We start from the raw sequence: 115,343 nt of genomic DNA, 5'->3' as shown, positions 1-115,343 counted from the left end.
TTACTACAACATGCTTCAGCAAACAGGTAATAAAGGAATGATAACAGTAAACTATGCCTATGCACGTTATGGCACAAGTGCAGACCCTGTGGCAGCCGCTGCACACCTTGCAGCAGACTGGGTTCGGTATGATAAAGGCAGAACAAAATACTGGGAAATTGGGAATGAAAATTCAGGAAGTTGGGAACCAGGTTACAGAATTGACAAAAACAAAAACAAAGACGGTCAACCAGAGTTCATGAGCGGCGATTTATACGGCAGGCACGTAAAAGTTTTTGTGGATTCTATGAAAAAAGCTGCAATGGAAGTGGGAGCTACTATTTATATCGGTGCACAGCTTGTAGAGCATACGCCCGCCTCGTGGGAACCAACGACTGCAAAAACATGGAATGCAGGTGTACTTCCACAGGTAAATAATGTCGCTGATTTTTTTATTGTACATAACTATTACACAAATTTCAACACCAATGACCCGGCAAATGTAATACTTGCAACGGCTGCTACAGTTACTTCGGACATGACCAATATTCTCTCACAATCGGTAACAGCAGCAGGTGTAACTGCAAAGCCAATCGCACTTACGGAATACAATATTTCTGCTAAGGGTTCTATGCAAGCGGTTTCGCACGTATCGGGTATGCATGCGGTGCTTGTGATAAACGAACTGATGAAGAATAAGTTTGGCTTTGCCTCCCGCTGGGATCTTGCCAATGGCTGGGATAATGGTAATGACATGGGATTATACAACGTGGGTGATGAACCCGGAGCATCCAAATGGAACCCAAGACCTGCATTTTATTACCTGTATTTCTTTCAAAAAATGTTAGGGGACAGGCTGATCAATACTTCTGTAACGGGCGGAAATAACCTTTCTACGTACGCATATTCTTTTAGCTCAGGGCAGGTTGGGTGTACAATTGTTAACCAGTCAACAACCGCGCAAACAGCACAATTGAAATTTAAAAATTTTAACGCGGGTGCAAAGTTCTATTGGTACTCGTTGGTGGGCGGAACAGATGGCGGCGAGTTTTCAAGAAAAGTGTATGTAAACGGCAACGGACCTTCTGGTGTTTCCGGTGGGCCGGCAGATTATACATCATTAAAAGCTTATGCCGGATCAACCTCGGGCGGAATTAAATTAGATATTCCTGCTCGGGCTGTAATATTCATGGTAGTTGAAAAAAAATAAATACCAATTTACGGCTTAAGGAAGGGCTTTACCATATTCACTGGAATTATTCCCGGCGTTAAAAAAGGAAACTCGTCCAAGGATTAAAAGATTCAAATAGAAACAAGAACCCTTCGGACCCAAAAGCTCCTTCAAATCCAATGACCTGAAGGGGATTGTAAATTAAGTCGGGACAAGGACAACTGGATTCAAAGAAATTATCTCCGAATGTTTGTCAATTCCAGTAAATTTGTTACGACAGGTAGAAAGTGCGAATAAGCACGTATAACTGGCACACCTAATTGCTCTTTAAATTTTTGCGACACAAATTTGACACACAAGGCATATAAATAATTGAAGCTCAGGATATTGAGATTCAAGTCCTGGGCACCAAAAAATAAAAGAGCCTCAAGTCATTGAACTTGAGGCTTTTTTAGTTTAAATCAATTTTTACTTTTAGAATGCCAAAGCTCAAATCGTTGTAGAGCAATAGCTTATATGGTTCGATTCACAGTGCGGGTTGAACTTACCGCTAACAGTGTACCGTATTGAGTTTTTTTTCAATTCGCAAAACAGCCAACGTTAAAGCATTAGCGATGTGGAGGTATTGTGTATTCCGTTTGCCCGTGCCGCTGTTAATTGAAGATTCAAAAGCTCATTGTTTATTCTGCTACTTGGCGTTATTCTTCTGCATGAACCGAAGCTGATTAGCGAACAAAAAGTTGAGAATATGTTCGTCGCCCCGCCATATTGCCAATGCAATGTTAGCTGCTGTGCCTCTCATCTGTCAATAGTTTAATTTTATTTTACAATACTTCAAACGTCTTTTCAAGTTTAATCACTTCGTTCTCCAATATCTGAAATGTCCAGGCACCTTTTTTAATTTCCCAATCATATTCAAAACAGAAGTAGTCAAAATTATTTTCGTTTAAATAGCTATTCTTTGTCTCTACGGTTACTGTTGAACTGTCGCCCGTATTCGGGTATGTCAAAAGCGGATGTGAAATTTTACAAGTGAAAGTTACATCAACAAATTTTTCATCAGTATATCCTTCAATAGAATATTCAATGCCAAATTTCAACCCAACAATGCCTTCCAGCTTGTCAGTAGTTTCTATAAATTCTATTGTAGTTGGATAGAGAAGGTATCCAGAAAGACTCTCGTTATTATGCTCTTTCTTCTCTTCGTCTGTTGTCAGCAGACCAAATTTTAGAAGTTTTACCTGTTTAATTTTCTCTTGTTCCACAAGCATTTGTTTTAGTTGACTTATTGTCAAGGTTTGTTTCATGTGCCGTGTCAATGGCATTGCAGTTAACACATAAATATATGCCGTAAACCGGCTTTGGCCTAAATAAATCAATATTGAAAATCTCGCCACCTTTTAGGGAACAAGTCAATTTATTGCGATTGCGGATTTTCAGCGTAAATGGAATAAATATCAGTAATATGAAACCGCTGATAAATATGTAATTATGCTTTAAGAGAAAACCCGTGACTTGTAGCATGTCTTGAACCCGTTCTTTGAGCATGTCCCATTCAGAAGGTTTATCGTCTTCTGAAGAGACTATTGAAGGGGAAATAGCGTCGACTTCGAGTTCCAATGGAGGCAGTGGGGCAATTAGGGGTTCACCAAATATATAAAGCTCATTGTCTACGAGCGCATATCGTTTTACCCGGTGAAGTATCAATTGATTCAATATGCCTACAAAATCTCCATAGCTAATACCATCGCCCAAACAAACTTTTAAAACAGAGGTAGTGTCGTGTGTATATGTTATTTGTTCAATCTCATGCAAAACAAAATTAAGTTTGTTGTTATAATTAAACGTTTCAATAGGCTCACCCATAGGGTCATACCAGAATTCTACCGGGATTATTTTCTTGCCTTTTATGGCGGTCATAACTGTGTATCTTGAAAAGGCTAGAACATTGGGTAAAGGTTTTTTGTCTTGTGGAAGAAATAGTTTAATGCAATTATGTCTAATTATTTCCTGCGGACCCATGATCCATAGTAATATAGGAAGTCCTATCAGGCTGATTAGCCCGGGAACATACAATAATTTTTTTCTGGTCATTTGCTATGAGATGCCAGTAAAGTACATTTCCACATCAAAGGATATTTCTTTTCTGCCATCGCCGCCCCCCTTTTGATTGTTTCACAATATTGCCCGCTACAGTTGGTTTCGCAGGACAGGAAATTTAGAATCGAAGTAATACCGACTTGCCTCGCTAAATCTATTACTTACATGCTAATCTGATTATTAACGGTTTAAGTCTAAAAACAAGCTCCAAATCCTCCATCACCTGGTTCGATAATTCCTATGTAAAGGTTTTGGCTGCACCAAAGCAGAAAAATTATTTTCAGGTTCATATGTGTTTTGAGAATTCGATAGCTTAATGGTTTTTATCACAGATGGGTCAAACTCCTATCAGCAGTCGTCAATATGTTGTTTACCAATATTTACGCTGCAATTCTATTTCAAGTGTATATTATAAGCAACGTACAGGGCTTGCTGCTGTGCTGGTATTTATATTCGTCAGCCAGCAAAGCAGAACCCCATGTTGTACGCCGCTGTCCCTGCCGTAAAGGTTTTTCCATCATAACTTTACTCAGCAGCCGCCTTTGCGAGGGGCACGTTTATAAATTATTTTACCATCTCGTTCTACATAGTCGCCCGATATAATTGGATATGAATCCTTAGGCGCGTACGATACACTAAATACACTATGGCTTCTTATAATTATTTTGTCGTTAACTTTCAGGCTATGCAATTGCTGAAATTCATTAGATTTATCCGGCCCAAAACTAAGAAAATAATCGTACCCATTAATCCTGACCATCACTCCGAAACCTAATCGTGAGCCTGGCGGAAGAGAGGTTACAACAGCTTCCATATACCATTTTTCCCTTTCGGCTTTCATTTCAGCAGCAGAGAGTGGCTTTGGGGCTGATTTTTTAGAAGTTTCATTTTTGATTTCGCTATTAGCAAATACTAGTCCGCTTACCACAACCAGCGGTAAGATCAGCGCATAAATAACTTTTTTCATATTTTTTGTAGGTTTAATTAACAGCTCTATCTCCTGATAAATCAGATCCGTTTAAGGCATTTCTTTTTATTTTTCGTATCCTTTTAAAGTTGGTGCAACAAAAATACTTTGATTTATTTCAGCCTAAGGAATCTGTATTGTAAATAAAAGTGTAAACTTTGTAAATAATATCTTGACATTATGCTTGTTAGAAGAAATCTCCTGCCCGTCAAACGAAAGGAGGCGGCACCTAATTAACAGCCTGGCGCAGTTTAAGCTGTTTATTAAAAAGGATTTTATTTCACCTATCGAAATAACAGAGAACTTCTGTAAACGATTCCGGCAGTTTTTATTAGATAAGTACACAGGCGAAACACCTGATTATTATTATTTGCGGTTTAAATGGGCTGTGAGCGCAGCAAAAAGCGACGGGTATTTTCAAAAGAACCCTTCAGAAAAGGTAAATTCAAAATCGAACCCCAGTAAATTAAATTAAAAAGGGCTGCAAAAGACAGCCCTTTTTAATTTAATTCTTATTTTCAATTCCTAAGTCAGCTTTTCTTTAGTGATCCACTTTCCAACTTCAGGGGCTTTGTAGGTGGCCATTTTTTGTAAAAGTTCTTCAATATTATCACTGACAATCAACATGTCCCTGTTCTCCTTTTTCAAAAAACCATTGTCAACCATATTTTTTGTCAATACGTTCAAACTGTCATAGAAACCATTGATATTTAAAATCGCTACCGGCTTTTCATGCAAACCCAGTTGCGCCCAGGTAAACATTTCAAATAATTCTTCCAATGTCCCAAAAGCACCTGGCAAAGCAATTACGCCATCACACAGATCGTTCATTTTAAGCTTGCGTTCGTGCATACTATTTACTACTACCAACTCAGTCAATTTTTCGTGAGCAAGTTCCTTTTCCTGCAGAAATTTTGGTAATACACCAACAACTTCTCCACCTGCACTTAATGCCCCATCTGCAATCGCGCCCATTAATCCAACCTTTGCGCCGCCATAAACTAACCTAATCCCTTTCTTTGCCAATACCTGCCCAAGCAAATTTGCTTGTTTTTCATAAATTTCATCAACCCCAGAGTTTGCGCCGCAGAAAACAGTAATGCTTTTCATGATTTACAACGGTATTTATACGTTAGATGTGTTAAAGAAAAATGACGAAATTTTCATTGCTTATCTGTTCTGCTTCTTAGCTTCAAATGGCAGATAGACAGATCAATATGAAATTTTCAAAATTAAATAAAAATGGTGATTGCGGAAGCGAAAATAATGAATTTCCGAAAATAAGATACTGGAAGCTTGGGTGAAGTCAGCCGACATTGACAAGTATATTACCTGGTCCTGCGCCCGGTTAAGGATCGCTTATTAGGAATGATAAATTGACAAACGAAAGGAAGAAATAATAAGCAACAAATGTTATCTTCAACAATAAAACAAAATTAAATTCGGTACAGGTGTAATAGAATGCTATTTAAATTTATCGAATGAAAAATATAGATACCTCAGAAATTTTTAAAGGGGTTAATTTATCAGATGCTGAAAGAACACTGGTTGAAAGTAAATTCAATGTATTATCTGTAAAAAAAGGAGACATTATATTAAGCGAGGGACAATATGTACCGTTTCAGTATTTCGTATCAGAAGGGTGCTTAAGGACCTTTTTTATAGGGAAAGACGGTAAAGAATTCACCTTGCAATTTGCCATCAAAGATTGGTGGATCAGCGATTATACGGCCTTCTTCACGGGTGGTCGTTCGATGTTTTATATTGATTGTATTCAGAACGCAGTCATTTGTAAGATCTCCAAAACCAGCATGGAGGAACTATACAGGGAAGTACCTCAAATCGAAACCTTTTTCAGGATCAAAATGGAACGCTTTTTTGGCAGTTTTCAGCGCAGAATACTGTCAGACCTGGCCATGTCTGCCAAAGAAAAATATGTCACCTTCTTAAATACCTATGGTCAAATTGAATCTCAGATCAAGAATTACCATCTGGCCTCCTATTTGGGGATTACCACGGAGAGCCTGAGTAGAATAAGGAAGGAAATAGCCCAGGAAGAGTAATTCTTACCATACATCAATTTTTTTAAATGCCTTCTTATCTAATCTTGTATCAGGATTAGCAATTAAGCCGGTCATTTAAAAAGAAACGATGTTAAACTTTCAATTCAGAAATCCAACAAAGTTATTATTTGGAAAGAACCAGATAGCAAATCTCGCCAGCGAGATCGCTTCGGAAGAGAAGATCTTAGTTCTCTACGGAGGTGGTAGTATTAAGAAAAACGGAATTTACGATCAGGTAACAGATGCACTAAAGAACCATCAGGTACTTGAGTTTGGTGGCATCCCGCCCAATCCGGAATACAGCGTGTTGCTGAAGGCACTTGAGCTTATTAAGAGGGAGAAAATCACCTTTTTACTGGCAGTAGGTGGTGGCTCTGTCATTGATGGCACCAAATTTCTTTCTGCCGCAGCTGCATACCAGGGCACCGATCCCTGGCAAATCATGCAAACAAAGAAAGTTCCGGACAACACGCTGCCTTTTGGCACAGTACTCACGCTACCTGCTACGGGTTCAGAAATGAATTCAAGAGCGGTAATCACCCGGGAGGATACGCAGGAAAAGCTATCCATACGCGTAGATGCTCTTTATCCACGCTTCTCTATTCTCGATCCTCAGGTAATTCAATCCATTCCACAGAACCAGATAGCCAATGGCCTGGCCGATTCTTTCACGCATGTGTTGGAGCAGTACATGACTTACCCGGTAGCGGCATACCTGCAGGACCGCATTGCGGAAAGCATCCTAAAAACCATCATCGAGATTGCCCCAAGAGTGATGTCGGACCCTGCCGATTATGAGGCAGCTGCAAATTATATGTGGTGTTGTACCATGGCTTTGAACGACCTTATTGAAAAGGGAGTACCTACAGATTGGGCCATTCACATGATGGGCCATGAGCTCACAGCATTGTATCATATAGATCATGCCCGAACGCTGGCCATTTTAACGAAGAGTCATTATGAATACAACCTGGAATCCAAAAAGGAAAAACTAGCGCAATATGCTGCCCGTGTTTGGGACATAAAAAAAGGAAGTACGGAAGAAAGGGCTATGCAAGGTATTGAACAAACCGAATGTTTCTTTCACTCACTGGGAATTAAGACAAGACTGTCTGACTATACGCCCGATTATAATGGCACGGCAGAGAAAATAGAGAAGACCTTTTTGGCCAGAGGGTGGGAAAAAATAGGAGAAAACAGAACGCTTACGCCCGGCGATGTAAAGCAAATAGTGGCGATGGCTTACTAAGATCGGTCTGCACTAATCGACCTGAAATAATCACAGAAATGCTCTTTATTACCATACATCAATTTTCCCCCCATCTGGCCATGGTAATTTTGAATTATACAAAATATAGTTAACAACTCTAAAAAACAAATCTCATGCAAAAAGAACTAATCGTTAAATGGAAAATCAAAGAAACAGAAACCGATTCTGTTTTGAAGCTTTTACCCGAACTGGCAGAAAAAACAAAAGCTGAACCTGGCAATATTACTTACAATATTTTTCAGTCGGAAGGCGACAAAAATGAATTCATTTTACATGAGCTCTATCAAAGCGAAGAAGCAGTGGAGGCTCATAAAAACTCGGCACACTATCAGGGCATAGTGGTAAGTCAAATCATTCCACATCTCGAATTACGTGAAGTGCTATTCGTAAAGAAAGTGCTTTAAACTCCTCACAAACATTTATAAAACTTAAAAAATAAAGTATTATGAAAAAGATCTTAATAATTGTTTCCAATGCAAATGTCATTGGGCCAAACAACCGAAGAACAGGTGTCTTTTTACCCGAAGTAGCACACCCTTATGCAGCCTTTGATGCTGCCAGTTACCAGATTGATTTTGCAAGTTTAACTGGTGATACGCCATACCTGGATGCGCTTAACCTGGCAGGCGATCCGCAAAATCTTTCCTTTTTAACCGGAAAAGGGTGGGGGGATATGCAAAAGGCATTGAAACTTTCAGAAGTCAATGTAAGCGCATATGATGCCATCTTTATTCCTGGTGGCCTCGCTCCAATGGTGGATATGCCTGAGGATCCAACACTTAAAGAGGTTATCAAAGATACGTATGAAAGACAAGCAGTAATAGGAGCTGTATGTCACGGACCAGTATCACTTCTTAATGTGAAACTCAGTGATGGCACCTTTTTGCTAAAAGAAAAAAACGTAGTGTCATTTACCAATGAAGAAGAAGAAAAGTATGCAATAGCAGATGTGCCATTCCTGCTTGAAACAGCGCTTACAGATCAGGGTGCAATCTTCCATGCAGCAGAGCCATGGTCTGCAAACAGCATTGTTGATGGCCACCTGGTCACAGGTCAGAATCCTGCTTCTGCCAAAGGTGTCGCAGAAAAGATGATTGCGATTTTGGAAGCATGAAAAGCAAGTTTCAATCGGGCTTACTCATTGTTCAATTAAACAATCGGGTAGCCCGATGTTTTCATTGAATGTCAAAGGCATTTCCACCTTGATCAGGCAAAGCTCAAAGATGAAAGGTATGGAGTACATACAGAAGCCGGATAAGTTTTTTACCTTCTTCTTAATTTTGTTTACTTTTCCACAGAAACGTAAAAAACTTTATGTATGAAAAATAATCCCTATACCGTGTCGCCGCCCGGCGACAGAACACGCTATTATATGAGCGGTCTTTGGACTTTCCTGGCCATGGGCAAAGATACCAATGGTGCATTTGCCCTCATCGATTGCAAAGTGCGAAAAGGTCTTGAACCACCCGGCCATATGCACCTTAATGAAGATGAAGGTTATTATTTATCAGAAGGAGAAGTAGAATTTACAGTAGCAGGGCAGGTGCATTTGCTGAAGGGGGGTGATTATATTCATTTACCTAAAAACATACCACATCAATTTAAGATTAAGAGTGATACTGCCCGGTTTTTGCTGCACTTGTCACCCGCAGGTTTAGACGAATTCTTCTGGCAGCTAAGCCGCCCCGCCGATACAACCGAACTACCGCCATTACCTGCCGGCCCGCCCGCTGCAGAAATTATTGAAAAAATAAAAGCCCTGCAAAAGCAGTATGGCATTGTTGGTATGGACCACAGCCAGATGAAAGCAACCTCGTAATCAGTTGGCATGGCAATTAATCAAAACCTGTGGAATACTCCAAGAGTTGAGATGTAAACCTACCGATCAATAGAACGACGAAGCTTTGTTGTTGTAGGCAGACGGTCTGTTCAGTATTTTGTCAAACCCTGGTGTACTCCCTCTTCCGTTGGCGGGCATTCATAGTAATCATTAATCCTGACCCATGCCCCTTTGTTTTGAGGATCAAAGGTGTAATCCCTGATCAGCTTTGAATTAAATATCATAGTGGGAAAACTGTATCCAGGGAGAGAAATAATCCCTCTTGCCAATTGCATTTCAGAAATGAATTCCATCCAAAATTCATCGATGAGATCAATACGCTTGGCTACTATACTTGAAAACCAGAACTTGTTACCTCTAAAGCCAGTCACTCGTTCATAGCCGATTTCTTCCATTCCAAACCGTTTCTTTCGTATCAGCTTTTCATCATCAATTGTGAATCCCGTGTCAAGGAATGCCACTTTTAACAATTCCAAAAAGAGTTGGTTACCCTTCTCTGCAGTTAATCTCATTCTTCTTCTGTTTAGGCGGTTAAGATATTAAAATATGACTGGCTATGCAAGCTATTTTCCTTGCAAGTTGCAAGCCTTCATATTGGATTTAATTTTTAGTGTTTATTTTTGAAACAACACAATATATTTATTTGTTGACCGTATTTTCTCTTGAATAATAATCTAACCAATGGGATGTTACATTTTTTCATACGGCATTAAAACGGAAGAAATACAAAAGGTATTTGGCTCAAATGACAATGCATTATTGGACCGGGTTCAATCTCATAAAACTTTTAAGTCGTATGCGGAAGGAATCGGGGCCAGGGGGCTTTCAATTGGTTTGAAGGACATTTCTACTTATCTTCCTGGGGACAATTTGGATAGTAGCCTTGATGGTTATGCCTTCCTCTGTATCTGTGCATCGGTGGGAACCCAGCTTCCGTATCGTCAGGAAATTAAATTGGGTGCTGGCACAGACAAAATATCTGAAGTACTGACTGTGGATATACAAAAGTTACTGGTCGAAAATGGCCATTTTTTCCCTCTTTCCAAAGTAACAGAGCCAGGCATTAGCCTCATAACGCTTGAAGAATTGAAAATTATTAAAAACAGGCTGTCTTCTGTTCATATCACCGACGAAAAAATGAAGGAACTGGCAGACATGGGGGATTTAGATGAAGACCTGCGCGGGCTGATTGAAAACATCAACTATTGTGTAGACCATGGTCTCGATATGATCTCGTTTTGTCATTAATCAGGGGCTGAATCCCGAGCTTTTTGGGGAAGCTTACAAGATCTTCTATAACGCCCTGACGTGTTTCAGAAAGTGTGTAAATGAAAAAGGCTGCCAAAAATTACTTTTGACAGCCCCTAACCAACAACAAATTATTTTTACTTGATACAAGGTGTAAACGATTGCACAAATTCAGTGGTCACGTTATTTCCACCACATTTGCCTGGCACCCAGGTGCCTGATTTAAGATAAACGCGTAATACTTCTTTTTCATTAGCGTTGGGCTCTTTCACTTCGGCATCGCCACGTACAGGCACGGCTTTTTTGATCTCTCCTGTAGCATCAATGATCATTTTAATTTTGACATTGCAGTCTACCGAAGCATCAAGATTTGCTTCATTGAGATTTTTATTTACAAACTGCAACCATGCTGGCGAACCTCCCGGATATTCCGGCGATTTTTCTACGCCGGTATATACAGTTAGCTTTAGCGCAGGATCATAATAGGTCGTGCATCCGAAAGCCGGTTGAGGATCGTGCGCTGTTTTGATCGATGGATGGGACCATAATGAAGAAAAAGAAGAAAATAAAAGGGCAAAATAAGTAATCAGGTTCATACGATATATTAGATTTAGGGCCATTCTTTATGGAAAAGCCGCGCTAATATAGAGTTTTTTTATTACCGGTCAAATGTCCCTGTCTTTCTTAGTTTACATGTACGGTTTCATCTCATCTTCTATATTCTGTCTCAGTGCCATTAACTTTTTGGCATAATTCTCCATTTCAATAGCTGCGGGTGCTTCCGGTACCCATTTAGGTACTGGTACTGTTTTGCCATTATCATCCACGGCCGCAAATACCATCACACAGTGGGTGGTTTTTATTCTTTCTTTACGACGCGGGTTGCCGGCCTGCACATTAATAGCGATATGCATGCTGGTGTTGCCGGTATAAATAACAGTAGCAGTAATTTCCACCATATCGCCAATAGAGATGGGCTTGAAAAAACGGATACCGCCAACGTATATTGTTACACAATATTGCCCGCTCCAGTTGGCTGCACAGGCATAACCTGCCTGGTCAATCCATTTCATTACAGCGCCTCCATGTACTTTTCCTCCAAAATTAACATCTGACGGCTCCGCAAGGAACCGGAGCGTTACGGTATTGCTGATTGGCTCAATCATAATTATATGTTGCCGCCAATATAAGGCAGAATATTTATTTTTAGAAATAAGACAAAGATTTGTTCATTAACACTTCTTATCATTAGCGAGGGACGTTGCATAAATAGCGACAGACGTCCTGCCGAAGGCAACATTTAACCCAATCTTTTTGACTTTTGTCTAAAGTTGACAAGAAAGCATAGGGGCTGATCTTTTGGATCAGCCCCGGGTTAATAATATTCCAAATTTTGAAGTTATTTTTTAGATACCGTCTGTTGCTTCAACTGTAGTATTTCTGCATCACTCAGTACACGGTTATAAACGGTCACATCATCAATAGCACACCTGAATACATTGGGGCCAATGGTATTGCCATCTAAACCTATTCTAAAGGAATTGGTGGAAGCATTGGACGTAATTGTTCCGGTAAAGGCCGGGCTGCCCGCACTCGCGCCATCTTTATAAAATTTCATGGTGGTTCCGTCATAGCTCATGGCAATGAAGATCCACTCATTTGTAGTAGTGGGTAACACGCCATTATTAGAGTAAACGTATTTTCCTCCGTCGATCACTGTATAAAGCTGGCCGGCGCTACTCACCCCGAAGATGTACCCGGTAGGATAATACTTGCTTACTATCGACGACGAGATCAGATTGTCATATTTGATCCATGCCGCTATCGTAAGTGGCTGGCTTACCTGGGCAGCTGTATTGCTGCTGGAATAGGCCTGACCATTGCCGCCTACAAAATAATATGCCCTGTTGGCCACACCGAAACGGTCTGAGTAAACGCTATCTGTTCCTGTGTACAGCGTGAGATTGAAACCATTTCCGCTGGCATCATTCACATTATTGCTGAAAGGGTAGTAACATATCAGTCCGCTGCGTGGAATATCTGCCAGCACTTCAAAGCTGGTGGTGCTGTTAGCCTGCAAATTGCCTATAGTAACCGAAATCTTTCCCGTAGTGGCGCCAGCGGGAACCTTTACTTTTATTTGCGTGGCGTTTGCACTGATGACTGATGCCGTTGCATTACCGCCAAACTTTACGATATTGTCTGTAAGCGTAGATGAAAAATTACTTCCCGAAATAATTATAGTATCACCTGCCAATCCGATTACCGGCGAAAATGAACTGATCACTGGTGCTACCGTCACTGTAAAATCTGACGATGAGGAAACTGATTGACCATTTATTGTTACAGATATTTTTCCGGTGGTAGCCAAATCTGGTACAGTTACCACCAGTTGTGAGTCGGATGCCGCCGATACAGTTGCCTTAATATCATTGAACTTTACAACATCCAAAGAAGGGTTCTTATCAAACGAGGAACCAGAAATGGTAACGGTAGTACCTACCGGTCCAGATGCCGGTGTAAATGATTTGATCATGGGGGCTGTGCTACCTGAAGATGGCGTATCATCTTTTTTACAGGCCGCGAAAAGTGCAATCAGGAAAACAGAAAATAAAGTAAATTTTTGATTCATACGATACGGGTTTGAGAAATAATATATATTATTATTCAAAGATTTAGATCCGGGATACTATCGGTTCCCATTAACGGAAGTACCATTAAATTATTATTACTTAACCGGATTATAAACCTCGATAAAATATTACAAGAGTGGCCTTCAGCATTTTACACAAATCACGGAAACTGACTATTCTTATGGGTGCCTACGGAGCGAATAAATAATCTTGTAATTACTCAAACAAAAATCCCCAATGAACAATCATTGGGGATAATCATTTGAGCTATTTCGATCTTAGAGATCTGTTGAGGATGTAGCATTATTCGGTAATAGAAACTGGTTCATATAAGGTCCATCGGCCCAGCGATTGTCTTTCCAGATATTGTTGTTACCGCTTTGTGCATTATAATCGGGAATTGACCAGCTGGGATTATGATACACCGCATTGGTATAATCTTTATCCTCCGCATCTGTTGACCATTTCCAGCGATTGCCGGTAACAGTCGTATTTGTTACAGGCACAGCCAGCGGTGCATGCAACGCAACACCATAACCATGCAGAATAAAATAATTGTTGTTTATCGTAACATGATCATAGCCATCATAACCATTCTGATCGCCGTCTGAATACATACCTATCAAACCCGATAAACCGGCATCGGGACCATAGGGTCCATTAAACTCCATATGATTACGTGAGAAGTTCAGGTAGTACTGTCCACCCCAGGTTTGAATACCATCAATATGATCGCCAGATCCAGCCGCTGCCGGGTCGGGGGTTATCCAGCATTCGGTAACAGTTACATGGTCTGAATAAACATTCTCTAACCCGCTATGCGGAAAATAGCAACGGTTTACGATTGCTGCCGCGGGTTGCATATTCCATTTGCGGCCACCGGTATTAAAAGCGGTGAGTTCACAATACAACGCTGCTACGCCGCCGCCATCGCCAGTGGGGTGGTTGGCCAGCAGGCTTCCTTTAGAACCACGCAATACCAGCCAGCCTGAGCTCACCGTAATTTCTGAAGTTACGTTTGCTCCCTGCAATACTACGGTTCCTGCCGGAAAAGTAAAACCATCAATTGTTTCGCCGCCGGCGCCTACTGTACGGGCCAGGCTACCCCAGCCACTCAATGCTTTGCCGGTAAATGTTCCGCCCGGTACGGTAGTAAGGGAAGTGATAGAGATACCGGCCGGGCCCACCATGGCAGTGGTAAGCTGCGAACCATGTGTAATGCCTCCAGTGTTCTGCGTAGTAATATTAACCACATTACTGGCTGCAGAACGATTGCCATAGCCATCTTTTGCTTTCACATAAAAGCTGTAGGCCGTGCCCTGGTTTAAGCCTGAAACAGAAAAAGAAGTGGTTGTAACGGTGTATAACAATGTTCCATTGCTGTATATTTCATAACCGGTAACCCCAACATCGTCGGTTGAGGCAGACCAGCTAAGCGTTACGTCGCTGCCAGTGATGTTCGATGCGGTGAGGTTACCCGGTGTCGTTGGAGCAATTGAATCGGCTTGTCGGGGAACAAATTCAATGTCGCGGTAGTAATTGCTGTTGTTATACGAGCTGGTAGGAAAACTTCCTGCTTTATAAACATATACCCCGTTGTTGCCGGCAATGCTGCTTAAAGGGCCGTTTGTAATAGCTGCGCCCATTTCACCGCCGGTAGCTGCATATTTGGTAACCGCATTTACCGAAATAACATAAGTGGTATCGGCTCCAATGTGAAAAGGAGTATCTAATACAACGGTTTGCCAGCCGGTATCCTTTTCATTGGTAAAAGTAGCGCTCTTCAATAATACGCCGCTTGCAGACCATAAACGGCCAATATGCGTGCCTGTTTCACCGGCTGGTTTAAAATACTTGAATTTTGTAATTGTACCGGGAGCAGTTGATTTAAATTTCATTCCCAATTCAACCGGGGTATCAGAGTCTGTTGATGCCGGTCGTTGCGTGGTGAAAACGGTATACGGTCCCGCAGCCGCCAACTGGGCTTTTTCATTTGCTGGTGAATCAAGGTCTCTTTTACAGCCAGCTAATAATAATGTGATAGAAAGGACAGGTATAAGTGTGTTGCCTAAAACACTACTGGTTTTTTTCATAAAGTAAGATTATTATGTCTGGCATAACAACAACTGTACCTGTTCGCTGGAATGTGGAGAATATTTAAAAAACTTTTTTTTTCTTAAAATATGTAGACAAAAACATATAAGTAAAAGCGGTAACGTTAATTTGCTTTCGGTTGGTGAATGAGGGTAGGAAAGGAGTGTTATTTATCTGTGATGCAGTTTAAAAAAATCCCAGATCACTTCACAGGCATTCATATCCCGGCTTAGCCTTCCGATCATAATTTTCGGTAAATACTGTTTGCCTCCCGGCCATGTGTGGCCTCCGTTGTTTACAGTATAGCCTATCACTTCTGCGCCACTTTTTCCGGCAGCATATACTTCTTTACTAATGCTGGTGCCATCTATGGCGATGTCGGGTAGGGACGTAACTTCCGGCCGGGGATTGCATTTATTAATAATTATCCATTTTTCAAGCACCTTTTGGTGGGATACGTAGGCGCCTTCGGCGCCTATGGTTTTGGCGCCACCGTTAAAATGAACGAGAGGATCTTCGGTTCCGTGTATGTACATTACCGGCAGCGTGAACGTGGGTGAGCAGGTTGCATATGGAGTATCGCTGCCCATGGTTGCCGCCACTGCTGCAATAGCTGCAAACCGGTTACCCATTTCACAACCTATACGCGACACCATAAATCCACCGTTTGAAATGCCGGTAGCGTATATTCTTGTTGTATCTACTGCATAATTCAACTCCATGTATTGGAGAACCTTTGCTACAAACTTTATATCATCTATATTTTGCTTATTAGCCTTTGTTTGGCGGCCATCATTCCAGCTCTTATCAATACCCTGCAGAGCCACTAATATGATGTTTTCCCGCTCGCTGATAGCTGTAAAGTCGTTTTTGTCACTGATATTTAGCATAGAGCCGGCATTGGCCCCGCCACCATGAAATAAGAAGATGACCGGTGTTTTTTGGGCAGTTGAGTAGCTTTTCGGCAGGTATACGATAAACGATCTGTTTAAATGATCAACCGTTATCTGAATTGTTGACTGGCCACTGGCAGGCTTAACCTGTGCGTTGGCAATATGGGTTGCCGCTAATAAGGCAATCAGCATGATGGTTGTAAGCTGTTTCATAATGGTTGGGACTATCGCAAAATAAATAGGTTTAATAATCCGCCGTTATGGCCATGTATGTTTGCCATCATTTACTATATAGCTTATTACCTGGTTATTTATAATCACTCTTGAACCCGATGAAGTAGGTCCTTTGCTGGTACTGACTTTACTTTTCCATCTATATCTAAGATCACCAGCTCCTCATCCAGTTTAGCGCTGGTTTCTACCAGTTTTTTAAAGGCCCTTTTCAGACCTGCCAGAAGCTTTTCGGAATCTTCATCAAGGTAGATATTCTTATCTTCCATAACGTTTCTTTGCTTTAAAAATATATTCCAAAGTTCGGAATTTAATATAGTATTATTTCCTTTAGCTATAATGGTTGGTTCCACCATATTGTCAATTACTTTCCAGTTATCGGCAATAGGGATATATAAATTCAACAAATTGGATATTCCTCTGTGATACCTGCGTTCTACCACCTCATCAGGGATATTATGCCCGCCTCTGCGTACCCTTTTAGCAACCCGTTGTTTGGCAAATTCAGGGGAATGCAACCAAAAGTAGAGCAGCGTAATTTTATACCCTTTTACTTTGGCTTTCTTTATTAATGGCACATAGCTTCGGGTAGATAAGGTGGTTTCAAAAGCGAAATCTTCTTTTGCTTCCATTAGTTGCTGAATTCTTTGAAGCATGAGCCTGCCTGCTTCAATAGCCACACTTTCCACATTAAAAGGGGAGAGGCCAGCCGCAATACTATCTGCATTTACAAATTCCTTCACCTTTAAGTCTTCAGGTAGGATTGTAAAGCTGGCTGTGGTTTTACCAGCACCATTGCAACCGGCTATAATGTGTATATTGGGCATTAAGTAGTGCGTTGCTTAAATAGTGAAAATACTAACTAATGATGAATTGAAAAAAGCCTGGTTTTTGACGACCATTTACAATGATCCGCCAACAGCCGGTAACCTTTTAAAAGTTAGGCCCTTTTATTCGATTGGGTGTGTACCTTTGAATTGGCATTATATTATATTAATACAGTGTTTAAATAAATCTGATGAAATTCAATTTCTTGTTTGCCTTGTTTTTGTTACTGGTAATGTTTGCCTGCAAGACCAGGAATAATGAAAAAGCTAGTGAACCTGCTCATAAAGATTCAACGACTGCAGCCGCATCCCAGCCCGGTTTTGCCGGGGTTGAATTTGCCAGTAAAATGGACCTGGCCTGTGGCATGCTGCTAACGGCAGGCATTCAGGACACCGCCCATTACAAGGGTAAGGTATATGGCTTTTGTTCTAAAGATTGTAAAAATGATTTTCTGAAAACGCCGGAAGCTTTCTTAGCATCAAAATACAGGCATTAACAAAAATGCTGTTCCGGATGAACGGAACAGCATTTGTTTGACTCAGGTTAAAGCCTTCTTCAATAACACTAAGTCAGATCAAAAACTATATTTAAGACCCACCTGGCCCTGCCAACGGGAATTGATGGGGTCAACAGTGTAATAGTGACCGCCTAAACCGGTTGGTTTGTTAAAGGTAAATGTGGGAATATAACCAGTTGAGGGTTTAGCAACAGGTACCGCAGTTCCTGCAACCGGGTTACCATTTGCATCATTTTGGTAAGCAACAAAGTTCAGCATGTTAACTGTATAGTTGTTTACATTGGTAACGAAGGTAATATGCCCCCAGTCGTTATTTATCAGGTTCAGTACATTGAATACATCGAGGCTCAACTGCAGGGTGTGCTGTTTGTTTGTGCTGCTCAGGTTAAAGGTGTGCATCAGCTTCATGTCAAGCTCATGGTTCCAGGGGGTACGTAAGCCATTACGCTCTGCATACTGACCTCTTCTTGTTTTGAGGTATTTATCATTTTCGATCAGGTTGTTCAGGTCTTGCCATTGCTGGGCAGCAGTGTAAGATCCTTTGTCGACCAAACGAATATCGTTTTGATCTTTGGGTATATACGGCAGGTTGGCATTGGCGGCATTACCAAAAGGATTGCCACCTGAGTTATATACTACAGAATATGGACTGCCCGACTGGCCTGAATAGAAGAAGTTCAATGAAGTAGTATTTACTGCATCCCAGTTCCAGCTTGTACCTACTGTGGCCACAATGCGATGGCGCAGGTCGAAGTTGGAATAAGCCAGTTTCGGGTTATTGGCAACGATAGCCGGGTTTACTTCAAAATTCGACTGGAATGAGTTGCGGATACCATTGCTAAGGTCTTTACTAACACCATAGGTATAAGCGGCGCTCCAGTTCACATTTAAAGAACCTTTGCCCAGGGCAATAGGAAGATAGGTTTTGCTTAACTGTGCAGTGAGGTTATACCGGTAACCTTCTTTTGTATTGGTCAATAAATACACGTTTGAATATTGCGTGTTCAGTTTACCACCAGTATATACAGGCGATTCAGTGGGGCCCTGGTTATAGTATTCAACCTGGTCTTTAATGTTGATCTGTTTAAACTGCACATCGTACAGGGTTTTGGTGTACAGGACATCTACTGTCAGTTTGTAACCCTGCCCGAATTTGTAATCAGCAGCAATGTTGGTACGAATTACGCGGGGCAATTTAAAGTGATTATCAATTACGTCAACCTCACGGGTATTGGCAGCATTGGCGCTGGCCAGTGCGTGTGCATTGATCGTGTCTTTTAAGGTCTGCGGGTCAATAGCTAAAGGAATAGTGATGTTCTTGTTAACCGTATTGCCGGTATTAGGTTTGAAGTCGATATTATTGTATACACTGCCCGACAGTGTTTCAGCATAGCCTAACCAGGCAAAAGGCATTCTGCCTACAAATACACCTGCGCCACCACGAATGATCAGTTTTTGATTACGGGTTACATCCCAGTTAAATCCTATGCGGGGCGACAGGGTAGCTGTTCCCAGCCATTTGTTGGTGAACTCGCCATAAGGAGTAGCACTATAAGTAACATTCAGTGTATTGCTGCTGGCTTTGGCAAAATCGGCATCTACCGGAATATCCTTATTTAATTTAGGATAATCTACACGTAAACCGGGCGTGATCCTGAAGTTGCGGCTTACCGTAACTTCATCCTGTGCATAAGCGCTTAACAAAGCCACTTTGTAAGGATTAGGTGGATTGTTGTACAGTCCATCCCTGGTGTTTTGGGTAGGGTCTATAGTATAGGCGCCACGAATACGGCTGGGCTGATCGGCCAAAAAGGTACCCAGGTTTGCATATTCCCAGCGGCCGTTCCATGAGTTTACAAAACCGTAGGTGAGGTTATAAAATTCGTTGTGCGTGCCAAAGGTGAATTTATTGATGCCTTTGGTATAGGTAACGTTATCGCTGAGTTCAAAAGTTTGTTGCTTCATGTTATAGATAGAAGCTTCGCGCCAGGTCCCCGCCCATACAGCGCCACCGCCAATATCCATTAGAGGAGATATAGTGCCGGGAAAATTCCTGTACTCATGTACATTAATGTAACTAACGTTAAACTGGTTGCTTACGTTCTTACTGAGCTTGCTTTTTAATTCAGCGGTCAGGTTATAGTTTTGGGTGTATTGGGTAAAGTCGGTTGACCCAAACTGAAAGTTGGTGCTGGTACGTTCCAGGTTGTTGCCCCAACCTTTGGTATAAATGCCACGAATAGTAAGGGTATTATTGGCGTCGATGTTATAATCAATGCGGCCAAAAAACTTATCACTCTTTGTAAATATTTTATAGGCGCCGAGGTAAGCACCGGGGTCATAATTATATTTTGTTTTCAGCTGGTTTGCAATGGCAGTTGCATCGGCAATAGTAACCGCTGAACCCGGATCGCCGGCATTATAGAATGTAGGCTCCTGGCGGCGTGTTTGCTCGAAGTTGGCAATGAAGAACAATTTGTTCTTAATAATAGGACCGCCAATGGTGGCGCCATACTGATAGTCGTAGAAATCAGAACCGATTTTTGATTTTTGTCCGTCAACACTTTTACCCATCAGGGCCTGGTTGCGGCCATAGCCATATACGGAACCATGAAAGTTGTTGGTACCGCTTTTGGTAACGGCATTCACGCTACCGCCGGTAAAGTTACCCAGCTTTACATCGTAAGGAGCCAGCTGCACCTGTACTTCCTGAATAACATCAAGGCTGTAAGGGTTGGTGCGGGTGCCTGCACCGGCAGCGCCCGACTGGCCGCCACCGCTAACCCCGCCAAATGAATTACTGAACCCGATGGCATCATTATTAATAGCGCCGTCAACAGTAAGGTTGTTGTAGCGGAAATTGGTTCCGGCAAATGAGTTGTTATTTGATTGCGGAGTAAGCCGGGTAAAATCAGACAAACTTCTGCCTAAGGTTGGCATGGTTGTTAATTGCGCCCTGCCTACCGATAAACCGGAAGGAAGTGCTCTGCGGCCTGAACTGGTAACCACTACTTCGGTGAGCTCTTTTGATTCAAGGGTAATATTACCTGAAGGGTTGTTGCCCAGGGAAAGGTTTACGTTCTCCAATGTAATTTCTTTATAACCCGTATAGGAAATTTTAACCGTATAGGGGCCACCAGGTTTCAGGTTAGGTAATACAAAAAGACCCTTGTTATTAGTTTCGGTTCCGGTAGTATAGCCGGTTGGCTCATGTTTTACAATAACAGAAGCGCCTGCTACAGCAACTCCTTTTCCATCCAGCACTACACCATTGAGGGTAGCTGTTGTTTCCTGTGCGTGCAAGTCAGGGAACAGATTACATAGGCAGATTAGCAAAAGTAGTCGTGAGAGTAACTTTGCGAGATTCATATAATGACGATTTATTTACCAGTGTTGAATGAGGTGAATAAGGTTACTGTTTCGAACAAATTTGTTGGCAGATGCGAAGTCTAATACGGGCGTCGTGCTGTATTTTCTGATATTGACTGATCAGGTGTTTAAGCTGCTTTGTCTTGGAATCATATTCTGCGAATATGTTTTCGAGCAAAAACAACTCTTTTTTAAGTTCTCTGACAATTGTTGCGGACGATAGCTCCTGCAAACCGGGAACTTCCAGTTTTTTAATAGTATCGTCCAGGGTCTGTGAAAAAAACCTGTGTTTGGATTGGGAAATATTAGCCATATCCATAAGTTATTAATGATAGGATAGGCGCACAGGAAAGCACTTTGCTAATGCCTGGCGTCGTTACTTATGAATCAGCCTTTAGGGTTGCTGAAAATCGGAAGGTTTGTCCTGCTCAATTCACGCGGCAAAAGTGCCCACACAGTGTTACCGTAGTATTACTGCCTTGTTAATGACTTGTTAACCGGCAATGATTTCGTTTGCTTTTTATTGAAGCATGCTTGCCTTATTACCCAGTTACCATCATATCTAAAAAAAACAGGTATTAAACGTATCGGTTACATATATTGCTGCGTTAAAGGGCATTATATAAGTACTTAAGAACTGATCAATAATCTATTTGAAAAATTTTTACCCAACCGAATTCTATGTTTGCATTTCGTACCCCGCCGGTATTGTACCTTCTTTTATTCCTGTTACCAGCCAGTTCCTGTTTTGCAGTCATTCGCTACGTTAATGCTAACAATCCTACGCCCGGTGCAGGCACCAGTTGGGCAACAGCTTATAATGATCTCAATGCAGCCATTGCGGCGTCGGCGTTTCCGGGGCATTATGGTGACGAAATATGGGTGGCGCAGGGCACCTACAAACCAACTACTACCACCAACAGGTCTGCAACCTTTCTGTGTACATTCGGGTATAGTCTTTATGGTGGATTTAATGGTACAGAAACTGCACGCACCCAGCGGGATCCCAAAACATATATTACCATCCTTAGCGGCGATATTGGCGTAACGGGTGATGCCAGCGACAATTCGTACCATGTAGTTACTTTACAGGGATTTCAGGGCGGCAGGGATTTCGATGGGTTTACCATTCGCGATGGCAATGCCAATGCAGGCTATCCCGGCAGCACCACACCACAAGCCGATAATTGCGGCGGGGGCGTGCTCGAACTGGCCCTTGCAGGCGATAATAGCCGGGCAGATCTGAAAAATGATATCATCACTAACAACTTCGCCGTATATGGCGGTGGTTTTGGTTCCTATGGAGACGGAACCAGCGCCCAGTCTTTTTTTGGTATAAATACTATCCTGTTCAATAACAATACGGCTGTTTTCGGCGGCGCCGTTGCCGCGCTGGTGCTGAATGGCGACTGGGGAGGGCCCACTATTCAAAACTGTATTTTTATCAATAACATAAGTTTGACCGCGGGTTCGGTACTGGCATGCGTGGTTGATAATCCCTATACCGGCGGTGTGCATAGCGATATAGAAAACTGTACCCTTTATAATAATGGGGAACAGGTGGTTTATAATCTGCCAGTAGGTTCGGCTGTCAGCAATGTTGCTTTAACCAACGATATTGTATGGAAATCAGGAGCGCCTTATACCAGCGTAATTTCGGGGCCTGCTATTAGTTTCGATAATTGTGATGTTGACCTGGTAACGCCGCTCACCGGCGGCGGCAATCTGGATGCAGATCCGCTCTTCGTTAATGCAGCCGGAAATGATTTTCACTTAACACCCTGCAGCCCGTGTATTGACAAGGGATATGACATTTATGGCGTAACCACCGATTATGAGGGCACTGCGCGTCCCCAGGGAGCTGCAAAGGATATCGGCGCTTATGAAGCTACTATTATTGGCCCTGTGTCTGCAGCACCAACCATTGCAGGGGTCAGTTATTGTCAGAATGCTACCGCTATTGCATTAACTGCAACCGGCACCAACCTGCTTTGGTATACAGCGGCCAGCGGTGGAACAGGCAGTGCAACCGCCCCGGTGCCTTCTACCGCCACTGCAGGCGTTACCAATTTTTATGTTACACAAACACTGGCCGGTAATTGTGAAAGTATTCGAACACCGCTACCGGTTACCATAAGAAGTTTACCCGCAGCGCCAACCGCTACTTCACCCACTTATTGCCAGTTTGCTACTGCTACGGCACTAACGGCTACAGGCAGCAGCAAGCTTTGGTATACAGTGGCTGCCGGCGGCTCAGGCACTGGAACAGCTCCGGTACCATCAACCGCTACAGCCGGCACTACCACCTGGTATGTGACCCAAACGGTGAGCTGCGAAAGTGCCCGTACACCCGTCACTGTTACCATCAATACAACGCCTGCTGCGCCTGCAACAGCGCCTGTGAACTATTGCCAGAATGCCACTGCTGTATCCCTCACCGCAACAGGTTCAAACCTCCTTTGGTATACAGCGGCTACCGGTGGCAGCGGTACGGCTATGGCGCCCACACCTTCAACCACTGCATCAGGAATTACCACCTATTATGTTAGTCAAACTATAGGTTGTGAAAGCCCCCGTTCTGCCATTGCGGTAACAGTGGGCGCTCAACCCGCTGCGCCAACAGCTGCATCGCCCAGTTATTGCCAGAACGATGCGGCCGTTGCGTTAACAGCCACAGGCACTAATTTACTTTGGTATACCACCGCAACGGGTGGAACCGGCGCTGCCACTGCGCCAACACCAGCTACTGCAACCGCCGGAAGCTTTACTTATTATGTGAGTCAGACAACAGGTTGCGAAAGCGCCCGTACGCTTGTTACAGTAACCGTTAATAAGAACCCCACGGCCATTTTCGATTGGTCGCCCGCGTGTATTGGAGCCGCATCAACGATCAGTGCTTTGAGCATGACGGCAACCCCCGACAGCTATAACTGGGATTTCGGCACCACAGCTTCAGTAAGCGGTTCCGGCGCCGGCCCATACCTGGTGATCTGGAACACCGATGGCGATCATGCTGTTACGCTAACAGCCATTACCGGTACCTGTCAAAGCAAGGCCACGCATAACGTAACGGTTTACGCGCTTCCGCAGGTTAGTGTAAGCCCTGTAACTGAACAACTTTGTGCAGGCGGCGCTGTTACGCTCAATGCAACCGGCGCTTCTTTATACCAGTGGAGCCCCGCCACCAATTTATCCGATGCGGCCGTGAGCAATCCGGTTGCCGTGTTGAAAAGCGATATAATTTATACCGTTTCCGGCACCGATAACAATGGCTGTGCCAATTCCGCGCAAATTGAACTGAAGCCGGTAAACTGCCAGGTATCTAATACCGGATATAATATACCCGATGCCTTTACGCCAAATGGTGATGGGAAGAACGACTTATTCCGGGTTAATACGGCTGATACACCGCAATCGTTCCGCATGATGATCTTTAACCGGTACGGCGGTAAAGTATTTGAAAGCAGGGATGTGCAAACCGGCTGGAACGGCACCATGGGCAGCGGGCAGGCCATGACAGGCGTTTACGTATATACTATTGTAATTAAAACATCAACAGGCACAACGATCGAAAAGAAAGGGACTGTGGTGCTGATCAGATAAAATATTTCAAAACAGTGGCCCTGCCAATCAAATGATTGGCAGGGCTCTTTTTTTGTTCGCAAATTCCCTATCTCCACTTAAAAGCAAAATAACTACATGGCTTGTCGGCTGTGTTGCTGATGCCGTGCATTTTGCCACTTTCCATAATATACAGGTCGCCGGGGCCGGCGGTATAGTTTTTTCCATCAATGGTCATGGTGGTATTACCTTCAATGACTAAAATGATCTCTGTTTCTATATGCTGGTGCGGGGCATGACTGGGGCCCTGATGTAACAGTTGGGTAACATGCATTTCAAGGTTTTCGCACATGGCAGTGGGGCGATCGAAGTATTTGCGCGTACCACCTTTTTCGGTCTTTTTAAATTCTAACGAGTCAACGTTCAGGATCAATATTCCTCCTGCTTTGTTATTTCTTTCAAGGTCCATTGGTTTTTTTGAACGGAAAACAAAAACGTAATAAGTAAGTGCACTGTTACCAACGTTTTCAAATGTCTGCATTTCGAGCGGCGGTATCAGTAATACACTACCGGGGCCTACTATTTTTGTTTGATTGCCAATAGTGCATTTCATAGTCCCCTCTTTTATGATAACAAGTTCTTCCCTGTCTTTTTGAGCATGTGGGGGCCTTGGTAAGGCGCCTTTTTCCTGGGTTGATGCATGGATCTCGAAATAATCAAATTCATTGGTAGTGCCGGCCGTAATTTTCCGGCTTTCGCGATGATCCCCTTTTGTAAGGGGTAATTCGTTCCAATGATAAACGCCTGATAAAACAGGTTGCATTTGTGTAAATGCATTTATCGCAAGTATATGAAACAGGCAGGCGAGTAAAATTTTCATATCGTAAGATTGGTTTATTTGACGCTGTTACTCTGTTACCAATGTTACGGATATTTTTTATTCAGACCTTAAACTTTTTACCGGGTTGGTAAATACTATTTTTATTGTTTGAAACCCGATTGACATAAAGGTTATGACTGAATATTATAATTATGTTTTAACTTCAACTGTTCGTTTGCGATACAAATAGTGTTCGTTTATAACCTTTAAACCCTATAAAAGCGTGAAAACAACAATTGCAATTCTGACAACAACCTTATTGATCTCATGCTCGAACAGCCTGGAGGAAAAAGAACAGACGCTGGAATTATCCTACATTGCATGGGCCTGTGACTGTGCAAACTGGGCCACAAGTGAAGATATCCAAAAATATAATGACACAGAAGAAGATGCGCTTGCCGAACAAAGTATTTTTATTGAGCCTGCTGATAAATCGTTGATCCTGCCCGATACACTGGGCTATAGTATGGACATTATTAAATTTACAGGTCATTTTTATAAAAAGAAGGGCTTCCCAAAAGAGTATAGTTCACAGGAAAAACCGGATAAAGCAAGGGTATTCAGGTATACGAAATATCAGGTAATTAGAAGTAATTACCGGGAATCGAAAATTGACACCAGTGCCCAACCATAAGCCATTAATTTTTATAGTGGGCAACATTCCCTGGCTGAGCATAGGACTGATTACTACGCCCAGTTGATAAGCTGGTTTAATACTTATTTGCGCGATCAAAAAAATGGCCCGATCTTACGCCTCATGGGGATTGAACTTAGTTACTAACTAAGCTGCTAACTAAGTTCGTCAACGGGGTCTTTACTGTATCACCCGCGATTCAACAGGCGAATACCCGTTTAGTCCATAATAACCGATGGCAATTACGCGGAACCAGTATCGTTTGTCGGAACTCAGTCCCTTGAATGTATAGCCGCCGAGTGAGCTGTATTCTGAAGTCCAGATGGTATGTTGACCGGGTGGCTCGGTGGTATACTGATGTACAAAGGCAATTGCATTTGTTACATTTTTAACGCGGATAGTTGCTTCTCCGGGCTTGCTCGTATCAATTTGCAGTTTTTCAATAACAGGCGGCTGCTTATTGCTATTGCCGTTTTCGCTATTGACATCAAACCCACTGCTCAGCAACATGGTGCGGTCACCTTTACTGGTCACCGTTACATAATCAGCCAGTTCCTGCAACAGGTCTACGGCAATTGCCTTCAATTTGTCTTTATTGGCCACCATTTGTTTATCCCGTCCTCTGGCGTCAGCCAGTGACTGTTCATATTCAGGCAGCAATATTTTTAGTTTTTCCAGGGCTTCCGGTGGGTTAGGGAACAACTCCTTATGCTCCTCCATTTGCATAATAACGCGACGGCTTGTTATTGGAATATCGTGCTGGTATTTCTTGTATTTTGTTATGATCCGGTTCATGGTAATGATAGTAGCAATGAATTAATATGGTTTGTGCGCTACTGTCAGGACCCTTAACTTGTTTTAGATCAGGGTAAATAATGACTGGGAAGGGAATTAAATCGCCTGATGGGAATGCTGAATGATGAAATTGGTCGGGAAGTTTGGGAGGCTCAGCTACGTTATAAATTTACGGGATTTAAGAATTGCTTTGATTATTTTAGGGTTATTGGCGCAAAATTTTGACTAATATCAATAGATGCAACGGTTATAGCTTCTTTTCTGCGGAAAAAGAGATCAATTCTCCGGAAAAGTGGGTCAATTCTCCGGGAATTCAGAATTCATCCCGGAAGATTATATTGCTTCTCCGGAGAAGTGGATCGTTTCTCCGGGAAAACAGGTTATTCTCCGGAGAAATATATCGTTTCTCAGGGAAGTTTGGTTGTTTCCAGGAGAAATGTACTGTTTCTCCGGGAAAGTTTGCTATTCTCCTGAGAATTGAATCATTTCTCCTGGAAAAATTATGTATCGCCGGAGGATTATATTGTTTATCCGGGAATAATTGAAATTCTCCGGAGAAAAATATCGTTTCTCCTGAAAATCAGATTTATTCCCGGAGAAATTGGTTGGTTTCCCGGAGAATCTTGTCGTTTCGCCGGTAGAATTGATTTTATTCCCGATGGAAAGAATCGTTTTGCCGGGAATAAGGAATTAAGTGATAGTACGCCGTTCTCTAAAACTGGATATCTTATCAATTACTGAATGCTCCACTTTCGCGATAAACTTTTAAGTATCAGCAGCATTTTACCTGCCTGTTTAAACTAAAGACCGGCATGCCCCTAATGAATTCAGGAATTTGAATTACCGCATCACCTCTTTTATGATCTTCACCGCCTGCACCTGCTCCTTAAAATTCAGGGAGGCAAAACCAAGCCGAACGGCATTGAACTTTTGTTTACCTATATCATAAGCTGTTCCATCTCTTATGACAAGGCCGCGGGTAAAAGCATGTTGGGAAATTGTTTTCAGATCGTGGTGTAGAAAGTTTGTCCAAACCGACATGCCACCATCGGGCACTTTAAATGAAATGGCAGCACCTAATTCTTTTTGAAGCAACTGGCAGAGATGGTCTCTTCTTTCATTATATATTTTAACTGATTTCTTGATGTGCCGGCCAATGGTTCCATCCTTATATAATTCAGCAATGGCGTTTTCCATCAGGCTGTCGCCCTGGGTATCAACAATTTTGCGATAATAAGTAGCTGTTTGTATAAAGGCAGTTGGCGCCACCATAAACCCGATCCTTACTGCCGGCGCAAAGGTTTTGGTAAGCGTTCCAATATAGATCACGTTGCCCTTGCTGTCGTGGCTGGCCATTGGCATAACCGGTTTGCTGCTGTAATGAAAATCGTAGTCGTAATCATCTTCAATGATCGCAAACTTATATTTTGCCGCCAGGGCCAGTAAGTGCATTCTCCTTTCGGGCGATAATGTAACGGTAGTAGGGTTGTGGTGATGTGGTATCACGTAAACCATTCGTATCTTTTTCTTCTTACAAAGTTTTTCGATGAGGTTGGTGTCAATGCCGGCATCATCAACCGGAACATAATTGAGGTTAGCGCCCAGTTGTTGAAAAGTAATATTTGCGTAACTGTAACCGGGCAAGCCAACGATCATTTCATCATTTGGGTTAATGATCACTGAAGTTGCAATGAAAATCCCCATTTGCGCACCTTTTGTGATCAGGATGTTATCAGCGGTAATGGCCAGGCCCCGGGTATCGCATAAAAAATCGGCCAGCGTTTGCCGCAATAACAGGGAACCTTGCGCACCACCATAGAGTAAATATTTTTTATTGGCAGCAAGCCGGGAAAAACTGCGCATACACCGGGTAAGTTCTTCAATGGGCGCCAGGCGAACATCGGGGAAACCGTCATTAATAACCAGTTTACCCACAAGTGGAATACCGGCAGCCGGGATGGGAATGATCTTTTTTTTGTCATAGAGAAAACCTGTATCCTGGGGTAAACTATAATCAGGGGCATCGCCCGGTAATTTCCGGGGCGAGAACAAGGGAAGATCAGCTTTTACAAAGGTCCCTTTTTTAGGCAGCATTTCAATCCACCCCTGCGCTTCCAGTTCCTGGTATGCTGCAACAGCGGTCATGCGGTTAATGCCCAGCATGGCCGCCAGTTCCCTTGAACCCTGAAGTTTTAGTCCCTTTCGTAATCGTCCCTGCCTGATATGCTGAATAAATGCATTGCTGATCTGTATATACACCGCTACGCCGGTTGCAGGATCTATGGTTATCAGTTCTTTCAGTAGTTCCATCTGGATTAGCTGGTTTATTGAAACTGGATTATTCAGGTAATCCAACGAAGTTATAGCTTTGAATTCTCAAAAAACGCATATTATGAAAGAAAGAATGAATATTGACGCCGCAGAACCGGGCGTTTATAAAGCAATGAATGCTGCGGAAAAACAAATTTCCACCTTCACCATTGATAAGAAGCTGGCTGAGCTCATCAAGTTAAGAACATCGCAGCTCAATGGCTGCGGGTATTGTGTAAACCTGCATTCGCTGGATGCCCGGAAAGCAGGGGAGACCGAACAACGGGTTTTCGCCATCAGCGCCTGGTGGGAAACACCTTTCTTCACCGAAGCAGAACGGGCCGCCTTAAAACTGGCAGAAGAAATAACCAGGATCTACGAAGCCGGTTTACGCGAAGAAACCTTTCAAAATGCCAGAAAATATTTCAGCGAGCAGGAGATTGCCCAACTCATTTTTATAACCACTGTAACCAATAGCTGGAACCGGATCGCCATTTCCATGCACATGGTGGCAGGATCTTAATCTATACAGAAATGAACGATCAAATCATTTGCAGTACCTGCGGAACTTATTACCCTGCAGCCACAGCACCGGAATTGTGTATTATTTGCAGCGATGAACGCCAGTACTTTCCCGAAACCGGACAAAGCTATACGAAACCTGCTGACCTTCATCGAAAGCACAGCATTAAGCTGAATAAGTTGCATGAGCGGTTGTATGAAATGGAGATCAACCCAATGTTTGCTATTGGACAAAGAGCCTTACTGGTTTTGTCAGAAAAAGGAAATGTACTATGGGATTGCATTCCGCAGCTTGATGAATTAACTATCGAATTCATTAAATCAAAGGGCGGGCTCAAAGCGATTGCATTTTCGCATCCGCATTATTACAGTAATATGAACGACTGGGCCGAAATTTTTGATTGTCCTGTTTACATTCATAAAAATGATGCTGAACATATTATGGTGAAAGGGCCGCATATTCATTTATGGCAGGGCGATGAACACGAATTATGGGATGGTATGAAATTGCTGCTGGTCGGTGGCCATTTTGAAGGCAGCAGCATTTTGCATGTACCATTTTTATCGAAGGAAGGAACCATACTTTGCGGCGATACCCTGTTCCTTTCGCCCAGTAAAAAACATTTTTCTGTAATGCGTAGTTATCCCAATCGTATTCCCTTGTCACAGCAGGAAATGCAGCGAGTGAAACAGCGGTTTGATTCAATTCCTTTTGACACCTTTTATGGATATATAAAAACCCAGAACCTTAGTGAAAATGTGAAGCCAATCTTTGCGCGATCGATGCAGCAATATTTTTTATAATAAAGAAAGCCCTCCCGATGCATCGGAAGGGCTGTGTAAAAACTATTTTGAAGCTGTTGCTATCTTAGCAGGATCACGGTTCCTTTTCTTACCAGCGGCCGGCCTTTGTAATCGGTGGCCTGTGCTATGTAAACAAAGGTTTCCTGCACCAACCGCTCTCCTCTGAAGGTTCCATCCCAGCCAATTTTATAATCGGTTGTTTTAAACACCAGTTGTCCCCAACGGTTGTACACGGCAAAGTAATCAAATGATTTAATGCCTATTGGCTTCACCCTAAGCTGGTCGTTATGGCCATCATTATTGGGCGTGAATGCGTTTGGAACGTACAGGTCGGGACCGGCAAACCGGTTGATCTTTACATGTGAGGTCTTTTTACATCCTTTATCAGTAACGGTATACAACTGGTAAAGTTGGTCCCTGTCCCAGGTTGCAATGGGCTTTTCAACATATGGGCTATCAAGGCCAACAGCCGGCGTCCAGGTGTATTGCATGCCGGGTGCGCCGTGTGCGCTCAGGTAAACCGGTTCATTAAATGCCACCAGGGTATCGTTTCCTATCCATGATTTATTATCATAGATCCTGAACGGGCGGTAAATGGTGTCTTTACAACCTTTATCAGTAAGCGTGATAAGGGTGAAAGGAAAGTTCTCTTCATTCTTATAATACCTGGTGAGAATGTAAGCCGTACTTTCTTTTTTGCCATTGAGAAAATACCAGTTATACTTCACCACATTTCCATCGTGGTCGGTAGCAGTGTAGGTAACCGGAACATCAACACAGGAATCGCTGATATCCAGTGTTACATTGGGCTTGGGCCAGATATCAAAGCTATGTTCAACCGGAAGGCTTTTACAGCCAATACTGGTTTCTGCCACCAACTTTGCCTTGTGTACACCGGGCGTAAACCAGGTATTCACATTTTGCGTATTGGTAGTGATGGTATTGTCAAATGTCCAGTACCATTTGTTTATTATTTCCGCACTTCCATTGGGCGGCATCTTTGTTGAATCGGTAAAACTGATCGTTTCATTTGTACACATCAGATCACCCACCCTGAATTCTGCAATGGGTCTGTAGTGAATGTTTAACGTGTTCAACGTGGTGTCTGAGTGGCAACCTTCGGGGGTGGTCACTACCAGTTTCACGGGAAATGGTCCCGGTGGGGCAGTAACCGCCGGTGGCGTTTTCCCGGTTACTATACTTCCATTGATATTCCACCACCAGTTGTTGATGGTACTTATGTTTGCCGGTACAATTGATTGGTCGGTTAATGTAAATGATGTTTGATTTTCACAGATCGGCCCGGGGAAAGTAAATGCGGCAACAGGTCTTGGCACTATCGTTACCTGCTGTGTTTGTTCAGTGGTACAGGTACCTTCATTGGTCGTTTTCAGCTTTACGTTTATATAACCGGATGTTGAATAACTGGTTGTAGTAGTAATGTTAAGTGTTGTATCGGTTTTTCCATTGCCGAAATCCCAAACATAACTGGGATTCTGCAAATTGGTGGATGTACTTGTAAATACAAAATTGTTGCCGTCCTGACACTGCTTTATGTTATTGATGTTAAAGGAGGTAACGGGTGATGGATATATATTCACTAAAACTTCTCTTCTGAATCCTTCACAACCAAACAGGGCTTTTTGGGATACATAATATTTAGAGAGCCCCGCTGTAGTGGTTGATGGATACGGGGCTGTAAAATTTCCGGTTCCACCCGTAGCCGTCGGATACCAAAGCAGGGTATTACCAGGATCTACCGAAGCGGTTAACTGGTTCGGGTTTGAGAACTGGCAAAGATTCACCGGTGCTGTGTCGGGGGTATCGGGCACTGGCAATGGCTGCACATATGCCTGTAACGTATCGCGGCAACCGAAACCGGGATAAGGTTCCACATCAACATAAAAAACACCCACTGTAGTTGGGGGCGGGCTTAATGTAACGGACTGGGCATTGCCCATTATAGAAGTGTAAGTGGAGTTGTACCAGGTATAATTTTTAAAGCCATACGGTGCATTAAGGATCAATGAATTTGTTTCTATACAATACGGTGCTGTAGCCAGGATGTTTGAACAGGCGCTGGCTACATCCATATACGCATAACCAAAGTGGCCGCTACGGGTACAGTCGGCTGTACGGAATTCAAGGCGGACCGTGTGACCGCCCAAACCGGCAAATTGCAATGATGTTGGCGTCCAGGGTTTATAGATAACCCCTGAATTTGACGGGGAAGGGGTGAAGCCGGGAAGGCCGGCAGTTGATACATAATCGTAAGAAGCACAGTTAATGAGATCGCCGGTTATTACATCATAAGCGGTTACATAAAAACGTGGTTGCTCGGGCAGGCTATGCCCGGGGTCTTCGAGTACAACGGCATAAAAATAAGTGAACGTAAAAGTATCAACGGTGTTTGGCACCACCATCGTATAGGAGATGGATTCAGCTTCGGCGCCTATCTGGTCGTTTCCCAGCCGCACAGAATATCTGCCGCCATAAGGACAAACCTTTGGGAATTTACCATATGGATCGTTGCCCGGATTAGTTGTTGCGTCTATGATCGTATGCCGGTTATTTATTGGTAACGATGGATTGAGGAGCATTCTGTTTTTTCCGTTGAAAGTATCTACAGTGCCTATAAAACAATCCCAATGGTCGAAAGTGCCGGCTTCAAAATCGAGGTTTGGTGGACAGGTTGATTGGCCATAGCCTTTACATAGAAAGCATAATAGAATAAGCAAAATTCCGGTAGCGGATCTGGCCATACGTCTTTAGGGGTTATAGAGGTTTTCGGAACCACAAAATAATCAAGTTTGAGGAAAACTCTTAATTTATGCACTACAAGTTTATAAGCGTGCAGTTTTGGGAATAGGCGTGCAGTTTTGCGGGATAAGTGCGTACACTATTTTTTGGCAAAATGTTCCCGGAAGATCCTGATTGACGCACTGGTAACCAGTACACATGGTTGCTTTTTCAAATAGGAAAATTACTATTACCGTTTAATCTATTGAGGATCAACCATAAAAAAACCGCACAGCTGCCCCTGTGCGGTAAACTTTTCCTGAAGGGAAGTTTTAAGAAATATCTATCCTTGATTTATCTACTGATAAACCGGTTCTTAGCCCAATAACAAATACGGCGAGGGCAATGGCGCCTAAAGCGAAGACGGTATCGCCGATCACCCGTAACCAACGGAAAAATTGTAATAAAGGTTGTTGCATAAATTCTGCTGACCGTGCATACCACATTCCATGATCAACGCTTGCCATGGTTTGCAGCACCCCAACAGGCAGCAAACTCAATGTCACCATCAACAGCAAACCAATGTTGATACTCCAGAAGGCAAACCCGATCAACCGGTCTTTCCAAACATAGCGGCTGTACAATCCTTTCAACACAAATAACATCAATCCTATACCCAGCATACCGTATACCCCAAACAAAGCCGCATGTCCATGCACGGGGGTAGTGTTCAATCCCTGCATATAGTACAATGCAATGGGTGGATTGATAACAAATCCGAAGATGCCTGCACCCAGAAAATTCCAGAATGCAACGGAAATAAAACAATAGATGGGCCACTTGTAGGCCTTTACCCATTCTGCAGATTTGCTAAGCTTGTAATTATGATAAGCTTCGAAACCAATAAGCACAAGCGGCACAACTTCCAATGCACTAAAGGTGGCGCCCAATGCCAGCACGGCAGTAGGCGTGCCGGAAAAATATAAGTGATGGAACGTTCCTAAAATACCGCCTGCTAAAAATATGATCGTTGAAAAGATAACGTTTAAGGTGGCTGAACGTACCTGCAATAATCCCATGCGTACAAACAGGAATGCAGAAACGACGGTAGCGAAAACTTCAAAAAATCCTTCTACCCATAAATGCACTACCCACCAGCGCCAGTATTCTGCCAACGCCAGATTGGTTTGCCGGCCCCACATAAGGCCTGCACCATAGAACAGGGCAATGGCTGTAGAGGCGATCAGGAACAGGATCAGCAGGTTTCTGTCAACTGTTCTTTTGCGTAATGCAGGGGCAAGCGCCCGGTACATCAGCAACAGCCAAAGCCATAAGCCTATGAAAAGAAAGATCTGCCAAAATCTTCCAAGGTCTACGTATTCATAGCCCTGGTGCCCGAACCAGAAGTTTCCGATCAATCCTAATTTTTGCATAATGCCCAGCCATTCGCCGGCAATGGAACCGCCTACAATGATCAACAATGCAATAAAAAGGAAATTCACACCCAGCTTTTGATATTTGGGTTCATGGCCCGAAACGGCCGGGGCCATGTACAGGCCGGTGGCAAGCCAGGAAGTAGCGATCCAGAAAATACCCAATTGCACATGCCAGGTGCGCGATACGGTGTAAGGCAACAGGTTGGCAATCGACAATCCATAGAAACCGTTTCCTTCCACACCATAGTGCGCGGTCACTATTCCCATAATTATCTGCACAACAATGAGGATGGTAACGATCCAGAAATATTTAAGGGTTGCCTTCATGGAAGGGGTAGCCGTAATACTTAGTAACGGATCTTTTTGGGGCAATTGCGATGGGTCAGCCGGTTCCTCCCTGCTGGTTGCATGATAAAATACCAGGATGCCAATGCCTGCCAGCAACACAATTACACTAAAGCCTGTCCACAGGATCAAACTATTGGTAGGTTTGTTGCCGATGATCTCATCGGGCGGCCAGTTTTGTGTATACGTTACGTTTGAACCTGGCCGGTTGGTGACGCATGCCCACGCAGCCCAAAAGTAGAATGCATTCAGTTGTTGCATTCTCGCTGCATCTTTGACCGTATTCTCCGGAATGGCATAGGCGTTTCTTAATGAGGCCAATGCAGGGTCGTTTGTAAATAAGCCGGTATAATGCCTGCTCACTGCTTCAATGGCGGTTGCTCTTAAAGGTGAAATCGTGATATCGCCTGAAGTTTCATCATACGTATTTTTTCTGATGGCTGTTTGCAGTTGCTTCTGCAATTGCACTTGCTGATCGGGTAAAATTTTATCGTATGGTGAACCGAATTGTTGTTGTGATAATTTATCAAGCATAAAGGAGGATTCCCTGTGCAGCCAGTCAGCCGTCCAGTCGGGCGCCACATACGAGCCATGTCCCCATACGGTTCCAATTTCCTGTCCACCGATGGATTGCCATACATTTTGCCCATCTTTGATATCCTGGCCGGTAAACAACACCCTGCCATCTGTTGTTTTTACCTGTGCAGGAACGGGTGGCGCCTTATGATAAAGGTCAATGCCATAATATAGCAATACAGCGAAAGAAACTACAATTACAAGAGAGAACGCGATCCATAATTTGCTGGTACTTTTCATGGTTTTATTCTTTATAGTGGTTTTATTTCATCAGTCACTAAGCGTGCAGCCTATTCCCTTTGCGCTGGAAACCCTTACCGGCCGGTCGTTCACATAAGCTTCCAGCGCATCTTTCAGGTAGAAATTTTTTACAGCGCCCATATTCAATGGGCCATCGTCGATGGCGCCCACATACAGCACTTTACCTTTTGCATCAACCAGCACACAGTCTGTGCTTACCCTGGGTTTCAATTGCCTGAGAAGCGTATGATCTTTATCTTTTTTGTAGGGGAGGCGCCACCCGAGGTCGCTGATCAATTGCTGCATGTCTTTATCTGTTTCTTTGCGGCCGGTAAACACTGCGGTAAAGCTCACTTTGCTTTGATAAGTTTTTATAAGCGAACCAAAGGTTTCTTTATGATTGTAAATACAGGGGCATTGTGATTGAAGAAACAGATACACAGTCGCCTTTTTTAGTGGCGGCGCCTGAAATGACAGGCATGCGCCGGCTATAGCCGCTATGATAAATAACGCCTTCATCATTTTCATTGCTTTATTTATTTTGCTTCAATTAAACCAACAGCACCCTGTTCAACACTTGCGAAAGAATGGTCCACAAAAACGTAGGTGCCTTTTTCCGGAACAACAAATTCAACGATGGCGCCGTTGCTGCTTCCCAATAAAACGGTTTGCATGCCCCGGAACTCATTATCAGGATTGCCATCGATCCATACTTTATCGAATATGGTTCCCACCACATGAAAGCTGGAAGTAAGGTTGGCGCCGGTATTAAGAACATATAACCGTACCCGGTCACCGGCTTTTACCTGCAGTGGTTGCTGCACATACTGTTTGCTTTTTCCGTTAAAAGTTACATACAGCGGCTGCCGGTTCCTGGCACTGGCTACATCCGTTTCATACAGGCTATCGCCTTTTGGTTTCAGATAGAATTCATTTTGCACAATGGCGAATTCTTTATCAACCTTTCCGGGAAAACCATCCTGCGGTTCAACTATGATCATGCCGGTCATGCCGCTGATCATGTGTTGTAAAATAACGGGTGTGCCACAGTGATACATAAAAACACCCGCATAATTGGCTGTCCATTGAAAGTGCAGGGTTTCGCCGGGGTTAATGCTCCGGTATTTGTCGTGCGGGTTAACCATGGCCGCATGAAAGTCGATAGAGTGGGGCATAGGCGGCGATACTTCAGCTGTAAGGTTCGACCGGTTGACCATGCTGAATTTTACTGTTTGCCCTACCCGCACTCTCAATACGGGGCCGGGAATGGAATCCCCAAACGTCCAGGCCCAAAAGCAAACGCCGTTTGCCACGGTTATTTTTTTGTGTTGGATATCCACCCGTATAGCTACCGTGTCATTATCAACAAGCGGAGGAATGTTGGGTGCATAGGCAATGGGGCCGTCTGTGGTGGTAGCCGGGATGGCCTCGTTGGTGACATACGCTTTAGGCGCGCCATAGGTCATTTTGACCTTGTCAGTGGCGCCTGAAAAACAACCACTGAATACAATCACTGTTACAAATACCAGGGCCAAAGTTAAAGCAGGTTTCATATGATAACATTTATTTTAAACATGATTTCGACCATACTTAACTCCTTCCGTTTTTCCGTTTGCACGCAAAGGTATAAACGGAATCTTCATCGCCTGTATGATTTGTATCATTGTGAAAACTGCTGAAGATCAGTGGCTGGTTTTCTGCGTTCATACAAAAGAAAGAGGTCGCCTCTTGCGAGACGACCTCCATTGTTATTGCACAGGGATATTCTTTTTATGATGCAGATCATACGCAAGATGGGCCATCCACCTGTTGACAGATGACTCACCTTTAATCCGTTTATGCCAGATCAAATCTGTCGAGGTTCATCACTTTATTCCAGGCGGCTACAAAATCATTTACAAATTTGTCGTGCCCGTCGTCGCTGCCATACACCTCAGCAATGGCCCGCAGTTCAGCATTGGAGCCAAATACCAGGTCGGCACGGGTGGCTGTCCATTTTGCTTTACCCGTAGCGCGGTCGCTTCCTTCGTACAATTCCCGGTCTTCAGACGCTGCTTTCCAGGCAGTGTTCATATCGAGCAGGTTTACAAAGAAATCATTGGTGAGCACGCCGGGGCGTTGTGTAAACACGCCATGTTTGGCGCCATCATAATTCGTATTTAGCACGCGCAAGCCGCCTATCAATACGGTTAATTCAGGCGCGGTCAAAGTCAATAACTGCGCTTTATCGATCAGCAATCCTTCGGTTAATACCGGCAATTTTACATTGCGGTAGTTACGGAAGCCATCTGCCAGCGGTTCCAGGTAACCGACAGATTCAACATCGGTTTGGTCTTGCGAAGCATCCATACGGCCAGGTGTAAACGGAACGGTGATGGTACGGCCAGCTTCTTTCGCGGCTTTTTCAATACCGGCGCAACCGGCCAGCACGATCAGATCGGCCAGGGAAACTTTTTTACCGCCAGCCTGTGCACCATTAAATTCTTTTTGAATGCTTTCCAGTTTATCCAGCACTTTTTGCAGCTGAGCCGGGTTGTTCACCTTCCAGTATTTTTGCGGGGCCAGGCGAATGCGGGCGCCATTAGCGCCGCCGCGTTTGTCGGAACCGCGGAATGTAGATGCCGAAGCCCAGGCGGTAGCAACCAGTTCAGATACGCTTAATCCGGATGCCAGCACTTTTCCTTTCAGCAGGGCAATATCATTTTCATTGATCAATGCATGATCAACTGCGGGAATGGGGTCCTGCCAAATCAATTCTTCCTGCGGCACATCGGGACCCAGGTAGCGTGCACGCGGGCCCATATCGCGGTGCGTTAATTTGAACCAGGCGCGGGCAAATGCATCTGCAAATGCGTCGGGGTTTTCGAGAAAGCGCCGCGAGATCTTTTCATATACCGGATCGAACCGTAAAGAAAGATCAGTGGTGAGCATGGTGGGCACCCGTTTCTTTGAACCATCAAAAGCATCGGGTATAATAGCTTCTGCATTCTTTGCTACCCATTGATGCGCACCGGCGGGGCTCTTTGATAATTCCCATTCAAAAGCAAAAAGGTTCTCAAAGAAGTTATTACTCCATTTGGTGGGCGTTTTCGTCCAGGTAACTTCAAGTCCGCTGGTGATGGCGTCGGCGCCTTTACCACTACCAAAGCTGTTGCGCCAGCCAAGGCCCTGCAATTCTATACCGGCAGCTTCGGGTTCTTTGCCTACATATTCGCCGGCATTGGCCGCGCCATGGGTTTTACCAAAGCTGTGTCCGCCTGCGATGAGGGCCACTGTTTCTTCATCGTTCATGGCCATGCGGCCGAAAGTATCACGGATATCCTTAGCAGCAGCAATGGGATCAGGATTGCCATCGGGTCCTTCGGGATTCACATAGATGAGCCCCATTTGCACGGCTGCCAATGGTTTCTCGAGGTTGCGGGAATGGATGTCGCCATCAGCAGGTTCGTCAGAAGAAACCACGCCATGTTCTTTGGCCACGCCGGGCGAACCATGTGCATAGCGAATGTCGCCGCCAAGCCAGGTGTTTTCGGCACCCCAATACACATCTTCATCGGGTTCCCATACATCGGGACGGCCGCCGGCAAAACCAAAGGTTTTAAAGCCCATTGATTCCAGCGCTATATTACCGGTAAGGATCATCAGATCGGCCCAGGAAATTTTGTTGCCATATTTTTGTTTGATGGGCCAAAGCAATCTGCGGGCTTTATCAAGGCTCACATTGTCGGGCCAGCTGTTGAGCGGGGCAAAACGTTGTTGTCCGGAACCACCGCCGCCACGGCCGTCAAACACGCGATAGGTGCCGGCGCTGTGCCAGGCCATGCGAATGAACAGGGGACCATAATGACCGAAGTCGGCCGGCCACCAGTCCTGTGAATCGGTCATGAGCGCATGCAGGTCTTTTTTCAACGCTTCCAGGTCGAGGCTTTTAAAGGCTTCGGCATAATTAAAATCATCCCCCATGGGGTTCGATTTTGTCGAGTGCTGACGAAGGATGTTCAGTTTTAACTGGTTAGGCCACCAGTCGCGGTTCCTGGTGCCGCCACCGCCAATGTTTTGCTTCATGCTGCCATTGTGAAACGGGCATTTACTGATGTCGTTAGATCCTTTTTCCATTGTTATAAGTTTATGGTATTGAATGAACAATCGCCAGCACCGGGTACCTGTGCCGGGGTGGTAAAATTAGGGTATTGGGGCAATAAGCTAAATCAATTAATTCGATAGTTTAATAGAGGAAATCTATGAGGTGGGCTGTGCAGTAATGAAGAATATCTGCTTAAGGAGCCGCTGCAAAGAACCGCCTGGCGCCTTCCCGGCCATTTTCTACCAGTTCGGCGATCGTTTTCTTAGGCAACTTGCGCACCCGGCCACTTAAATTCAGGTTGTTGATGGAAATGGTGCGGCGTAAACCACCCGGGTGCGTAACCTCGGGATTGACCTTGTCGATCAACGTGTGGTACAATGCCCTTAAATAATCATGCATGGTATTGATGGGAAAAGGATAAACGCCGGGATGTTGCCTATTGTATTGAATTTGTTCGGGCATTTCCATCAGCAGTCCCAACGTTTCGGGGTTCTCATAGGAACATGTAACAGCTGCGCTTTCATCATTTACATACCGGGCCGAGTCGAATAAAAAAATGGGGTAATTACTCAATGCCCCTCCATCTACCATTACATGCATTAATTTTCCATTGGGTGGCTTTTTATATACATGGCCGCTGTCATCCATCAATATGGCGCGGTAATACAATGGAATAGACAGGGAGATGCGCACGGCATCGGCAATAGCCATGTTGGGATAGCATTCGAAGGAAAAAACACGCAGGGCCTGAAAGGTAAGGTCGGTCCCCGTTATATACAGGTCTTTATATCCTTTTTCTGCACTTAGTAGATGCAGTTCGGCAAAGGTGATGCGGCCGTTGCCGGTTTTGGCGGCAATCAGGTCTTCCATCCATTTGGTGATCTTTTCGCCTTTATACCAGCCGAATTGCTTTTTTAACCGGCTGATGCCGCCGGCCAGCATCCAGGCGCCATCATTGAATCGTTTTAAAGGTATATGTGCGGCGAGCTCAATAATTTCAGTGGAAGAATAGCCAACCGCCAGCAGCGTGCCCTGTATAGCGCCCACCGAAGTGCCGGCTACCCGTTGAATATTTTTCAAAATACCCATGCTGTCGAGCACCTGCAAGGCGCCCGCATAAGCAAATCCTTTTACACCGGCGCCTTCCATTACCAGGTTGCGGTATTTGGGAGTTTGAGAATAACTGATAGCAAGGGTATGGATCAATAGAATTGACAAAACTGTTTTTTTCATCAAAAAGCTTTTATGATCAATCACTCTTTCAAACTTTTCACCGGATTGGTTAATGCCGCCCTGATGAACCGGCTGCTGATCGTAAGCAGGGCAATGGCAACTGCGCCCACACCTGCGGCAGGAAAGATCCACCATTGAATACTTTCCCGGTAAGCAAAGCCCTGTAACCATTTATCCATAAATAACCAGGCCAGCGGTGCCGCCACCACGAGTGCAATGACAACCAGTTTCAGAAAATCGGCCGAAAGTAAGGTTACGATACTCCTTACATTAGCGCCCAGCACCTTGCGGATACTTATTTCCCGCGTGCGTTGTTCTGCTGCAAAGGCGGCGAGACCGAAGAGTCCCAAACACGCGATCACAATGGCGAGGGTGGTGAACAACAGGGAGATTTTTCCCGTGCGTTGTTCTGCCCGGTATAACGCATCGAAATCGGCATCCATAAAGGAGTAATCAAATTCCTGGTTATGCGAAAAGGTTTTCCATTTGTTTTCGATGTGGGATAGCAATGCCGGCAGGTCCTGCGCATTCACCTTAATGCTAAGTACATCGGGCCGGTCGCCTTGTTTTTTTCGCTCGAAAGCAGTTGTCATGGTCATAACCACAGGCGTAATATTATCCCTGAGCGAACTGAAATTAAAATCTTTTATAACCCCGATGATATGATATTGCTTCTGGCCGGTTCCATATTCAATGGTCTTGTTGATGGGGTCGTTGTTGAATCCCATTGCCCGGGCGGCGGTTTCATTGATGATCATGGCCGATGAATCGGTCGAAAGCTGGGGGTTAAAATCCCTTCCTTTTTCGAGTTGCATGCCCATGGTGGTCAGGTAATCTTCATCAACCGGCCAGAATTGCGTTTGATGCGTATTGTTATTGGCCGAAACGTAATTGGTCCACCTTCTTTCACCGGTGGGAACAAATGAGCTCAGGGTAGCGCTCACCACACCCGGCAAATGCCCGATCTCCTGTTTAAAAGTTTGCGCCTGGCTACCCAGGATGTTCAGATTTTTTACCTGCAGTACCTGTTTGCGGTTAAAGCCAAGGCTCTTGTTTTGAATATAGTTCAGTTGTTTGTAAATGACAAGGGTGCCAATGATCAGGAAAATTGAAATGGTGAACTGGAACACCACCAGCACACTGCGCAGCCGGCCGCCTTTGAAGCCACTGGCAACTTTGCCTTTTAGTACTTCAACTGGGCGAAAAGCTGACAAATAGAATGCGGGGTATACACCGGCCAGCATGCCGGTCACCAGCAGCAGCACATAAGTTGAGAAGGGAAAGAAGGACGCGAAGTTTTCATTGGTGCTAATGGGAACGGAAGCCATGGATCCAAAAAAATCAAAATTGAAATGGGAGCGGGGAGGCAGGTCACTGATGACACCAGTGATGCGGTGGTTCGTGGTCTTGTTGCCATTCCCCAGCGATTCAAGTACTTTCCCCAGCACATGCGTTGTATTAAAATATTTTTGCGCCATACTTGCTGGTTTCGTCAATAACATATAGAACTATCAGGAGGCAAACGGCGAGGCCAATGGCTAAACCTGCCATGTTAAGGAAAGTAATGCCTTTGTTCTTTTTAAGGCTCCGGAAAGCAGTAATAAGGTAATTGCGGATCATGGCTACTTTATTTGATGGTATGGCTAAAAATACAAAAATTGGAGATAGCTAACGCAGGGGATTGATCGCGCAGCAGTGAAATGATAAAAAAATAGAGCCTTCCCGGAGAACAGGGAAGGCTTATTTTTACCTAAGTCCTTATTATGAAACTCCGTTCGGCGCATTCGGATGCCAACGGCTGTTTTCTGCGGCTGCAAGTAGGCATTTCTTTTTATTTAAAAAGGTAGTAATAGTTGGAAAGTTGATCGGGTAAATAAACAGGTTAGCTCCGAAAAATCACTATTTTGCCAGCTAAAACCCCGCGAGCCCGGAAAACACCCCTGGTATGACCCAAAAACTGATCCTGTTGCCCATTTTTATTGCCAGCTATTTATTTTCTGTTGCGCAATTGCAGCCGGCAGATACCTGCCTTGATAGTTATTTTCGCAGGTTGTACATGTTTCGGCAAAACGACCACCTTTCTTCCATAACTGAAACCTCGGATAAAAACTTACTTTGGTGCGGCACCGCAACTGCAACCAATACTTCTAATGCTACCGACGGGGATGCTGTAATTGTCAGGTTAAGAAATAACGGAACCATTATCTGGTCTAAGTTTATCGGGGGCGCTTATTTCGACCAATTTAACCGCGCCAGGGAAAACAGGGACAAAAGTATTATTGCGGTTGGTACCACCAATAATTCAATATATGCGGCCAGGAATATGTTTATTTCCAAATTAGATTCTGCCGGCAATCTTTTATGGGCAAAAACGATCTATGATGCCAATACAAACAACCCTGCCATGGAAGCCATGGATGTAGCAGAAACAAATGATGGCGGCTATTTTATTTGTGGCACAGCCTTCAGTGGAAACGTGGGTGGAGGCGACGCTGTATTACTGAAAATTGATGCAAATGGCAACCTGATCTGGTTTAAACAGTTGGCTATGGCCAACATCAACGGCCCTTCAACTGCCTCCAACTTCGTGTTGAACAATGATACCGCGTATGTAACAGGCTGGTATCATGACATTTTCCACAGAGATGGCCTGTTAATGAAAATAGACGCCAATACCGGCGCTATTTACTGGTCAAAACATTATGACTATCAAAAAAACGATTTCTATACCGGTAATCTTCGCTCAACCAACAACATTTTTAAAAGTATATTTATTCTCAACGGGCAGTTACGCATCAACATGATTTCAGAAATTAATGGTCCGTTGGAAGCCTGGATGATCAACATGGATCTTGATGGCAACGTTTTAAAAACAAGAAAACTATTGACCCCTGCCCCCGAGAATCTCGGTCATATAACAACCGAATACCCTACAGCCGATGATGGTTTTATTTCCGCCGGGAACCAGTTTTACAACAACAGTTATATATTTCGCCTGGTGAAAGTGGATGCTGATGGAAATCTCGCGTGGTCTAAATCATATGCGCAGCCTAATGGACCACATCCTTATTCCACATTTATCAATTCGAACAATGATATTTTTGTTGCTGGTTTCGAAGCAATAGGCCTGCCGTCACTTCACTTCCCGGCGTTTTTATCCAAAACAGATAAAGACGGGAACATTCCGGGCGGCAACTGCCTTAATTATCCTTTTCCTGCAACCGTTAGTAGCGGCGATCTTTCGACCGTCAATCTTACCTGGGAACGGGTCAATAATTTCACACCCACTAATATATTTGTCAATTCAGCAATAAGCAATGCAGTTCCTGTGCTTACAGATGAATGCAGCACTGTTTTCAGTTGTGACCAGCTAAAGATCATACAAACCGTAAACAGTTTTTGTGATCTGAAGGATACCATACAATATGCCGTTCAAAGGAGCCCGGGATGCAACCGGCCGGCTACCTGGATAGCAGATACCGCCATAATTAAGATCACTGAAACTACCGACTCTACCGTTCGCCTGCTTTTCAGGAAAGCCGGGACAGCAAAACTTTTCGCCAGAATGATCAGTGCCTGTAAAATATTGGAGGATAGTGTTACGATCACTGCCTTTGAATCGCCCGGCCTCGTAGATCTTGGCCCTGATATCGGTATTTGTAAAAAAAGTAAGTTGACACTCAGCGCCGGCAGCGGGTTCAGATCGTACCAATGGAATAATGGCTCAACTGATTCCACACTTACCGTATTTAATCCCGGTAAATATTTTGTACAGGCCGAAGATTATTGCAGCAATATATTTAAAGATACCATTCAGGTCACCGCAGTGCCGGATATACCCTTCGATCTGGGACCAGACCTCGAAAAATGCAATAATGATACACTGAACATAGTTGCGCCCGGAAGTTTCTTACTTTATACCTGGAGTCCCGTTTATGCCATCAGTTCCCCATCTGGCAGCACAGTACAGGTATGGCCGGCGAGCGATACCAGTTATAGTGTAATAGCCGAAGTGGGCCGGGGTTGTACGGTATTTGATACGGTCAGGATCACAGTTAAAAACTCTCCGCCTGTTTATCTGGGCAATGACACAAGCCTTTGTGCCGGTAACAGTATATTATTAAAAGCGTCGGCCGGGTTTAACAGTTACAGTTGGCATGATGGAACAACGGGCCAAACCTATTTGGCCAATCACAAGGGCTTTTACCAGGTGCTTGCCACCTACAACAATGGATGTGTATCAAAAGATACGCTGGAAATAAAAAATGTATTCCCATTACCGGTTGTTGATCTGGGAAAGGATATTGACATATGCGCAAATGAAACCCATACGTTTAACGCAGGCAATGGTTTTAGATCCTGGCTATGGCAGGATGGATCAGGGCAATCTACTTATAATGCCAATAAGCCCGGGCTCTATTGGGTGCAAGTGAACGATCTTAATAATTGTACCAATTCCGATACCGTAGCTATTACCGGACTAAAGCCCGCTCCTGAAAACTTTGCGGCAGCTGATACCGGAATTTGCCCTGGAAGACCGCTTGAATTAAAAGCGTTGGGAATATGGAGTTCTTACCTGTGGAGCAACAATGCCCAAGCGCCTGCTATTACTATAATAGAACCAGGGGAATACTGGCTGGAAGTGACCAATGTTGCTGGTTGTGTAGCAAGGGATACGATCAGGGTGGCAACCAACGATTGTAAAAAAGGGGTTTATTTCGCGAATGCATTTACGCCAAATAACGATGGGCGTAATGATACTTACCGCCCCGTGGTACAGGGCCTGCTTGATAAATTCAAACTAATTATTTATAACCGTTATGGCGAAAAGATATTTGAAACCACAAACTACCTGCATGGCTGGAACGGATTATACAATGGCAGGCTGCAGGACTCAAACCAATACGTTTGGTTATGCTATTACCGGTTCCGTGGTGAAAAGGAAAAGGTTGAAAGGGGTACTTTACTGTTGTTGCGATGAGCAGTTTTAAAGTATAGTGCATACATGAAAAAGCCCCGATAAAACACCAGGGCTTCCCTATCCGGGATATCCTTATTATTTTATAAACCGTATCGAAAATGGATACTTGTATAACTTGTTCTCGCTGGCCTTTACGGTGGCAACAATTACCAGTACAAGCATAAAAATGCCGAGCACCCATATCAGTAAAATGCCGATGATAGTAAGAAAAAGCACAATGATCGCGATCATCATGGTGAGCTGAAAATTTAACGATTCCCGGGCATGCGCTGTTACAAACGAAGATTCATTCTTTTTTATCAGGTAAATGATCAGCGGTGCCAGGAACCCGGTTGGTATCGTGAGCACATGACATAATATGGCTAAAGTTCGTTCATCACTGGTTGGCACTGCGAGCGGCATTTCTTCAGTTCCCAAAATCGACCTGGAAGATGAGGATGGTGTGGAAGATGAGTTGGTCATAAAAATGCAGTTTCTATAAATTTACCCAATAAAATTTACATGGCCAATGGAATGCGAAAAGCGTCCCGGTGCATCGGAACGCTTTTCGCTAACTGTTCTTCAATTATTTTCCTGCCACACTGTTAGCTGCCTCAATGATCACGGCTGCTACTTTTTCGGGTTGCGACATAAATACCACGTGACTTCCTTTAATCTCAGTCACTTTTGTATTCGAACGCTTATACATATTACGCTGGATCTGGGGCACAATGGCTTTGTCTTCGGTGGCTACTATTCCAAATGCCGGTTTATTTCTCCACGCGGCATTGGTGATGGGGGTGCCAAATGCTTTGCCATAAAAGGCGCCCTGGGAAGCATACATAAAATCAGCTTCGGCCTGGGGAAGGTCGGCACAAAAACCGGCATGAAACTTTTCCCTGCTGAAATAAACGATCCCATTTTCATCGGGTGGCAGCACGCCATTCTCGGGAGCCGGGGGCGCCGATTGGAACCAGGTGAAAGCCGATTCGCCATTATCGGGCTGAAAAGCTGCAATATAAACCAGGGCTGCTACCTTCGGGTGATTACCGGCCTGGGTAATAACCGCACCGCCCCATGAATGTCCGGCCAGTATGGTGGGTCCGTCCTGTTTGTCGAGGGCCAGCTTTACGGCAGCTGCATCGTCTTCAAGCGAAGTAAGCGGGTTTTGCACAATGGTTACATGGTATCCTTTTTTAATAAGTACGTTGTAGAGGGCTTTATAACCTGAGCCATCGGCAAAAGCGCCATGTACCAATACTACGTTCTTAACTGTTTGGGCAACTGTTTCGGTTACTGCTGCAGTTGTGGCCAGTAAGGCGAGGGAGGCGGCTGCCAGGAAACTTTTCAATTTGTTTTTTAATGATGTCTTTTCCATTGTATTGTTGTTGATGTTTTTTTGTCGTTATCAACGATACAAAGATGCAATGGAAAGCGGGGGTGGGTGATGCGCTGATTTCCCGGTTAGTTGTAATTATTTCCCTTCCTGCGGAACGGGGGTGGCATTGCGGAACTCAACCGGGGATACCGAGGTATGCTTTTTAAAGAAATTCGAGAAATACGCCACATCTTCAAAGCCCAGTTCAAAAGTGATCTGCTTTACTGATTTTTTAGTGTAGCACAGCAACCTTTTGGCTTCAATAAGTATTCTTTCCTGTATAACCTGCGACGGGGTTTTGTGGTTGTAAATAGCAAACAGATTAGCCAGCGTTTTGGGTGATTTGAACAATTGCTGCGCATAAAAGCTTACGGAATGTTCTTCTTTGAAATGCGTTTCAACCAACAGGTTGAATTTTCTTATGATGTGGAATTTGTCTTCCTGCACTTTTTTCATTGGTACATATTCCGATCGCGCCAGGCGGGTCATGTAAATAATGAGCCGTTTCAACAGCACCAGCAGCATTTCATGTTGAATGGCATCAGTTATTTTAAATTCATCAACGAACATGGCCAACAGCAATTGCAGCTTTTGCTGGGCATCTTCCTGCAACCTTATGAATAAATGATCGGTTGTGCCAAACAGGAACCCCACACAGCTTACTTCTGCATCGTGGTCAATAATACAATAAAACTCGCGGTTGAACTGCCAGGCAACAATAGCTGCAGCCTTCTCGAAAGAAAATGACTGGTTGAACAAAAGGGTAAGCAGGCTGTTGGCGGGAAAATCAAAATCGGTTCCATCAATGTTTACCGTTTGGCTTTCGCCGGGATTCCAGGCAATGGTAAAATATTTATTGAAGCGGTCGCGGCTGAAAAACAAACGATCGAAGCCGGCTTCCTCTTTAAAAAGCAGCAGGTCGCCACCTGTTTTTGTATCCTGAATTTTATATCTCATGTATGTAGACCCCGTTATGAAGGAATGAATTGCAAGCTACATGATAAATGTTGAATTTTGTTTTTTGTCAAAAGTCGGTATTTTAGTCCCTGTAAAAGACCCTCTATGTCTCCTAATAACAACTTCTTTTTATTTCTGGCCATTTTTAACCTGCTATTTGTTACCGGCTGTTCCGGCCAGTCGGGCAATAAAAGCACCGACCCAATCGATGCTTTATTAAACCAGGAAAGAAAGAACCAGGACAATGCCAAATACGGGAACAAAAATCCGGATATTACCGTTATCAGCGATTCGCAGAGGGTGGAGGCCATGCGCCACGAAATTGAGAAAAAGATCCGCCTTCAGGAAAAAACGAATAAGGAAAAGAATAAAAAGAAAAGTCCGGTAGAAGCATATAAGGGTGGCGACAAAACCGCCGTACCTGCTATTGTTCAAATATTAAAGGGTAATAATAAAATTAAGAAACAGGAAGTATTGGGAGAGCTCTGCAAAAACTTTGACGACGGTGGTTATTCAATTAAAGAACATGAGATCATTGATCTTGTTTTACGTGATATAGATGATCCCGTTTATGAAAAAGATGCGGTGCAATTAGCAGGCCTGAATGAACTGCCTGGCTTTGATCGCAAATTTGAAGCGAGGCTGCTTACCGGGAGATCCACAGATGAAGGACGGATATTTTTTTGGCTAGGGAAAAAGGCTACGAGCGATAAGGCGCTTGCCTATTTCGCCAGGAAAGTAAAGGAAAACAAAGTGGCTCCAATTGAACTGAATGGAATTATTGGGGGGCTTGAAGGCTATGCAGAGAACGGAAGCCCGGAATTAAAAACCCAGGTTGGGCAAATGGCATTAGACATATATCGCAAGAAGTTTATTCCGGACAATGATTTTGAAGAACTGAAACAATCGACCTATACTTCCAACAGCGCTGAGGGATTGTTGACCTGCCTGTTTGAATGTGGTGACAAGGATGTTATCCCAATTGCCAATGATATTTTAGCGCGTGGCATCCGCGTAACCGGACCGGTAAAAGCGCTGCTACGTTTGGAGGGGGACCGGCATTTGGAAAAAGTGTATCAACTGCTTCGAAGTGAAGATAACTTTTTTACCGGGCTTGATCTTGTAGAAAGTATTGAAAGAAAATATGTTGACGATAAGATGCTTAAAGAGGTGCTGGTTCAATTTGGAAAAAGAAAGGAGATCGAAGATTATCAGGTACAGCGAATAGTTATAACATTTGTGACCTTAAAAGCAGAAGACTATATAAAAAATAGTGCTGACATAACCGATGGCAAAGTCGCAGAGCGGCTGAAAAAATATTTTGCCCTCAATCAAATTTCAACGGACCTTGTTATTGCTGACCTTAAAAGCAAGGGACTTATTACTAAAAGCCCGGATTCAGCAACCATTGGTAGGGTAAAAAAGGAATCGTCAAACAATCAGGGGGCATTCATATATAGTTTATTGGAGTTGCAAAATATTACCTTGTATTTCGATGCAGAAACAGATTTTTTGCCGGTGAATTATGATGAGTTGCTGAAGGGTTTTGCTAAGAAAAGCGAAGGTCTCTTAAGCAATATGGTTGTATGGATGGACGTAAAAGAAGATAAGGCAAAACAAAAATTCAGTTACGTGATAACCGTTATTTACAAAGATCATGCATTTATTGTAAAGCCGGAAGATGTAGGGGATTGGTATGATGTCATGACTGTAAATGCGTTGTTGGATAAGATGCTCGAACTCTCAGGTTCTCCCAAACGATTTAATTCCCTTGAAACAGGAGATCAAACGGTAAGATATATTTTTGGGGTGCCCGGGGTTGTGAAGGAAATTGTAAAAAAATACGAAATTTAATCTATAGGGCTAAAAATATTATTTTCTACAACGTTAATCCCGGGTTTTACACCCGGGATTTTTTTTTGAAAGAATTATACGGCCCGGCTTCCGCTAAATGCCCAACTGTTCAGCACTGCAACAGTTTAAATATTAACTGCTTGCCGCCATTTATTGCGCTATTTGCTAAATCCCGAAATTCGATCTCACTATTATCATTAAACTTTTTCTATGAAACCAACAACTTTACCTCTTAAACGGGTAGCGTGGTCATTATTCATGCTGCCACTATTTTTCATGCCTGCCAGGGCGCAGGTTTCCTGGCCTGCGGCTCAATTACTTCCTTCATTTCCGGCGCCGGCGCAAACGCAGGACCTGATAACGCTGCGGGAAACCTCCACGCGTTGGGAAGGAGAGGGGCCGTATCTCAGTCATAAAACGGGACGGCTTGAAACCGATGGCTGGCTTTGCCAAACCGGCATCGATGCGGCCAATGATCATATGATCTATGGGCCCTATAATACCAGTATACCGGCCGGACCAAATGTTGCCGAGTTTCGCATGAAGACCGACAACAATACCGCCAATAACGACCCGGTTGTAGATATTGACGTCAGGAACGCCACCACCGGGCAAACCCTGGCCTTTCAAACCATCACCCGGCAAATGTTTCCGGTTGCTTCAGAATATGTAAGTTTTACTTTACCGTTTACCATGCCGGCCGATAATCAAAGCCTCGAGTTGCGGGTGTACTGGCGGGGAACAGCATATACGAAAGTCGATTGGGTACAGGTACAACAGAACGCATCTTCAGCCGAAATGTATTTGTTTGCCTCGTTGAAAGGGATCGTAAACAAAACACAGCCGCGTATTTTTTCCTATGAAGGCGATGCCTTTGCCGAAGGACCCTATACCTGGTTACAATCATTGGGTTTAAGCTGGAATGAACCGGCCGATAAATGGAGCCTGATATCGAAATACCGCAATGAGATCTCGGGGTTGATCGTGTATGACCCTGCACAAATACATACGGTTAACCTGGCAACCGTGCTGGCAAAAAGCAGGGGTGCGCTCATTGCCTCGCCATTGTTATTGGCTAAATTAACGGCTGCGCCTTATAATTTACCGGTGTTGCTCGATCTGCGCAATCAGTTCACCAGCAAGTTGCAGGTGTATCAAACCCTGTATAATACCTATTGGCCAAATATTGATCACCGCTTGTTGATCGGGTTAAACCCCGATGCGCATAAGGCGGCCTTGCGCGAATATGCCACGGCGTTGGGCGCCGCAGTAATATGGCTCGATCCGAACGTGACCGATGAAAGCAATTTGCTGAACAGCTTTTTATCTTCCATGCCTGCTGGCTCCAATTATATGGGTTGGTGGCCCGAAGAAGGACCCGGTGTGCAACGGGTTTCGCAATATGGTATCACAACCATTGCCAGTGACTGGTGCAGCAACCTCACCATGCACAGCGGCACATCAAGAAGGGTGGCCGTTAAACCCATGCCGGCGAAACCGGCCCTGCAAAACAAGATCTATGTAGCATTCATCTTGAGCGATGGCGATAACCTTCAATATATTGAGCACCTGATGCGCAAGCTCTGGAACAATCCTGACCGCGGTTCGGTACCCATGGGCTGGACCTTATCACCCGCCATGCTCGATGCCATGCCCGGCGCCTTGAATTTTTTCCATCAAACGGCCACTGATAATGATAACCTCATTTCAGGTCCCTCCGGTTATGGATACACGTATCCCAACAGCTGGCCCAATCAGAATTTGCTGAACCAGTTTGTTGCCAAAACCGAAGATTATAACCAGCGCGCCGGCTTCAGGGTCGTTACGGTCTGGAATACCATCACCGGTGGCATAAACCAGAATGTTGGACAAAGCTTTGCCAGCTTTGCGCCCTCATTGCTTGGCCTTACCGCCCAGAACACCGGTGGCGGGTTAACTATTTATAATAACAAATTGCCCGGCATGGCGCTCTCGTGCAATTACTGCAACAGCGAACAGGCTATGAAAGACCATATTGCCACTGCTGCGTCTGGCTGGAATGGCAATGAACCGCGCTTCATCATCATTCAGGCGCAACCCTGGACAGATATTAAACCAACCAATTTCAAAAATGTAGCTCAATCACTCGATGCCAACTACATCGTTGTTCGTCCCGATCATATTTTTCAATTGATCAGGGAAGCGAATGGCCTGGCCGCGAATCCCTGCCTGGTTCCTTTTGCCAGGAAGTGATATTTGAGGGCTATCGAAAGATAGATCTTGATTTAATTGGACGTAAGGAATTTATAGGTAAACGAAGTAAGAAGTATGAAGTAAGAGGTATGAAGCTCTAAAAAGTTCAGCATTATGCTTATTGGCGAAGGTCCAAAGTAAGATTTTAGGCTGAAAGATCGGACTCTTCTTACTTCCTATTTCCTACTTCTTACTGCCCACCATCCTGTACTGTACTGCTCTGTATTCAGTAACCCGTTTTTGCCGGGAACACCTTTTGTAGTTATTTTGTTACCCCGACCCCTTAATGCTGCAAAGATTTAGCAGGGGATAACCAGCGTTTTGCAGCGATTGTTGTCTTAGAAATTATTGGTAACCAAAATTTACAGCAAAAGTGCTTGCGCATGAACGCTTCTTACCCGCCGGAGAATAATCGGGAAGGTGGTCCTCCTGATGATCGATGGAAATTTGACGATGCTTCCTTTGAGGTGTTCTTTAAAAAGCACTTCCTTCCCCTTTGCGCTTACTGTCAGTTCAGGTTTGGTCTCGATCTCGACGGGGCCAAAGAAATGGTGCACACCGGATTCATCAAACTGTGGGATGCCCGTGAACACCTTGATACCACGGTTTCTCCCAAAGCATACCTGTATAAGATCGTCACCAACAATATCCTCGACAATATAAAACACCAGAAGGTAAGGCAGCAATATGTTCAGTTTATAGTGCAATCGGTCCCTGAAGAATCGGCCAATGGTTTCGATAATGTGGATGTAAAACAGCTGCAGGCCGATATTGATGCCGCTATTGCAGAGCTGCCCGAACAAATGCGCCGCATTTTTGAGTTGAGCCGGTTTGAAGGCCTGAAGTATGGAGAAATTGCCGGCCAGCTCGATATTTCGGTAAAAACAGTGGAAACGCAGATCAGCAGAGCCCTGGTAAAGTTGCGCGAGAAGCTGTCTTCCTATCTTTCTTTCCTTATTATTTTATTGATATTCAATACGTTTTTTAGTAAATAATAATTTTTTCCTAAAACCTGTAAGGGTAAAATCTTTTCCAGTCGTATCAATTAATTGTGCATGGAACGAAATAATCAAATAAAGGAGCTGATAGCAAGATTTCTGATCAATGACCTGAATGATGAAGAGCATGCGCTGGTAGTGAACTGGATCAATGAGAGCGAGGAAAACCGGCTTTACTTTATAGATCTCAAAAATACCTGGCAGCTTACTGCCGTAAAGCTGACAGAGCAGGTGAACGAAGATGAGGAGTGGAAGCTATTCAAAGGCATCATTGCCGCAAGGGATACAAATGCCGTTTCCAGTAATGAAGTGGAAGCCGCAGGCAATATGTGGGAAGAAAAGTACAATCAACCCCGGCCGGCCATTTACCGCCGGTTATTGCGGGTGATGGTTGCAGCTGCCGTGTTATTGTTATTTGGTTATGGCCTCATTTACCTTATTAAAGGCAATGCGCCACCCGCAGCGGTTGTGAACAATGAACAAAAGCCCGAAAATACAAGGCCTGTTTTACAACATGAAGTGAATACGTCGGGTAAGGAAAAAGACATTATGCTGGCAGATGGTTCTATGGTCGTGTTATTCAATAATAGTGAGATCACGTATGAGCGAACATTCACTAACCGGCATATTAAATTGACAGGTAAAGCATTTTTCAGGGTGCATAAAGACAGCACCAGTCCGTTTACGGTTGAAAGCGACGCCATCACTACCACTGCGCTGGGTACCGAATTTACAGTAACGGCTTTTGCAAGCGATAAGCAGTTGTCGGTGCGGTTGTATAATGGAAAGGTGGTCATTAAACCGGTAACAACCGTAAATAAGTTGATGAAGCAGGCTGTTTTTCTGATGCCGGGACAGGAATTTATTTATGGACCGAACACCACGCTGGTTCGAAACTTTAATACCGGCAACCCCGGCGCCAATGGGAACAAGCCGGCAATAGCAACGAATGATAATCCTACGTTGCCGGTGAATACAAAGGGTTCGTGGCGGATGTACAACAACCAGGCATTGTCGCAGGTGTTTGATCATTTGGCGGCCTCGTATGGCGTAACGATCGTGTACGATTCAAAAGATGTGAAACAAAAATATTTTGTAGGACAGTTCAAAACTACAGACTCAATAGAGATCATCCTTAAATTAATAACAAAAGCCAATAACCTAAAATACACAAGGGAGGAAAATACCTATATCATCCATCAATAAAGAAAAACCATTCCATAACCAATAATTAAGTAGACACAACATTTTAAAACGGTGTCCCCGGCAGGAGCTGCTTCCAGCCAGGGCAAAGGACCGTATTTTTTAAAATCTGCAAGCTATATGAGACGAACGCTAAAAAACGCCAGGGCATTTATATTGCCCGTACTCTTGCTTAGTCAGTTATTTTTTCTATCACCCATTATTGCCCAACAGAACAGCACGGTTACAGGTGTTGTATCAAATGAAAAGAACCAGCCCATCGCAAACATTACGGTAGTTGCGCGCAACACAAAAACAAATTTCGCCGCCGGTGCCAATACGGATACGGGGGGCGTTTTTATGTTCCGCAATTTACCCGCAGGCGGCCCATACAACTTTTCATTTTCGGGAGTTGGTTTGGAAGCGCAGCAATTAAATGGCTACACACTTAAAGAAGGCGCTTCATTGTCACTGGTTGTTACCATGAAAGGACTTGAATCTACGCTCGACCAGGTAGTAGTAGTAGGTTACGGAACCCGTAAAAAGAGTGAAGTCACCAGCTCTATTGTCAGCATTAACTCGCAGGATATAAAAGAAAGACCGGTGCAAAATGCCTTGCAGGCTTTGCAGGGTAAGGCTGCGGGTATCGACATCACTTCAAATGAGCGGCCCGGTGAAATAGGCCGGGTGCTTATCAGAGGTGTGCGCTCCCCAACAGCCTCCAGCGACCCTTTGTATGTGGTTGACGGTATTCCGCTGAACGTAGGTAGTATCAGTGCCGTGAACCCAAATGACATTGAAACAGTCGATGTGCTCAAAGACGCTTCTGCCACCGCTATTTACGGTTCAAGAGGCGCTAACGGCGTTGTGCTTATTACCACCAAGAAAGGTAAGAATGGCGCCCTCAATTTAGATTACATAGGAACATTAACGGTTGAAGACATCAAGAACCGCATGGAAATGATGAATTCTTCCCAATACATAGATTTCCGCCGCGATGCGTACAGAAGGGTGAAGTACCTGGGACTTACCGGTACCAGCTATCCCGATGTGCCCACCATGGCCGATGACCAGAAGATATTCGGCGCAGATCCTTATGCCTGGGCAAACGTGCAAAAAGGCTGGGCCAATGGCGCCTGGGATGGCAGCCTGGTTCCCACCACCGATTGGACGAAAATGGTAAAACAAACAGGCATTACCCAGGACCACATCATCAGTGTTAGCGGTGGTTCGGCAAAAGTAAAAGCCTACGCTTCCTTTGGTTACCTGAAACAAAAAGGCACGCAGCTGGGCCAGGACTATACCCGGTATTCTTCCAAATTCAATATCGAGATCAATCCGGTTAAGTGGTTCAGCATGGGAACAAGCATTACTGCCACCTATGGTTTGCAAAACTTTGGGTATTCAACCAGTAATGCCACCGGTCCCAGTTCGCTGTATTCAGCGGCCAACGGCATGTTGCCGTATGCCATTCCGTTCGACAGCACCGGAAAAAGGATCAATTTGCCTGGTGGCGACGTAAACATCCAGAACCCCATCGGCGAAGAGAAATACAATGTGAACCTGCGTAAGACCCTGCGTGCGCTCGGTGCATTTCATATAGAGTTCATGCCCATCGACGGGTTGCGTTACCGGTTGACATTTGGACCTGATTATAACAATTATTATAACGGCCGTTACATGGATTCCATGTCAATCAACCGTGGAGCAGGCCAGGCCGGTTCAAGCAATTATGCCCAGTTAAACCAGACTAACAATTTTGCCTGGACGCTGGACCATTTGCTTACCTATAATAAAACCATCAACGGCGAGCATAATTTAGGCGCCACATTTCTGTACAGTGCTACCAGCATACGGGACGAAACGTCATCAATGACCGCTACCAAATTGCCCTGGGCCAGTCAAAAATGGTATCAGCTGAACTCAGTGAGCGCCCTCGATGCCTTTAGTACCGGCTTAACAGAAAGACAATTGCTTTCTTACATGGGCCGTATCAACTATAGCTACAGAGGCAAATATTATTTTGATGCCTATACCCGTTGGGATGGCGCTTCACAGCTGGCTAAAGGACACAAATGGGATATGTTCCCCGCTGCATCAGTGGCCTGGCGCATAAGCGAAGAAGATTTTATGCGGCAACAGGTGCCCTGGGTCGACAATTTGAAAATCAGAGCAGGGTTTGGAACCGTAGGAAACTCGGCCATTACTCCTTATCAAACGCTCGGTCCTTCGCAAACGGAATATTATACCTGGGGAAGTGTGGTTGATGCCGGTTATGTATCAAGCGACCCCTCTTCGGCCAACCCAAGCACCCTGCCCAACCCCAACCTGAAATGGGAACGTACCACACAGGCCGATCTGGGTCTGGAGTTTCGTTTGTTCCATGGAAGAGTTGATGGCGCCATCGATCTGTATGCTTCCAGAACAAAAGACCTGTTGCTGCTGCGTTCAGTTCCTTCTACTACCGGTTATACCCAGAGTTATGATAACGTGGGTAAAACCGCCAACAAGGGTATAGAGATCACCCTGAACACGGTGAACGTGCAGCAGGGCGATTTCACCTGGTCATCGACCCTGAATTTTTCAGCCAATCGCGACCGCTTCGTGGAAACTGCCAATGGCAAACAGGATGATATTTCAAACGGATGGTTCATTGGCCAACGCCTGAATACCGTGTACGATTATCAGAAAGAAGGCATTTGGCAGGAAGGCGATAAAGATGAGCTGGCCAAATTCAATGCGAACCTGGCAACAGCCAGCCAGTTCAAGCCCGGTATGATCAAAGTGAAAGATCAGAATGGCGATTATAAAATTGACCTGAACAACGACCGCAGGGTGGTTGCCAATTTACAACCCAAATGGAATGGCGGTATCATGAATGAATTCAATTACCGCAACTGGGGGCTGAACATCTTCATTTTTGCCCGTTGGGGTTATTATATTCAAACCGGTGCCGAAGCATTGCAGGGCCGTTTTGCCCAGCGCGTGCTGAACTACTGGACACCCGGCAACCCAACCAATGATTATCCGGCGCCCAACTATAATAATGCAGCCGGTGATGCATTCCGTTCTTCTATGAACTATCAGGATGGTTCCTTTATCAAGATCAGGAACATCACCTTATCGTACATGATGCCAAAAGGTGTTATGAGCAGGCTGAAAATGAAGAATTGCCGCATTTACTCACAGGTGTTGAACCCCGGTTTGATCTATTCAAAGATCAAATGGCTGGACCCGGACCTGAATGCAAAAGTTAAAACATCAGATGCCGATCCGGGTGTATCAACATACAACAGAGGTTTTGTAATTGGTTTGAATGCCGGTTTTTAACTAATAACGATCTAATACTTTCATATGAAACGTTCAAAAATATTGATCCCTGCAAGTGCAATAGCACTGATGCTAGCGATAGGAGGGGCCTGTAAAAAATCATTCCTTGATGAAACCATTATCACTGCAAAGACCACGCAGGATTATGTAACTACAGTAGGTTTAGACGGGTTGGCCACAGGTATGTATCAAAGCCTTCGCTTTCATTTTAACTACGAATGGGCTTATGCCACCACCAATTATGGTGTTGATGAATTCACTGTGGGCGGCGACCCTACCATGCAAATGTGGAACTCTTATGATGCCAACCTGAACTCATCAACCGGTGATGTAAGAACCGTTTGGGATAATATGTACGGGGCCATTAACTCGGCCAATATTCTTATTCAGAATGTGCCTTTGCATTATACCGGCGCTAACAAGAATACCCGCATGGGCGAAGGCTATTTTATGCGCGCCTTCAATTATTTCAAGCTGGTGAACCAGTATGGCGGCGTGCCTTTGAAACTGATCCCTTCCGAATCGGTTGAATTTGAATTTTCACGTAATAGCGTGCAGGAAGTGTATGACCAGATCCTGAGCGATATGAAACAGGCCTACGACCTGTTGCCGGCCACACCCGCACAAAGAGGCCGCATTACCAAATGGGCGGCTGCGCATTACCTGGCTAAGATCTATTTGTTCCGCGCCAGCGAAGCAAACAACAGCTGGAACAGCTCAACAAAAGCTGCCGACCTCGATAATGTGATCAAATATGGTACTGATGTCATCAGTAACAGCGGCCATAAACTGGCTACCAATTTCAGCGATCTGTGGAATTACACCGGTCCCAATGGCGCCAATGAAACCAATGCCGAGATCATTTTGTCGGCCCAGTTCAGCGATAACGTTGCTACGCAGGGCCGTTATGGAAATCAGTTGCATTTGCATTATCCTTCGGTGTACCAGAACCTGGCAGGTATGGTACGCGATATACCGGGTGGAAGAGAATTCCAGCGCCTGCGTTCAACCGATTATGCTGTGGATGTGTATGACCGGGTGAACGATTCCCGTTTCTGGAAGAGCTTTAAAACAAGGTACCTCTGTAATAACCCGGGTGGTGCGCCTAAATGGGTAGCGCCTTATGGGCCGGCAGGTACAGTGCGATTCACCGGCGGACAGGAATCTATTCTCTATATTGTAAACAATGCCGGCGATACCCGTTATACCTCGGATAATATCAATTACCGCGCACCGCATATGTTTGTACGTTATTTCAGCGGTGAAGCCGAGAATATGCTGGGCACCCATGGAAATTATGCCGCTTCACGGTATGTAGGGCTGTCGAAATTCGCCGATGGATCAAGAGCCGATGTGGCCTCCCAATTTGGCCGCCGCGATGGTATATTGGCCCGCCTCGCCGATACCTATTTAATGGTTGCCGAAGCCTATGGCCGAAAAGGACAGTACACCGATGCGCTGCCGTTTATCAATGCCGTACGCGACCGGGCAGCCTATAAAGACGGAGAAGACCGTAGCGCCTACGTTGATGGTGGTATTGCGTATAAAACGAATACAGCCGCCAATACCGCAGTATATGTTTCTTATTCTGATAAAAACACTTATTACGAATCGAACAACATTGCTACGGCAACTACAGTCAATACGCTTTCGGCCATGCACATTAACAGCGTAAATGATATCCTGGGCTCAACCCGCGAATTTTACGACAGGTTGAGTGCCGGCAGCGATGCCGACAGGTTCCTGAACTTTATATTGAATGAACGTTCACGCGAGTTAATGGGCGAGTTGTTGCGCTGGGAAGACCTTACCCGTACCAAAACGCTGGTAGCGCGTTGTACCGCGTTTAACAGTGCGGCAAAACCATCGGCCACTAAAGATTACCTGCGGCCGATACCACAAAGCTTCCTGGATGTGATAAAAACAAATGGGCAACCATTGAGCGCAACGGAGAAGCAATCGTACCAAAATCCCGGATGGTAGCTTTCCCTTTTATACAACAGTGTTTTGGAAAAGTGGTCCCTTTCGCGAGCGGCGAAGGGGACTTTTTTTTGATCATTCGGCCTGGGCGAAGTCGAAAGATCGAAAATGTTCAACATAAATACCGGGAATATCCGAAGTAAGTGTACTATGTTAAGTAACATATTGTAATGCATGATGTTATTTAAAATATCTGGCATTGGTTTTGCTTAAAAGGAAATCGATACTTTGCATAAAGTATACATAATATTAATCCTTTACCAATGAAACTGACAATCCCTTTAGCCATTTGCGTTATGGTTGTTTTTGCATCATGCGCTGCATCAAACCAGGTTCAAAAGTCCTGCTGGACAGTCAAGGAAGTTCAACAGTATTATAATGATTCAGCAAAAGCCAACACTAACTGTGTTCTTTATCGCGGCACCGACAGCCAATCACATCATTTCTTAAGCCAGTTTATTGACAAATGGGTATTTCTTACAATAAAGAAAGATGAACTGGCGCTTCCAGAAGAAAAGCCTTACAAGGTTGATTCAACCGTTAAACTGGGCTACTATTATGTAGACCCCAACAATCATTTCGTAAAAATCCGGGATTTTAATTAATTGTCAGGAACAGTACAGGTAATAATACGATAAACCTGCTGGCTTTTCTGGCTTTAGTAAACCACATAGGCACAAATTTTTCGATGTATGGAATACATTGTGACCTATGTGGTTTAAAAAAATATAAGCAGAACCATTGCATTTGTTCTACCTAATTTCTAAATTTCACCAATAATCAAAATCCAGTACCATGTGGAAATCACTTGCCTTCCCTCAACGGGTATTCCAGGGAGATAAGATCAGATTCAACAATTCTCCCCGCGAAGTTAGCGCCGATACCATGTTCCAGGTAGTAAAAGCCGATGAACATTATTTTGAAGTGCTCCCCATTTCTCCCGAATGCGATACACTCCAGGATTTTATAACCAAAAAAATTGTGCGGTATTTTGATATTGGCTATTACGTTCAGGTTGAGATCTGGAATGATGAGTAGCCCGGTACCCATGAAATTTAATGCATGATTGTATAAATAGCATACCTTTAGTTAACGCCTGGTTGTAGCGGAACCTTACCTGACTTTCAATTAGACCCTTCCGAGCCCCCCTGAGAATCTCCCTGTTAGCATCCGGCCCGTAGCACTATTTGTAATGGTTCCATAACTATTACCATATACCAACACCTCCAAATTAACGATTATGAAAAGGTTGCTTGCCAGCATCATGCTGCTTATTATTTCCTGTAGTTTAGTACATGCTCAACTTCCCACACTTAAAAAAGGCGCCCTTGCAACGGCTGCCAATCCTGGTCAGTTATTGACACAGTTCACCAATGCGCTGAAACCAACCTCATTCACCAGTGCCTGGACGGGCGCCAAGGAGGGCGTAATGGCAAAAGCACAAAAAGCGGCCAGTGCGGTGGAAATAGCCAGTACCGTAAGTACCCTGGTGGGCTATATAAAACCTGATCTATTTAAACAGGGATCTACCGCCAAATCGCTCCTTGATATGAGCAACAAGGTAAAGAACATGTCAGAGGCCACCAGTTTGCTCAAGAGTTTTGAAGGTGGTTTACAACCTACGGCTTTTACCGGTAACTGGTCTAGCATGCGCACAGGCTGGTTGAGTGCACTGAACCAGTTGAAGTGATGCCAGCTTGTTATGCCGTTTTTTTTGAACTATACGGTTTGTTATAGTGCCTGCACAAAGCCATACCAACCGTTAAACGTAACTGTCCGGCTTCTTTTTCAGGAATAGGGCCAATTACCAATTCGCCATCATCTTCAACGAATATATGATTGCCATATAATTTTTGCTCCAATGCGCCATTCATAATGGTAACATGATATTCAGTAAAGCTGTGTTTGTCTTTGATGCGTACGAGGGCGAAATATTTTTTTTGCCTGTACATAAATTCGATAGAAATTATTGGTTCCATACGCTTCCGTTTCTAATACTCAATAAGTCTTTTATTCCGGTGAAAACCGGAAAATAAAAAACAGGCCGGCAGGAACAACTGCTGCCAGAAATAGTGTAAGGCAGGTGTGTTACCTGCCGGTCTGAGATCCTAAATATGTATGACTGCTATAAAAAAAGCCCGGGTAGTTGGGGTACCTGAGGTACATCCTGAATACTTAAAAAATTATGCCCGTTCATTGCTGATCAACGGCTGTTAAATGTGCTGCGTTTGCAACAGGAGTGGGAGTGGTTATTAATTTTCCCGGCCATATTTTAACAGATTATTTTTTTTCCTCGACCGGTTTAGTTAATTTACAGATACTGCAGTAAGTTGTTCCTTTAGCTGTTACTATTTGCGCTGCTTTTTACCTTAAGTATTAATCCCTGATTTTTTATGGTCCTGCGAAAGGCCTGATGATTAAAGTTTATCACTATTGCTAAATTTAAATCCGGGCATATGAAGTGCATTCTTATACCTCTTTGTTTGCTATGCATTTACCAGGTTTCCTGCAACAAAGTTCCCTGTGAACCGGAAACGGACAGGTTGACCACTGTTTTCAAAGACGACAGGTATCAATTGACCGGCGTGGCCATTTCGCCCGAAGGGCGCCTGTTCACCAGTTATCCCTTGTGGTCAAATGACTATCAATACGCCGTGTCAGAAGTGGATGGAAAAGACAATCACACAACGCCCTATCCCAGTCTGTTTTGGAACAGCTGGCAGGCCGGTGACAATGGAAAAGACAAATGGGTTAGCGTTCAGGCCCTGTATGCCGATGAGCAGAATAATTTATGGGTGGTTGACGCGGCATCGCCCAAAATGGAAGGCGTGTATTCAAACAGCCATAAGCTGGTAAAAATAAACCTGGCCAACAATACCGTTGAAAGAACTTATTTCTTTGAAGGTGTAACAGATGGCAACAGCTATCTCAACGATGTGCGGGTCGATAACCAGCGGCAGTACGCTTACCTCACCAATTCCAGTGAAGGCGGCATTGTAATCGTAAACCTTGCTACCGGCAATGCCCGGCAGGTGTTGCAGGACCATTACTCCACCAAATCGGACCCCGGTTTTACATTTATCATAGATGGCCATGAACTTATGAAAAATGGAAAGCCTGTGAAGATCAACAGTGATGCTATTGCCCTTACACCCGATGGCGAGTGGCTGTATTACAAACCGCTTACCGATGACAAGCTGTACCGCATTCGCACGGAATATTTGCGTAATGATGCTATGGACAATGAAACGCTGGGCAGTAAAGTGGAAGACCTTGGCCATTTCGCCACTACCGACGGAATGATTATCGATAAAAAAGGAGATCTGTATATGGGCGATATGCGAACCAATTCCATTATACGGGTAACACCGGAGCTCAGCATGCAAACACTGATCGCCGATGACCGGCTTGTTTGGCCCGACAGCTATGCAATTTCCAGTGACGGTTATTTGTATGTGAGCTGTTCGCAAATTCAAAAGCAACCGGAGTATAATAATGGAGAGAACAAGCGTGAGTTGCCGTATGCGATCTATAAATTGAAGTTGCCCTGAATGAAAACCGTTAATGAGCACATTACGCTGAAACCGCTCTATGATATCCACCGCGAACGGTATGTGGGGTATTGGGAGGTGGGGAAGTGAGGGTAATAGTACCGTAAATGGTAGCTTAATGGTAGTCTAATGGCCTGGGTATTGTACCGGTATGCTCTGGACACCCTACAGGAACTCTAGTGACGCTAGACAATACCCATACAAGAACTGCACAAGGCCCGGGCAATTTTCCTAAAGGTTGACCCCCATTCAGGCAGCACCTGGGGCGGTACCCTGTACTTATATCCCTTTTCTATTGCTCAATTGCGCCGGATGCCGTAGTTTGCCCCGATGCATATAATCGATGTAATTGTTTGGTTATTTATTGGCGTGATGGTAGCCGCCAGTATCGTTTTCCGCAAATTAACGGTAGCTGGTGCGCTTACAGGTGGGTGCCTGGCGGCGCTGCTGTACAAAGGGGCCGGGGTTACCGGCATAATTATGCTGGGTGCTTTTTTTGTAGCCGGTTCGGTAGTCACTGCGTTGGGACGAAGCAAGAAAGAACAGTTGGGCGTAGCAGAAAAGAACAAAGGACAACGCACCGCCTGGCAGGTACTGGCCAATGGCGGCGTAGCCGGGCTGGCAGCACTGCTTGCCTGGTTGAAGCCTGAGCAGGCCCCATTATGGCAACTGGCAGCCGCCGCTTCCCTGGCATCGGCCAGTGCCGATACTTTATCATCTGAACTCGGCAGTGTATATGGCCGGTCTTTTTACAACATCCTTACATTCAAAAAAGATACATGCGGTCTTGATGGGGTGGTTAGCCTGGAAGGTACTTTATGTGGAATTGCGGGGAGTATGCTCATCGCGGCTATTTACCTGGTGGCCTATAAGCATTTCGTTTTCTCATGCTGGATAGTGCTGGCAGGCTTTGCCGGCAACCTGGCCGATTCTGTTCTCGGCGCTTCGCTTGAGCGTAAGGGCTGGTTAAAGAACGACCAGGTGAATTTGTTGAATACAATAATTGCTGCTGTAACAGGTTTATGCGGGTACTGGCTTTTCACTCATCCAGCTGCGACATGATCTTTTTCAGCAGCACGATCTGCCCCAGGTGATAATGGTTATGCTCAACGATACCCTGAATGTTGCGGTGATAGTTACCGTATTTTTCATTTACGAAAATTTCGTCGAGTTTGCTTTCGGGCAGCTTTTCTATCTGGCTGATAAATGCTTCGGCGTCGGCCCAGAATTTTTGCAACAATTTTTCCCAATCTTCCTCCGATTCAATGGGGGCATGAACAAATGAATCTTTATCATGCGCATCAAGCGGTTGTCCCTGGAATACTTTCAAAACATTACTTACATAATAGTTCATATGGAATACCAGCGTTGCAATGGTATTACAGCGATAGATCTGTGTGGTCGCCTGCTGCCAGTTTACATCTGCGAGGGTGTTTTTCAAATCAACGGCGGTCCAGTTACCGCCAAAATAAACAGTTTTGAAATGTGTTGCCAGTTGTTGAGGAAGGTTCATGTTCGTGGTTTTTGATCTTCTATTGCCAGAAGAATCAAAAATTACGAAAAAAAGCCTTGCCGCGCCATATTCACCCATTAAATTGCTTTAATAAATTAATAACTTAAAAAATTAACATGAATTCCAGCCTGAGCATTGATAAACTACAGGACATCTGGCAAAAAGTGACCGTTTTACATAGCGGACAAACGTATGGAGGCCAACACAACAATGAAAAGATCGAATACCTCAATCATATTGAATAGGTTGTTGTTGATGGTTGGTAAATGCGGAGCGCCGGCTATAAAAGAAAAGAGCCCCGTAACGAGGCTCTTTCATAAACATTATTATTGTTTCACAATCTTTATCGTTTTAATACTGTTATCCCTACGGTTTAGTTTTATTATGTATACACCTGTTTGCAGAGATTGTATACTAATGGTAGAACCGGGATTGGGCACTTTCAATACTTCATGCCCGCCCAGATCGTACACCGTAAGCGTCTGCACTTTATCATATCCGCGCAGGTACAACTGGTTGCGTACAGGGTTGGGCGACAGGGTCAGTGTATTGTCTGTTGCTGCCGTTACCTGCTGTTCAATATTTTGCGTGGCCAGGCGGGCCGATAAATTATCAGTGATCGTGAGGTAATTGAGATTGAAACCGCCGGTTGAAGTGGCAATACCAATAGAGTAGCTGCCTGCCGGTAAGGTTACATTATGCGCTACATTGGTCCAGTTTTGCCAGCCACCGGTATTGGGGATGGTTACCGAACCCAATTGGGTAGCGCCGGCATCTTTTTCCAAACGCAAAGTAGTATTGCTGTTAGGGCTGGCCACTCTGTAAATAACGCGATACGTTCCGGCTGTGGGAATGGTAACGTTGTACGACATCCAGTCGCCGGCATCTATGTAGCCTACATCCAATCCGCCACCGGCATCTGTAGTGCTTTCTGTTTGTATGCCCGCCATATACGTATAATCTTCTGCCTGTATTACGCTGGAGAATGCGGTGGTATTTGTTTCCACTTTCAGTGATGATGCTGAATCGTTGAATGCATCGTCAACAAAACAGGCGTCATCGGCAGTCTTCACAATGGTGGGTCCGCTGAAATTATCATCGCGGTATAAAGTGACTTTATAGCCTGAATTTACTTTAATAGAAGAAATATCATCGTTCGATACGCCCAGTGCAATCAGCTGGCTAAGCGTATAAGTGCCGGGGTTTAAGCCAACAGCATAGCCACTATAATTGCAATCTTTATATACTGTAGCCACACCGGTTGATGCCAGGCCGGCAAAACCACCTACTGTAATAGTTGCGCGAATGGGTGAGGACGCATTGATGGTAGATGATTTTTCAAATACATCATCGTAACAGAATGCATAGGTTAAGCTGTTGTAGCTGATGTCGGGCTGGTGCCAGAATTTGCAATACCAGTTATACGGCGACGTTACATAATATTTTGAATCGGTTGCAAAATCCTGGCTTACGCCTGAGGCTATGTTCAGGTCAATCGCATGGCGGTTGATCGCAGCGCAGATCTGTGCCTGTACCACTTTATCGAGGTCGGTACCGCTGGCCATTACACCACTGCCTTCCATTACTTCGAGCTGGCTTGGTTTGGCTGAAATTCTTCCTGCCTGACCGTCTGAAGCGCGGGTGAATGAGAACACCCCGCCTGATACATGACCGGTAAAGGTTCCGGCATTACCGGCATTGAACACCAGGTAATCATTGGTGTATTTACTCCAGATGGCGTCAACATACGAGTTAAAATATCCGGCTTGTGCACCGCCGCTCTGGAAGGCGGCTGTTTTGGAAGGGAATTTTATGATGCCGTTGGTGGCGTCGTAACAACCGGCAAATTCAGCTGGTGCGGTTGATTGCCATTGCGACAGAATTTGCGCATGGGTTTTCAGTTCACCTACTTTTTTATAGAAACTATTGTTGCCCCACACTTCGAGCCCCATGGGGTATTGGTACGAATCAACGCGGGTAGTGTTGGCCCACAAACCGGTAGCCGCATTGGTTAATTCAATCATTTCGTATCGAATGCCCTGGTTGGGGTCGGTAGGGTTGGCGAGGTTAGGTGCTGCATAACCGCTGGGTGCACCGGATGCGCCAAAGAAGTACAGGTACAATTGTGAGTTAAAGGAGATCAATATGCGACAACCGGCAATACCCGGTATATTGATCGTTTTATTGGGGATTTCGTTCAGTTTGGCAAAACAGTTGGCGTACAAACCGTTGCCGCCGGGACCCTGATTGCCACCGATAACCGGACCGGCAACCGTATTGTCTGAGGCGCTCATTAAACGTACGGTGCTTGTTTTGGGCTCGATCCATACATGGTTGCCATTGATAATACCTACCACGGCCACATAAACATTAGCGTCGGTATACGAGCTGTTGTTGCTTAGGGTAAATGGAACGGTTGTTTGGCCAAAGGACCGGCCAATTGTGAGCAGCGAACAAAGAAACAGGCATAGCAGCGCCCTGTTTCCCCAATAAGCGCGTAAGGGAAAAGGTTGTGTAATTGTTTTCATAAAGATAAATGTTAGTTTAACGGATATTTGGTACGAATGTAACCCTTAATACACCGTTAACTTTTATTGTGGAAAAGTAGGTGGGGGAGAATAGCTAACGCAAGCACACATACACCGTTTGATATTTATCTAACGGTAATATGTGTGGCTAAATTATTTTGCAGTAAATGGATGACCTTCGCCGGTAGCAGGAATATGTATTACTTAATCGAGGTCCAGGTCGCTGTGCATGCTGATAATATTTTCTGAAAAGTCTTTATTAATGACACCCTGTTGCGCTTCTATCTGCGCTATCAGCAGGCGGTATGGTTTTGATGCCCGCAACACTTCGGGGTTGCCCAATATAATAAACTGTTCGCTGGCGCGGGAAATACTTACCAGCAGTTTGCGGTCGGTTTCATCTTTGTCGCCTGCGGCAATACTTTGCATGGACGCAATCTGGCGGGTGTTGGTAATGGTGCTTGAAAAAAGAATGATCTTCCGTTCATCGCCCTGATAGCGCTCAACAGTATCGACAATAAAGTTCTCATTCAGTAAGATATCTGTTCTGAGATGTTTTTTTATTTCTGCTATCTGTGCCCTGAATGGTGTTACAATACCGATCTGTGCCGGCGTTACAATGCCGGAATCAATGAGCGTTTGTGCAATGAAGGCTGCTATAAATGCTTCTTTTTTGTTTTTCTTATGGGCGGTTTCAGGTACGCTTTCAATAAACAATATCCTGCTTTTGGTAAGCTCGATCAGGGGATGGCCGTTGGATAAAGTATAAGGCGGCAGCGTACTGTTTTGTGCGGGCTTTCCCGGGATCAGTGTTTCCCGGTAGTGCTGGGCAATGAGACCTGCAATAACCTGGTGCATGCGGTAATGATGCGTGAGCTGTCCATACGCATGCTTCCAGCCTTTTGCAATGGCGTTCCGCGTCAGCCGCTCAAATAATGACACCCTGAAATCGGTAACGCCCAACTGGTTCAAATAATTACTGCGGGTAAAACAGGTTTTTGCATCCTGCGTTACTACCGATGGCAATTGCTTGTGGTCGCCAATTAATATGAATTTTTCAAACAAGACCAGGATGCCCGATAAAGCCGCTTCGGTCAATTGCGAGGCTTCATCGATAATGATCTGTTTAAGTGAAATAAATTCTTTCAGCAATAACCAGTTGTTCTGGAAAGTTGATACGGTTGACACAATGACCTGGTGCGCATCGAATATTTTTCTCCAATTATCCGGATTGTCGTCGTTCAATTGTTCTGTAAAAAGATTATCATCTGTGATCAGCTTGCTGCCAAGGCGAATATATTCTATTGTGGCTTTGTTATTTCCTGGTTTCCTGAATGCTTCACAGATCTTTTCAACGGCCCTGTTGGTAAAGGCCAGCACCACTATTTTATCTTTTGTTTTCCAGGTAAGCTCCTTTACATAGTTAACGAGGAAGGTACTGGTTTTACCGGTTCCCGGCGGGCCCTGCAGTAAATAGTAATCCTTCGCGTTCAATGCCTGTTGAATAACCTGGTTTTGATTATCAGTAAGGTTTTCGTTATGATAGGTGATCGCCGGTTCTGTTTTGGGTTCTTCATGGCCAAACAATAGTTTCTTTTTGCGGTCGGCACAGCTCAATACATTGAACAGGCTGCTGATCGTGCTCCAGTGGTTCCGCTCGAGAATATCCGGTTCAATAGCCCAGTGCTGATAGGAGTTTATATATGAATAATCTGTTTGTATATTAAACAGGGCAATCACCAGGGCGTCTAACCCAATATAACTGATGGTGCCTTTTAAAATATGTTGGGCCATGGGGTTATAGGTGTCGCCCAGTTTGGGATATAAGATGATGAGGTCGCCTTTGCGAAAGCTGTGCGAAATAGTGCGGTCGAACGATAGGTTGATAATACCATCTTCCTCATTGATGGCGGTCACTTCCAGGTCATAAATGATCCTGAAATCCTGTACTTTGGTCAACCGGTTATCGAGCCAAAGTCCTGCAAAACCATTTTGGTTTTCTTCTTCTTCATCCTTTAGCATGTCGCCCACTTTGGCGTTGATCATTTCCCGGAGCGTAAAGGCCATTAGCTCCTGATAGTAATGCGTGGCAATTCTGCTGGGGTCGTATAAACGCCTGAAGGCATCCAGCTCCGTATATAAAAATCGCGGAATGCCTGCTATGCCTTCATTTTTGATCTTGTGTAAAAGGCTGAAATCGCCATGAGCGAGCGCATAGATCTTTGCCGTGATCTCATTTCTGATATTCAGCACATCAATTTTTTCGCTATGCTCGGTTACTATATGCCTGTAGGGCAATACCGGGCATTTTGAATAATACACGGCATTGGTGCCTTGCCTTTTATCACCATAAGTACTTTGCAGCAGCATATCATAACTTACTACCTGCATTTTGTGGTTCGACCAGGCAATGTTATACTGGTGATTGGAGGGGCTGCCGCTTTTTAATTCAACAATGTCCTTTGAATCCAGTTCATGATCAATACCCAACAGGTCAATTCGGCCCTGTAAACCGTAATCTTTTGAAAAATAGGTCGGTTCTATCCAAAGCTCTTTATGGCTTTGGGTTTGTACCAGGTTTATAATGTTTTTAAGATGTTCCTGAAGAATGGAACGTTTCAGGGTTTGCATTTCGGTGTTGCCGAACTGGGCGGCTTTTAATGCATTGTTCCGCTGGGCATTAAGATAAATTGACTCTATATTCTCTTCTTTATTGCGCACAATTTCATCGAGGTAGTAACCAATGATACTTCCTTTTAAAGCGGCGCTGCCCGGCAGGTTGTCCATGATCTTCGACAAAAAGAAGATATCACTGTTTGAACCCTGTTGAACAAAACATTCGCCAATAGCAGTGGCGTCTATCAAAAAATCGGGTTCCAGCGTTATGAGTGTGTCGAAGGTGGTGGTATACTGGTTGTCACCTTCACCGGTATAGCTGATATTATGAAATTGCAATATGGCGTTCTCGGTTAACAATTGCCGGGCCGGAAGATGGTTAGCGTGTTGATGTGCCCTGATCAGTATTTCAACCAGGCCTTCCATATTTTCCAGGTCATATGCTTTTAAGGTAAAACAGGGACTGCCATTGTCATCTGTTATTTCTGTCCAGTCGGCACACAGCACCTTCAGGTCAGTTAATATATCATATCTTCTCTGGGGAACCAGGCGCAGGAAATATTTCTCTGTATAGGGGAGGGCTTCCAGTTCTTTTCTTTCCACCGCATGTGTGCCCTGCATGGTTTTTATAAGCCGGTACAACAAGGCAATACTTTGTTGTATTGATTTGACGGTTGTCTTTTTAATGTTCCCTTCCTTGATAAATCTTCTGAATGCATCCAGGTTTTGCTTTTCAGTTCCAGTTAATTTTAATTGGGTTAACAGGTACCTGAAGCGGGCATAAAAATTCCTGAACGCGATCAGCTCCTCGTTGGTGGCTGTTTTTATTAATTTGTAAAAGAAGCTCGACAGGTGCGAAAATCGTTCGTTTGCATCGGCAGTGGAATGTTGTATCAATACCAGTTCCGCATAAAAAGCCTGGGCTTTTTGAGTATCAATCGTTGTCATGGTTAAGGGGTTCGGGTTGCAAAAATTGCTTATTTCATGCGCATATGCAAGCCGGTGCCGGATAATGGTTTTTGTGTTTGTGCATTTTACATAATTCCCGGGCGCGGGAATAAATAGTTTTGCTTATTGGCCTGCAAGATAAAAAATAAAACGTCGCCTGGCTGGACGACGTTTTCTAAAATAATTATGGGGGGCATAATAGTGCAATAGGATCTTATCACTTATTCAGGTAAGTGATGCAGCAATAAAAAGAAGGGTACGGATTAATACAAATCAGGTAAACGGTGTAATTAAAAACGGGATTTCGCTTGTTAAAAAAGGATTTAGGGACAGAAATAAAATTAATCCGGAGGTGTGAACACGGCTGATCTGCGATCGCCTGTTACCGGCATCCCGTATGCTGCTAATCTTTTCTCAACCCAATCAGATATTCATAAGAGAGTTAATGGTTTAACAGGACCATTGGATATGTATATGTCGGTTTTTCAATAATCTTTTTCGCGGGAGAGGATATTCGCTGTCTTAGGAGAGTACTCGTAAGTTACAAAATATTTTAATATTCCCGAAAAATAACGTGTTATTTCTCGTTGGCGTTAGATGTTTTGATTTTTATCAAATGCGCATAAGGGGAGCCTAACGTGTTGGAGACTAAGGGGTGGGTTCCCTTCTTTTTGCTAAATAGAACTATGTAATGATGAACAATAACGGCGCGGGCAATAGACCTAATGCCCGCCAGATGATATTTTTAAGCTTGTATAATCCATTACCTATGATTAAACTCTACACGTTCGGGGTTCCATATGTGCTATTGTTACTGCTGCTGTTACCTGTTACCGGTAAAGTGAAAGCGCAAACGCTGAACCTGAGTAAATCTGTTGCAAATATCTCTACTGCGGGCGATGGTTCTACTGCTTCTCAAAACGATGTTTTACAATATAACATTATTATTACCAACCTGTCGGCCTCGAATATCAGCAATGCCACGCTGTACGATAATATTCCTGCCGGCGCTTCGTATGTAGCAGGTTCCACTACGCTGAACGGTGTTTCTGTGGCCGATGTAAGCGGCGCCATGCCTTATGCCATTAGCGGCGGCCTCATCAATGCGCCTTCTTTTGGTCCCGGTTTGCTGGGCCCCAATGTAAGCGCTACCATTACCTTCGAGGTTACCATCACGGCTAATGGAGGAACCGTTTCGAACTACGCTACCTTGCAGGGAATATACACAGGCAATAGTTTTGTGCAGAACACCAATACCGTATTCACCAATCTCTCGGCTGATAACACCTGTTCGGTCATTTACCAGTGTACCACCAAAGTAGATTCCACATCGCCTGCCGATGGCATGTATTACCGGTTTATAAAAACACTGGATAAATCGGATGGCACCGGCGGCCCTATTTTATTCGATGGCGAAAACGGACCCTGTTATGATGCGGTATCCGGCGCCGCGCTGGCTGCCGGCAGCCTGATGGATTATGTGGCGGCCATTGCTTATGAAAAGAGTTCGGGCCGTATTTATTTCGTGAATAATTATGCCAGCAATCCGGCGCAGGAACTTTGTTATATCGATCTGAACGCTTCACCGGTATGCGCCCGCCGGTTTACCGGTTATCCGCTCGAACCGAATACCAATTACAACATCAACCGCATGGCATTTGCAAGTGATGGGTATGGTTTTGCGGTTACTTCGCACGGGGACGACCTTATTCGCTTTTCCATAAACCCTGGTACCGGTTTGCCGGTGATATCGCAGCTGGGCCCGTTGATCAATGACGCCATCAACGGTTCCAACGATGTACTGGCCGAAACCGGTGGCGATCTCTTTGGCGACGGTTCGGGCAAATTATACCTGATCGCCAATAGTAGCAAGCTGTATAAAATAAATCCTGCTACCCGCATTACTACGTTTATGGGCAGCATAAATCCATCGCCCACCAGCAGTTCCAATTCAATTGCCATTGACCCGGCCGGCAATGTATTTATCGGCGGTTCGTACCAGGATGTATTTAAGGTGAACCTGGCCACCATGGCGGGTACTTCTATTGCCGGCAGTAATACCAGTAATGTATGGACCAGCGGCGACTTTACCAGTTGCGCTTTCCCGGTGTTATCGCCATCATTAATAGCTAATAAATCGTACCGAAATACACGTGGGGTGCCTTTTGTAGTTGGCGGCGATACGGTGGAATACACCATTGAAGTGACCAATAACGGAAATATCAATGCGCCGGGCGTGAAGTTATATGATTCGGTTCCTTCAAGCACTATCTACATACCAAACTCCACTACATTGAATGGGGTAGCCGTGCCTGATGTGGCCGGTACCATGCCATTTGCGGTGAGCGGCGGCCGGTTCATTAATTCGGCCGGTGAACAGAGTGGTATTGTTAAACCGGGTGGGGCCAATAAAGCCGTTGTAAAATTCAGGGCGGTCACCGATGTCGATAAATACATCTGTAACCAGTCGAGGATCACCCTGCTCGATGGTGATGGGAATACCATCTTTATAAATTCCGATGATACCACGCAGTCGGGCAGCCAGAATGCTACCTGTTTTCATACAGATGGCGTACTGGCATTAAATGGTCTTTCATTCAACGGCAGCCTGAATAGCAACCAAAGTGTTTTGCAATGGTCGCTGAAGGAGGAAAGAAATGTTGCCTGGTATGAGCTGGAGTATGCCGGCAATCCTTCGCATTTTAAACCAGTGGGTAAACTGACGGCTGTTCCCGGCAGTACCTACCGGTTCACTGATAAAGAAAATACTACTGCTGCTTCGCGGTTCTACCGGTTAAAGATCGTGCAGCAGGGTGGCAGTTATACTTATTCGGGCATTGTTTTCATCAGCCTAAAAGAATTGGGTATGCAGGTATATCCCAATCCGTTCAATAAGGAGATCAATGTGCAGCTGCAGTTGAAAACAACAGAGAAGATACAATTCAGGCTAATTGATTTTTATGGAAGGGAAGTATTTGCGGCTGCTGAGAAATTACAGACCGGTTATCATTCAATAAGTTTAGCCGTGCCGCCGGGTTTGGCAAAGGGCATGTATGTGCTGGAAGTGTTGGGCGGAAACAGGCAGTTGTTGCAGCAAAAACTGCTGAAGCGATAAAAAGGTGAAGCCTTCCGCCAGGAATAGCAGAAGGCTCACATGATGACCCGTCAATTCGTTTAAGTAAAGGTCCCCCGGGTCCCGATAGCTATCGGGAGGGAAGGCCTTCATATGGAATCAGGCGATGAAACTGCTTGCTGTTTTAAGGTAAGCACCCATACGATCAACACCTTCCTATGCATTTACTACCGGAACGCCTAAATAGGCTTCCGTGTAATAAACGCCTGATTTATATAACTGATCTTTTTGTTGCTGGGTCAAATTAAAATCAGTGGCTGCAATACCGAAATCATCGATCTTCACCGTTCTTTTCTCCATCGATTCGTTATTGTCGAAATCAATATCCTGCGAATCAATCACCGTTTCGAACAACACCTTGCAATAATCAACAGGCTGATCATAACTCAGCGAATTGGGTTTTTTATTCCCATTGCGATCGTATAAATAAAAGCCCAGGGTTTGGGGATTATCGGGTTGCTGTGGCGAATCGAACACCGTGAGCGGATAATTCAACACCACACCACCATCGACATATATATGATTGTCGGGCAAATTATTACTGAATTTCCAGGCTTTAAAGAACAACGGGATCGACATAGACGCCCTTACTGCTTCGCAAACGGGCACGTTGGGCGTATCAATATGCGAGAACTGTTTTATGTCGTAAATGTTGAGGTCGGTGGCAAATACAAACAACCCAACGCCGGTTAATTTATACAGATCGGCAAACGTAATGTTGGGTTGGTTATTTGTTCGGTTGGCGATCATTTTCTGGATCCAGTACAAAAAAGTATTGCCTTTGTATAACCCGTATTCTGTGGGTATGCGAAGCGGGTCCCAGCCATCTTCAAAATGTTTGAAGTCGAGGTTCATGATGATCGACTTAAGCTCCGGCGCCGGATAACCCAGGGCTACCAGGGTAGCCGTTATAGCCCCGGCCGAAGTGCCGGCTACCTGTTTTATTTGGGGCATAATACCGCAATCGGTAAGTACCTGCAGGGCGCCCGCATATGCTATCCCTTTAACGCCGCCACCTTCGAAAACGAGGTTGGTAAATTGGTAAGACATCGTTTACATTTTAATGGTTAATCCCGACTAAAGCCGGGACAGGTTGTAATAGAATGCCGTGATAAGAGCCGTCATAGAAGCGGGCCGCTGCTTTTTAAAAATTGATCAATATCATTTTATTCGGGTACTATCTTGATGCCAGATAATAAAAAGCAGCCCTGCAGGAACCATTTAGCATTTGGATCCCTTCGAGGGATGCTTAAAAGTAATTAAAATCGGTTATACTGCAGATATTTTTTATTTCGTATGTATATGCAGTTAACAGTTAGTGTGCGATTTTATCCAACTTCTTCTGAATGACCTGCTTATCCGTATTCGTTTTTGCCAGGGCCAGCGCCTGCTGAAAATGCTGAATGGCTTTGCGGTTATTGATACCGGTATACAATTCGCCCAGTAGCGTAAAATAAAAGTGGTTGTTGGTGAGCTGCAGTTTTTCTGCTTCAATAATGGCTTCGGGTGCGCCGTTTGCTTTTGACAGGGCAAAGGTGCGGTTGAGGGCCGCAATGGGGGAGTATTCTATTTGCAATAAACGGTTGTACAATTGTAAAACGGCTTCCCATTTTTCTTTGGTATCGTCTTTTTGGGTGTTCCAGTAGGCAATGGCGGCTTCGAGGTGGTACTTCGAAAGCTGGTTGCCACTGGCCGAACAATTCAAAAAGTAGCCGCCTTTGCTGATGAGGTCGGCATCCCACAGGCTGGTATCCTGTTCTTCGTACAAGATCAGTTCGCCATTGCGGTCAAGGCGTGCTTCGAACCGGGAAGCATGAAAGCACATGAGTGACAGCAATGCATTCACCGGCGGTTTGTTGGTATGCTTGTTTTCAACCAGCATATAACAAAGCCGCATGGCTTCGAAGCATAATTCTTTACGCAACGTTTTATTATTGCTCACTGAATAATAGCCTTCGCTGAACAGCAGATAGAGCGTGGCCAGTACGGTTCCCAGCCGTTCATCTATTTGTGCCAGTTCAGGAAGTTCGATAGCAATATTTTCTGAGCGCAATTTTTCTTTGGCGCGGAACAGGCGTTTGTTGATGGTTTCCTTGTTACTGAGAAAAGCGTCGGCTATTTCTTCGATGCCAAATCCGCACAAAATTCGCAGCGATAAACCGATCTGCGCTTCGGTGGCAATGGCCGGGTGACAAATGGCGAACATCATTTGCAGCTGGCTGTCGTTGATGTTCTGGGGGCTAAGGTCGATCTCATAGGCCGGCATGGTTGACGTGTCTTCGTTGACTGCCGGATCCTTCACTACTTTATGATTGTAAACAGCCTGGCGTTTCAGAAAATTGCTGGCTTTGTTCTTTGCCACGGTATACAACCAGGCAACCGGATTTTGCGGTATGCCCTGCAATCCCCAGGTTTGGGCCGCCGTCATGAAGGTTTCGCTTGCAATATCTTCCGCTGTTTCTATTTGTTCAAAGCCAAAACGTTTACACAATACAGCAATGATCTTCCTGTATTCGGTCCTGAACAAATGTGGTATTAATTCGGGTTGTTGCATGTTCAAGGTTTCCAGTTACCGGGTACCAGTTACCAGTAACTGGTACCCGGTAACTGGTATCCAATAGCTTTATTACATTGGGCTTATTTCCCTTACTTCTACATTACCGCCCTGGGTAAAGACGGGGCAGCCCTTAGCTAATACAATGGCTTCTTCATACGAATTGGCTTTGATAATGGAATACCCACCAATTGATTCCTTGATCTCGGCATACGGTCCGTTAGTGACAGTGCTTTCGTTTTTAACCACTTTACCTGATGCCGCCAGCCGTTGTCCACGGTCGGTTAGTTTGTTTTGCGCGGCAATGCTGCCGATCCAGTCCATCCAGCGCTTCGTCATGGCGGCTGCTTCTTCAGGCGTACGGTCGGGAATAGTAGTGTAATCAGCGCGGTATACCAATAAATAATCTTTCATTGTTTGTATTTGATTTAATAGTGGTTGTTGTTATTTATGGGTGCCATCGTTTTTGGCGATCCGCCTTACTTCCACACTGTTGCCTTCGCCCTGTAATACGGGACAACCTTTGGCGAATTCAACGGCCTCATCAAATGAATCGGCTTTTACGATCATTTGTCCGCCAATGGTTTCCTTGATCTCGCCAAACGGCCCGTCGGTAACTACTCCATGCGGCCATACTACTTTGCTGCCGTCGAATAGTAAACCGGTGCCGCTCACGAATTTGCCTTTTGCAGAAATGGCGCCGATCCAGTCCATGGTTTGTTTCATCCAGATCTGCATTTGTTCCGGTGAGGCGATCTTCGCTCCGTCCTGGTGCCGTAAGATCAACATATACTCTTCCATGTTTTCAGGTTTTAATGTTATAGTAATTGTTATTGAATATAATTATTATACCCTTATAACAATTGAACAAAGACCGATTGGACAACCCGGTGAAAATATTTTTTTCTTTTTTAATTGTTTCAATTTCTTTTCGTTAAAACGGGTTACCCTAAAAATAGGCTGAAGTTAGCCCGCCACTCATGTATTCTAATTTTTGGTTTGCTCAATATGGTGTAACTTATAAGGACACTAAAAAACTAAGCTATGAGAAAAGCAGCGTTAGCCGGCGTGGTATTCGTTGCCTGCGGGTTTGCAACGAGTGCCCAGTTCTCCGTTACACCCAGAGTGGGTATTGAACAAGCTTTTACCTGTGTACAGTACAACAACACGAAAGGTATAAAACCTATGTGTTCAAACATTTCTCCGCAAGTAGGCCTTCGAATGGATTACCTTATTAATAAAACACATGGCCCCTTTGTTGGGGTAGCCACCAACCGGTCGGTGGTCACGTATGAATTTACCAATCCCGAAACCGGCGCCAGTGAATTTACCTCATCGCAGGGCGACTGGAAGTTGCGGCTGGAAGCCGGTTACCAGGTAAGCAGCAAGCCCATTAATTTGGGTAGAACCGCAAAGCCGGCTACAGGGAAAGCTCCCGGGGCCTTCACTACACCCTGCGCTGCGCGGAAGATGATGCTGGAACAGGCGAACGCCAACCCGGTCAAAAAACCGGTTATGAATGTGCGGATACAACCTTATGCCGGTATGGCGGTTGTGCCCAATCCGGTAACGGCTATCAGCAGCACTGTAAAATCGAATGAAACCGTGTACCAGTACAGCGCCGGTAACTGGAACTCGGCCATTATCACCGGGGTTAACCTGGCATTTGCCAAAGGCAATGTGAGCAAATATGTGGTAGGGCTGCAATACCTGATGGGGATCGGCAATTTAGGCCGGGAAACATTGGTAACGCCGCAGGATACCAAGCAACTCACTACGCAATTGAAATCGAATGCATCGGCCTGGAATATCACGGTTGGCATGCCGCTTAATTTCATGAAGAATAAAGAAGCCGCTCCGCCCAAAGCAGTGGAACTGCCAAAAAAAGTGGAAGCACAAAAAGCTGTTGAAACACCGGCTCCACCAGCCCCTGCGCCTGTGCAGGAGAAAAAGCACTCGTGCGGATATTATAGGAGCAGATGCGGATATTAATGATTTCTGATTTAGCGATTTTTAGATTTTGGGATTTTATCAGGTTCGGCCTGTTGCGAAATCTCAAAATCCCCCAATCTCCAAATCAGCAATATTATGATTTCTGATTTAGCGACTTTTAGATTTTGGGATTTTATCAGGTTCGGCCTGTTACGAAATCTCAAAATCCCGAAATCTCAAAATCAGTCATATCAAATCAGGGATCAGATAACGCCTTGTATACGTTGGTTGCAGGGCGTTTTTTATTGGTGTCAACTATGCCTGAAGCATGTACTGTCCTTGTGGCAAAACAAACATTTTTAGCCTGTTTTTCCTGCACTCTGCCAGGTGGCAGTGACTGGGGTATTTCCGTTAGGTTGTGGTTTGGTTGTGGTCGTATTGTGGTAATATTAGATTAACCTTTTCTTTACCCCTTAGGTAATAAAAAGGAAATGAAAAGGTAAAGGCAATATTACCCTAACCAAAGGGCAACCGAAAGAAGGGGAGAAGAAAAGGTAACCAGGGGTATTGAAAAGGAGAAGCGGAGGTAACCAGGGGGTAACAAAAAGGAGAAGAATACCTAAGCAGGAGGTTAAGAAAAGGTAACCAGGGGGTAAAGAAATAGAAATTGTCCCATTTAAATCAACAGATTATGAAACGCGAGGTAATAATGAGGTAACTGCGAGGTAAAGGGCCCCCTTAAGGGGCTGTGGGGGGTATCACTTTCTCTTCCAGCCAATTAATATCACCCCGATGATAACCAGCACCGTGCCCGCAATTTGCGCCGGAAAGATCTTTTCGCCCAGAATAAAATGCGCCTGAATGATCGTTGAAACCGGACCAACTGCCGAAATGATGGCCACGTTGTTACTGCCGATCCGTTTCATGCCATGCGACATCATAAACGTGGGCAGCACTGTTGCCACTACTGCCAGCACTATGCCATACCAGATGTGGCTGGGTGATTTCGTCAACAGTTGCAGGCTGCTGCCGCTTAGCGCAAAATGTGCAAACACCCCGGCGGTTGACGACAGCATGGCATATGCGGTAAAACGGGTAACGCCAACCGTTGGTATCAGGCGGCCGCTTCCAACAATATACACGCTGTAGGTAATGGAGCATAAAAAGATAAGAAAGCTGCCCCAGATAAAATGCGGATTGCTGACATCGATGCGTAGTTCACCAAAGTAGGCGATGGCAATGCCGGTATAGGTGAGCATCAGGGCGATCTTCTGGGTGCGAACCACAGGTTGTTTAAAAACAACGGCATTGATAAAAACGGCAAAGGTGGGATACAGGAAGAGGATCAAACGTTCCAGTCCGGCCGTTACGTATTGCAGCCCAATAAAATCGAACAGGCTGCTGAGGTAATAACCAAAAAGCCCGAGGCCAATAACGCCCAGCCACTGGCGGCTGGTAAGCGGGGTAAGGCCTTCCCGGCGGGCCAGCCATACCGCAGCCAAATAAAAGGGAAGGGAAAAGCTCATGCGCAGCATAAGCAGGGTAAGGGCATCCATAGACGTGTGCGCAAAAGCCACTTTTACAATGATGGCTTTTGTGGAGAACAGGATGGAGCCTATTATGGTAATGAGAAAACCCGCTAATGTTACAGTATGTTTTTTCCCTTCCAAATATTGTACTTATACAGATACATTAAAATCTCTCAGTGCGTCATTCAAACTTGTTTTCAGGTCAGTGCTTGGTTTACGCTGACCAATGATGAGCGCACAGCTTACATGGTATTCGCCGGCAGGGAATTTTTTAGCATAGGTACCAGGTATTACCACACTGCGTGCAGGTACCCGTCCTTTGTATTCAACGGGGGTGTTACCGCTTACATCTATGATCTTGGTACTTTGTGTTAATACAACGTTGGCGCCCAGTACGGCTTCTTTTTCAACCACTACACCTTCCACTACAATACAACGGCTGCCTACAAAACAACCATCTTCAATTATAACAGGGCTGGCCTGTAAAGGTTCCAGCACACCGCCAATACCTACGCCGCCGCTCAAATGCACGCCTTTGCCGATCTGTGCGCAGCTGCCCACAGTAGCCCAGGTATCGACCATAGTGCCTTCATCAACATATGCGCCGATATTCACATAAGAAGGCATCAGCACCACGTTTTTGGCGACATAGGCGCCATAACGCGCTACGGCATGGGGTACGGCACGTACGCCCAGCTCTTTATAATTTTTCTTGAGCAGCATTTTGTCATAGAACTCAAACGGCTCCAGGTTCCAGGTTTGCATGGGCTGAATGCCGAAATATAGCAGGATAGCCTGTTTTACCCACTCATTCACCACCCATTTATCATCGGTGGGCGCCGCCACGCGTAAACGGCCTTTATCTACTTCTTCAATTACAGCTTTTACCGCATCGGTATATTTTTTTTCTTTTAATAACTCGCGGTTGCCCCAGGCTTCCAGGATCAGATCTTGCATTTCTTTAATTTTTTGCAAACATACAGTACAGATCATAAATCGGTTATAAAACCTGGGGCTTTTTGACGGTTTTTGCTATTTTTATCGCTTTCTAAACCCTTGAAGAATGCGTGTAATGATCTTTATCCTGCTTTCTTTTTTGAGTTTGCAGGTATTGGCCCAGCATAAACAATTTGAGCTGCCAGTTGGCTGGCAGGGAAACAGGATCGAACTACAAACTATTTCAGATAAAAACAAGCAACATAGCTGCCTTTTAATTGTGAACAGCGATAGCCTCAGGGGCTTTCTATGCAATAACCAGCTGCGCATTGTCAGGGAATTCAGTTTGCCCGTTAAACCGGGAGAAAAGCTGCTGGGCGGTATGTTGCGTGATTCTTCTGTATATGTTTTTCTTCAGCAAAAGGATAAAGATGAGCTGCATAGCTGGGCTTTTAATGTAATGACCAAAAGAATAACTGAACGTGTTTTCCCATTTGATATAAAAAAGGAAAAGGCGGTGACCTATATTAGTGGAGGCAACCACTTTTTGTATATAACTGCCGACAATAGAACTACTGAATTAACTGTGTACGACTTTACCAGTGAGCGGGATTTCACGTCTGTCAGGCATAATTTTTCAGAAAAGCAATGGAACGATCTGATCACTGGCGGAATATTCAACCATACAGTAAAGCTTGAAAAAATTGACCAGGAAGGGGATTGCGATCTGGATGCGGTGGTTAAACCCAATAAGATCTACATACGAAATGATACGTTACTTCTATTGATGAATAATCACATAGATTCAACCCATGTATGCTGCTTCGATCTAAAGCAACATGTGGTGAGCTCCTGGGTCATTGATCACAATCCCGGTCAGCCTTCGGCAAAAAAAGTTTCTTATTCTGATAACTCATTTCTTTTTCGCAATAAATTGTATTACGTGCGGGCTACCACCGATAGTTTGCTGATACAGGTAGTTGACCTGTATACGCGAGCGATCGATAAATCGTTTTCAACAGGAGGCGATGAGCCCATTCCTTTTAAAAATACCCCGATCTTTCAGGAAGGCAGCAGAAGTAGTAAGAGCGAATTGCGTGATGTTGGCAAAAGGCAATTACTTCGAAAAATGGTGAATGGGGCTGCAGTGATCACCGCCAAACCTTATGACAATAACCAGATTGAAGTGGTGGTAGGCTCCTATGCAAAAGTGTATGGAGGGAATAAGGATAATAATCCTGCATATATGGCATCGCCCAATTACGTAGGAGGCCCAATGCTGTTCCCTGTAAGGAATGTATCACGTGAAAGCTGGTCGAAATCGGTACATTTTAAAATGCTGCTGAATGCCGGCAATTATTCGCATATGGAAGGGGATATAGGCAGTTCTATTAATGAACGAATTGAACGTTATACGGGAAATTTAAAGATACCGGCTGAGTCTGAAAGCCTGTTCATGAACAACGGGACTTATTACTACGCATATTACGACCTGGAAGTGCGCAAACTGGTGGTTATTAAGTTTTAAGACCAATATAGCCGGTTGCGCGGTATTGGCATTTTGCCCCTACATTTGCACCATGGATTTTTCACATGATGTTGATCATTGTTTAAAAGTACTGCAGGGTGGGGGACTGATCCTTTACCCAACCGATACCATCTGGGGCATTGGCTGCGATGCCACCAATGCAACGGCGGTGAACCGCATTTTTAACCTGAAACAACGGCCCGAAACAAAAAGCATGATCATTTTGCTGGCCGATGAAAAGGAACTGATGCACTACGTGGCGCATATCGATCTGCAGGTATTTGATTACCTGGCTAAAACCAAAAAGCCTACTACTGTCATTTATGATGGGGCCATTGGGCTGGCCGATAATGTGATCAATGCCGATGGTACAGTGGCCATCCGCATCGTTAAGGACCCGTTCTGCAAGCATTTGATCAAACGGTTCCGCAAACCAATTGTTTCTACTTCGGCCAATTTGTCGGGCGATCCCTCGCCGGCCACCTTTCACGATATTATGCCGGGGATTTGGCAGGGCGTTGATTATATTGTACACCACAGGCAAAAAGATACCACGGCGCATGCACCCTCGGCCATCATTAAGTGGAATAAGGATGGAAGCGTTACCGTGATCAGGGAGTAAAACAAACCCAAACAAGTAATGAAATTTCTCGTAATACAAACGGCGTTCATTGGCGATGTAGTGCTGGCAACCGGCATTCTGGAAAAACTGCACCGGCATTTTCCTGATGCTGAAATTGATTTTCTGGTAAGAAAAGGCAATGAAGGCCTGCTGCAAAACCATCCGTACCTGCATGAATTGCTGATCTGGGATAAAAAGAACGGCAAGCTGAAAAATTTATTCAGGCTGCTGGGGAAGATCCGCAAACGCCGGTACGATAAAGTGATCAATGTGCAGCGGTTTGCCGCCACCGGTATACTCACCGCTTTTTCGGGCGCCCGCGAAAGAATTGGTTTCGACAAGAACCCACTGAGCTGGTTGTTCGATAAAAAGATACCCCATGTGATCAGCGATGTGCACAATCCTATTCATGAGGCAGACCGCAATAATGAACTCATTCGGGCTTTTACAAATGAGGAGGTAATGAAGCCCCGCTTATATCCTTCAGCACCGGATGAAGCGGCCGTACAGGGATATAAAAAACTTCCTTATATCACTATTTCACCGGCCTCGGTATGGTTCACCAAGCAATTCCCGAAAGATAAATGGATCAGCTTTGCAAAGGAAGTGCCGGCGAATTATACCATCTACCTGTTGGGCGCGCCCGGCGATGCCCCATTGGCAGAAGAGATCCGCAATGGGGGCATAGTGGCCACCGTGGTAAATTTATGCGGGAAGTTGAGTTTTTTACAATCGGCCGCCCTTATGAAAGATGCCGCCATGAATTATGTAAATGATTCGGCCCCCATGCATTTCGCTTCCTCGGTAAATGCACCGGTCACTGCAGTATATTGTTCAACCCTGCCTTCATTCGGGTTTGGCCCCTTATCGGATAAACGCTTTATTGTAGAGATACAGACGCCATTACCCTGCCGCCCATGTGGATTACATGGCAGGCCTGCCTGTCCGCTGGGCCATTTTAAATGCGCCTACGGGATCACCAATGAACAACTATTAAGTAGTTTATAATTACATTTGTCGCTGATGGAAATAAAGTGCAACGATAAGGAATTGTTTGTATTTAAAAAGATCGCGCATGCTGCTGCAGAACTCGGTGTACCTGCCTATGTGATCGGTGGTTTTGTGCGCGATAAATTGCTGGGGCGCGCCACCAAGGATGCCGATATTGTTTGTGTGGGCGATGGCATTCAGCTGGCGCATAAGGTAGCCGAGCGGTTCCAGCCAAAACCTTCTGTATCGTTCTTCAAGAACTTTGGCACGGCGCAAATAAAACTGAAACATTTTTACGAAGCCAATTTTGGTGAAGTACATCTTATTGCCGAAAACAATGGCCAGGAAGCAGTGGAAAACCTTGCTGAACCTGCTGCCGAAGAAAACGGGGACGTGCCGCATGAAAAGTCGGCCCTCGAAATAGAATTTGTGGGCGCGCGCAAAGAGAGCTATCGCTATCACAGCCGCAACCCAGAAGTGTTGCCGGGTACGTTAAAAGACGACCAGGACAGAAGGGATTTTACCATCAATGCCATGGCCATTTCCCTGAATGAAGCAGATTATGGCACGCTCATAGATCCTTTTAACGGATTGCAGGATCTGGAAAGAAAGATCATTCAAACCCCGCTCGATCCCGATACCACATTCAGTGACGATCCGCTGCGTATGATGCGGGCCGTTCGGTTTGCCGCGCAGCTGAACTTTACCATTGCACCGGCTACCTTCCAAAGCATAAAGGACCATGCAGAACGCATCAGGATCATTTCGCAGGAACGCATTACAGAAGAGCTGAATAAAATATTATTAAGCGCCAAACCTTCGGTTGGGTTCGATCTGTTGTATCAAAGCGGGTTATTGCATATTATTTTTCCCCAGCTGGTTGACCTCGTGGGCGCTGAATACATTGATGGGCTGGGGCATAAAGATAATTTCTATCATACCCTGCAGGTAGTGGATAATATTTCGCGCAATACCAGCGACCTGTGGTTGCGCTGGGCAGCTTTGCTGCACGATATTGGTAAACCCCCCACCAAAAAATTTGAAAAAGGCCATGGGTGGACGTTTCATGGGCATGAAGTGGTGGGTGGCCGAATGGTGCCGCGTTTGTTTGCCAAATTAAAACTGCCACAGAATGAAAAGCTGCGTTTTGTAAAGAAGCTGGTTGAACTGCACCTGCGACCTATTAGTTTAACCAAAGAGAATATCACTGACTCTGCCATACGCAGATTGCTGTTCGATGCCGGTGATGATATTGATTCATTGATGTTGTTGTGTGAGGCTGACATTACATCAAAGAACAAACAAAAAGTGATCCGTTTTCTCGAGAACTTTGAACTGGTGCGCCACCGCCTGCGCGAAGTGGAGGAGAAGGACCGCATCCGCAACTGGCAACCACCCATTACCGGTGAAATAATTATGGATATATTCGGTCTGAGCCCCTGTAAAATAGTGGGCGACCTTAAAAGCAGCATCCGTGAAGCCATTCTGGATGGAGAAATTGATAATACTTACGACGCTGCATATGATTTTATGATGAAAAAAGCAGCAGAATTGGGGTTGAATGTTGTCAATAAGAACGCTACCGGCAACTGACCCGGAATTGACCTGTATACGGTAATTTCCAGAACAATTTATTGTTTTATTTGCATAAATCAGTATCACTGTGTATGTTGGGCATTTTGTTACTATGTAAATGCGACTTAAATTGCATACTTTGATAGTTGGGGAATTGTCTTATTTTTGACTCTTGGGGTGACAGGTTAGATGCTCCGGACAATTGATACAATGGCTGGCACGATTATAGAGAAACATTTTACGGATAAGCTCAGGATTCAGCACTGGGCGTAATTAAAAATCTGAAATAAGTAACCTGAAATATATAGTATGGCGGTTTTAAAATTCAGAATATATTTTGAGGAAGATGACAGTATTTACCGGGATGTTGCGATCAAGCACACACAAACTTTTTTGCAATTACACCAGGTGATCCTGAAGTCGTATGAGTTTGATAGCAAACATCAGGCTACCTTTTATCGCAGCAATGATAACTGGCAACGCGGTCGCGAGATCAGTTTGGCCAATTACGATAAACCGTATAAAGTGGCGCCATTGCTGATGGAAAGTACGCCCATAGGTACAGAGATCAAGGATCCCAATCAGAAATTTATATACGTATACGATTTTGTAAAGAACTGGAGCTTCCTGGTTGAGCTCATCAGTGTGTCGAAAGAAGAAAGCAGCAAGATCGATTACCCCGCCGTAATAAAATCGGAAGGTATTGCGCCTTCGCAATATGGCACCAAGGGCATCGCCGGTGACAAGCTCACCGAGATGGAAGAAAAATACGATCTGAAAGCCGGTACCGAAGGTTTCGGCACCGAAGGCGATGAAGAGGATGAGGAACTGGGTTTAGGCGAGGAAGCAGAAGAAGGTGGTCAGGACGACGAAGTTTGATTGCTGATTTAGGGATTTATAGATTTTTTGATTTTATTATTTTCGAAACTCACAAGTATATTCAGATCTCTAAATCTCAAAATCCCGAAGTCCCGAAATCTCAAAATTTGTTGTGGGTTCTATACAAGCTCAGACAAATAATATGAAAGAAAAAATTTGCGTGATCATAGCCGGGCCCACCGCAGTGGGTAAAACGGCCGTAGCTATTGAAGTAGCCCGTCATTTTAATACCGCCATCATTTCTGCCGACTCCCGGCAATGTTTTAAAGAAATGAATATTGGCGTTGCCAAACCTTCTACAGAAGAGCTGCAACAGGTACACCATTACTTTATTGGTTCCCATTCCATTCACGATAAGGTGAATGCTGTTGAATTTGAGCAATACGCATTACAGGCAGCCGGGGAAATATTTCAGCAGCATGATATAGCTGTTGTTACCGGCGGCACCGGTTTGTATATAAAAGCTTTTTGCGAAGGGCTCGATGATATGCCACCTGTTTCACTCACCATCAGGCAGGCCATTACCGAACAATACGAACAGCAGGGGCTGGCCTGGTTGCAACAACAGGTGCAGCAACACGACCCATTGTATTATGATACCGGCGAAATACAAAACCCGCAACGGCTTATCCGGGCGCTGGAAGTAAAACAGGCAACGGGTGTATCTATACGTACTTACCAACAGGGGAAAAAAGCGGTTCGTCCATTCCGGATTATAAAACTGGGATTGGAATTGCCCAAACCTGAATTGCATGCGCGCATTAATGCCCGTGTTGACAACATGATGAAGCAGGGGCTGCTGCAGGAAGTAACAGCGCTTGTTCCCTTTAAAAACCTGAATGCCCTGCAAACAGTAGGGTATTCGGAGGTTTTTGACTACCTCAACGGAAAAATATCACTGCCACATGCCATTGAGCAAATAAAAACAAATACCCGCCACTACGCCAAACGCCAGATGACCTGGTTTAAGAAGGATGAAGCGATACAATGGTTTTCTCCCTATGATGTTAACGAATTGATCTCTTATTGTGAAAGTAAGCGTATATAGTATCAGTTACAGGTTGCAAGTTGCAGGTTGCAGGGCTTTGTTTGCAGATCCCTGCTTTTAGCTTGCATCCTGTTTTCTTCTTATGAAGTTCGCCGCAATGTTTTTCCCCGTAACCTGAAACCTGTAACTTTCCCGTTTTCAACTCACACTTGCCCATACAGATAAACATATTCACCTAACCACTACTAAGTTTATTGAATATCCCCCAACAATACCCGCGCAAATACTTTCAAACCGCATTTCTTATAACCATCTTTACACCACGAAGCAAAGAAAAAAAGGCGAATTTAATAGTCCGTATTTTAATCCGTAGCAACCCTGAAAACAGTGAAGGAAAAGGCGATGGTTACACCCTTTAAAAAAAAGACCCTCCCGCGAGCCGGGAGGGTTTCCTTTTGTTACTAGTTGATGGAAAAGGCAGACGTGGTAACAAAAAAATCGTTAACGCAAGCCGGTTATAACTTGAAGCCAAATGTGAGCAATATTTGCCCTATCTGGCTTTTAAGATCAGCATAAGTGTTTTGTTTGGGTGGTGCTACCCGGTAAGGGAAATTCACATCATTGATGATCGTGTGCACATATGTAAGATCAATGAAGACCCCTTTATCGCGATAGCCGAGGCCGCCACTAAGCACGTGCTTGCCGGCCTTTAATACTTCATCTTCGTAGGGATTGCCATAATGGGCATAACCCAGCCGCACCATAAATGGATTGAGCTTCAATTCGCCGCCTACCCTGAAGTTAAAGGCGCTTTTATACATTTGTTTTACCACTTTGTTCACGCCTTCGTAATACGAATCATCATTGGCATTGTCTTCGGCAGAACTGAGCCGTGATGAGCCATACGTTACATACTCGGCATCTGCGGTAATAAATCCTACCTGCTGGGTAACATCTTCCACTGCATTAATGATGTAGGTGCCGCTCACTATGAATTTCCAGGGTGTGCTGAGGTTGTATTTATAAATGGGTTCCCGCCCGTAATAATCAGAGGTGATGCTGTCGACCCCGGGATCATTGGGACCAAACAGCTTTTCTACATCGGTCACCATCTTGGTCCATAATTTATCTTTCAGCCCATAGAGCGTAGGGGTGTGAATGGCAACACCGGCCCGCACGTTGGGAACAGGTTTGAATATGATGCCCAGCTTGGCGTTCAACCCAACACCCGTGGTCGTTAATTTTTCTTCGTACCGCGAAAAGCCGAAGTTATTGGTAACATCCTTGTTTGGGTCACTCTCGGTGAACGTAAGCCTTCTTTCATACTTTACAATGGGCACGCCCACGCTACCGCCGATATAGAATTTATCCTGGTTGTTGCCGGCAAAACCAATGGCCAGTTCGGTAATACCGCCCCGGGTGGTTGTCTTTTGCTCCTGGTTAACCGAATTCAGGTATTCGGGCCGGCCTACCACCTGCAGTGAACCGCCTATAGTGGCGGTATCGATGAGGTAGGTGTAAATGGCCATTTTGGTACCCAGCGACAAATAGGGGCTGTACCGTACATCATTGATGGCAACGCCCGATTGCGAAAACTCATCTGCAAATTGTTCTGAATAGGAGCTGTGGTCGTTATTGCCTTTGTAATAGGTTGTATTGTTGAAATTGGCCGTGCGGTTAACTGCAATGCTGAAAGCCTTGCTTACCCATTTACTGCCGGGATCGCTGGTGGCCGAAACAAAGCCGCTGGTGCTTATATTGAACCGGTTAACATGGTCGCTGCTGGCTTCGGTTCCCCGGTATTCGCCGGTGCTGTGTGCCAGCGTAAAACCGGGCGTGAGTACAATTTCGCTCACTTTATAAAAGCCCAAACCGGCAGGGTTAATAAACATGGATGTTATTTCGCCGCCCAGGGAACCGCCGGCGCCGCCGATGGCCTGGTTACGGGCTGTTCCTGATGGCGCATGCCAGCTCAAACGCAGTACATCTTCGGGTACCTGAGCCACCGCCTGAATGCCAATCGATAAAAAAAGTGCTATAGTGAGGGTGTTCTTCATATGCAATTATTAAAAACGGCAAACCTGAAACGTAAAACGGTTAACGACGCGTTGCGAGGTAGTACACCGTTCATTTCATGTTTACCGTTAAAAAAAGCATTTATTACTGTAGTTAAACGTAGTCGCCTACAGGGATATAATCCAATATTGTTTTTTAAGGACTATTATATTTCTTATTCATTTGCCAGCCGGTTGGCCGGTTGCCGGTTAATGACCCCGGCTTGGTCTGCTGCCACCGCTGCTACCGCCACTACTTCCACCACTGCTGCCGCCATATGAACCGCCCGATGAAGAGGGGTTATACGACCTTACAGGCTGTGAAGAAGGTTGATAAGTAGGGGTGTTGTTGGAGCGCGAAGGCGTGTAATAGCTGTCGGTGCTCCGGTGCAAACCGCCCGATGAGTTGCTGTTATAATTGCTGTTGCTGGTGTTATACCGGCCATTCGACGACGAGTATATTGGTCTGCCGCCATTGCTGGTATTGCGGTTGTTATAATTCAAATTATTGGTGTAGGCATTCAGGTTAAACTGGCGCACTGACCTGTATACTGCCGGGTTGTCTTTGGGGCTGCCTACAATAACGGTGGTACAATACGGGTTGTAATAGCTGTTCCAGTAGTAATAACTGTTCCAGTAAGAATTGAACGACCATGGATTATAGTAAGCGTACGGGCCGTAACCATAATAAGAATAGGAGTAGGGGCTGCTAAAGCCATAGGGCGTATATGGGCTGTAAGCGCCATAATACCCGCCATTATATTGCCAGTCGTTATAACTATCGAAGGTGTTCCACCGGCTTCCATACTGCCGCATGCGCAGGTAATTGTCGTCGGGGTTGCTATTGTCATAGCGGCCATAGCTGCGGCCTTTTCTGTTGTTGTCAACAGTTACGTACGAATCATCCGATGCTGTACGGCCCGGTGAATAGTACACATCATCCGGAGTTTGTTGGGTGCGGTATACCGAACAACTGGATAAGGAAGCTATCGCTAGCAAAGCAGGAAGTATATTTCGAAACCTCATAGTAATGGTTTTAACGTTATAGAGTGCTACTTTTGCGTTTTTCCGAATTAAAGTTACAATAAAAAGACAGGCCCTGCCAGGAAATTATTGCAAGGCGATTGTTAAAATTTATCGATAAATCGCCTGATAATGAGGACGAAAGCAGGAAATTGCCGATCTGAAGCCGGAATACAGAAACTGACCTCCGGATTATAAAAACTAAAACATGAGCAAAGAGATCACCAGCCGAAGCACAGATTATTCGCAATGGTACAACGATTTGGTTATTAAAGGTGGCCTGGCCGATTATACCGATGTAAGAGGCTGTATGGTAATAAAACCTTATGGGTTTTCCCTTTGGGAGAACATGCGCGATGCCCTTGACAAAATGTTCAAGGATACCGGGCACGTGAATGCCTATTTCCCGCTGTTTGTGCCCAAAAGCCTGTTTGAGGCCGAGGAAAAAAATGCCGAAGGCTTTGCCAAGGAATGTGCGGTGGTTACCCATTACCGGTTAAAAGCCGATCCTTCCAAAAAGGGCGCCCTCATGGTTGATCCCGAGGCCAAACTGGAAGAAGAGCTGGTGGTTCGCCCCACCAGTGAGGCCATTATCTGGAAGACCTACAAAAACTGGATCCAATCGTACCGCGACCTGCCTTTGCTCATAAACCAATGGGCCAACGTAGTTCGTTGGGAAATGCGCACCCGCCTGTTCCTGCGTACGGCCGAGTTTTTATGGCAGGAAGGCCATACCGCGCATGCAACCGCCCAGGAAGCTGTGGCCGAAGCCGTGCAAATGCTGAACGTATATGCCGATTTTGTGGAGAACTGGATGGCATTGCCCGTGATAAAAGGAGTGAAAACCGAAAATGAACGTTTTGCCGGGGCGGTAGATACCTATTGCATTGAAGCCCTGATGCAGGATGGCAAAGCCCTGCAGGCCGGTACTTCGCATTTTCTGGGTCAGAATTTTGCCAAAGCCTTTGATGTAAAGTTCAGTGATAAAGATAATAAGCTCGATTATGTATGGGCCACCAGTTGGGGCGTAAGCACCCGCCTTATTGGCGCCCTGGTAATGGCGCACAGTGATGACGATGGGTTGATCCTTCCTCCCAAAATTGCACCGCACCAGGTGGTGATCGTGCCTATTTATAAAGGGGAAGAACAAAAAGCCAAAATAGATGTGAAAGTGCTGGAGCTGGTAAAACAGCTGAAAGCGCTGGGCATACGTGTAAAATACGACGATAACGACAATGCCCGTCCCGGCTGGAAGTTTGCTGAGTATGAATTGAAAGGCGTTCCGGTTCGCATTGCTTTAGGTTTAAGAGATCTGGAGAACAATACCGTAGAGCTGGCCCGCCGCGATACCAGGGAAAAACAAAGTGTATCGATGGACGGATTGCCTGAGCGTATTGTACAACTGCTCGCCGATATTCAGCAAGCCATTTATAACAAAGCGCAGGCTTATCGTGATGAACACATCACTACCGTAAATACCTGGGATGAATTTGTAAGCACCCTGAATGAAAAGGGCGGGTTTATTTCTGCCTTCTGGGATGGCACTGCCGAAACAGAAGATGCCATTAAAGAGAAAACGAAAGCAACCATCCGCTGCATACCATTGAACAATGCGCAGGAGGAAGGCGTTTGTGTTTTCTCGGGCAAACCCGCGAAGCAACGCGTGCTGTTTGCACAGGCTTATTAAAACAGGTTCTGCCCCGGCGGAATAAGAAATATTGATCATTGAGCATTGGCAGGCGGCTTATTGCCGCACCCAATGCTCAATTTGTTTATGCCGGGATGTTTTGTATTTTGTCGCTTTTATTCATTGTTAAACCCAAATTCCTTTATTAATGGAAACCTTAAATCAAACTGCACCAACCCAGGACCTTTTTTCCGGACTTCAGATCGACCATGAAAATAACTCCTATTTAAATGAGGTGGCCCGCTGGAGTAAATTTTTGTCAATTGTTGGTTTTGTATTTACGGGGTTAGGAACCTTAGGTCTGTTGATCTCTTTGTTCGCCCGTTCTTCTTACGAATCTTTTTACACGCCCTTTTGGCAACAGTCAGGAGCTGTTGTGGTAATGATCGGTCTTCTTTCATTATGCTTTTTTCCCTGTTTATACCTGTTCAAATTTTCGAACAAAATGAAGCTGGCCCTGCGTACTGATGATCAGTACTCAATGACAACTGCCTTCAAAAACCTGAAATCATATTTTAAGTTCGTAGGCATTTTTACGATCGTGATCCTGGCTATTTATGTGATCGTGATCATAGCCATGGTCATGTTGGCGAGCCGTAATTCCATGTTTTAATTCATTCGGAGATATCATAATCCCTTATTATTTTCGGGTATGGATAACCTGCCCGAAAATAATTTCTTTGAGCTTCCATTCCCCATAACTCCCCATTAGTTCCGCCCCATTTTCAGTAACTTGTATACGGCACGGTATACATCATCAATCAAAAAACACTGAAAATGGAACCATACAATCAGGCCGCTGCGGGGGGCCGTGATAATTTGTTTGAATTGCAGGTTGATCACCTAAGCATCAGTTACCTGGGCGAAACGGCCCGCTGGGCCAAATTTTTGTCGATAGTAGGGTTTGTTGCGTCTGGCGTGTTAATCATTTTGGCTTTATTTGCAGGAAACATATTCTCCAGTTTCTCGCGCCTGGGTAATTCTGATGTATTGAGTAGTTCCGTGGGCTTTGGTGGGACTCTCTTTTCTGTAATATGGATTGTAATAGCCCTCTTATACTTTTTCCCCTGTTTGTACCTGTTTAACTTTTCGAATAAAATGCAATCGGCGTTGCGCAATAACGATCAAACCAATTTGAACGCTGCATTCAACAACCTGAAATCCTGTTTCAAATTTGTAGGTATTCTCACCATTGTGTTCTTATCGTTCTACCTGCTGGGCACCGTTGTGGTGGTTTCGGTAGCGTCGATGATGCGGTAGATATTTCAGATTTCGGGATTTCGGGATTTTGAGATCTATAAAAATGCTGAACATAATAAAATCCCCAAATCTCAAAATCTCTAAATCAGAAATTAAACAGGCTGTATTCTAGTTCGTAGAATAGTAGTTATAATCCTTCAATAGCGTTTGCAAAAACTCCAGCGAATCCTGGTCGCTGTGCATTTTAAGTTTTGATTGAATGCGGTCGGCGATCTTGAGCGAGAGGTCGTAATCGTTCCGTTTCTTAACGGTTTCAATAATATTCTTCAGCGTATTAATATCGCGGTCGCTCAACTGCATCACCTGTGGATAGCGCGGCTGATAGGTACTTTCAACTTCGGTGAACACGGTATCCTGCCACGAAGTACGGTTCTTGAGATCAATTAAAATGGTGCCCGCCACCAGGTCGCCCAACCGTTGCGATTTGGGGGTTGCAATGGTGCAAATTAAACCGGCAAATAGGAACAACACCACCCACCAGGTTGAATAACCGCTCAGCGTTCCCAGCAACAGCAAAATGGGAAAATCAACAATGCGGAACAACCAGCGAATGAGGTACTGGCTCACAGACGGTTGTCCGCCCTGTATTGTCATCACTTTTATTTGCATGGCCATTTTACCAACGCTTTGTCCGTTCATCATGATCTCGGAGATCAGGTGATAAAAAATGAACGGCAGCATGAACAGCACCACGGGCCAGATCTCATTGTCCCAACTGAACCCCGCAATGGCATTCAGGAACTTGGTACCCAGCCACAGGTAGGTACCCTGTATGGTAACATCGATTATCCAGGCAAAAAAGCGGCGGTGGAACGGACTGAGGGCAAATTCCACTTCAATATTAAAACCGGTATCTAATTTTACGAGCAGCATATTATTTATTACAGCCTTTACGCTGGTGAACGCTGAGTTACAGGTTACAAGTTACAAGTTACAGGGGGATTTCCAAATTCCGGCCCTGAAACCTGAATCCTGCAACCTGGAACGCTATATTATTTACTTGTAATGTGTTATATACAATAATTGTGTCTCCTTACGTTATAACGTTCGAAATTTTACTATTATATTTACTTCTGCCATTTATTTTGGGCCTGAATTAGGTAGATTTGAAACAATAAAAATACGTCTGAGTGAGAGAAGGACTATTTATAAAGAAAAATATTGATAAGTGGAGGAAGTACCAATATGAAGCAAGCACCGACCCTGATGAGATGGCGCAGGAGTTCACCGAGCTGGTTAATGACCTTGGTTATTCCAAAACTTTTTATCCGCACAGCAAGGTAACACAGTACCTGAACGACCTCGCTTCACGCATTTACCTGAATATTTACAAGAATAAGCGGGAAGAAACCTCCCGTATTGGCCGTTTTTTCAAAACGGAATTACCACTTACTGTTCGCAAACACCACCGGGAGATCCTGTACGCCTTTCTCATTTTTATCGGTTTTGCGATCATGGCGGCTTTTTCGGCCGCCCATGATGAAACATTTGTGCGGGGCGTATTGGGCGATGGGTATGTTGAAATGACCGAAGATAATATCAGCAAGGGCGATCCGTTTGGCGTGTACAAGCAAAGTAACCCGGCCAGTATGTTCGCGTACATTGCGTTGAACAATATTTATATTTCGTTCCAGGTATTTGTATGGGGTTTATTCCTGGGCCTGGGCAGTGTATATGAATTGTTCATTAATGGTGTGATGGTAGGTTCTTTTCAATATTATTTTTTTGCCAAGAACCTGGGCTGGCCATCGGTGCTGGTGATCTGGATACATGGTACGCTGGAGATCTCGGCCATTATTTTATCGGGCGCCGCCGGTTTAATTGTAGGGAACAGCATTCTGTTCCCCGGTTCGCATAAACGGTTGCATTCCCTGATGCATGGTGCAAAGGACGGGTTGAAATTAATGATCGCACTGGTCCCTATATTATTGGTAGCTGCCTTCCTCGAAGGGTTTGTTACCCGGTATTCATACTCCTCCATGCCCCGTTGGGTAAGCATCCTGATACTGGCCGCCTCCTTTTCTTTCATTATGTGGTATTTTGTATGGTATCCCATACAGGTACAACGTAAAACAAAAGCCGAAAAAGCCGTTGAATAAATTATTTGCCCAATTAATGAATTATTTCGCTTCATACCGGTCATTGTATCCCACCGCAAAAACCTTCAGGTTGGTGCTGTGCCTGGTTGCCCTGCTTTCCTGTTCACCATTGATACATGCGCAGGTTGATGACCCTGTTGTTGATACAACGGTCACGGTTGAAGATGCGCCCGTTGCAGATAGCAAAGAAGAAGATTATGGTGAAAAGATCCGTACGGTGCTTAATAATCCACCCGAGTTGCGCAAGGTGCCCGATTCTACGGTGAACAGTTTGCAAAAGCAGAAAGATTTTGCCTATGCCAACGATCCCGAATACTGGGCCCATGAACAGGAGCGCCAGGCCGAGACCCGTTCAAGCAGCAACAATAAAAGTTTCTGGGATTACTTTAATGGTTTCTTTGCCGGTAAAACCATCAGGACCATTACCTATGGCATCCTGATCGCGTTTTTCCTGTTTGTTATATACCGCATAATCGTTGTGAACAAGCTGTTCCTGTTCTATAGCGGCAAAAAAGCGAAAGCTACAGAATCGGATGAAGCAATCGATATTGCAGACGATAACCTCGATGAAAAAATACAAAAAGCGGTGGCTGCCAAAGAACATCGCCTGGCAGTGCGGTTTATGTACCTGAAAGCTTTGCAGCGGCTGAACGATAAACAATGGATCCGCTATCATGCCGATGGTACAAACCACGAATATGTAAGTCAGATGAGCGGGCATAAGCTGGCCACCGAATTTGGTTTTCTTACCCGGGTATATGATTATATGTGGTATGGTGAGTTTTCAGTTACAGAAGAACAGTTTGAAATAGTACAAAAAAATTTCAACCACTTTTACAACGCAGTGAATCCTTGAAACTAATAATACGATATCGTTTTTTGATTGGGCTGGTGGTGTTGGCTGGTCTTATAGCCGGTTGCGGTTCGGGAAGAAAAAGCCTGAATAAGCGGGTAACGCTTTGGCGCAGTGATAAAATACCCTATGGTACCTATTACGCATATGAGAACCTGCAGTCTATTTTTCCCGGCGCCTCTGTGGTGATCAACAAACGGTCGCCCGACAGGTATAAGTCTTATAGCTTAAAGAACCTGACCGATGATGCCGATAGCGTGACGTATGACGATGAAAAAACCACTAATATCATTGTGTCAACGCAGGTAATACCCGATGACGATGAGGTGGCCGCCATACTGGGCATGGTAGCCAGGGGGCAACATGTTTTTATTTCTTCTTTGCGCATTGGTGAAACGCTGCTCGACAGCCTGCATTTAAAAACGGCATTTTATACCAGCGCTTATAATACTGATGATTCATTGACGGTGAGTGTCAATAACCCCGAGACCAACGATTCCCTGGCGTTCTCATATCCCGGTTTTGCACTGGATAATTATTTTGTGTCGGTTGATTCATCTATTGCAGCAGTATTGGGGAAAGATCAATATGGCCGGCCCAATTTTGTACAGTTCAATTATGAAGGCGGCGGCTCTTTATTCATTCACCTGGCGCCGGTAGCGTTTTCCAATTTCTTTTTATTACACAAGAATAACAAGGCCTATTACGATAACGTATTATCCTACCTGCCAAAGAACAGCGAAGTGGTGCGGTGGGATGAATATTTCAGGTACCATACTTCGGGCGGTGACCATGGCAGCGAAAAAGAGGGGAAGGGGCTTTTTGGCGCCGGCAGCTGGCTTGGCAAACAACCGGGCCTTTCAAAGGCTATGTGGTTATTGCTGTTACTGATGGCATTCATTTATGCATTTGAAAGCAAACGCAAACAACGCATTATACCGGTCATTCAGCCGTTGAAGAACGCCTCGGTTGATTTTGTAAAGACCATTGGCCGCCTGTATTTTCAGCGGCGCGATAACAAGAACCTGGCGCAAAAGATGACCGTGCATTTTCAGGACCATGTGCGCAGCAAATACGGCATACGCGCCTCGCTCAATGATCCGGAATTTGAAAAACGGCTGGCCTGGAAAACCGGGTACGATAGCAACGCTATTAAAGACCTGCTGTATTACATGAATATGTTGCAGGATGAGCCTGAGGTAAGCGAGGAAGGATTGCTTGAACTGAACCGTAAATTGGAGCATTTTTATAAATACGCATAATACATGGAAAACTTTTTCGATGTCAGGACCGATCTCAGCACATTGCAACAATCGGTACACACCTTAAAACTGGAAATTGGCAAAGTGATCGTTGGGCAGGAACAAATGGTGGAACTATTGCTGGCCGCCGTATTAGCCGACGGACATGTTCTTATTGAAGGTGTGCCGGGCGTGGCCAAAACCCTTACTGCCAAATTGCTGAGCAAAAGCATTTCGGTTGGTTTTTCACGTATCCAGTTCACCCCCGATCTGATGCCCAGTGACGTAATTGGTACTTCTATATTCAACCCCAAGGATTCTACCTTTCAGTTCAATAAAGGACCCATCTTCAGTAATATCGTGCTTATTGATGAAATCAACCGCGCCCCGGCCAAAACCCAGGCGGCGTTGTTTGAAGTGATGGAAGAACGGCAGGTAACTGTTGACGGTCATTCGTACCTGTTATCGAGCCCGTTCATGGTGGTGGCTACGCAAAACCCCATTGAACAGGAGGGAACCTATCACCTGCCCGAAGCGCAGTTAGACCGCTTTCTGTTCAAGATAAATGTTTCGTATCCTTCTGCCGAACAGGAGTTCCGCATTGTGCTGCAGCATCACCAGCAAAACCTGAACGAAATGATCGGCAAGGTAACAACGGTGCTGTCGGCCGCGCAAATACAGGAGCTGCGCAACCAGGTACGTACCATTCATGTGGAAGAAAAGCTGATCAATTTTATTACCACCATCGTAGCCAATACGCGTAACCACAAATCAATTTACCTGGGCGCTTCACCACGTGCATCGATCGGTATTTTGAATGGCGCCAAAGCGCTGGCTTCCATGCGGGGCCGCGATTTCGTTACGCCCGATGATATCATTCACATTATTCCGCCGGTGCTACGTCACCGTATTGTGTTAACGCCTGAAAAAGAAATGGAGGGGGCGTCTACCGATGATGTTATTCAACAGATTGTAACAAGTATTGAGGTGCCGAGGTAAATCAGTTACCAGTTGCCGGGTACCAGTTACCAGGACTGAAAACAAGGACAGCTTGATTATTGGTGGGAATGCTGAAATTTAGGGACCCGGCAACCGGGATCCGGTAACCGGGAACAGCAACATTCATGATTGACCATTTACGATTCACGAAAGAATGAAGTTTTACAAAAGATACATATTACCACTTTACTTCGGCCGGCGTTTTTACTGGTCGTTCGTGGCCGTTATATTATTGTATGTGCTGTCGTACAACTGGCCCGTGCTGTACCCGGTGGCCCAGGTGAGCCTGTGGTTCTTTGTGGCCATGGTATTGCTTGATTTTTCATTGGTTTTCCTGCGTAAGGAAGGTCTGAACATTGAACGGATCGTAAGCGACCGGTTCAGCAATGGCGATATCAATAAAGTACAACTCAGCATTACCAACCTGTTCCATTTCCGCATACAGATAAAGGTCATCGATGAAATACCTGTGCAGTTTCAGCAACGCGATTTCTCGGTAAGCGGTGTGCTGAACAGTGAAGAAACCAAAAACATCGAATACAACCTGCGTCCGGTTGAACGGGGTGAATACATTTTTAACGATACCAATGTGTTTGTAAAAAGCCCGTTGGGACTGGTAGTGCGCCGTATAAAGAACGAAGGCGAACAAATGGTAAAAGTGCTGCCTTCATATTTACCCCTGCGTCAGTTTGAATTAATGGCCTATTCCAATAACCTGGCCGAGGCGGGCAGCCGCAAGATCAGGAAATTAGGGCATAGCCTTGAGTTTGAACAGATCAAGGAATATGTTACGGGCGATGACATTCGCAGTTTAAACTGGAAGGCTACCGCGCGCAAGGGCGGGCAGCTGATGGTAAATAATTATACCGATGAACGCAGCCAGCAGGTGTATTGTGTTATTGATAAAGGCCGGGTGATGAAGATGCCATTCGAAGGCATGACCCTGCTCGATTATGCCATCAATGCCACATTGATATTATCAAGAGTGGCGTTAATAAAGCAGGACCGCGCCGGACTGGTAACTTTTGCCGAGAATATCGGTCATTTTTTACCGGCCGACCGCAAGGCCGCGCAAATGGGCAGCATTCTGGAAACGCTGTACAATCAGCAGACAAAATTCCTGGAAAGTGATTTTGAAAAGCTGTATGCGCATATCCGTACACGCATTTCACAACGCAGCCTCATTGTGTTGTTCACCAATTTTGAATCGTTATCGGGTTTGCAACGGCAATTGCCCTATATACGCCATATTGCCCGTAATCACCTGGTGCTGGTGGTGTTTTTCGAGAATACCGAACTGCGCCAGCTTACCGACGAGCCCGCAGAAGATATTGAAACGCTGTATACAAAAACCATTGCCGAAAAGTTTGTGTATGAAAAGCGTTTGATCGTAAAAGAACTGCAGCAACACGGCATTTTCACCATTTTAACCGCGCCGCAAAACCTTACGGTGAATACTGTTAACAAATATTTAGAATTGAAGGCGCGACAGGCGATCTGATCTGCAGAAGCGACGGGTGGGCAGGTTTCGGATCCGTAAGTTTAAATGCTCGCATTTTTAAATTAGCTTCGCGCCAAATGCAACAGGCGCCTATAAATTTTTTTGAGGAAGGACAGGTTTTATTGATCAATAAACCGCTTGAGTGGACTTCCTTTGACGTTGTTCGAAAGATCCGGAATACTATTAAAATAAAGAAGGTTGGGCATGCCGGTACCCTCGATCCGCTGGCCACCGGTTTGCTTATTTTATGCACCGGTAAATTCACCAAGCGCATCAATGAATACATGGCGCAGGAAAAAGAATATACCGGCACTATTACCTTTGGCGCCACCACACCCACCTACGACCTCGAAAGTGAACCGCAGGATTTGAAGGATTACAGCACCATTACACGCGAACAATTGCAAGCCATTGCCCAACAGTTTACGGGCGAGCAGTTGCAGGTTCCACCCATGCATTCGGCCATAAAAAAAGATGGCAAACGGGTGTATGAGCTGGCCCGTAAAGGCCAAACCATTGAGCTGGAACCCCGCAGGATCGTAATAAAAGAATTTGAGTTCACGGCTATTGAGCTGCCCGTTGTTCATTTCAGGGTAGTTTGTTCAACCGGCACGTATATTCGCAGTTTGGCCAATGATGTGGGCAGGACCGCAGGTTGCGGAGCCTATCTCAGCAGCCTTTGCCGTACGCGAATCGGGGCATTTACCCTTGACCAATCGATGACGATGGAACGGGCGCTGGAATGGGTAAAGGAAATGAAAAATGAGGGATAAGAAATTAGAACGGATGGCCTATTCCCAGTTGAAACTGCCCATTCAGGATCCTTATATCATGAAGCCACCCATCGCTTAAATTGGCATAAAGCGGGTCCTTGATCTTATAGGCCCAGTCGAGCCGGATGAGGAAGAAATCAAAATCGAACCGCAAACTGCTGCCGGCGCCAATGGCCAGGTCTTTATACAGGCGGCTGAGTTTGAAAGAGGCCTCCGGCACCTTGGTATTGGTACCCGGGTAAAATTCAGTACTCCAGATATTCCCCATATCAACAAACAACGCACTGTTCACTTTTATACCGGCAATGGTAGTAATATTAAAACGGTATTCGGTGTTGAACTCAAGCTGCATTTTCCCGAAACGGTCAATGCCGCTGGTGTCGGGGTACAGGCTCGATGAACCGGGCCCTAACCGCCTGATGGGCCATGCCCGCATGCTGTACGGACCGCCGGCTGTAAAGGCTTTGAAGAAAGGCAGGTTATTTTCGTTGACGATATTTCCAAACGAATCTTTGGTTTTCCCATACACCAGGCCATAACCCGCAAATGCCCGGAATGCCCAGGAAGCATGGGGATGATTGATATAATGTTTAAACTCACCGTCCAGTTTTACAAACCGCGCCAGGGAGCCCTCTTCCAGCCGTTTTATGAATCCGACCAGCGCACCGCTCGATTCTATCCGCGCCCGCAGCACGGAAAGCTTATTGTTTTTTTCAACCCCGGTGCTCATGCTGAGCACCTGGCTCATGATAAGCCCGTTGTTAAAGGCATACCGGTATGAGCTGATCTTGTTCTCAAGGTGTCGCAGGCTATCGGTCTTTAATACATCGGTATATTCATAATTTAAGGGGATCCATTGCCAGGTCTTCCGCCATCTTTGCCCTACCAGGTCCTGATCTTCCCGGCGGCGGCCCTTTACCCATTCATAGCCCCAGGAGGCGTTGAACGAGCGGGATTTGAACAGCAGCAGCCTGTCGGTATAGGCGGTATTCAGGTTTAACAGCGTGCGCGGGTTAATGAGGCTGTCGGTCTTTATTTTAAAGGGCGTAATAAACCGGGGAAAGCTGATGGTATGTGCCAGGCTTGCCTGCAGGGTTTGAATGAACTGTGATCCCAACTCAATGCCGAACCGGGCACTGGTCACTGTTTGAATGGCTTCGTGATAGGCATTCCGGTTCAACAGGCGGCCGTTCAACCCTACACCGAACAACTGACCGGTGGTGAGGATGTCGCTTACGTTGCGGCTGGCCTCCAGCGACACGTTCAGGTTTTGTTTGGGAGCTGGGTACAGCCGCAGTTTTGCATCAAGCGTGGGCCTGCTGCTGTCGAACCGTTCTACCATTTCCACTTCTACGTTCGACCAGGCGCCGAGGCTCGTAAAGTTATTGATGGTGCGAAAATAGCGCCGTTGTATATACAATGAACCCGGCCTGAGGTAAACGTTATTGGCCAAAAAAGGCAGTTTAAAACGCCGGGAATTATAAATAAAGGTGTATCCTTTCAACGTGGCGGTATCATGCAGCTTCGGATCAAATTCTTCCTGGTAACTGGCATCGGGGAACACGGTCACACTCCCGATATAATATTTTTTCAACCGGCTGCTGTCTTTTACCGGGTGTTGTTTGAACACTACGTTGATGGTGGGGTTCTCTCTTTTCTTCCGTAACGAATCAAGCAACTTGATCTGTTCAAACGGATCGAGGGTAGGGTCAATCAAAGCGGCTACCACGGTATCCACTTCGGCATAAATATCTTCTTTATTCAACTTGTAATAGCCATTGTTCTTGAATACCGTCAGCAACCTGTCCATTTCGTCTGATACCTTTTGCAGGGTATAAGGTTCGGTCTTTTTCAGCCCCGATTTGTCTTGCTGGCGCAGGGCCAGCCGTTGCAGTTCGGGGTCGCGGAAGGCATAACCAATGGAATCGAGGCGCAATACCTTGCCGGGGGTAACGGTGAACTTTATGTGGGTGCGGTATTGCTTGTATACGGTATCTATATGAAAGGTGTCGCGTATTTCAGGATAAAAATACCCCAGCGAGTGCAGCAGGGCGGTCATAAAAACGCGGGAACGGTCGATATTGGCCGTATCAAAAACCGGCGGTTTCAGTATTTCGCGGCGTACTCCGGCGTAAGAAATAACGCGGATCTTCAGGCTGTCGTCGAGCTGGTTCTGCAACCGTTCCAGCAGCTGCGGCTTATCGGGCACATTGCCCTTTATATCAATGATCGTCTTGTAAACAAAGGGTTTGCCTTGCTGGAATTTTCTGGGAACTGTGCAGGAAATTATCGACGCCAAAACGAAAGCGCAATACGCTGTCCAGTGAACCAATCTAAATGCAGTAACTTGCCGGGCTAAAGACATATTTTGTTTAAACAGAATGCAATGTTGATTAAATCTCAGGTCAAATATATTCAAAGTTTGAGCCACAAAAAATTGAGAGATAGCGAAGGGGTGTTTGTTGCCGAGGGTCCGAAGCTAATTAACGAATTATTAAGTGCCCGCTTGCCGGTACTGCAATTGTATGCCGTTAAAGAATGGATTGAAGGGCAGCACCAGCAACTGGCCGTTGCGGTAACCGAAATTTCTGCATCAGAACTGGAACGGATATCCTTATTGCAAACGCCCAACCAGGTGCTGGGTATTTTTAAAAAACCAGTATTTACTGCGAACAGGCCTGAACGAAATACACTTTCCCTGATGCTCGATACCATTCAGGACCCGGGGAATTTGGGTACTATCATCCGTTGTGCCGACTGGTTTGGCATATCGCAGATCTTCTGCAGCCCCGATTGTGCCGATGCCTATAACCCCAAAGTGGTGCAGGCTACCATGGGCAGTATTGCGCGGGTACAGGTGGCCTATGGTTCTTTGACCGAATGGCTGATGCAGGCTAAGGGTTTGCCGGCCTACGCGGCCGTATTGAATGGAACCGATCTGCGCCAGCAGCCAGCCATTAAAGAAGGTATTATTATTATAGGTAATGAATCAAAAGGCATCAGTGCCGAAGTACTGGCCCTGTGCAGTAACCGCATCACCATTCCGCGCCATGGGCAGGCTGAATCATTAAATGCAGCGGTTGCGACGGGAATAATTCTTTCGCATATTATATAGTTGCAGGTTCCCGGTTACCAGTTTCCGGTTACCAGGACCTAAATTTCAGTATTCCTGCAGGTAATTATGCTTTTCATGTTTTCTGCCTGGTAACTGGCGACCGGTAACTGAATTCTATTCCTTCTTCACCACTATCCTTTGTGTGGCGTCCATCAGCACATCGTCGAACATTTTTTTGATCTCCGCATAGGCGGCGGCCGGAATTTTATGCTGTTTCAGGGTAAGGGATGCGGTGGAGTACACTGCTTTTTCCGATTCATTGTACCAGTATTTGGTGCTGTACGTAGCATATGTGCAGGACAGCTCGGTTGGCTTAGGCAGTGCTTCTACAGAGGCGCCGGCCGGCAGCTTGAAAATAGTGGTGTCTATAAGAATATACGGGTGGTGAAAATAATAATCCAGTTTCCGGTTCTCATATTTGGGCAATTGCGTTCTACAGAATTTATATAACCGGGGCGCCAGGAACATTTTGTTGCCGGCCCTGAACTCCGGAATTTTCTCTATGGCCATGTTCAGCACCGTTGTATACTGGCCTGTACTGTCTTTTTTTACATATTCAAAATCGTCGGGTTGTTTAAAACCATAGCCATAAACGAAGGCTTCCTTCTGGTCGTCTTTCTTTTCACTCAGCAATACGTTCAGATGCTTTTTGTATTCACCAGTGGGCGTAAAAATGGAGGTGGTTTGGCCTGAACCGTCTTCGGCCAGGTTTACGGTTGTGGTAACCACGAGCCGGTTATCGCCCGACTGGCTAACTGGTGTTGGCACCAGGGCGCCGCCTTCATCGGTGATGAGCAGGGCATTCCGGTTCTCGGTAAATGTACTCAGCACGTCAAAGTCGGCCAACGAACTGGTACACTCGAGCCAGATGGAATCTTTGGGTTGTGGTACGCACAGGATGACATGGTCGAATGAAAAGTCGGAAGGGAAATCCTTGTCAACCGGCTCGCTGTTGTAGCCGCTGTTGATGATGGCCACATAACTTTTTATGTCAACCGCTTTCAGGGCGGCCCGCATATAATTGCTGAGGGCTTTACAGTCGCCGTATTTTTTCTTGTCGGTAAAATCGGCCGAGAAGGGTTTTAAGCCCCCTACACCCAATTGAATACTCACATACCTGAAATTCTTTTGCAGGTAATCATAGATCAGTTTTACTTTTTCGCGGTCGTTAGCGGCATCTTTAACCAGGTTTTTGAAGAAGAGCTTTCTGTCTTCGGGCAACTCATCGAGGCCCTGGTACAATTTACCGATCCATTCTCCAAAGGTTTTCCACGAGGTTAATTCACCCTCATTGCCAAAATAGGAGAAATGATTTGGCGCCAGCAATATGCATGGATACCGGCTGCCATTCTCCACGGCGCCTTCTTCATCTTCAATGGGCGGCAGGTTGGCGACCGACCATTTATACAACCGGTAGCCGCCGTCATCAGTGATCTGGGGCGCCAGTTTGATATTTTTCTCTTTATACCGCAGGTCCATGTCTTTAGGCACTTTTACGGTATAGCTCGATTTCATGACGCCCTGGCCAGGCGTAATGATGTCATAAGTGGGAAGTGTGAGGGTTGTTTTGAGTTTTTGCTCATATTCAATTTCGACCGTAAGCGGGTAGGTGGGGGCGGCTGCATCGATACCGGTTACAAAACCATCAGCGATCAATCCTTCGCCATAGGCATAGGTGCGCATATCTTTTTTCTTATACCTGACCAGTTGCCGGCCAAACAGGTCATATAAAGTTATACTGGCATCGTCAAGCGAAACCAGTTTAGATGAATATTTCCAGAAGGAAAGTTGCGACCGCCCTTTTTCATTTTGAATTTGCAGTATTTTATGCACTTTAAGGATGACCTTGTCAACATCCGATACTTCAACTTCAATATCTTCTAACCGCTTAATAACATTGGCATCTTTCTTCACTGCTTCGGGCACCATGGGCAGATCGAACAGGCCTACCTGGGCCTGCAGGCTCTCCAATGAATACAAAGCGGCTATGACCAGTAAACACTTTTTCATCTGCGTATATTATTTTTTATTTGGCCAGATGGCCGTTTCATCATATTAAGCTTTTTTCTTTATTGCGATCTGTTCGCTCAGGATCGCAAACAACTGCTTATAAAATTCCTTAAAATCGGGGTATTCCTGGGTGGTAAAATACGGTTTATTAAAGTCAAGTGTTACCCGTACCGACAACTGGTTGTTCTCGGCTACCAGGCGCCGTGTTATGGAAATACTGGTATCGGGCATTATCATTCGCATATTCTTGGGCAGGGTCTCAAAAGCATAGCCGGGAGGAATAGTAAAATTGGCAACGATGCTGTAGTTCTGGTTCACGCCAAAGAACACATCTGAGAACCGGGTATCGGCCACAAAAGGATTGTTCTCTAACCGGGTGAACAGGTTGGTTGAAAAGAAAGCGTATTCGCCTGAACTGCTTACCGGTATTTTGAAATGCACTTTTTGCACCAGGGGCATGGAGTCGGCGTCGAGGTTTTCAAATTCCAGACTGTCGACTGTGGCTCCCTGCATATCAGCCCTGAAATATTTTTCCAGGAATTGTTTTTTATCTTTTCTGGCTTCTTCAATACGCTCCACGCGGGCATAATCGTAGCTGTACAGGGAAGCGTTCCCGTTCATAATGCCGCTTTCGTTGATAGCGCCCTGCACCACCACTACATTCCTTGAAATGGTTTTGTCGTTCCAGATGGGCTTCCAACCCCATTCAAAGGTTTCGGGTTTTTCAATGACCAGTCCTTCTGAATACATCACGTCCATGGGAATTAAATAAGAAGGCGTATTTTTTTCTGTGGCATCCAGTATATAGATCTTTTCACCTATCTCTACGTAGGCCAGTACCTTATTGAATTGACTTACATCGGCAACGGAAGATTGCACTATGCCATGTTCGCGGGTGCTTACCAGCAGGGCGTGGGCCTTCAGTCCGGCATCTTTCAGCAGGTTCACCAGTATCAGGTTGATCTCTCCACTGGTACCTTTTCTGTCTTTCCAGGCGGCTTTAACCCCATTTAATGCCCAGATATTACTGTACCCGTTCCATTCCATATTCTTACGAACGTAGGAATGAATGGTTGTCATTCTATAATAAGGATCGGTGATGTTCTTCAATTGTTCATCCAGATCGGCTGTACGGGGAATATTCCTTTTCAGCTGCACCCCAAAACCTTCATCTTCCATCAATGTTTTGATACGCTCGGGCCAGGTCTTGATGAGGCTTTCGCGGTGGGTGGGGAAATTAACGGCCAGGAACCTGAGCTCAAGGCGTTGCAGATAATCTTTGTCGCAGCTGATATAGGGTTCGTCGCGCAGGGCCGGAATGTTCTTCATGGAATAGATCTGGATACTGCGGGTACCCTTCGACTCTCTTTTGCTTTCGAGCGGCAACACGCAAAGCGGGGTGGCATACACTTCAATTTCATTGGGGAAATCGATGCGGTAGCGGCTGTATTTTACCGGTATGCTGCGTTGAAAGAACCAGTTTTCCAGATCAAAGGTGGCCCAGGTTTGCGTCCATTTATATTCAATGATGCTGCCCGCTTTTACTTCCGGAAAGGTGAATACCTGTTCCGACTTATATTTATCGATGGTCTTTTCGTAAATGAGCTGCTTCTCCACTTTAGTGGTAACTATATTGCCCGATGCATCGAGGTTATAGGTTTGGGCGGTCAGGTTCTTGATGTATTCAAGATTGTGATACCTGGTATAGCGCAGGTGAACATTGGCCTTGTCTTTCCCTTTATCTTTCAGGATCTTGATGCGAATGTGCCGTTCAAATATCATACTGCTGCTAAAGGCCGACAGATCACAATACAGTTCGCCTACATCGAACAACACCATTGCTTCGGCTTTAGTGTCAAAATCGCAATCTTTCATTTCAAGATCGGCTTTTTCAACTTTCCCGAAAGCCGGAACATCGCTGTTACCTTTTTGGGCAAACGAAGCCAGGCTAATAGCCAGGCAGGCAAGCAGGGTGATTACTTTGGTCATATGGTAAATGTATTAGGGTTTAATTTTTCAAAGGTCGATAGCCGTTATTCCTTCTTTTTCAGTACGACCTGCTCATTCATGATGCCGGCCATTTTTTTATAGAAATCCTTTACGTAATCATATTCATCGGCAGTGAATACGCTTCGGGTGGTGGCTATCGTATATTTCACCTGCAGCAAATTGTCCTTCACATTGAGTATACGGGTGAGGGTAATGCTGGTGTCGGGCATGATCATACGGATATTCCGGGGCAGGCTTTCTACTTTCAGCGATTCGGGCAGCTCAATGGCCTCTACCACTGTATGTGATTGCAAACACCCGTAATCGATATTGGTGAACCTGATATCAGAGATGAACGGGTTTTTGGCAATGCCGCTGAACAGGTTCAGGTTGATCAGTTTATAATCGCCGCTTACGGTAGGTGGAATAGAAAAACCGAATTGTTGTTCCAATGGCATGGAATCGTTGTCGAGGTTATGCATCACCAGGCTGTCCATTTTCAATCCGGCCTGGTAAACGGTATAATATTTCTCCCTGAAATTATCCCGGTCGCGTTCCCAGGCGCGCACACGGGTAAGCCGGGCGTATTCATTACTTAAAATGAGGGCCTGGCCGGTCATGGCGCCGCTTTCGTCTATGCGGGCATGTATGCTTACGGTGTTCTGGTCTTTTTTCTCCGTTTCGGTTAAGGTTATAATGCCGCCTTTCTTACGGTTCACTACAAATGCTTTGGTATTGATGACCGGGAAGGGGATCATAAAGGGTGGGGTGTAGGGACCTGCGGCATCAAGCACATATTTGTTGTCGCCAATAAGCACATAGGCCATCACTTTATTGAACTGGTCAATAAAAGGATACTCGGGGTTTACTTTACCATGGCCGCGTTCGCTCACCAGTAAAGGATATACTTCCAGACCGGCCTCTTTAAGCAGGTTAATGAGCAGCAGGTTGATATCGCCGCTGCTGCCTTTCTTTTTTTCCCAGGCTTCCTTAACGCCGTCAACGGCGCCTATGCCGCCAAACCCGTTCCAGTTGATATTCTTATAAACAAAATTGTAGATGGCGGCCATTTTCTCAAACGGCACCGGCATTGCTTTTACTTTGTTCATCCAGGCATCATCGACCGGGATGTTCTTGTTCAGCTGCAGGCCAAAGGAGGAATGCCCCATTACTTCGCGGGTTACTTCGGCCCAGGTGGTCATGTACTTGGTGGTACCGCCAAAAACGCCCTGGTAGCCCGATAGCTGAAATTCCACGTGTTGCAGGTAATCTTTTTCCGCATCCATAAACGGTTCATCGCGTAAACCGGCTATGTTGTTCATTTCAAAATATATTCTGCCCGAGCCTTTTTCCTGTTTTACTACAATGGGCAGCTGCTCGCTTTTGAATACCCGGTAGGCAAATTCATAATTCGGCATTACTGCCAACGAAAAATGGCTGTGCATTACAGGCAGTTCGCGCTGGAAGTACCAATCGTCGAGGTAATTATAATTTTTTGCGGTGGAAACATATTTGTATTCAATGATGCTGCCGGGCTGCACATCGGGCATGGGAATTTTTACCACCGACCACTGCTCGTTTATTTTTTGCCGGTAAATAGCCGAGGTTGGAACCTTTTTGATATCGGGAATGGTACCGTTATTGGTGTAATTGCAGGTGTATGCTTCAATGTCGTTGATGTACTGGATATCGTCTTTGTGCCGGTAGTGAATAGCGATATCGCCGTATTTGGTGCCCTTTTGTTTCAGGATCTTTATTCTTATACGCCGGGTAACAATAAGGTTATACTGATCGTTGTGATCGGCCGAAGCTTCATCAAAGATCACTACCGCATCAGCTTCTTTATCGAAGGGGCATTCGGTCAGCGATCTTTCCTCTGGGGTGATCACGCCAAATTCAGGCAAGGTAGTTTGTGCCGCACACAGATTTACTATTGCAAGCAATAACCAGCTACAAACAAAGCGTTTCATGTACAGGAGCTTTAAGCAATAAATGGTTACGAATATCAAATAAAGAACAAGTAAGGCCATGACGTCTTTTACGCTGGCGGCTTATTCATTATTCTTATTCTTAAATTGGTATAAACGTTGTCTGATTCGTTTATTCCCTGGTCCCTGATTTTGTAAATTTATTCGTTCAAATGAGCCAGCCGGTTTAGCTTTGTTGAAAGTACCTAAAGGGTATGCAGCCCAACCAGCAATTGTGAAATTACGTATCGCTTTTTGCCCCGACGGCTGTTCAGTGGCATAAGCCGAAGTTGGCAACCTGAAATAAAGAGTGGATATGCTCAGTAAACAGTGAGTGGCAGGGTTTCATATGGGTATTATTAATTTATGCAAGTATAATAAAAAAAGGAACCATATTCATCAGGTAGGATAAAAGCAAGTATAATATGTTAGTGAAAAATGCCGGTATGTTGATCTTTTCTATGGCCCTGGCTGTGGTGGGGCTGGGCCAGCAGGCTCCCAAAGGAGCCAAAAAGGAGAATGCCTCAAAGTCGGAAACTACTTATAATCATTTAGATAACACGCTGTTATGGAAAATTAGCGGGAATGGCCTTACCCGGTCGTGCTACCTTTTTGGCACCATGCACGTGTTGTGTGCCGATGATGCCACGTTGAGCGATACCCTGAAAATGGCAATAAAATATGCCGACCAGATCTATTTTGAGCTCGATATGGACAACCTGGGCGAAATGCTGGGCGCCATGAAATACCTGCGCATGAACGATGGCAAAAAATTGTCGGAACTGCTCACAAAAGAGGAATACGCCAGGGTAGAAGATTATTTTAAGAACCATGCTGTTCCCCTGCCATTAAGCATGATGAGCCGGTTCAAGCCCTATTTCATCAGCAGCCTTATTGGCGAACAAATGATGAACTGTGAACAAAAGAACGGAATGGAAGAGCTGATCATGCGCGAAAGCAAGCAATACCACAAGGAAATAAAGGGGTTGGAAACGACCGAGTTCCAGGCTTCCATTTTCGACAGCATCCCCTATGAAAAGCAGGCGAAAGACCTGGTAAATTATATCGACAGCATTGAAAGCTATAAACAGGTGACCCTGGAAATGGTAGAGGTTTACCGCAAGCAGGATCTGGAACGCATGGATTCGCTGATGCATAAAAGCGATCCCGGGATGGATGAATACATGGACATTCTTTTATATGGCCGCAACCGCCATTGGGTACAACAAATGCCGGCGATCATGAAAGATCATTGCATTTTATTTGCCGTAGGGGCAGGTCATTTACCCGGCGAACAGGGCGTTATCAATCTGCTGCGGAAGATGGGTTATAAAGTGACGCCGATGGGGAATGTAAGCAGGAAAGCAGAAACAGAATCATTATAAGGATTGATTGTTTATTGTTTGTAGCTACAATTAACGATGCCATGCAGAACACCATCACGGTACGCCAGCAACTGACCTATAAAGAATTCCTGAATGCCATGTTGTATGCCTTCTTCATCAGCAGGCGGGTGAGAAGGTATTTCGGGTTTATGCTCATCATTTCGTGTGCGAGTAACTTGCTGGGATTTTTGACCACGTCCAAATTTTCTTTCACACTTCAGGATGCCGCGTTCATTGTATTTTTCATTGGCTCTTTGGCCCTGGCAGGAATGCTCGCCCTGCTGATCATAACCTGGTGGGTATACCAAAAGCGACCCGACCTGTTCAATAATGTACTATACCAGTTTTCGCATTGGGGTATTACCAGGGAAGGGCCCAATACCAATTTTTCAAAACCCTGGCGCGAGATTGACCGGTTCAGAGAGTCGAAGCAGTTCTTTCTGATATATGTTTCCAGGTTTGATGTACATATTATTCAGAAAAAAATGATCGGCGACGTGGAGCGGATAAATATTTTCAGAAGTATGCTGGAGGCGAATGTTGGTGGGAAGTGAAATTAACTGAGTTGATAAAAATTACGCATAAAATATAAAAGGATCACCAGTTACAAACCGGTGATCCTTTTTATCTTTTAGTAAATTAGAATTGCTCTAAACCACTGAAGAAGAAATTACCTTCAATAGCTGCATTCTCATCGCTGTCGCTGCCATGAACGGCATTTTCGCCAACGGAAGTAGCAAATAATTTACGGATGGTACCGGCTTCGGCCTGGGCGGGGTTGGTAGCACCGATCAGGGTACGAAATGCAGCCACCGCATTGGGTTTTTCCAGAATGGCGGCAATAATAACACCACTGCTCATAAACTCAACCAGCTCGCCATAAAAAGGACGCGCTGCATGCACAGCATAGAACTCACCGGCTTTCTCCTTGCTTAATTTGGTCATTTTCAACGACACAACGCGAAAACCCTCTTTAATGATCCGGTCTAAGATTGCACCGGCATGCCCGTTTTTCATGGCGTCGGGCTTGATCATAGTAAACGTGCGGTTACTCATACTAATCTTCTATTTTGGCCGCAAAAGTAAGGGAAGTTTTTAAGTTCCAAATTCAAAGTTCAATTATGCGGGAGCCCCCATTGATTCAGGCTGCCCCAACCCCGGTAGAGGCCTCCGGGGGAACCGGGAACTTAAAACTTAGAACTGTTTTGGCATTTGGACTTTATTTCCGCAACTTTGCTGCCGTTTCATGAAACCTATACAAGACATATATTCCCTTTTAGCCACCCCACGCAATGTGGTGATTACCACGCATCAGAAACCTGATGCCGATGCCATGGGGAGCTCCCTGGCCATGTACCATTTCCTGACCTCGTTCGGCCACTCTGTAACCGTAGTTTCGCCCACCAACTGGGCCAAATGGCTCGACTGGATGCCTGGCGCCGCCAATGTGATAGACTATGAATTACAGCGCGACAGGGGAGAAGCTGCCCTGAAACAGGCCCAATGGGTGTTTTGCCTCGACTTTAATGTGCTGGTACGCACCAAGCACATGGCAAATTCCATTCGCCAGGGTAACTATGACCGAATTTTGATCGATCATCACCAGCAGCCCGAGATCGGGGTTTTTACCTGGGGTGTCAGCAATACCGGCAAAAGCAGCACCTGCGAAATGGTGTATGATTTTATTGTCGGTTCAGGCCATAGCGACCGCATTACGCCCGCTATTGCAGATTGCCTGTATGCCGGGGTTATGACCGATACCGGCTCGTTCCGTTTTCCTTCGGCCAGCGCCGCCGTGCACCGCATGGTTGCCGACCTCAAGGACCGCGGCCTGCAACATACCCTGGTGCATGAGAACATTTATGATAATTTCCTGGAAAACAGGCTCCGCTTTATCGGGCACATTCTGTTGCACCGGATGGACCTGTTCTATGAATACAATACTGCGCTGATCTACATTCCCAAAAAAGACCTGTTGCGTTATGAGATCAAGACCGGCGATACCGAAGGACTGGTGAATTATCCCCTGAGCATTCAGGGCATTAAACTGGCTGCCCTGGTAATTGACCGCGATGAAGAACGTAAATGGAGTTTCCGCAGCAAGGGTGATTTTGACGTGAATACATTTGCGCGAACTTATTTTGAAGGGGGCGGGCATTATAATGCCGCCGGTGGCCGCAGCAGCGATTCGCTTGAAGTAACCGTTCAGCATTTCATTGACGCAATGAAAGAAAACGAATTGCAATTACAATAAATTTTTATTTAAATAATCAGATGAAAAAAACAACTCTTTTCTTAAGTGCCCTTTCGGTGCTGTTTTTGGCAAGCGCCTGTAAAAACAGCGGGTTCAAAAAAACAAAAAGCGGCTTGATGTATAAGATCATTTCATCAGGCAGCGGTTCGCTGGTAAAAAGGGGTGATGTTATAAAACTTTCTTACGTACATAAATTAAGGGATTCTGTACTGGGCAGCTCTGCCGATCAAATGCCTTTTTATGCAAAGGTCGACAGCGTAGGTCCTGTTTACGATCCTCAGGAGATCTTCACCATGTTGCGCAAAGGCGACAGTGCGGTGGTTATCCGTTTGGCCGACAGCCTGGCAAAAAAACAGGGTATGTTACCTGAATTCATCAAACCAAAGGATAAACTGATCTTATCATTTAAAGTGTTGGAAGTATTCACTGCCGACAGCCTGGCCCAAAAAGACCAGATGGCTGAAATGCAGCAGGCACAGGCTCGTCAAAAAGTGAAATTCGAAAGCCTGAAAGGACCTAAAGTAAAAGAGATCGAAGACTACCTCGCTAAAAACAATATCAAAACCCAAAAGGCGCCCCAAGGTACTTTTGTTGAAGTAAAAGACCCGGGTAACGGCCCTCAGGTTGATTCCGGTAAATATTGCTCAATCCGCTATACCGGTAAATCATTCCCTTCTATGAAAGTGTTTGAAAGCAATATGGAAGGCGGAAAACCACCATTTGATGTAACCATCGGAACTCATGCGGTTATTCCTGGTTGGGATGAAGGCCTGAAGTTCTTCAAAAAAGGTGGAAAAGGTACTCTGTACATTCCTTACTTCCAGGCTTATGGTGCACAACCTGGTCCTGGCGGTGTTCAGTACGAGAATCTCGTGTTTGATGTTGAAGTGGTGAACGTAAGCGATTCAGCTCCAAAACAACCGGCTATGCCAATGCCGCCACCTCAGGCACAGGGACAACCCCAGCCTCAACAACACCAGGGTCATTAATACCCCCGAAGGGAAAACATAATAAAAAAGGGTATGCTATTTAATAGCATACCTTTTTTATTGGTGCGCCCGGCACGGGCGCAAACTCT

General features: G+C 45.0%; 93 protein-coding genes (1 of these 93 running past the window's edge). 48 read left to right on the top strand and 45 right to left on the bottom strand.

The annotated features are described in order from the left end of the window. Window positions 1–1,189: the 3' portion of an alpha-L-arabinofuranosidase gene (locus A3860_RS27595; RefSeq protein ID WP_081152612.1), read on the top strand. Its footprint begins 557 nt before the window's first position; only the last 1,189 of its 1,746 coding nucleotides appear in the window; the start codon falls outside the window, past its left edge; its stop codon occupies window positions 1,187–1,189. 785 nt (window positions 1,190–1,974) lie between these two features. Here A3860_RS27595 and A3860_RS27590 read toward each other — a convergent pair. From A3860_RS27590 to A3860_RS27580, 3 genes are all read right to left on the bottom strand, one after another. Further along, window positions 1,975–2,415 (bottom strand): DUF3859 domain-containing protein, encoded by a 441-nt coding sequence (locus tag A3860_RS27590; protein WP_158085379.1) that lies wholly within the window; start codon window positions 2,413–2,415, stop codon window positions 1,975–1,977. After that, the gene (locus A3860_RS27585; RefSeq protein WP_081152607.1) at window positions 2,396–3,244 is read right to left on the bottom strand and encodes a hypothetical protein; all 849 of its coding nucleotides are present in this window, start codon (window positions 3,242–3,244) and stop codon (window positions 2,396–2,398) included. Before A3860_RS27585 ends, A3860_RS27590 begins: the two co-directional genes overlap by 20 nt. Window positions 3,245–3,779: 535 nt before the next feature. Then, a complete protein-coding gene (locus A3860_RS27580; protein WP_081152605.1) occupies window positions 3,780–4,217 on the bottom strand; it encodes a hypothetical protein in 438 nt (145 codons plus the stop codon). Between the two features lie 172 nt (window positions 4,218–4,389). On the opposite strand from A3860_RS27580, the gene A3860_RS42330 reads away from it, so the two are divergent. After that, window positions 4,390–4,692: a phage integrase SAM-like domain-containing protein gene (locus A3860_RS42330; RefSeq protein ID WP_158085377.1), complete on the top strand. Its 303-nt coding sequence runs from the start codon at window positions 4,390–4,392 to the stop codon at window positions 4,690–4,692. Between the two features lie 50 nt (window positions 4,693–4,742). Here A3860_RS42330 and A3860_RS27570 read toward each other — a convergent pair whose 3' ends face one another. Next, entirely contained in the window at window positions 4,743–5,327 is a 585-nt protein-coding gene (locus A3860_RS27570) for an LOG family protein (protein ID WP_081152599.1), read from the bottom strand. Window positions 5,328–5,698: 371 nt separating this feature from the next. Here A3860_RS27570 and A3860_RS27565 point away from each other — a divergent pair, with 371 nt between their 5' ends. From A3860_RS27565 to A3860_RS27545, 5 genes are all read left to right on the top strand, one after another. Further along, window positions 5,699–6,280 (top strand): Crp/Fnr family transcriptional regulator, encoded by a 582-nt coding sequence (locus A3860_RS27565; RefSeq protein WP_081152596.1) that lies wholly within the window; start codon window positions 5,699–5,701, stop codon window positions 6,278–6,280. Between the two features lie 88 nt (window positions 6,281–6,368). Beyond that, a complete protein-coding gene (locus A3860_RS27560) occupies window positions 6,369–7,529 on the top strand; it encodes an iron-containing alcohol dehydrogenase (RefSeq protein WP_081152593.1) in 1,161 nt (386 codons plus the stop codon). Between the two features lie 134 nt (window positions 7,530–7,663). Then, window positions 7,664–7,954: a putative quinol monooxygenase gene (locus tag A3860_RS27555; protein ID WP_081152590.1), complete on the top strand. Its 291-nt coding sequence runs from the start codon at window positions 7,664–7,666 to the stop codon at window positions 7,952–7,954. A gap of 41 nt (window positions 7,955–7,995) precedes the next feature. Next, window positions 7,996–8,664, top strand: coding sequence for a type 1 glutamine amidotransferase domain-containing protein (locus A3860_RS27550; protein ID WP_245843641.1), 669 nt, complete (start codon window positions 7,996–7,998; stop codon window positions 8,662–8,664). Between the two features lie 204 nt (window positions 8,665–8,868). Then, a complete protein-coding gene (locus A3860_RS27545) occupies window positions 8,869–9,369 on the top strand; it encodes a cupin domain-containing protein (RefSeq protein ID WP_081152584.1) in 501 nt (166 codons plus the stop codon). A gap of 110 nt (window positions 9,370–9,479) precedes the next feature. On the opposite strand, the gene A3860_RS27540 is transcribed toward A3860_RS27545, so the two are convergent. Further along, on the bottom strand, window positions 9,480–9,902 hold the full coding sequence (locus A3860_RS27540) for a hypothetical protein (RefSeq protein ID WP_081152581.1): 423 nt from the start codon (window positions 9,900–9,902) through the stop codon (window positions 9,480–9,482). A gap of 169 nt (window positions 9,903–10,071) precedes the next feature. Here A3860_RS27540 and A3860_RS27535 point away from each other — a divergent pair, with 169 nt between their 5' ends. Further along, the gene (locus A3860_RS27535) at window positions 10,072–10,638 is read left to right on the top strand and encodes a DUF7691 family protein (protein WP_081152578.1); all 567 of its coding nucleotides are present in this window, start codon (window positions 10,072–10,074) and stop codon (window positions 10,636–10,638) included. Window positions 10,639–10,775: 137 nt separating this feature from the next. Here A3860_RS27535 and A3860_RS27530 read toward each other — a convergent pair whose 3' ends face one another. From A3860_RS27530 to A3860_RS41720, 6 genes are all read right to left on the bottom strand, one after another. Continuing rightward, window positions 10,776–11,234 (bottom strand): hypothetical protein, encoded by a 459-nt coding sequence (locus A3860_RS27530; RefSeq protein ID WP_081152576.1) that lies wholly within the window; start codon window positions 11,232–11,234, stop codon window positions 10,776–10,778. A gap of 93 nt (window positions 11,235–11,327) precedes the next feature. Then, window positions 11,328–11,804 (bottom strand): acyl-CoA thioesterase, encoded by a 477-nt coding sequence (locus tag A3860_RS27525; protein WP_081152573.1) that lies wholly within the window; start codon window positions 11,802–11,804, stop codon window positions 11,328–11,330. Between the two features lie 233 nt (window positions 11,805–12,037). Next, a complete protein-coding gene (locus A3860_RS27520) occupies window positions 12,038–13,270 on the bottom strand; it encodes an IPT/TIG domain-containing protein (RefSeq protein ID WP_081152570.1) in 1,233 nt (410 codons plus the stop codon). A 279-nt stretch (window positions 13,271–13,549) separates the two neighbouring features. Beyond that, window positions 13,550–15,364, bottom strand: coding sequence for a DUF4082 domain-containing protein (locus tag A3860_RS27515; protein ID WP_081152567.1), 1,815 nt, complete (start codon window positions 15,362–15,364; stop codon window positions 13,550–13,552). 171 nt (window positions 15,365–15,535) lie between these two features. Next, entirely contained in the window at window positions 15,536–16,471 is a 936-nt protein-coding gene (locus A3860_RS27510) for an alpha/beta hydrolase family esterase (protein WP_081152564.1), read from the bottom strand. Window positions 16,472–16,575: 104 nt separating this feature from the next. After that, window positions 16,576–17,316, bottom strand: a complete 741-nt coding sequence (locus A3860_RS41720; protein WP_081152561.1) for a zeta toxin family protein — start codon at window positions 17,314–17,316, stop codon at window positions 16,576–16,578. A gap of 191 nt (window positions 17,317–17,507) precedes the next feature. Between A3860_RS41720 and A3860_RS27500 the strand changes: the two genes are divergently transcribed. Continuing rightward, the gene (locus A3860_RS27500) at window positions 17,508–17,813 is read left to right on the top strand and encodes a YHS domain-containing protein (RefSeq protein ID WP_081152558.1); all 306 of its coding nucleotides are present in this window, start codon (window positions 17,508–17,510) and stop codon (window positions 17,811–17,813) included. 78 nt (window positions 17,814–17,891) lie between these two features. On the opposite strand, the gene A3860_RS27495 is transcribed toward A3860_RS27500, so the two are convergent. Further along, on the bottom strand, window positions 17,892–21,137 hold the full coding sequence (locus tag A3860_RS27495) for a TonB-dependent receptor (protein ID WP_158085376.1): 3,246 nt from the start codon (window positions 21,135–21,137) through the stop codon (window positions 17,892–17,894). A gap of 109 nt (window positions 21,138–21,246) precedes the next feature. Continuing rightward, entirely contained in the window at window positions 21,247–21,516 is a 270-nt protein-coding gene (locus tag A3860_RS27490; protein WP_081152552.1) for a hypothetical protein, read from the bottom strand. A 368-nt stretch (window positions 21,517–21,884) separates the two neighbouring features. On the opposite strand from A3860_RS27490, the gene A3860_RS27485 reads away from it, so the two are divergent. Next, window positions 21,885–24,806, top strand: coding sequence for a gliding motility-associated C-terminal domain-containing protein (locus tag A3860_RS27485; RefSeq protein WP_081152549.1), 2,922 nt, complete (start codon window positions 21,885–21,887; stop codon window positions 24,804–24,806). A gap of 67 nt (window positions 24,807–24,873) precedes the next feature. Here A3860_RS27485 and A3860_RS27480 read toward each other — a convergent pair whose 3' ends face one another. Beyond that, window positions 24,874–25,644 (bottom strand): cupin domain-containing protein, encoded by a 771-nt coding sequence (locus tag A3860_RS27480; protein ID WP_081152546.1) that lies wholly within the window; start codon window positions 25,642–25,644, stop codon window positions 24,874–24,876. Window positions 25,645–25,867: 223 nt separating this feature from the next. Here A3860_RS27480 and A3860_RS27475 point away from each other — a divergent pair, with 223 nt between their 5' ends. After that, on the top strand, window positions 25,868–26,278 hold the full coding sequence (locus A3860_RS27475) for a hypothetical protein (RefSeq protein ID WP_081152543.1): 411 nt from the start codon (window positions 25,868–25,870) through the stop codon (window positions 26,276–26,278). 180 nt (window positions 26,279–26,458) lie between these two features. Here A3860_RS27475 and A3860_RS27470 read toward each other — a convergent pair whose 3' ends face one another. Further along, the gene (locus A3860_RS27470) at window positions 26,459–27,073 is read right to left on the bottom strand and encodes a fibronectin type III domain-containing protein (RefSeq protein WP_081152540.1); all 615 of its coding nucleotides are present in this window, start codon (window positions 27,071–27,073) and stop codon (window positions 26,459–26,461) included. 840 nt (window positions 27,074–27,913) lie between these two features. After that, complete coding sequence (locus A3860_RS27465) at window positions 27,914–29,383, bottom strand: aminotransferase-like domain-containing protein (protein WP_081152537.1); 1,470 nt, start codon at window positions 29,381–29,383, stop codon at window positions 27,914–27,916. 82 nt (window positions 29,384–29,465) lie between these two features. Here A3860_RS27465 and A3860_RS27460 point away from each other — a divergent pair, with 82 nt between their 5' ends. Both A3860_RS27460 and A3860_RS27455 read left to right on the top strand, forming a co-directional pair. Continuing rightward, entirely contained in the window at window positions 29,466–29,906 is a 441-nt protein-coding gene (locus tag A3860_RS27460; protein WP_081152534.1) for a carboxymuconolactone decarboxylase family protein, read from the top strand. Between the two features lie 11 nt (window positions 29,907–29,917). Beyond that, the gene (locus A3860_RS27455) at window positions 29,918–30,709 is read left to right on the top strand and encodes an MBL fold metallo-hydrolase (protein WP_081152531.1); all 792 of its coding nucleotides are present in this window, start codon (window positions 29,918–29,920) and stop codon (window positions 30,707–30,709) included. 59 nt (window positions 30,710–30,768) lie between these two features. Here A3860_RS27455 and A3860_RS27450 read toward each other — a convergent pair whose 3' ends face one another. The 8 genes from A3860_RS27450 to A3860_RS40665 all read right to left on the bottom strand — a co-directional run bounded on the left by A3860_RS27450 (window position 30,769) and on the right by A3860_RS40665 (window position 42,982). Beyond that, window positions 30,769–33,471, bottom strand: coding sequence for a T9SS type B sorting domain-containing protein (locus A3860_RS27450; RefSeq protein WP_081152528.1), 2,703 nt, complete (start codon window positions 33,469–33,471; stop codon window positions 30,769–30,771). A gap of 309 nt (window positions 33,472–33,780) precedes the next feature. Beyond that, window positions 33,781–36,045 (bottom strand): nitric-oxide reductase large subunit, encoded by a 2,265-nt coding sequence (locus A3860_RS27445; protein ID WP_081152526.1) that lies wholly within the window; start codon window positions 36,043–36,045, stop codon window positions 33,781–33,783. Window positions 36,046–36,075: 30 nt separating this feature from the next. Further along, on the bottom strand, window positions 36,076–36,567 hold the full coding sequence (locus tag A3860_RS27440) for a DUF6436 domain-containing protein (protein ID WP_143774287.1): 492 nt from the start codon (window positions 36,565–36,567) through the stop codon (window positions 36,076–36,078). A gap of 14 nt (window positions 36,568–36,581) precedes the next feature. Beyond that, window positions 36,582–37,598: a multicopper oxidase domain-containing protein gene (locus tag A3860_RS27435; RefSeq protein ID WP_081152520.1), complete on the bottom strand. Its 1,017-nt coding sequence runs from the start codon at window positions 37,596–37,598 to the stop codon at window positions 36,582–36,584. 283 nt (window positions 37,599–37,881) lie between these two features. Continuing rightward, window positions 37,882–40,161, bottom strand: a complete 2,280-nt coding sequence (gene katG / locus A3860_RS27430) for a catalase/peroxidase HPI (RefSeq protein WP_081152517.1) — start codon at window positions 40,159–40,161, stop codon at window positions 37,882–37,884. 160 nt (window positions 40,162–40,321) lie between these two features. Next, entirely contained in the window at window positions 40,322–41,362 is a 1,041-nt protein-coding gene (locus A3860_RS27425; RefSeq protein ID WP_081152514.1) for a patatin-like phospholipase family protein, read from the bottom strand. A gap of 20 nt (window positions 41,363–41,382) precedes the next feature. Then, window positions 41,383–42,840, bottom strand: a complete 1,458-nt coding sequence (locus tag A3860_RS27420) for an ABC transporter permease (protein WP_158085375.1) — start codon at window positions 42,838–42,840, stop codon at window positions 41,383–41,385. After that, window positions 42,821–42,982, bottom strand: coding sequence for an ABC transporter permease (locus A3860_RS40665; RefSeq protein WP_143774286.1), 162 nt, complete (start codon window positions 42,980–42,982; stop codon window positions 42,821–42,823). Before A3860_RS40665 ends, A3860_RS27420 begins: the two co-directional genes overlap by 20 nt. Window positions 42,983–43,307: 325 nt before the next feature. Here A3860_RS40665 and A3860_RS27415 point away from each other — a divergent pair, with 325 nt between their 5' ends. Then, entirely contained in the window at window positions 43,308–46,343 is a 3,036-nt protein-coding gene (locus tag A3860_RS27415; protein WP_081152508.1) for a T9SS type B sorting domain-containing protein, read from the top strand. A 75-nt stretch (window positions 46,344–46,418) separates the two neighbouring features. Here the strand turns inward: A3860_RS27415 and A3860_RS27410 are convergent, their stop codons facing one another. The 3 genes from A3860_RS27410 to A3860_RS27400 form a co-directional block, all read right to left on the bottom strand. Beyond that, complete coding sequence (locus tag A3860_RS27410) at window positions 46,419–46,805, bottom strand: DUF4870 domain-containing protein (RefSeq protein ID WP_216823512.1); 387 nt, start codon at window positions 46,803–46,805, stop codon at window positions 46,419–46,421. Between the two features lie 103 nt (window positions 46,806–46,908). Continuing rightward, complete coding sequence (locus A3860_RS27405; RefSeq protein WP_081152505.1) at window positions 46,909–47,700, bottom strand: alpha/beta hydrolase; 792 nt, start codon at window positions 47,698–47,700, stop codon at window positions 46,909–46,911. Window positions 47,701–47,796: 96 nt separating this feature from the next. Continuing rightward, complete coding sequence (locus tag A3860_RS27400) at window positions 47,797–48,657, bottom strand: helix-turn-helix domain-containing protein (protein WP_081152502.1); 861 nt, start codon at window positions 48,655–48,657, stop codon at window positions 47,797–47,799. 105 nt (window positions 48,658–48,762) lie between these two features. Between A3860_RS27400 and A3860_RS27395 the strand changes: the two genes are divergently transcribed. The 9 genes from A3860_RS27395 to A3860_RS27355 all read left to right on the top strand — a co-directional run bounded on the left by A3860_RS27395 (window position 48,763) and on the right by A3860_RS27355 (window position 61,923). Further along, window positions 48,763–50,511, top strand: a complete 1,749-nt coding sequence (locus A3860_RS27395; RefSeq protein ID WP_081152499.1) for a hypothetical protein — start codon at window positions 48,763–48,765, stop codon at window positions 50,509–50,511. Window positions 50,512–50,721: 210 nt separating this feature from the next. Then, window positions 50,722–52,743 carry a GxGYxYP domain-containing protein gene (locus tag A3860_RS27390; protein WP_081152496.1) on the top strand — a complete coding sequence of 674 codons (2,022 nt, stop codon included), beginning with the start codon at window positions 50,722–50,724 and terminating at the stop codon, window positions 52,741–52,743. 383 nt (window positions 52,744–53,126) lie between these two features. Further along, window positions 53,127–53,738, top strand: coding sequence for an RNA polymerase sigma factor (locus tag A3860_RS27385; protein WP_081152493.1), 612 nt, complete (start codon window positions 53,127–53,129; stop codon window positions 53,736–53,738). Between the two features lie 60 nt (window positions 53,739–53,798). Then, window positions 53,799–54,947, top strand: coding sequence for a FecR family protein (locus A3860_RS27380; protein ID WP_081152490.1), 1,149 nt, complete (start codon window positions 53,799–53,801; stop codon window positions 54,945–54,947). A 117-nt stretch (window positions 54,948–55,064) separates the two neighbouring features. Next, window positions 55,065–58,253, top strand: coding sequence for a SusC/RagA family TonB-linked outer membrane protein (locus tag A3860_RS27375; protein ID WP_081152487.1), 3,189 nt, complete (start codon window positions 55,065–55,067; stop codon window positions 58,251–58,253). A 24-nt stretch (window positions 58,254–58,277) separates the two neighbouring features. Further along, a complete protein-coding gene (locus A3860_RS27370) occupies window positions 58,278–60,236 on the top strand; it encodes a RagB/SusD family nutrient uptake outer membrane protein (protein ID WP_081152484.1) in 1,959 nt (652 codons plus the stop codon). 260 nt (window positions 60,237–60,496) lie between these two features. Beyond that, window positions 60,497–60,838, top strand: coding sequence for a hypothetical protein (locus A3860_RS27365; RefSeq protein ID WP_143774285.1), 342 nt, complete (start codon window positions 60,497–60,499; stop codon window positions 60,836–60,838). A gap of 190 nt (window positions 60,839–61,028) precedes the next feature. Next, a complete protein-coding gene (locus A3860_RS27360; protein ID WP_081152478.1) occupies window positions 61,029–61,271 on the top strand; it encodes a hypothetical protein in 243 nt (80 codons plus the stop codon). Window positions 61,272–61,473: 202 nt separating this feature from the next. Beyond that, the gene (locus A3860_RS27355) at window positions 61,474–61,923 is read left to right on the top strand and encodes a hypothetical protein (protein ID WP_081152475.1); all 450 of its coding nucleotides are present in this window, start codon (window positions 61,474–61,476) and stop codon (window positions 61,921–61,923) included. A gap of 10 nt (window positions 61,924–61,933) precedes the next feature. On the opposite strand, the gene A3860_RS27350 is transcribed toward A3860_RS27355, so the two are convergent. Beyond that, window positions 61,934–62,212 (bottom strand): hypothetical protein, encoded by a 279-nt coding sequence (locus tag A3860_RS27350; RefSeq protein ID WP_081152472.1) that lies wholly within the window; start codon window positions 62,210–62,212, stop codon window positions 61,934–61,936. Between the two features lie 477 nt (window positions 62,213–62,689). On the opposite strand from A3860_RS27350, the gene A3860_RS27345 reads away from it, so the two are divergent. Both A3860_RS27345 and A3860_RS27340 read left to right on the top strand, forming a co-directional pair. Continuing rightward, the gene (locus A3860_RS27345; RefSeq protein ID WP_081152469.1) at window positions 62,690–63,784 is read left to right on the top strand and encodes an L-dopachrome tautomerase-related protein; all 1,095 of its coding nucleotides are present in this window, start codon (window positions 62,690–62,692) and stop codon (window positions 63,782–63,784) included. A 330-nt stretch (window positions 63,785–64,114) separates the two neighbouring features. After that, window positions 64,115–64,846 carry a DUF92 domain-containing protein gene (locus A3860_RS27340; RefSeq protein WP_081152466.1) on the top strand — a complete coding sequence of 244 codons (732 nt, stop codon included), beginning with the start codon at window positions 64,115–64,117 and terminating at the stop codon, window positions 64,844–64,846. Here the strand turns inward: A3860_RS27340 and A3860_RS27335 are convergent. Next, window positions 64,824–65,297, bottom strand: a complete 474-nt coding sequence (locus A3860_RS27335) for a DinB family protein (protein WP_081152638.1) — start codon at window positions 65,295–65,297, stop codon at window positions 64,824–64,826. The genes A3860_RS27340 and A3860_RS27335 overlap by 23 nt on opposite strands. 116 nt (window positions 65,298–65,413) lie before the next feature. Here A3860_RS27335 and A3860_RS42135 point away from each other — a divergent pair, with 116 nt between their 5' ends. Beyond that, window positions 65,414–65,542, top strand: coding sequence for a hypothetical protein (locus A3860_RS42135; protein ID WP_262497336.1), 129 nt, complete (start codon window positions 65,414–65,416; stop codon window positions 65,540–65,542). Between the two features lie 81 nt (window positions 65,543–65,623). On the opposite strand, the gene A3860_RS27330 is transcribed toward A3860_RS42135, so the two are convergent. Both A3860_RS27330 and A3860_RS27325 read right to left on the bottom strand, forming a co-directional pair. After that, the gene (locus A3860_RS27330; RefSeq protein WP_081152463.1) at window positions 65,624–67,825 is read right to left on the bottom strand and encodes a beta-1,3-glucanase family protein; all 2,202 of its coding nucleotides are present in this window, start codon (window positions 67,823–67,825) and stop codon (window positions 65,624–65,626) included. Window positions 67,826–68,029: 204 nt separating this feature from the next. After that, window positions 68,030–71,389 carry an ATP-dependent helicase gene (locus A3860_RS27325; protein WP_081152458.1) on the bottom strand — a complete coding sequence of 1,120 codons (3,360 nt, stop codon included), beginning with the start codon at window positions 71,387–71,389 and terminating at the stop codon, window positions 68,030–68,032. Window positions 71,390–72,158: 769 nt separating this feature from the next. Here A3860_RS27325 and A3860_RS27320 point away from each other — a divergent pair. Next, the gene (locus A3860_RS27320; RefSeq protein WP_158085374.1) at window positions 72,159–74,504 is read left to right on the top strand and encodes a T9SS type A sorting domain-containing protein; all 2,346 of its coding nucleotides are present in this window, start codon (window positions 72,159–72,161) and stop codon (window positions 74,502–74,504) included. 174 nt (window positions 74,505–74,678) lie between these two features. On the opposite strand, the gene A3860_RS27315 is transcribed toward A3860_RS27320, so the two are convergent. From A3860_RS27315 to A3860_RS27300, 4 genes are all read right to left on the bottom strand, one after another. Further along, window positions 74,679–75,572: a patatin-like phospholipase family protein gene (locus A3860_RS27315; RefSeq protein WP_081152452.1), complete on the bottom strand. Its 894-nt coding sequence runs from the start codon at window positions 75,570–75,572 to the stop codon at window positions 74,679–74,681. A gap of 265 nt (window positions 75,573–75,837) precedes the next feature. Continuing rightward, entirely contained in the window at window positions 75,838–77,076 is a 1,239-nt protein-coding gene (locus A3860_RS27310; protein ID WP_081152449.1) for an RNA polymerase sigma factor, read from the bottom strand. Window positions 77,077–77,148: 72 nt separating this feature from the next. Then, window positions 77,149–77,490, bottom strand: coding sequence for a YciI family protein (locus tag A3860_RS27305; protein WP_081152446.1), 342 nt, complete (start codon window positions 77,488–77,490; stop codon window positions 77,149–77,151). 30 nt (window positions 77,491–77,520) lie between these two features. Continuing rightward, window positions 77,521–77,877, bottom strand: coding sequence for a YciI family protein (locus A3860_RS27300; RefSeq protein WP_081152443.1), 357 nt, complete (start codon window positions 77,875–77,877; stop codon window positions 77,521–77,523). Between the two features lie 243 nt (window positions 77,878–78,120). On the opposite strand from A3860_RS27300, the gene A3860_RS27295 reads away from it, so the two are divergent. After that, the gene (locus tag A3860_RS27295) at window positions 78,121–79,068 is read left to right on the top strand and encodes a hypothetical protein (protein ID WP_081152440.1); all 948 of its coding nucleotides are present in this window, start codon (window positions 78,121–78,123) and stop codon (window positions 79,066–79,068) included. A gap of 698 nt (window positions 79,069–79,766) precedes the next feature. Here A3860_RS27295 and A3860_RS27290 read toward each other — a convergent pair. Next, a complete protein-coding gene (locus tag A3860_RS27290) occupies window positions 79,767–80,678 on the bottom strand; it encodes a DMT family transporter (protein WP_081152437.1) in 912 nt (303 codons plus the stop codon). 9 nt (window positions 80,679–80,687) lie between these two features. Beyond that, complete coding sequence (locus A3860_RS27285) at window positions 80,688–81,494, bottom strand: 2,3,4,5-tetrahydropyridine-2,6-dicarboxylate N-succinyltransferase (RefSeq protein WP_081152635.1); 807 nt, start codon at window positions 81,492–81,494, stop codon at window positions 80,688–80,690. A 106-nt stretch (window positions 81,495–81,600) separates the two neighbouring features. On the opposite strand from A3860_RS27285, the gene A3860_RS27280 reads away from it, so the two are divergent. The 6 genes from A3860_RS27280 (at window position 81,601) to miaA (ending at window position 88,115) form a co-directional block, all read left to right on the top strand. Next, window positions 81,601–83,001, top strand: a complete 1,401-nt coding sequence (locus A3860_RS27280; RefSeq protein ID WP_081152434.1) for a hypothetical protein — start codon at window positions 81,601–81,603, stop codon at window positions 82,999–83,001. A 52-nt stretch (window positions 83,002–83,053) separates the two neighbouring features. Next, the gene (locus A3860_RS27275; RefSeq protein ID WP_081152431.1) at window positions 83,054–83,623 is read left to right on the top strand and encodes an L-threonylcarbamoyladenylate synthase; all 570 of its coding nucleotides are present in this window, start codon (window positions 83,054–83,056) and stop codon (window positions 83,621–83,623) included. An 18-nt stretch (window positions 83,624–83,641) separates the two neighbouring features. Next, window positions 83,642–84,631 carry a glycosyltransferase family 9 protein gene (locus A3860_RS27270; protein ID WP_081152428.1) on the top strand — a complete coding sequence of 330 codons (990 nt, stop codon included), beginning with the start codon at window positions 83,642–83,644 and terminating at the stop codon, window positions 84,629–84,631. Window positions 84,632–84,646: 15 nt separating this feature from the next. Beyond that, entirely contained in the window at window positions 84,647–86,206 is a 1,560-nt protein-coding gene (locus tag A3860_RS27265; protein WP_081152425.1) for a CCA tRNA nucleotidyltransferase, read from the top strand. Window positions 86,207–86,497: 291 nt separating this feature from the next. Continuing rightward, on the top strand, window positions 86,498–87,067 hold the full coding sequence (locus A3860_RS27260) for an IS1096 element passenger TnpR family protein (RefSeq protein ID WP_081152422.1): 570 nt from the start codon (window positions 86,498–86,500) through the stop codon (window positions 87,065–87,067). 142 nt (window positions 87,068–87,209) lie between these two features. Then, on the top strand, window positions 87,210–88,115 hold the full coding sequence (gene miaA / locus A3860_RS27255; RefSeq protein WP_081152419.1) for a tRNA (adenosine(37)-N6)-dimethylallyltransferase MiaA: 906 nt from the start codon (window positions 87,210–87,212) through the stop codon (window positions 88,113–88,115). Window positions 88,116–88,570: 455 nt separating this feature from the next. On the opposite strand, the gene A3860_RS27250 is transcribed toward miaA, so the two are convergent. Continuing rightward, a complete protein-coding gene (locus tag A3860_RS27250; protein ID WP_081152416.1) occupies window positions 88,571–90,112 on the bottom strand; it encodes an OmpP1/FadL family transporter in 1,542 nt (513 codons plus the stop codon). A 207-nt stretch (window positions 90,113–90,319) separates the two neighbouring features. After that, window positions 90,320–91,135: a hypothetical protein gene (locus tag A3860_RS27245; RefSeq protein ID WP_081152413.1), complete on the bottom strand. Its 816-nt coding sequence runs from the start codon at window positions 91,133–91,135 to the stop codon at window positions 90,320–90,322. 205 nt (window positions 91,136–91,340) lie between these two features. Between A3860_RS27245 and proS the strand changes: the two genes are divergently transcribed. From proS to A3860_RS27230, 3 genes are all read left to right on the top strand, one after another. Then, the gene (gene proS / locus A3860_RS27240; protein WP_081152410.1) at window positions 91,341–92,819 is read left to right on the top strand and encodes a proline--tRNA ligase; all 1,479 of its coding nucleotides are present in this window, start codon (window positions 91,341–91,343) and stop codon (window positions 92,817–92,819) included. Between the two features lie 148 nt (window positions 92,820–92,967). Then, window positions 92,968–93,432: a DUF5362 family protein gene (locus A3860_RS27235; protein WP_081152407.1), complete on the top strand. Its 465-nt coding sequence runs from the start codon at window positions 92,968–92,970 to the stop codon at window positions 93,430–93,432. Window positions 93,433–93,596: 164 nt separating this feature from the next. Continuing rightward, entirely contained in the window at window positions 93,597–94,079 is a 483-nt protein-coding gene (locus A3860_RS27230) for a DUF5362 family protein (protein ID WP_081152404.1), read from the top strand. A 108-nt stretch (window positions 94,080–94,187) separates the two neighbouring features. On the opposite strand, the gene A3860_RS27225 is transcribed toward A3860_RS27230, so the two are convergent. Beyond that, window positions 94,188–94,952: an RDD family protein gene (locus A3860_RS27225; RefSeq protein ID WP_081152401.1), complete on the bottom strand. Its 765-nt coding sequence runs from the start codon at window positions 94,950–94,952 to the stop codon at window positions 94,188–94,190. A 257-nt stretch (window positions 94,953–95,209) separates the two neighbouring features. Between A3860_RS27225 and A3860_RS27220 the strand changes: the two genes are divergently transcribed. From A3860_RS27220 to truB, 6 genes are all read left to right on the top strand, one after another. Beyond that, entirely contained in the window at window positions 95,210–96,178 is a 969-nt protein-coding gene (locus A3860_RS27220; RefSeq protein WP_081152398.1) for a stage II sporulation protein M, read from the top strand. Between the two features lie 16 nt (window positions 96,179–96,194). Then, window positions 96,195–97,034, top strand: a complete 840-nt coding sequence (locus tag A3860_RS27215; RefSeq protein ID WP_143774284.1) for a DUF4129 domain-containing protein — start codon at window positions 96,195–96,197, stop codon at window positions 97,032–97,034. Beyond that, entirely contained in the window at window positions 97,031–98,293 is a 1,263-nt protein-coding gene (locus tag A3860_RS27210) for a DUF4350 domain-containing protein (protein WP_143774283.1), read from the top strand. Before A3860_RS27215 ends, A3860_RS27210 begins: the two co-directional genes overlap by 4 nt. Before the next feature lie 3 nt (window positions 98,294–98,296). After that, window positions 98,297–99,271, top strand: a complete 975-nt coding sequence (locus tag A3860_RS27205) for an AAA family ATPase (protein ID WP_081152389.1) — start codon at window positions 98,297–98,299, stop codon at window positions 99,269–99,271. 154 nt (window positions 99,272–99,425) lie between these two features. Further along, window positions 99,426–100,772 carry a DUF58 domain-containing protein gene (locus tag A3860_RS27200; protein WP_081152386.1) on the top strand — a complete coding sequence of 449 codons (1,347 nt, stop codon included), beginning with the start codon at window positions 99,426–99,428 and terminating at the stop codon, window positions 100,770–100,772. A gap of 77 nt (window positions 100,773–100,849) precedes the next feature. Then, window positions 100,850–101,545: a tRNA pseudouridine(55) synthase TruB gene (gene truB, locus A3860_RS27195; RefSeq protein ID WP_081152383.1), complete on the top strand. Its 696-nt coding sequence runs from the start codon at window positions 100,850–100,852 to the stop codon at window positions 101,543–101,545. Between the two features lie 4 nt (window positions 101,546–101,549). On the opposite strand, the gene A3860_RS27190 is transcribed toward truB, so the two are convergent. After that, entirely contained in the window at window positions 101,550–103,844 is a 2,295-nt protein-coding gene (locus tag A3860_RS27190) for a BamA/TamA family outer membrane protein (RefSeq protein ID WP_158085373.1), read from the bottom strand. 87 nt (window positions 103,845–103,931) lie between these two features. On the opposite strand from A3860_RS27190, the gene A3860_RS27185 reads away from it, so the two are divergent. Beyond that, a complete protein-coding gene (locus A3860_RS27185; protein ID WP_081152378.1) occupies window positions 103,932–104,660 on the top strand; it encodes a TrmH family RNA methyltransferase in 729 nt (242 codons plus the stop codon). Window positions 104,661–104,774: 114 nt separating this feature from the next. Here A3860_RS27185 and A3860_RS27180 read toward each other — a convergent pair whose 3' ends face one another. From A3860_RS27180 to A3860_RS27170, 3 genes are read right to left on the bottom strand one after another with little or no spacing between them, the layout of a single operon-like run. Beyond that, window positions 104,775–106,670, bottom strand: coding sequence for a DUF3857 domain-containing protein (locus A3860_RS27180; protein WP_081152375.1), 1,896 nt, complete (start codon window positions 106,668–106,670; stop codon window positions 104,775–104,777). 45 nt (window positions 106,671–106,715) lie between these two features. After that, the gene (locus A3860_RS27175; protein WP_081152372.1) at window positions 106,716–108,659 is read right to left on the bottom strand and encodes a DUF3857 domain-containing protein; all 1,944 of its coding nucleotides are present in this window, start codon (window positions 108,657–108,659) and stop codon (window positions 106,716–106,718) included. 44 nt (window positions 108,660–108,703) lie between these two features. Beyond that, window positions 108,704–110,629 (bottom strand): DUF3857 domain-containing protein, encoded by a 1,926-nt coding sequence (locus A3860_RS27170; protein WP_158085372.1) that lies wholly within the window; start codon window positions 110,627–110,629, stop codon window positions 108,704–108,706. Window positions 110,630–111,051: 422 nt separating this feature from the next. Between A3860_RS27170 and A3860_RS27165 the strand changes: the two genes are divergently transcribed. Both A3860_RS27165 and A3860_RS27160 read left to right on the top strand, forming a co-directional pair. After that, entirely contained in the window at window positions 111,052–112,011 is a 960-nt protein-coding gene (locus tag A3860_RS27165; RefSeq protein WP_081152366.1) for a TraB/GumN family protein, read from the top strand. A gap of 41 nt (window positions 112,012–112,052) precedes the next feature. Further along, window positions 112,053–112,565 (top strand): YcxB family protein, encoded by a 513-nt coding sequence (locus A3860_RS27160; protein WP_143774282.1) that lies wholly within the window; start codon window positions 112,053–112,055, stop codon window positions 112,563–112,565. Window positions 112,566–112,650: 85 nt separating this feature from the next. Here the strand turns inward: A3860_RS27160 and A3860_RS27155 are convergent, their stop codons facing one another. Beyond that, complete coding sequence (locus A3860_RS27155) at window positions 112,651–113,067, bottom strand: nucleoside-diphosphate kinase (RefSeq protein WP_081152360.1); 417 nt, start codon at window positions 113,065–113,067, stop codon at window positions 112,651–112,653. A 190-nt stretch (window positions 113,068–113,257) separates the two neighbouring features. On the opposite strand from A3860_RS27155, the gene A3860_RS27145 reads away from it, so the two are divergent. Both A3860_RS27145 and A3860_RS27140 read left to right on the top strand, forming a co-directional pair. After that, window positions 113,258–114,265: a DHH family phosphoesterase gene (locus A3860_RS27145; protein WP_081152355.1), complete on the top strand. Its 1,008-nt coding sequence runs from the start codon at window positions 113,258–113,260 to the stop codon at window positions 114,263–114,265. Between the two features lie 20 nt (window positions 114,266–114,285). Continuing rightward, the gene (locus tag A3860_RS27140) at window positions 114,286–115,254 is read left to right on the top strand and encodes an FKBP-type peptidyl-prolyl cis-trans isomerase (RefSeq protein WP_081152352.1); all 969 of its coding nucleotides are present in this window, start codon (window positions 114,286–114,288) and stop codon (window positions 115,252–115,254) included. The last annotated feature ends 89 nt before the right edge of the window (window positions 115,255–115,343 follow it).

This window comes from Niastella vici (genome assembly GCF_002077945.1).
In the GTDB taxonomy this organism is placed as follows: domain Bacteria; phylum Bacteroidota; class Bacteroidia; order Chitinophagales; family Chitinophagaceae; genus Niastella; species Niastella vici.
The sequence above is the reverse complement of the archived record's forward strand: the minus strand, read 5'-3'. Positions and strand labels throughout refer to the sequence as shown.

Coding starts and splice junctions, on each gene's coding strand:
- A3860_RS27585 (WP_081152607.1), bottom strand. CDS start 3,244: ATGACCAGAAAAAAATTATTGTATGTTCCCGGGCTAATCAGCCTGATA.
- A3860_RS27580 (WP_081152605.1), bottom strand. CDS start 4,217: ATGAAAAAAGTTATTTATGCGCTGATCTTACCGCTGGTTGTGGTAAGC.
- A3860_RS27570 (WP_081152599.1), bottom strand. CDS start 5,327: ATGAAAAGCATTACTGTTTTCTGCGGCGCAAACTCTGGGGTTGATGAA.
- A3860_RS27565 (WP_081152596.1), top strand. CDS start 5,699: ATGAAAAATATAGATACCTCAGAAATTTTTAAAGGGGTTAATTTATCA.
- A3860_RS27560 (WP_081152593.1), top strand. CDS start 6,369: ATGTTAAACTTTCAATTCAGAAATCCAACAAAGTTATTATTTGGAAAG.
- A3860_RS27555 (WP_081152590.1), top strand. CDS start 7,664: ATGCAAAAAGAACTAATCGTTAAATGGAAAATCAAAGAAACAGAAACC.
- A3860_RS27550 (WP_245843641.1), top strand. CDS start 7,996: ATGAAAAAGATCTTAATAATTGTTTCCAATGCAAATGTCATTGGGCCA.
- A3860_RS27545 (WP_081152584.1), top strand. CDS start 8,869: ATGAAAAATAATCCCTATACCGTGTCGCCGCCCGGCGACAGAACACGC.
- A3860_RS27540 (WP_081152581.1), bottom strand. CDS start 9,902: ATGAGATTAACTGCAGAGAAGGGTAACCAACTCTTTTTGGAATTGTTA.
- A3860_RS27535 (WP_081152578.1), top strand. CDS start 10,072: ATGGGATGTTACATTTTTTCATACGGCATTAAAACGGAAGAAATACAA.
- A3860_RS27530 (WP_081152576.1), bottom strand. CDS start 11,234: ATGAACCTGATTACTTATTTTGCCCTTTTATTTTCTTCTTTTTCTTCA.
- A3860_RS27525 (WP_081152573.1), bottom strand. CDS start 11,804: ATGATTGAGCCAATCAGCAATACCGTAACGCTCCGGTTCCTTGCGGAG.
- A3860_RS27520 (WP_081152570.1), bottom strand. CDS start 13,270: ATGAATCAAAAATTTACTTTATTTTCTGTTTTCCTGATTGCACTTTTC.
- A3860_RS27515 (WP_081152567.1), bottom strand. CDS start 15,364: ATGAAAAAAACCAGTAGTGTTTTAGGCAACACACTTATACCTGTCCTT.
- A3860_RS27510 (WP_081152564.1), bottom strand. CDS start 16,471: ATGAAACAGCTTACAACCATCATGCTGATTGCCTTATTAGCGGCAACC.
- A3860_RS41720 (WP_081152561.1), bottom strand. CDS start 17,316: ATGCCCAATATACACATTATAGCCGGTTGCAATGGTGCTGGTAAAACC.
- A3860_RS27500 (WP_081152558.1), top strand. CDS start 17,508: ATGAAATTCAATTTCTTGTTTGCCTTGTTTTTGTTACTGGTAATGTTT.
- A3860_RS27490 (WP_081152552.1), bottom strand. CDS start 21,516: ATGGCTAATATTTCCCAATCCAAACACAGGTTTTTTTCACAGACCCTG.
- A3860_RS27485 (WP_081152549.1), top strand. CDS start 21,885: ATGTTTGCATTTCGTACCCCGCCGGTATTGTACCTTCTTTTATTCCTG.
- A3860_RS27480 (WP_081152546.1), bottom strand. CDS start 25,644: ATGAAAATTTTACTCGCCTGCCTGTTTCATATACTTGCGATAAATGCA.
- A3860_RS27470 (WP_081152540.1), bottom strand. CDS start 27,073: ATGAACCGGATCATAACAAAATACAAGAAATACCAGCACGATATTCCA.
- A3860_RS27465 (WP_081152537.1), bottom strand. CDS start 29,383: ATGGAACTACTGAAAGAACTGATAACCATAGATCCTGCAACCGGCGTA.
- A3860_RS27460 (WP_081152534.1), top strand. CDS start 29,466: ATGAAAGAAAGAATGAATATTGACGCCGCAGAACCGGGCGTTTATAAA.
- A3860_RS27455 (WP_081152531.1), top strand. CDS start 29,918: ATGAACGATCAAATCATTTGCAGTACCTGCGGAACTTATTACCCTGCA.
- A3860_RS27450 (WP_081152528.1), bottom strand. CDS start 33,471: ATGGCCAGATCCGCTACCGGAATTTTGCTTATTCTATTATGCTTTCTA.
- A3860_RS27445 (WP_081152526.1), bottom strand. CDS start 36,045: ATGAAAAGTACCAGCAAATTATGGATCGCGTTCTCTCTTGTAATTGTA.
- A3860_RS27440 (WP_143774287.1), bottom strand. CDS start 36,567: ATGATGAAGGCGTTATTTATCATAGCGGCTATAGCCGGCGCATGCCTG.
- A3860_RS27435 (WP_081152520.1), bottom strand. CDS start 37,598: ATGAAACCTGCTTTAACTTTGGCCCTGGTATTTGTAACAGTGATTGTA.
- katG (WP_081152517.1), bottom strand. CDS start 40,161: ATGGAAAAAGGATCTAACGACATCAGTAAATGCCCGTTTCACAATGGC.
- A3860_RS27425 (WP_081152514.1), bottom strand. CDS start 41,362: ATGAAAAAAACAGTTTTGTCAATTCTATTGATCCATACCCTTGCTATC.
- A3860_RS27420 (WP_158085375.1), bottom strand. CDS start 42,840: ATGGCGCAAAAATATTTTAATACAACGCATGTGCTGGGGAAAGTACTT.
- A3860_RS40665 (WP_143774286.1), bottom strand. CDS start 42,982: ATGATCCGCAATTACCTTATTACTGCTTTCCGGAGCCTTAAAAAGAAC.
- A3860_RS27415 (WP_081152508.1), top strand. CDS start 43,308: ATGACCCAAAAACTGATCCTGTTGCCCATTTTTATTGCCAGCTATTTA.
- A3860_RS27410 (WP_216823512.1), bottom strand. CDS start 46,805: ATGACCAACTCATCTTCCACACCATCCTCATCTTCCAGGTCGATTTTG.
- A3860_RS27405 (WP_081152505.1), bottom strand. CDS start 47,700: ATGGAAAAGACATCATTAAAAAACAAATTGAAAAGTTTCCTGGCAGCC.
- A3860_RS27400 (WP_081152502.1), bottom strand. CDS start 48,657: ATGAGATATAAAATTCAGGATACAAAAACAGGTGGCGACCTGCTGCTT.
- A3860_RS27395 (WP_081152499.1), top strand. CDS start 48,763: ATGTCTCCTAATAACAACTTCTTTTTATTTCTGGCCATTTTTAACCTG.
- A3860_RS27390 (WP_081152496.1), top strand. CDS start 50,722: ATGAAACCAACAACTTTACCTCTTAAACGGGTAGCGTGGTCATTATTC.
- A3860_RS27385 (WP_081152493.1), top strand. CDS start 53,127: ATGAACGCTTCTTACCCGCCGGAGAATAATCGGGAAGGTGGTCCTCCT.
- A3860_RS27380 (WP_081152490.1), top strand. CDS start 53,799: ATGGAACGAAATAATCAAATAAAGGAGCTGATAGCAAGATTTCTGATC.
- A3860_RS27375 (WP_081152487.1), top strand. CDS start 55,065: ATGAGACGAACGCTAAAAAACGCCAGGGCATTTATATTGCCCGTACTC.
- A3860_RS27370 (WP_081152484.1), top strand. CDS start 58,278: ATGAAACGTTCAAAAATATTGATCCCTGCAAGTGCAATAGCACTGATG.
- A3860_RS27365 (WP_143774285.1), top strand. CDS start 60,497: ATGAAACTGACAATCCCTTTAGCCATTTGCGTTATGGTTGTTTTTGCA.
- A3860_RS27360 (WP_081152478.1), top strand. CDS start 61,029: ATGTGGAAATCACTTGCCTTCCCTCAACGGGTATTCCAGGGAGATAAG.
- A3860_RS27355 (WP_081152475.1), top strand. CDS start 61,474: ATGAAAAGGTTGCTTGCCAGCATCATGCTGCTTATTATTTCCTGTAGT.
- A3860_RS27350 (WP_081152472.1), bottom strand. CDS start 62,212: ATGGAACCAATAATTTCTATCGAATTTATGTACAGGCAAAAAAAATAT.
- A3860_RS27345 (WP_081152469.1), top strand. CDS start 62,690: ATGAAGTGCATTCTTATACCTCTTTGTTTGCTATGCATTTACCAGGTT.
- A3860_RS27340 (WP_081152466.1), top strand. CDS start 64,115: ATGCATATAATCGATGTAATTGTTTGGTTATTTATTGGCGTGATGGTA.
- A3860_RS27335 (WP_081152638.1), bottom strand. CDS start 65,297: ATGAACCTTCCTCAACAACTGGCAACACATTTCAAAACTGTTTATTTT.
- A3860_RS42135 (WP_262497336.1), top strand. CDS start 65,414: ATGAATTCCAGCCTGAGCATTGATAAACTACAGGACATCTGGCAAAAA.
- A3860_RS27330 (WP_081152463.1), bottom strand. CDS start 67,825: ATGAAAACAATTACACAACCTTTTCCCTTACGCGCTTATTGGGGAAAC.
- A3860_RS27325 (WP_081152458.1), bottom strand. CDS start 71,389: ATGACAACGATTGATACTCAAAAAGCCCAGGCTTTTTATGCGGAACTG.
- A3860_RS27320 (WP_158085374.1), top strand. CDS start 72,159: ATGATTAAACTCTACACGTTCGGGGTTCCATATGTGCTATTGTTACTG.
- A3860_RS27315 (WP_081152452.1), bottom strand. CDS start 75,572: ATGTCTTACCAATTTACCAACCTCGTTTTCGAAGGTGGCGGCGTTAAA.
- A3860_RS27310 (WP_081152449.1), bottom strand. CDS start 77,076: ATGCAACAACCCGAATTAATACCACATTTGTTCAGGACCGAATACAGG.
- A3860_RS27305 (WP_081152446.1), bottom strand. CDS start 77,490: ATGAAAGATTATTTATTGGTATACCGCGCTGATTACACTACTATTCCC.
- A3860_RS27300 (WP_081152443.1), bottom strand. CDS start 77,877: ATGGAAGAGTATATGTTGATCTTACGGCACCAGGACGGAGCGAAGATC.
- A3860_RS27295 (WP_081152440.1), top strand. CDS start 78,121: ATGAGAAAAGCAGCGTTAGCCGGCGTGGTATTCGTTGCCTGCGGGTTT.
- A3860_RS27285 (WP_081152635.1), bottom strand. CDS start 81,494: ATGCAAGATCTGATCCTGGAAGCCTGGGGCAACCGCGAGTTATTAAAA.
- A3860_RS27280 (WP_081152434.1), top strand. CDS start 81,601: ATGCGTGTAATGATCTTTATCCTGCTTTCTTTTTTGAGTTTGCAGGTA.
- A3860_RS27275 (WP_081152431.1), top strand. CDS start 83,054: ATGGATTTTTCACATGATGTTGATCATTGTTTAAAAGTACTGCAGGGT.
- A3860_RS27270 (WP_081152428.1), top strand. CDS start 83,642: ATGAAATTTCTCGTAATACAAACGGCGTTCATTGGCGATGTAGTGCTG.
- A3860_RS27265 (WP_081152425.1), top strand. CDS start 84,647: ATGGAAATAAAGTGCAACGATAAGGAATTGTTTGTATTTAAAAAGATC.
- A3860_RS27260 (WP_081152422.1), top strand. CDS start 86,498: ATGGCGGTTTTAAAATTCAGAATATATTTTGAGGAAGATGACAGTATT.
- miaA (WP_081152419.1), top strand. CDS start 87,210: ATGAAAGAAAAAATTTGCGTGATCATAGCCGGGCCCACCGCAGTGGGT.
- A3860_RS27250 (WP_081152416.1), bottom strand. CDS start 90,112: ATGAAGAACACCCTCACTATAGCACTTTTTTTATCGATTGGCATTCAG.
- A3860_RS27245 (WP_081152413.1), bottom strand. CDS start 91,135: ATGAGGTTTCGAAATATACTTCCTGCTTTGCTAGCGATAGCTTCCTTA.
- proS (WP_081152410.1), top strand. CDS start 91,341: ATGAGCAAAGAGATCACCAGCCGAAGCACAGATTATTCGCAATGGTAC.
- A3860_RS27235 (WP_081152407.1), top strand. CDS start 92,968: ATGGAAACCTTAAATCAAACTGCACCAACCCAGGACCTTTTTTCCGGA.
- A3860_RS27230 (WP_081152404.1), top strand. CDS start 93,597: ATGGAACCATACAATCAGGCCGCTGCGGGGGGCCGTGATAATTTGTTT.
- A3860_RS27225 (WP_081152401.1), bottom strand. CDS start 94,952: ATGCTGCTCGTAAAATTAGATACCGGTTTTAATATTGAAGTGGAATTT.
- A3860_RS27215 (WP_143774284.1), top strand. CDS start 96,195: ATGAATTATTTCGCTTCATACCGGTCATTGTATCCCACCGCAAAAACC.
- A3860_RS27205 (WP_081152389.1), top strand. CDS start 98,297: ATGGAAAACTTTTTCGATGTCAGGACCGATCTCAGCACATTGCAACAA.
- A3860_RS27200 (WP_081152386.1), top strand. CDS start 99,426: ATGAAGTTTTACAAAAGATACATATTACCACTTTACTTCGGCCGGCGT.
- truB (WP_081152383.1), top strand. CDS start 100,850: ATGCAACAGGCGCCTATAAATTTTTTTGAGGAAGGACAGGTTTTATTG.
- A3860_RS27185 (WP_081152378.1), top strand. CDS start 103,932: ATGTTGATTAAATCTCAGGTCAAATATATTCAAAGTTTGAGCCACAAA.
- A3860_RS27180 (WP_081152375.1), bottom strand. CDS start 106,670: ATGAAAAAGTGTTTACTGGTCATAGCCGCTTTGTATTCATTGGAGAGC.
- A3860_RS27175 (WP_081152372.1), bottom strand. CDS start 108,659: ATGACCAAAGTAATCACCCTGCTTGCCTGCCTGGCTATTAGCCTGGCT.
- A3860_RS27170 (WP_158085372.1), bottom strand. CDS start 110,629: ATGAAACGCTTTGTTTGTAGCTGGTTATTGCTTGCAATAGTAAATCTG.
- A3860_RS27165 (WP_081152366.1), top strand. CDS start 111,052: ATGTTAGTGAAAAATGCCGGTATGTTGATCTTTTCTATGGCCCTGGCT.
- A3860_RS27160 (WP_143774282.1), top strand. CDS start 112,053: ATGCAGAACACCATCACGGTACGCCAGCAACTGACCTATAAAGAATTC.
- A3860_RS27155 (WP_081152360.1), bottom strand. CDS start 113,067: ATGAGTAACCGCACGTTTACTATGATCAAGCCCGACGCCATGAAAAAC.
- A3860_RS27145 (WP_081152355.1), top strand. CDS start 113,258: ATGAAACCTATACAAGACATATATTCCCTTTTAGCCACCCCACGCAAT.
- A3860_RS27140 (WP_081152352.1), top strand. CDS start 114,286: ATGAAAAAAACAACTCTTTTCTTAAGTGCCCTTTCGGTGCTGTTTTTG.